Consider the following 112246-nt stretch of genomic DNA (forward strand, 5'->3'; position numbering starts at 1 on the left):
CGGCAGCTGCGTTGCGGGGTGATCGAAGGAGATGCCGGCGGCGTGAAGCAGCATGCGCGGATGACGCTCCGCGCTCTCGGGCGGCGCGTAGAGCGTGTCGCCGAGGATCGGGTGGCCGATCGACATCAGGTGCACACGCAGCTGGTGCGAGCGTCCCGTGACTGGTTCGAGTTCGACGCGGGACACGGCATCACGGCCCACGCCGTCGCGGGCGAGCACGTGATAGCGCGTCAGCGCCCGACGGCCGCGCTGGTCGACGATCTGGCGCGGACGGTTCTCCCAGTCGCAGATCAGCGGCAGGTCGATCTCCCCGCCTTCATGGTCGACGTGGCCGTGCACCTGCGCAAGATAGCGCTTGCCGACCGTCTGCCTCTCGAACGCCATGCTCATCCGCCGGTGCATCTCCGCGCCGCGCGCGAGCACGATCAGGCCCGAGGTCGCCATGTCGAGGCGATGCACGATCCGCGCGTCAGCATAGAGCGCCTGCACGCGGGCGGCGAGGCAGTCCTGCCGTTCCTCCCCGCGTCCCGGCACGGAAAGCAGGCCGGCAGGTTTTTCGGCGACGATCAGCGCGTCGTCGGCGTAGAGAATGGTCGGAGCAAGATGCGGCACGGCGGGCAGGCGGATCAGCAAAATCCGCGTTTTACCAAGAATCGCGCGCGAGGACAATGGAAGTCCGCAACAGCCCGCCGGCGCCGTCGATCATTCCTCGATGCGGAACTTGTCGTGGCAGGCCTTGCACGCCTTGCCGGTCTCGCCGAACTGTGCCTTGATCGCGGCCGGATCGCCTGCCAGTGCGACCTGTTGCAGCTTGTTCGCCTGCTCGACGAGGTTCCGCGCCAGCTTGCCGACCTCATCCTGCTCCTTGAACAGATCCGGCTTCACGCGCGTCTCCTTCCAGCCCTTGCCCTTGTCGGTGCCCGGCGCGAACAGCGCCCCCATGCCCGAGTTCGCGACCGCGGCAACGGCGTTGGCCGCCGCGGCGACCTGATCCTTGTTGTACGGCGTCGCGCCATCGACGACCTGAGCCTTGATCTTGCCCATGTTCCACGCCATGAAGGTGTAGCCGGACTGGCGGAAGCGGATCGCATCCTCGGTCTTCATTTCGGCGGCTGCGGTGGCGGCTGCGACGCCTGCGAGCGACAGGGCGGCCAGGGCAAGGGTCGTGGAGCGGAAGGTCTTGTTCATCGTTCGATCTCTCTTCATGTCTGATGGATAGCGGCCGGACGCCGCCGCTGCGGGCCGGCGTCCGATGCATGAACAGCAGTGTAGGGAGATCTATTCCATCGCCAAGCGCACGGTGACCTGGGTCACACAGGCGATGACGGAAATCCGGCGGGACGGGACCGCATGCAGCCCCGTCGCGTCGCCTCGGTTGAGCCGCTCACTTGATCCGAATCGGCACGAAGATGCGCGCGTTGCCGCGTTGCGCGAGGAGCGCGAAGCGGTTGCCGGCCTTTTCGACCAGTTGGCGCAGAGCCTGGAGGCTTGTCACCGGCTGGTTGTTCAGCGCCAGGATCACGTCCCCGGCCTGCAGTCCGGCCTGTGCCGCCGGCCCGCTCGCGCGCTCGACGACCACGCCGCCGCGCACGCCCAGCTGCGAAGCCTCTTCCGCGGTCAGCGCCCGCCCGGTCAGCCCGAGCTTGCCGCCGGCATCCTCGCCGCGCGGCGCGCCGCCGGAAGGCTCGGCCACCGTCTCGCTGCGCATCTCCCCGAGCGTCGTCGTCACCGTGCGGCTCTTTCCGTCGCGCCAGATTTCGAGCTTCACGCTCGTGCCCGGACGCTTGTCGCCGATGATCCGCGGCAGGTCGCCCGAATCCTCGACCCGCACGCCATCCACGGCGAGCACCACGTCGCCCGCCTTCACGCCGGCCTTGTCGGCCGGCGAATCCGCCTCGACGTTCGACACCAGCGCGCCGCGCGGCTCGCTCAGACCGAAGGATTGCGCAAGATCCTTGTCCAGGCCCTGGATCGTTACCCCCAGCTTGCCGCGCTGCACGCGCCCGTACTTGACGATCTGCTCCTTCACCTTCAGCGCGACGTCGATCGGGATCGCGAACGAAATCCCCATGAAACCGCCCGAGCGCGAGTAGATCTGCGAATTGATGCCGATCACCTCGCCGTTCAGGTTGAACAGCGGACCGCCAGAATTGCCCGGGTTGATCGCGACGTCGGTCTGCAGGAAAGGCACGTAGTTCTCGTCCGGGAGCCGACGCGCCTTGGCCGAGATGATGCCCGCGGTCACCGTGTTGTCAAAGCCGAAAGGCGAGCCGACCGCGATCACCCATTCACCGACGCGCGCGCGCTCCGGGTCGCCGGTGCGCACCGTCGGCAGCCCCGTCGCGTCGATCTTCAGCAGCGCGATGTCCGTCCGCTTGTCGGTGCCGACGACCTTCGCCTTGAATTCGCGTTTGTCGATCAGCTTCACGGTCACTTCCGACTCGCCTTCGCCGACGACGTGCGCGTTCGTCAGTACGTAGCCGTCGCCGCTGACGACGAAGCCCGATCCGATGCCGCGGCTGATGCGCGGTCCGCGGTTGCCGTGCCCGGGCTGCCCCGGCGTCCCAGGCAGGGGCACGCCGAAGCGCCGCAGGAAGTCGTAGAACGGATCGTCGGGGGACAAGCCGGCGATGTCCTCATCATTTCCGCGCTGCTTCTGCACCACGCTGATATTCACGACCGCCGGTCCGACCTGTTCGACCAGATCGCTGAAATCCGGCAGGCCGTAGCGGTTCGGCGCGCCGCCCGGCGAGGGGGCGACGGCGGATGGGGTGGCTGCCACTGCCGGCACGGAGCCGAAGGTCGTCGCGAGACCGGTGGCGACGGTCATGATCGCGACAAGAATCGTCTTTCGCATGCTCTGTTGATCCCCGAATGGTGATGAATGCCATCGGTAGACGGGTGCAGCCCGCAGTCGTTCCCGGCGAACCGGCAATGACGGAAAGATTTCAGTTTATTGCGGGATCATCGAGCGCATCCTGCGCCAGCGCGACCTCCGAAATCGTGCGCAGGAATTCCACGCTGCAGGCCTGACGCACGCCGCACATCACGGCTTCGGCGAGCTGGATCATGAATTCCCGTTCTCCCGGATCGCTGTACATGGGGATCGAGATCCGGCGTCCCTGAAACTGCTCGGGATGCTCGAGGATTTGCCGTGCGACGCGCGGCAGCGGGCGGCCCTTGGAGGGGGCCGCCGACCTCTCCGCCTCGCCCGCGTCCGGGACCTCGCCCGGGACCTCGGCAACCGGGCCGTCGTCCTGCGACAGTTGGCAGGACAGGCTCGTCGTCGCGGTGTCGTGCCAGCACACCCAGGTGGTGTGGGCCGTGCTGCCTTCCGCATGAGCGGGTTTGCCGTAGAACAAGGACATGATCATCGCCACGCCGAAGCAGGCCCAGCGCACCATGCCATCGACAATATTCCGATCGGCACGTACGGCAACACGATTGATTTTCCGGTCCATATGCCCACCTCGTCAGCGATGGGTCAAGCATAGGGATCCCGGTCCCGCGGGAAAATTCGTTCAATTGCTCACGGCTATGCGTAGATCTACCTATACTGCAGTCGGCAGAACCGCTCTGCATAAATGCTGTAGCGGGGACACAGACCCGGGAGGAGTCCAGGATGGCCACCGAACAGTGGGTCGCGATCGTCGATGATGACGAGGCGTTCCGCAAGTCGCTCGAGCGCGTGTTCCGCTCGGCCGGTTTTCACGTCGAATCCTTCGGCGGCGCCGAATCCTTCCTCGCCGGCTACATCCCGAAGGACGAGGCCTGCATCATCCTCGACCTGCGCATGCCCTTCGTCGGCGGCCTCGAACTGCACGAGCGCATGAAGGCACGCGGCATCGACCTGCCTGTGATCATCTACACCGGCAACGCCGACGTGCCCGTCACCGTCCGCGCGATGCAGGCTGGCACCTTCGCCGTCCTCGAAAAGCCCCTCAGCAATGAGTTGCTGATCGAGCAGGTGCGCCTCGCGATCGCGAGCACTCGCGGCCGCCGCGCCCGTCGCGGCCAGATCGCCGTCGCGCGTGCCCGCCTGGCGCTGCTCACCGAGCGCGAACGCGAAACCGCGCTCCACCTCGTCGACGGCCTGTCCGCGCGCGAGGTCGCCGACCGCCTGGGCATCAGCCCGCGCACCGTCGAAGCCCACCGCATGAACCTCTTCCGCAAGCTGGAAATCAAGTCCGGCGCCGAACTCTCCCGGCTCTTCGTGCTCGCCGAGTTGGGCGACGTGTAGCCGTTCCCCCCGTCGTCGCTCAGAATTCCGTCGTCACGCTCAAGGCCACCTGCGGCTCGACGCGATTCACCGGCCGGTCGCCGGCCAGGCGCTGCAACGGGTAGTTCGCCAATTCCTGGTGTTTTCCGAGCAGGTTGATCCCCGTCAGGCGCACCTCCACGCGCTGACCGCCATCGAGCACGAAGTGGCGTGCGATGCTCGCATCCGCGGTCGTGTAGGCCGGCACGCTGTAGCGGTAGCTCGGCGTGAAGCCGTTGCCGGCATCGACCGGACCGCTGCGCAGCAGCGTCAGTGTGCTCTGCCACGGCCCGCTGCGCTGCAGCCAGGTCAGGCTCGCGGTGTAGGGGGCGACGCTGCGGCGGATCGCCTCTTCGTCCGATTGCGCCCGGATCACCGTGTGGCTGAAAAGCAGCTGCCCGCCTTCCCAAGGACGCACCTGCAACTGGTACTCGATGCCCTCGACACGGATCGCGTCGTCGCGATTGACCCACTGCGACGGCGGAAGGAAGTGCTGCACGATCGCCTGGAAGGGGTTCGTCGCCGGCACGTCGACCGCCTGGCGGCGGATCTGGTCGCGCGTTTCCTCGTGGAAGAGGCGCACGTCGATCTGCGCGCGGCCGTCGGGCAGCTGGCCGAGGAAGCCCAGCTCGAAGGCATCGATGCGCGGCGGCTCGATGTCGGGATTCGCGATCTGGCGCTGTTGCAGCAGCAGCGTCGTGCCGGGAACGTAAATGCGCACGTCGGCATTGCGATCGAAGATGCCGGGCTGGCGGTAGGCGCGCGTGTAGCCGATGCGCCAGGACTGGGCGGTGTCGGGCAGCCAGTTCAGGAATACCCGCGGCGACAGCCGCGTCTGGTCGTACTGGGCGTTTTCGGCCATCAGGCCGGCGTTCAGCAACCACTCGTTTGCGAAGTGCCATTCGCTGTTGCCGTACAGCCGGGACGTGTCCTGCGACTGTTTCGGGTCATTGTAGAGCAGGAAGGGCGAAACGAATTCGTCGCGGCGCCATTCCGCGCCCCATCCCAGCCGCAGCCGGTCGGAGGCGGTGAAATGATGTTCGAACTCGAGGTTGTGACGCGTCGTCGCGTTGTTCTCATTGACCGGCACTTCGACCAGCGGCACCCCGAGCCCCTGTAGACCGCGACTGCTGATCTTCCACTCGTCGCGCGCCTTCTCGCGCGCGTAGTTCGTCGACAGCACGAACTCTTCGTCGCTCGTCGGTGCGTGGCGCCAGCGCAGCTGCACGAACTCCGAGTGCATCGCTGCCTTGCGCTTCGGATTGCTGTTGAACTGGGTGTTGTCGTAGCCGCGTTCGCGATCGCTGTGCATCACGCCGGCGGCCATCGTGATCTCGTCGTAGGTGCTGATGCGCAGGTCGCCGCGCAGATTCGCGCGGTTGGTCGTGCGGTCATCGTGCAGTCCGCCCATGCCGTCGTCACGTTCGCGCTGCACCGTCAGGCGCAGGCCGAGCGGCCCCTGCTGGCCCACGGCGCGTGCGCTGCCCCCCGCGATGCCGTTGGTGCCGCCGCGCAGCATGACCGCGCTGCCGGTCTCCTCGGAAGTGTGGCGCGTGATGATGTTGACGATGCCGTCGAAGGCCTGCGAGCCGTAGGCGGCCGAATCGGTGCCGCGCACGACCTCGATGCGCTCGATGTCCTCGATCGCGATCGGGATTCCCCCGGCGAAGGCGCCTCCGAAGTACGGCGCATACAGCGGACGCCCGTCGAGCAGCAACTGCACCTGCCTCGGGTAATCGGTGCCCGGTCCGTGATAGCTCACCCACTGGTCGTTGCCGGTTTCCTGCGCGATCTGCATCCCTGGCACCAGCCGCAGCAGGCGCCCGATGTCGCGGTAGCCGGTCGCACGGATCAGGTCGCGATCCAGGATCGTGATCGCGGCGGGCGTCTCGCGTTGCGGCTTCGGCATCCGCGACACCGTCAGCACGACGGGCAGAGGTTCGAAGAATGCCTGTTCGGATTCGAGGGACTGGCCCGAAGCCGGGCAGGACAGGACGAGTAGGGCGGCTGGAAGCAGTCCTGTATAGCAGGAAGTGGGTTGCATGGCGGGGATTCTTCTTTTTTCGCTGGGGGCCACAAAGACCATGACACGTTTTGAAACATTATAAGGGACACGGCGGCGGGGGATTTTGACCATGTTCAAGATCCCAAGCGGAGTACCATCATCAACGTACGCTATCGAATTCGCTCTCCGGCACGCCTGCAGCCATGACTCTGACCGACCTCCGCTACCTCATCGCCCTGGCCCACGAGCGCCATTTTGGCCGCGCGGCCGAAAAATGCCACGTCAGCCAGCCGACCCTGTCGGTGGCGATCAAGAAAGTCGAGGACGAACTCGGCGTGCAGCTCTTCGAGCGCAGCGCGACCGAGGTGAAGATCACCGCCACCGGTCAGCGCATCGTTGCACAGTCGGAAAAGGTCCTGATGGAAGCCGCGCAAATCCACGAGATCGCGGCGGCCGGCAAGGATCCGCTGTCCGGTCCGCTGCGCCTCGGCGTGATCTTCACGATCGGCCCCTACCTGCTGCCGCGTATGATTCCGCGCGTGCATCGGCTCGCGCCGCGCATGCCGCTCATCATCACCGAAAACTACACCACGCGCCTGCTCGAAGCGCTCAAACGGGGCGAACTCGACGTCATCGTGCTGTCGCTGCCGTTCGAAGAGGCTGGCATCGTCGCACAGCCGGTCTACGACGAACCCTTCCGCGTGCTGATGCCCGCCGACCACCCGTGGACGGCCCACGAAAGCATCGAACCTGACCGCCTTTCCGACGAACATCTGCTGCTGCTCGGCGCCGGCAACTGCTTCCGCGAACAGGTACTCGAAGTCTGCCCGCACTGCCGCAGCGTCAGCGGCCTGCAACGCACGCTCGAAGGCAGCTCGCTCGAAACCATCCGCCACATGGTCGCGACCGGCCTCGGCGTCACGGTGCTGCCCAGTTCCGCTGCGGATGAGCTGCCCGGACAGAACAACCTCGTCGCCGTCCGCCCCTTCGCCGATCCCGAACCTTCGCGTCGCGTCGTGCTCGCTTGGCGCGTGACCTATCCGCGCAGCGGCGCCATCGATGTGTTGCGCACCGCCATCCTCGAAAGCCAGCTCCCCGGCGTGCGGCCGATCGGCCGCGCAGTGCCGCTCGAAAGCGGAACGGTCAGCGCCGTGGCGTGATCCATTCCCGCGCCGCGCCCGATCGCGCGGCGTAGCGTTGGCGATACGTGGGCTTCACGCGAGGCCGAACATGAGTGCTCCCCTTGTCATCGTCGGAACGGGCATGGCCGGATACGGCGTGTTGCGGGCATTGCGCCACGTGGATACGCGCCAGCCAGTGTGGATCGCCGCCGCCGACGACGGCGCCGCCTACGCGAAGTTCGAACTCGCCACCGCCCTTGCCCAACGCCGCGAAGCAGGCCAGCTGGTGGTCGCGACCGCCGAGCAGATGGCCTACCGCTTCGGCGCGACGGTCGAGCCGCATTGCCGCGTCGTCGCCATCGACCGCGAGCGCCGCGTCGTGCGTACCCAAACCAGCGGGCGGGCCAGCGGGGAGCAAGCCTATTCCCGCCTCGTCCTCGCGACCGGAGCCGAAGCCGTGCGCCCTTCCGCGATGCGCGGCAGCGCCGCCGACCGCATCCTGACCGTCAGCAGCCTGGCCGAATACACCTACCTGCGCAGCGAACTGGCGGGCCGCAAGCGCGTCGTGGTGCTCGGCGGGGACCTGCCGGGGTGCGAGCTCGCAGGAAACCTGCTGCGCGGCGGCTGCGAAGTGACGCTCCTCGAACCGCAAAATCGCCTGCTTTGCGACTCCTTCCCGACGCTTTGCGCCGGTCGCATCGAGCAGGACCTGCGATCAGCGGGCGTGAGTCTATGGATCGAAGACGGCATCCATCGCATCGAGCAGCGTGGCTATGACCTCGAGATCACGACCCTCTCCGGCCTCCGCCTCATCGCGGAGGTCGTCGTCGCGGCCCTCGGCAGCCGGCCGCGCAGTACGCTCGCGCGCGAGGCCGGCCTCGACGTCGCCTCCGCCATCGTCGTCAACGGCCAGATGCGAAGCTCGGACGAGCACATTTTCGCGGTCGGCGAATGCGCGCAGATGGCAAACCGCGTCTTTGCGCATGTCGACGACATCGAGGAGAGCGTGCGCGTGCTGGCCGGGGGCCTGACGGGAGGGAGAAACCGCATGCTCCGCTGGCATCCCCGCTCACGACGCATGCAGACCGGTTGCAGCGAGGCCGTGATCTGCGAGCCGCCGCGCGGACTCGACGGCGAATGGCACGAGTGCGCCACGGGCCGCGGCGTGCGCGCGCTGTTCCATGACCGCAGCGGGAAGTTGCGCGGCTTCGCGCTGGTCGGTGCGACCACCGACGAGACGCATCGCCTGCTGTCCGGCGTCGGGCACTGGTGGTCCGGCTGACTCTGGACACGGCGCGGGCCGATCGGCCCGCTCGCCGTGTCAGCTTTCTGCGCTGCGCCGGCGCGTGGCCGGCTTCTTCGCCGCGGTGGCCGGGGCCGCCTTTTCTCCGCCCTTGCCGGCTGCCTCGTCCGTGCCGCCTTCAGCCGGTTTGCCGTTGCCCGCCTTGCCTTTCGCGCCGGCCTTCGGCGCCTTCGGTTCGAATTCGAAGCCGACCTTGCCGTCCGCGCCCCGTACCAGGAAGGCCGAGAACTTGCGCTTCGTGCGCGTCGATACGAAGCCCTTCAGCAGGTCGGTGCGCCCGTCGGCAAGCAGCTTCGCCATCTGCTCGCGCTCGACCGGTTGCTGCAGAATGACCTTGCCGGAGCGGAAATCGCAGGATTTTTCGGGTCCCACTGACTTTTCGCAGACGTAGGCCATGCCGTGCTCGTACACCGGCGACGCACACTTCGGGCACGGGCCGAGCGCTTCCTGGCCCGAGAAGTCGACCGCTTCCGCGCCCTCGCCGTCGTCCTTCGGCTGGCCGAAATCGAACTCGGGCTGCTTGTCGTCGTTGAGCTTGATCTCGGCGTTGAACAGTCGCCCCATCTTGCTGCGGAAGCCCACCAGCGGGCCGACGCGGCCGGTGCGCAGCAGCGTTTCGATCTCGTCGATCTCGAACTGGCGCCCGGCCACGATCTTCCACGCGCTCCAGTCGCAGGCCTGGCAGGCGAACTTCTTGTAATTCTCCTTCACCACGCTGCCGCACTTCGGGCAGGGCGTCGACAGCGTGACGAAATCGCCCGGCACGGTGTCGGATTCATAGCGCTTCGCGCGCTCGACGACTTCGCGTGCCATCTCGGCGATCTCGCGCATGAACTCGGGCCGCGACAGCTGGCCGCGTTCCATCTGCGAGAGCTTGTGCTCCCACTCACCGGTCAGTTCCGGCGAAGTCAGCGCCGACACGTCGAGGCCCTTCAGCAGCGTGATCAGCGAGAACGCCTTCGCGCTCGGGATCAGCTCGCGGCCCTCGCGATGGATGTACTGCTCCGCGATCAGCCCTTCGATGATCTGCGCCCGCGTCGCCGGCGTGCCGAGGCCGCGCTCGGCCATCGCCGCGCGCAGTTCCTCGTCATCGACCATCTTGCCCGCGCCTTCCATCGCCGACAGCAGCGTCGCTTCGTTGTAGCGTGCGGGCGGCTTCGTGACGAGGCTCTTCACGACGAGGTCGTCCGTCGACACCGTCTCGTTGGGCTGCACCGCGACGAGCTGCGCGCCGCCGCCGGTACCATCCTCGTCGTCCTTGACGCCTTCCTTGCCGTACACCGCGAGCCAGCCCGGATTGACGAGCACCTTGCCCTCGGTCTTGAACGCTTCACCCGCGACGCGCGTGATCCGCGTCGTCACGCGGTATTCGGCGGCCGGATAGAACACCGACAGGAAGCGGCGCGTCACCAGATCGTAGATCTTGTGTTCGGCCTCCGACAGGCTCTTCGGCACGGTGCCGGTCGGGATGATGGCGAAGTGATCCGAAATCTTCGCGTTGTTGAAGATCCGCTTGTTCGGCTTCACCCAGCCCTGCTTCGCGATCTCGTTCGCGAAAGGCGCATACGCGTCCGGCAGCGCCCGCATCACGTCCTTGACCGTGCCGAGATAGTCCTCGGGCAGCGCGCGCGCGTCGGTACGCGGATAGGTCAGCACCTTGTGCTTCTCGTACAGCGCCTGCGCGATCTGCAAGGTCACCCGGGCCGAGAAGCCGAAGCGGCCGTTCGCCTCGCGCTGCAGGCTCGTCAGGTCGAAGAGCAGCGGCGAGAGCTGGGTCGAGGGTTTGGATTCCTCGCTGACCTGGCCCGGTTTGCCGTCGCACTTGGCCTTGATCGCCTCGGCGCGCGTCTTGTCCCACAGCCGGAAGGCCGTCGCGTGCTCGTCGCCCTCGGCCTTCTTGAAATTTTCGTCGAACCAGCGGCCCGCGTAGCTGCCGGCCTGGCAGCCGAAGGACGCTTCAAGTTCCCAGTAGTCGCGCGGCTTGAACTGGCGGATCTTTTGCTCGCGCTCGACGACGATCGCGAGCGTCGGTGTCTGTACGCGCCCGACCGTGGTCAGGTGGAAGCCACCGGTCTTGGAGTTGAACGCGGTCATCGCCCGCGTGCCGTTGATGCCGATCAGCCAGTCGCTCTCGGCGCGGCACACGGCAGCCGAGCGTAGGCCCTCGACCTCCTGCGCCGAGCGCAGGTGCGCGAAGCCCTCGCGGATCGCGTTGGCCGTCATCGACTGCAGCCACAGGCGCGACACCGGCTTGTCGGTCTTCGCGTGCTGCGCGATGAAATTGAAGATCAGTTCGCCCTCGCGTCCCGCGTCACAGGCGTTGATGAGGCCGGTGACGTCCTTGCGCTTGATGAGCCGCGTCAGCAGCTTCAGGCGGTCGTCGGTCTTTTCGATCGGTTTGAGCGCGAACTGCGGCGGGATCACCGGCAGGTGGGCGAAGGTCCATTTGCCGCGCTTGACCTCGTATTCCTCGGGGACGACCAGTTCCAGCAGGTGGCCGACCGCGGACGACAGGACGTACTCGTCCGACTCGAAGTAGTCCTTTTCCTTCGTGAAGCCGCCCAGTGCGCGAGCAATGTCCTGCGCGACCGAGGGCTTTTCCGCGATGATCAGTTGCTTGCTCATGCCGGTGTGGCTGCCTTGGAAAGCCACAAAGGGCTTTTGTCTATAGGGTTATGAAGCGGCGCATGATAAGCAGGCCGCCGTGACGTCCGCAAGCGGGGCCGGTTTTCCTTACTGCGGCAGCAGTCCTTCGTCCTCGAAGTCTTCGCCCAGCAGTTCGTCGACGATCAATCCGTCGATCGGCAGCTCGCGTTGCCACAGCACCATCAGCACGATCACCTTCAGGCGCCCCAGGCTGACGTTGAAGCCGTCAAGCGCCAGCGTGCGTTCGATGATGATTTCGCGCGTCGCCGCGTCGAGCGTACCCGCGTTCTCCAGGAAGGCGAGGAAGCCGCGGCAGTCCGCGTCCAGACGCGTCTGCTCCTCGGCGCTATACAGACGGATCGCGCCCGCCGCGGGCGTCATCAGCAGCGGCGAGGTCGTGCCGAGGTTGCGCAGGCCGGTGAGCCACTCCAGCGCTTCGCTGATTTCGTCCTGCTCGAATCCGGCGGCCGAGAGCTTGCGCGCAAGCTGGTCCGACTCCGGACAGGCGGTGGCGTGAACGTAATTCTCGAAGAGATAGACCAGGATATCGAACATGGCGGCGCACCCCACAAATCAGAGGCGCTGGAAGCGCCCGCCCGGCAGTCGGGTGATCTGTCCGTCGAGCTCCAGCGGAAGCAGAATGGCGTAGAGCGCATCGAGCGTCAAGCTGCAACGTGTCGCCAGCGTGTCAATGTCGAGCGGATCGTGGCCTAGCGCGTCAAGGACGATGGCATGTTCAGGCGGGCCTTGCGGGATTTCGAGCTGCAGTCCCGCCGGTGCCGTAGCCGGTTCGCGGGAATTGCGGCGGCTACGCGAGCCCGGGACCGCTGGCGACCGACCGGCGTCGCGTCGCACCGCTGCCGGCGCGCTCCAGGCGAGCTCCTCGAGGACATCTTCGGCAGTCTCGACCAGCTTCGCGCCGTCCCGTATCAGGCGGTGGCAGCCGCGCGCGAGCGGCGAGTGAATCGAACCGGGAATCGCGAAGACCTCGCGACCGCAATCGGTCGCGAGGCGCGCCGTGATCAGCGAACCGCTGCCCAGCGCCGCTTCGACGACCAGCACACCGCGGGCGAGCCCGGCAATGATGCGGTTGCGACGCGGAAAGTTATGCGGCAGCGGCGGCGTGCCGAGCGGGAATTCGCTGACGATCGCGCCCCGTGCCGCGATTTCGCGCGCGAGCGTCTGATGTTTTGCCGGATAGACGCGATCCGCACCGGTGCCGATCACCGCCACCGTGCGCCCCTCGGGCACGCTCAGGGTGCCCTGATGTGCCGCCGCGTCGATGCCCAATGCAAGGCCGCTGACGATCGTCAGGTCTGCCGCGGCCAGATTGGCGGCGAAGGCTTCGGCGTTGGCGAGGCCGGCAGGGGTCGCCGAACGCGCGCCGACCATCGCAAGGCCCGCGCTCTGCAGCAGCCCCGGATCACCCTTCACATAGAGCAGTACCGGAGGATCGGGAATCTCAAGCAGCGCTTGCGGGTAGCGCGGGTCGCCGAGAGTGACGACGTGGTTGCCGGGTTCGCGCGCCCACTTCAGCGCGGCGTCGATGCGGGTCCGATCCGGCGCCGCGAGCAGCAGGTCGGCCGCTTCGCCGCCGACGACGCTGGCGAGGCTGCTGCGGCTCGCACGGAAGATTTGTTCGGGCAGCCCGAACGCGGCGAGCAAGGTGCGCTGGCGTTCGGGGCCGAGGCCGGGAAGGAGGGTGAGCCGCAGCCAGGCGGCGAGATCGTCCTCCACGGAGGCGGGTGCAGCGCTCAGGGCTTGCGGACGCTGTCGCCGATCGTGGCCGGACCGTCGGTGTCCATCACCAGCGCGTAGGCAACGCGATCGAAGACGCGGAACACCATCGCGAGGCCGAAGCGCTTTTCGGGCAGCACGAAGGATTCCTTGTTGCCCTCGTCGTCCTTGTACACGACCGCCCCGCGATTGCGATGCAGCGCGAGCACGTGGCCGCGTTCCAGACCGTCGCGGCTACCGATGTTGAGGGTGACGACGCTGTTGCGGCCGGTCTCGGTGACACCGCGATAGATGCCGATCAGGCGGCCTTCGACCGCCTTGTCCGGCGCATGCGGCACATACGAGAAGACTTCAGGCGCGCCGGCTTCGATGAGGCGGTCGCCGGTCCCGACTTCCTCGACGGATTCGACGATTTCCAGCGTTGCCGGCGTGCCCGGCTCGGTCACCCGCGCCGTGCCGAGGAAGGCGGCTTCGTAGCCCAGCACTTCGTGGGTCTGCGGGTCGACCAGCGGCTTGGCGGGGCGGAAGACCTGCCACACCTTCTGCTCGCCCTTGATGTTCTTCGCGAAGATCGTGTCGCCCGGGCCCATGTACACGCGGCTGGTTTCCGTGGCGACGATGGTGCCGGCTTGCGCGAGGCGCGCCTCATCGATCACCAGCGGCTTCGTCAGGAAGGGTTCGATCGCCTGCATCGGGATCGTCGCGATCGCCGTTTCGAGCGGTTCGTTATAGACCTGCGGCTGGAGTTTCTGCTCGCCGACGCGCCGGCCGATCGTCAAATAGGGGCCGCTGCGGTCGAGAACGATGATCTGTCCCGGATAGATCAGATGCGGATTGCGGATCTGCTCGCGATTCAGGCGCCACACTTCCGGCCAGCGCCAGGGCTCCTTCAGGAAGCGACCGGAAATGCCCCACAGCGTGTCGCCGCGTACCACGGTGTAGCTGTCTGGCGCGTTGTCAGCCAAGGCAGCGGGGGCCGCGATTGCGCCGGAGCTGAGAAGGGTCGCAACGCTGAACAGGAGAGAGAATATAATGCGGGTCATCACTCGCTTCCGATAGAAGCACACAGGATTCTCGTACTGCCGGAACATCACCCGCCGGTCGAGGGTCCAATCCGCAGTCTCGATTCGAATGCCCCGGCATGCCACTTTGCATGCCAAAGCACTTGAAATTCTGCACGTAATGACTTAACCCGGCAAGCATTTATGGCGCTATTACCGATTCTTCGTTATCCCGACCCGCGTCTGCACATCCGTGCCAAACCGGTCGAGGCGGTCGACGACTCGATCCGGCAACTCGTCAAGGATATGGCTGAGACCATGTACGAGGCGCCGGGAATCGGGCTCGCCGCGACGCAGGTCGACGTACATAAACGCGTCGTCGTGATCGATATCAGCGAGGACCGGTCGCAGCTGCAGGTCTTCATCAACCCCGAAATCATCGAGAAATCGGGCGAGCATGTCGGCGAGGAAGGCTGCCTGTCGGTGCCCGGCATCTACGAAACGGTGTGTCGTGCCGAACACGTGCGCGTGCGTGCGCTCGACAGCGAGGGCAAGCCTTTCGAGCTCGAAGCCGACGGACTGCTCGCCGTGTGCATCCAGCACGAACTGGATCACCTCGAGGGCAAGGTCTTCGTCGAATACCTGTCGCCGCTGAAGCTGAACCGCATCAAGACGCGGCTCGCCAAGAAAGCGCGGATCACCGCGTGAGCGCCGCCGCGTTGCGCGTCGCCTTCGCGGGCACGCCGGAGTTCGCCGCCGCCGCGCTCGACGCGATCCTCGATGCGGGCTTTTCCGTACCGCTGGTACTGACGCAACCCGACCGGCCCGCCGGTCGCGGCATGAAGCTGACCGCGAGCCCGGTCAAACAAGTCGCGCTCACGCACGGCATTCCCGTCGATCAACCCGAAAAGCTGCGTACCGACGAACAGCGCGCAGCCCTCGTCACGTGCGCGCCGGATGTGCTGGTCGTCGCCGCCTACGGCCTGATCCTGCCGCGCGCGGTGCTAGAACTGCCGCGTTTCGGCTGCCTCAACATCCACGCCTCGCTGCTGCCGCGCTGGCGCGGTGCCGCGCCGATCCATCGTGCCATCGAGGCCGGAGATGCCGAAACCGGCATCACGATCATGCAGATGGACGAGGGGCTCGACACCGGACCGATGCTGATGAAGGGCGCGGTTCCGATCGCCGACGACGACACGACCGCGACCCTGCATGACCGTCTGGCCACGCTCGGAGCCGGCATGATCGTCGAGGCCCTGCGGCGCCTGCCGAAAGGCGAGCTCACGCCGATCCCGCAGCCGGACAACGGAGTCACCTACGCTGCAAAGATCGGCAAGGCCGAGGCGGCGCTCGCGTGGCAGCGTCCCGCGATCGAACTCGCGCGGGCGGTGCGGGCCTTCAATCCCTTCCCCGGTGCCGTGGGGATGCTGCGCGAGGTGCCCGTGAAGATGTGGTCGGCCGAACCGGTCAGCGGCCGCGGCGAGCCCGGAACCGTTCTCGCAGCCGATGACAGCGGCGTGGTCGTCGCATGCGGCGAGCAGGCGCTGCGCGTGACCGAGCTGCAAAAGCCGGGTAGCCGCCGCATGCCGGCGGGGGAATTTCTACGCGGCTTTCCGGTCACTCCAGGCGAACGCTTCGATTCGTCCTTCTGATCCGGGTTGCAATTCCCGATTCCCGCAGGCAGTTGAATCCGCGGCGAGCGACCCCATCTACTGAACTGACATTCCCTCACCAATAGGAAGGAAGACGCATCATGTTCGGCAACTGGCTCAAGACCTCGATCCTGATGGCAGGCATCGTCGCACTGTTCGGTGCGGTCGGTGCCATGCTCGGCGGCGAGAAGGGCATGCTGATGGCGCTGCTTTTCGGCGGCGCGATGAACGTATGGGCCTACTGGTTCTCCGACAAGATGGTGCTGCGCATGTACAACGCGCGCGAAGTCGACGAGGCCACCTCGCCCTATCTGTACAAGATGGTCGCCGGCCTTGCTCAGCGCGCCGGGCTGCCGATGCCGCGCGTGTACATCATCGACGAGGACCAGCCCAACGCCTTCGCGACCGGACGCAATCCCGAGCACGCAGCAGTCGCCGCGACGACCGGCATCATCCGCATGCTCTCCGAGCGAGAACTGCGGGGCGTGATGGCGCACGAGATGGCCCACGTCCGCAACCGCGACATCCTGATCTCGACGATCTCGGCCACCGTCGCCGGCGCGATTTCGATGTTGGCCCAGTTCGGAATGTTCTTCGGCGGCAGCCGCGACGACGACCGGCCGAGTCCGGTGCTGCAGATTCTCGTGATGATCCTCGCGCCGATCGCGGCGATGGTGATCCAGATGGCGATCTCCCGCACGCGCGAATTCGGTGCGGATCGCGGCGGCGCCGAGATTTCGGGCGACCCCGAGGCGCTCGCGAGCGCGCTCGCGAAGATTGATGCCTACGCCCGAGGCATCCCGATGCACACCGCCGACGAACATCCGGAAACGGCGCAGATGATGATCATGAACCCGCTGTCGGGCGACGGCCTGCGCAGCCTGTTCTCGACCCACCCCTCGACCGAGGAGCGCATCGCGCGCCTGCGCGAACTGGCCGCCCGCTGACGCCGCATATTGGAAGCGACCGGGCCCGCGGCGCGTGGGCCGCTTGCGTTAGCATCTCGAGTATTCGGTGCGGGCGAAGCTGTCGATGTCCGCATTGCTCGCCGAGCTGGCGCCCGCACGTGGGCTCGACTTCCTCTAGATGCCCGACCGCGAGGGCCGTCTGACGGCCGCGTCGCGGACACTTCAGGCCTCTCCGGGCAGCACCGGGCTGGGTCTGTCGATCAGCTATACGGTTGTCGGGCGCTACGGCGGACGCATCACCGTCAACAGCCGCCCCAGCGAAGGCAGCGATTTCGTGCTGTGGCTGCGCCGTGACGCTCGCTACGACGCGGCGCCCAGTGCCCCGGGCTTGCTGCGCCGCTGGTGAGCCGCAGTTCCGCGTCAGGACCAATCGGGTCGGTTATCCTAAGGCCTCACGTCACCGATCTGCCCGGTGACCCCTTTTTCATTTCGAGGACTCATGATGCAGCACGTGCCCGAGGCGGCGACCGGCAAGTCGGTTGCGGTGCCCGAGTTCAGCTGGCAGGCTCATTCGGTACTCGTCGTCGATGACGAGGAAGGCATGCGCAGCTTCCTCGAACGCGCGCTGCGGCCGCGCTGCGGGCTCGTCGAGTCGGCCCCGGACGTCGAGCACGCCATGCGCCTGATGGCCCGCCTGCACTTCGATCTGCTGATTCTCCACATCGCCCTGCCCGGCAAGTCCGGCCTCGACTGGCTGCATGAGCTGCGCGAGGACGGATTCACCGGCGACGTGATCCTGATCACCGCCTTCGCCGACCTCGACACCGCGATCAACGCCCTGCGTGGTGGCGCATCGGATTTCATCCTGAAGCCTTTCCGCGTCGACCAGATCCTGAATTCGATCAAGAACTGCTTCCAGCGAGCCCATCTCGCGCGCGAGAACTTCGTCCTGCGGCGTCAGCTCGCGGGACTGAGTGTCGACATCGACGGGCTGGTCGGCGCGTCGTCCTGCATGGACCAACTGCGCGGCGTGCTGCGACGCGTGGCCCAGACGCCCAGCACGGTCCTGCTACTCGGCGAATCCGGCACCGGCAAGGAAGTCGCGGCCCGCGCGCTGCACCGCATGAGTCCGCGCGCTCAGCGACCCTTTGTGCCGCTCAACTGTGCGGCAATCGCGGCCGACCTGATCGAGAGCGAACTCTTCGGTCACGTGAAGGGCGCCTTCACGGGCGCCACGGACAGCCGCAACGGCCTCTTCTATTATGCCCACGGCGGCACGCTCTTTCTCGACGAAGTCAGCGAACTGCCCCTGCCACAGCAGTCACGCCTGCTGCGGGTGCTCGAAGAGCGCCGCTTGCGTCCGGTCGGCTCCGAGCGCGAGATTCCCGTCGACGTGCGCATCGTCGCCGCCTCCAACCGCGACCTCGCGGCTGAAGTCGCGGCCGGACGTTTCCGCCAGGACCTCTACTTTCGCCTCGCCGTGATGGAAATCGTCATTCCGCCGCTTCGCGAACGCGCCGAAGACATCCCCGAACTCGTGCGCCACTTCATGAACCTGCTGACCGTCCAACTCGGGATGGCGCCGCTTGCGCTCTCTCACGGGCTGCTCGCCCAGCTCGCGTCCTATACCTGGCCCGGAAACGTCCGCGAACTACGCAACTTCATCGAGCGTTCGCTGATTCTCGGCGGTTTTCCTGTAGACGCGCTGAGCGCGCGTGGCGACATGCTCAACGCCGCGCTCGCAATGCCGCTCGAGGAAGTCGAAAAGCGCCACATCCTGCGCATGCTTGAAGCATGCGGCGGCAACAAGTCCGAGGCCGCACGCCGGCTCGGCGTGTCGCGCAAGACCCTGGAGCGCAAATGCGCCGAATGGAGCGAGACGGGGGCGTGAAAGGACATGCAATGAAAGTGATCGGATTCGCCGGCTGGTCCGGCAGCGGCAAGACCTCTCTCATCGAGCGCGTCATCACCCTCCTTGACGGCCGCGGCCTAACGGTCTCCCTCGTCAAGCACGCCCATCACGCGTTCGATATCGACCATGAAGGCAAGGACTCCTGGCGGCATCGCCACGCCGGCTGCCGAGAGGTCATGATCAGCTCCGGCCGGCGCTGGTCCTTGACGCATGAATTGCGCGGCGACGTCGAAATGCCGCTCGATGCCCTGCTCGCCAAGCTCTCCGACTGCGACCTCGTCCTCATCGAAGGCTTCAAGCGCGCCCCGGTCCCCAAGATCGAGGTCTACCGCACTGAAGTCGGAGCGCCGCTTCTGTTCCCCGACGATCCACACATCGTCGCGATCGCGAGCGACACCGACGTCGCCACCACTCTCCCGCGGCTCGACATCAACGACCCGGTGGCGGTCGCCAACTTCATCGTCGAGTACCTGTTTACGCAGGCGATGCCGACCCCCTCTCCCTGACCCCCGCTTTCCGAAAGCGCTCCGACGCGTCCTTGCGGGATTTTGACCCTGCGCCAAGATTGTTGGTCGAAGTAGTTGACGAACATTCCGAACTCTATAAAATGCGCCCCTCTTCGCGACGCAGCGGTGAAAGGCGGCGGCGGCGGAGAGGGAAAGAGCGTTGGATGCAGTCGATGTTGAAGAAATAAAATATCGGCAGTGCTTGACGGCGACAGTGAAGTTTGTCAGAATCTATTTCTCGTTGCTTCGGCAGCGGTTCTTTAAAAAATTGGACAACCGATAAGTGTGAGTGCTCGGTGACGGCAGGCGCAAGTGGGTTCTTCGGAGCCCGCGCTTTGCAAGCATTGAGTGCTCAGATGTAAGTCAGTAATGATTTCTTTGAGTGCATTGTTGGATTGAACTTAAGAGTTTGATCCTGGCTCAGATTGAACGCTGGCGGCATGCTTTACACATGCAAGTCGAACGGCAGCGGGGGCTTCGGCCTGCCGGCGAGTGGCGAACGGGTGAGTAATGCATCGGAACGTACCCAGTCATGGGGGATAACTACGCGAAAGCGTAGCTAATACCGCATACGCCCTGAGGGGGAAAGCGGGGGATCGCAAGACCTCGCGTGATTGGAGCGGCCGATGTCGGATTAGCTAGTTGGTGGGGTAAAGGCCTACCAAGGCGACGATCCGTAGCGGGTCTGAGAGGATGATCCGCCACACTGGGACTGAGACACGGCCCAGACTCCTACGGGAGGCAGCAGTGGGGAATTTTGGACAATGGGGGCAACCCTGATCCAGCCATGCCGCGTGAGTGAAGAAGGCCTTCGGGTTGTAAAGCTCTTTCAGACGGAAAGAAAACGCTTCTCCTAATACGGGAGGCGGATGACGGTACTGTCAGAAGAAGCACCGGCTAACTACGTGCCAGCAGCCGCGGTAATACGTAGGGTGCGAGCGTTAATCGGAATTACTGGGCGTAAAGCGTGCGCAGGCGGTTGTGTAAGACAGGTGTGAAATCCCCGGGCTTAACCTGGGAACTGCGCTTGTGACTGCACGGCTAGAGTACGGCAGAGGGGGGTGGAATTCCACGTGTAGCAGTGAAATGCGTAGATATGTGGAGGAACACCGATGGCGAAGGCAGCCCCCTGGGCCGATACTGACGCTCATGCACGAAAGCGTGGGGAGCAAACAGGATTAGATACCCTGGTAGTCCACGCCCTAAACGATGTCGACTAGTTGTTCGGAAGGGTAACTTTCTGAGTAACGCAGCTAACGCGTGAAGTCGACCGCCTGGGGAGTACGGCCGCAAGGTTAAAACTCAAAGGAATTGACGGGGACCCGCACAAGCGGTGGATGATGTGGATTAATTCGATGCAACGCGAAAAACCTTACCTACCCTTGACATGCCTGGAATCCTTGAGAGATCAGGGAGTGCCTTCGGGAGCCAGGACACAGGTGCTGCATGGCTGTCGTCAGCTCGTGTCGTGAGATGTTGGGTTAAGTCCCGCAACGAGCGCAACCCTTGTCGCTAATTGCCAGCATTGAGTTGGGCACTTTAGCGAGACTGCCGGTGACAAACCGGAGGAAGGTGGGGATGACGTCAAGTCCTCATGGCCCTTATGGGTAGGGCTTCACACGTCATACAATGGTCGGTACAGAGGGTTGCCAAACCGCGAGGTGGAGCTAATCCCTTAAAGCCGATCGTAGTCCGGATCGCAGTCTGCAACTCGACTGCGTGAAGTCGGAATCGCTAGTAATCGCAGATCAGCATGCTGCGGTGAATACGTTCCCGGGTCTTGTACACACCGCCCGTCACACCATGGGAGTGGGTTTCACCAGAAGTAGGTAGCTTAACCTTCGGGGGGGCGCTTACCACGGTGAGATTCATGACTGGGGTGAAGTCGTAACAAGGTAGCCGTATCGGAAGGTGCGGCTGGATCACCTCCTTTCAAGAGAAGGCGCCGCTCGGCGCCGAGTGCTCACAACTTATCGGTTGTTCAGGCAACGAGAGCCTCGCGGTATCGGAGGGTCTGTAGCTCAGCTGGTTAGAGCACCGTCTTGATAAGGCGGGGGTCGTTGGTTCGAACCCAACCAGACCCACCACACGCAGTATCGGGGGGGATTAGCTCAGCTGGGAGAGCACCTGCTTTGCAAGCAGGGGGTCGTCGGTTCGATCCCGTCATCCTCCACCATGATAGGTGGGGCTCGAGTCAGGGTTAAGCGGTGGGTAGCCGGTGGGCTGCGTAGCGCTTAGGCCTGAGTGCCAATGTTCTTTAACAAAGTGGAAGAAGTAAAGTGTGCGACAGTCGGTCGGAAGATCGATTGTGGCATGGGTTGGTGTGATTGCATTTTTGCATCTATCTGCGCTTTGAACCGGCGGCAGATGGGTGCGCACAAGCGCGAGTTGCCTGTAGCGGTGGGATCCTGTAAGAGGGGTCCAGAGTTATAGGATCAAGCGACTAAGTGCATGTGGTGGATGCCTTGGCGATCACAGGCGATGAAGGACGTGCAAGCCTGCGAAAAGCGGGGGGGAGCTGGCAATGGAGCATTGATCCCCCGATGTCCGAATGGGGAAACCCACTCCTTCGGGAGTATCCCAGACTGAATCCATAGGTCTGAGGAGGCGAACGCGGTGAACTGAAACATCTAAGTAGCCGCAGGAACAGAAATCAACCGAGATTCCCCAAGTAGTGGCGAGCGAACGGGGAAGAGCCTGCACGACTAAACCATCGATTTAGCAGAACGGTCTAGAAAGTCCGGCGATACAGGGTGATAGCCCCGTATGCGAAAAATCGGTGGCGGGTCTGAGCGTGCGACAAGTAGGGCGGGACACGTGAAATCCTGTCTGAAGATGGGGGGACCATCCTCCAAGGCTAAATACTCGTGATCGACCGATAGTGAACCAGTACCGTGAGGGAAAGGCGAAAAGAACCCCGGGAGGGGAGTGAAATAGATCCTGAAACCGCATGCATACAAACAGTGGGAGCCTCCTTGTGGGGTGACTGCGTACCTTTTGTATAATGGGTCAGCGACTTACGTTCAGTAGCGAGCTTAACCGAATAGGGGAGGCGTAGGGAAACCGAGTCTGATAAGGGCGACTGAGTTGCTGGGCGTAGACCCGAAACCGGATGATCTATCCATGGCCAGGATGAAGGTGCCGTAACAGGTACTGGAGGTCCGAACCCACTAATGTTGAAAAATTAGGGGATGAGCTGTGGATAGGGGTGAAAGGCTAAACAAATCCGGAAATAGCTGGTTCTCCCCGAAAACTATTTAGGTAGTGCGTCGTACGGACACTTGCGGGGGTAGAGCACTGTAATCGTTGGGGGGGTCACTGCGATCTACCCCGCGATAGCAAACTCCGAATACCGCAAAGTGATATACGGCAGACAGTCCTGGGGTGCTAACGTCCTGGGACGAGAGGGAAACAACCCAGACCGCCAGCTAAGGTCCCAAATACATGGCTAAGTGGGAAACGAAGTGGGAAGGCATAGACAGCTAGGAGGTTGGCTTAGAAGCAGCCACCCTTTAAAGAAAGCGTAATAGCTCACTAGTCGAGTCGTCCTGCGCGGAAGATGTAACGGGGCTCAAGCCATGAACCGAAGCTGCGGATCTCGTAAGAGATGGTAGGGGAGCGTTCCGTAAGCCTGCGAAGGTGTCTCGAGAGGGATGCTGGAGGTATCGGAAGTGCGAATGCTGACATGAGTAGCGATAAAGGGTGTGAAAAGCACCCTCGCCGAAAGCCCAAGGTTTCCTGCGCAACGTTCATCGACGCAGGGTGAGTCGGCCCCTAAGGCGAGGCAGAAATGCGTAGTCGATGGGAAACGGGTCAATATTCCCGTACCGATTTTAGATGCGATGGGGGGACGGAGAAGGTTAGGCCGGCCGGGTGTTGGACGTCCCGGTTTAAGCGTGTAGGCGTGCCCGATAGGCAAATCCGTCGGGCTGAGCTGAGGCGTGATGACGAGGTCTCTTTGAGACCGAAGTGGTTGATACCCTGCTTCCAGGAAAAGCCTCTAAGCTTCAGTCTAGAATCGACCGTACCGCAAACCGACACAGGTGGGCAGGAAGAAAATTCTAAGGCGCTTGAGAGAACTCAGGAGAAGGAACTCGGCAAATTGATACCGTAACTTCGGGAGAAGGTATGCCCCGGTAGCTTGTAGGAGTACATCCGAAGGGCGACGGGGCCGCAGAGAATCGGTGGCTGCGACTGTTTATTAAAAACACAGCACTCTGCAAACACGAAAGTGGACGTATAGGGTGTGACGCCTGCCCGGTGCCGGAAGGTTAAGTGATGGGGTGCAAGCTCTTGATCGAAGCCCCGGTAAACGGCGGCCGTAACTATAACGGTCCTAAGGTAGCGAAATTCCTTGTCGGGTAAGTTCCGACCTGCACGAATGGCGTAACGATGGCCACACTGTCTCCTCCTGAGACTCAGCGAAGTTGAAGTGTTTGTGAAGATGCAATCTACCCGCGGCTAGACGGAAAGACCCCATGAACCTTTACTGTAGCTTTGCATTGGACTTTGACGGGACTTGTGTAGGATAGGTGGGAGGCTTTGAAGCGGCAACGCCAGTTGTCGTGGAGCCGTCCTTGAAATACCACCCTGGTGTCGTTGAGGTTCTAACCTGGGCCCGTGAATCCGGGTCGGGGACCGTGCATGGCAGGCAGTTTGACTGGGGCGGTCTCCTCCTAAAAGGTAACGGAGGAGTACGAAGGTCGCCTAGGTACGGTCGGACATCGTACTGATAGTGCAATGGCAAAAGGCGGCTTGACTGCGAGACCGACAAGTCGAGCAGGTGCGAAAGCAGGTCATAGTGATCCGGTGGTTCTGTATGGAAGGGCCATCGCTCAACGGATAAAAGGTACTCTGGGGATAACAGGCTGATTCCGCCCAAGAGTTCACATCGACGGCGGAGTTTGGCACCTCGATGTCGGCTCATCACATCCTGGGGCTGTAGCCGGTCCCAAGGGTATGGCTGTTCGCCATTTAAAGTGGTACGTGAGCTGGGTTTAAAACGTCGTGAGACAGTTTGGTCCCTATCTGCCGTGGGCGCTGGAAGTTTGAGAGGACCTGCTCCTAGTACGAGAGGACCGGAGTGGACGTACCTCTGGTGTACCGGTTGTGACGCCAGTCGCATCGCCGGGTAGCTAAGTACGGAAGAGATAACCGCTGAAAGCATCTAAGCGGGAAACTCGCCTCAAGATGAGACTTCCCCGGGGCCTCGAGCCCCCTGAAGGGTCGTTGAAGACCACAACGTTGATAGGTCGGGTGTGGAAGCGCAGTAATGCGTTAAGCTAACCGATACTAATTGCCCGTGCGGCTTGATCCTATAACCCTGGATCCACGCCTCACCCGCACGCAACACCGCGCAAGCAATCACAACCCCCCATACCGCACACACTTCTCCCCCTTTGTTCCCCTTTACAGTCTGACGACCAGAGCGTCCCGGAACCACCCCTTCCCATCCCGAACAGGACCGTGAAACAGGACCGCGCCGATGATAGTGCCTCTCGTGGGTGCGAAAGTAGGTCATCGTCAGACTACCTCTCCCAAAAAAGCCGCCGATCTCAAGCAGATCCGCGGCTTTTTTACGTCGACAGGCCTCCTGAAGGGCGCTGCCGATTGCGCCGAACAGGAGTCGTCCGAAATCCGCTCAGTCCAGGCTCCAGAGCTGCCCCAGCGGCGTGAGGTCATAGCCGCCGAGGAGCCGCGCGTGTTCGCGCATTTCGATGCTGCCGACACCCCTGATCAGATTTTGCAGCAGGTGGCGGAAGAAGATCTCGCGCGGGAGTGCCAGATCGAGAGCGACCCAGCCGAGCGAAAGGAAGTCGAGACCGAATTGGGTGGCTGTCGCCCGGCTGCCGGGGGCACAGTCGGCCATCCCGCGGACGATCAGGGCCGCCGCTTCGGATTCGCTCGAGGCAGCGGCAACCGTACTGCAATCCTGCAGCCGGAAGCCGTGGTCGGCGAGGGCCGACGCGAGGAGGTGGGTGGCGCCGGAGCCTTCCGGGCGCATGGCCCAGCGCAGATCATAGCCGGCGAGGGTTTCGAGCTGGTCGATTCCGAGGCCGGGCCGCAGGAGCACGCCTTGTTCGCGTAGCGCGAGGCGCACCAAGGTCCAGCGTGTATGGCCGGGAAACGCGGTGAGCAGTGTGGCATGCTGGGCGTTGCTGTGTGCGGCGTCGCCCCAATGCAACAGGCTGGCATCGACGCGGCGCAGCGCGAGTTGCTGGAGGCCGGCACGGCTGGTGGTGGGACTGTAGGCGATGAAGGCGTCTTCGCGAAGGTCTTCGGCAAGGTGGCGCACGGTCGCCGCGAGCAGGGGGTCGTCGCCGCCGGTGATCAGGAGGCGGTCGGTGAACACGCCGCCGTGCGCCTGTTCGAGCAGCCAGTCGTCAAGAAGTTTGCGCGGGAAGAGCCATTTGCCGCCGACGCGCGCGGCGGGCACTTCGCCGCTGTTGGCGAGTTCGTAGAGCTTCTTTTCGTTCAGATGCAGGTAGACCGCTGCCTGCCGCGCGGTCAGGCACGGGCTTTCGGGGACGGCGAGCGGCTCCTGCGCGGTCATTGCTCGGGGCGGTCGACGTCGTTCAGTTCGTCGCGCGTGTTGATGTTGCGGAAGGCCGCTTCCTCGTCGTCGAACTGGACTTCGACGATTTTCAGCGTCGCATACCAGAAGTCGATCTTGCGGCCGCCTGAGCCGAGGAAGGCGTCGAGGTGCGGTAGCACTTCGCGGCGGCACAGGCAGAATACCGGGTGCGGCTGGTCGAAGGTGCGGGCGACGGCGAGTTCGGCGCCGGCCGCGGCGAGGGCCTGGTAGAGGCGTTCGACGAGGTCTTGGGGGAGGAAGGGCGAGTCGCAGGGGGCGGTCGTGACGAGCGGATGGTGCGCTCGCGACAGGGCGGCGTGGAGTCCGGCGAGCGGGCCGGCGAAGCCGCCGATGTCGTCGGGGAAGACGGGGTAGCCGAAGGCGGCGTAACGTTCGGCGTTCTGGTTGGCGTTGATGATGAGCTCGTCTACCTGGGGGCCGAGGCGTTCGATGACCCATTCGGCCATCGGCCGGCCGCCCAACTCGACGAGACCCTTATCGACGCTGCCCATGCGCCGGCCTTGCCCGCCCGCAAGGATCACGCCGGTGATTTTTTCGCGTGTGCTCATCGCGTGAATCGCTCCTCGCCGCTGAAAAGAAGGTAGTGCTTGCCTTGCGCGCGGCCGATCATCGTGAGGCCGATCTTGCGCGCGATTTCCCAGCCCATCTGCGTCAGGCCCGAGCGTGAGACGAGGAAGGGAATGCCCATCTGCGCGGTCTTGATGACCATCTCGGAGGTGAGCCGTCCAGTCGTGTAGAAGATCTTGTCGCTGCCGTCGAGACTGTCGAGCCACATCTGGCCGGCGATCGCGTCGACGGCGTTGTGTCGGCCGACGTCCTCGACGAACATCAGGATCTCGCAGCCGTCGTCGCGCGGCGCAGCCAGCGCGCAGCCATGCACGGCGCCGGCCTGCTTGTAGATCGATTCATAGTGGCGCACGGCGTCCATCAGTGCGTAGAGGGTCTCCTGCGACAGCCTCCGATCGGCGGGAAGATGAATCGCGTCGATCTCGTCCATGAGTCCTCCGAACACGGTGCCCTGGCCGCAGCCGGTGGTGACGGTGCGGCTGCCGAGGCGCGCTTCGGCGTCGACAAGGCCGTGCCGGGTGGTAACGGCGACGGCGCCGACGTCCCAGTCGACCTGCACCGATTCGATGTCGTCGAGGCTTGCAACGAGGCGCTGGTTGCGCAGCCAGCCGATGGTCAGCGCCTCGGGCGCAGCGCCGAGTGTCATCAGTGTGACGATCTCGCGGCGGTCGACGTACAGCGTCAGCGGGAACTCGCCCGCGATCTCGGTCGGCACGGGTTCGCCGAGCTCGTTCGTCGCCGGAATCGTGACTGTCAGCGGGCGGCTCGCGTGGCTCAGCAGCGGACGGCGCGGTGCGCCTGAGGGGGGGCTCATGGACGGGTTGGGTCGGAGTCGACGGGTGGTTGGGGCAGTATTCCAGCCCCTTGCGCGAGACGCAATGTTCGCTCGTCGCGGCGGCTTCGCCTATCCTATACGGGATCGACATTGCCGGAGATCGCCGCATGGACCGTTTTCCCGTCGCCGTGATCATGGAGCGCCGCCGACTGCAGAGCCGCTGGGCGGACGAGGCATGGGAGGCAGTGGGCGTCGTGCCGGCCTTCGACGACAGTGCGGCCGCGACGCGCCAGCTCGTCGCCGAGGCGGACCGCGACCAGTTCCTCGTCGGCGGCTTCGGGCTGGAGCTTTTCCGCGACGAGGCGGACAACTACTTCCTCAACCTCAGTTCGCCGGTACCCAAGGTGTTCGTGATGTGGCGCCTCGAAGATGGCGCGGCGCGGCCGGTAGTCGTGACCGTGAGCTACGGCGAGGCGGCGCGGCTGCTCGATTCGGGCGAACAGGTCGATGGCGTCGCGATGCCGCGAGAGATCGCGGACTGGGTCGGCGAATTCGTCAATCTGCACTACAAGCCGGCGCCGCGGAAGAAGATCCGCCGCAACGACCCGCTCGCGCTGGATCGGGAGCGTACATGAGCGTCGCGGGACGTTTTCTCGAACGCTGGTCACGGCTGAAGCGCCAGGGCGAGGCCGAGCCGGCGCCTGTCGCACCCTCGCCTGCGCCGGCCGTAAGTGCTGCGGACGCGGTGGCATCTCCGGAGGGCTCGGATGCGGTGCTGCCGCCGGTCGAAAGCCTCGATCTCGCGTCCGATTTCAGCGCCTTCCTGAAGAAGGAGGTCAGCGAATCGCTGCGCCGGGCGGCGCTTCGGAAGCTTTTCAATGACCCGCATTTCAATCGCATGGACGGGCTGGACATCTACATCGACGACTATTCGGTCAGCGATCCGATCCCGCCCGAGATGATGCAGCGGCTGCGGCAGTTCGACAGCTTTCTGCGGGATGAACGGGACAGCGAGGCCGGCGCGGATGCGGTCGCCGGGACGGTGGGGGTGTCGGAGGACGCTGCCCCCGCCAAATCGGAAGATTCCGCTCCGCTCCCGGAGACGCCGACCCAGGTCGAAGCACCGCCCGATTCCGCCCCATAAGTGGGACATTTTGGGCAGCCTGAGACAAATAGTCACAGGTCGTTCGATTCGACGGGATCCGTGGCGGAAAATTCGGGATTCTCACAGCCTCGAATAGCTCCATCACTGGTATGTCCTCTGCTAGTCGTCGGATACTCCACCCCGATCCGCGACCATGCAGACAGGCGAAAAGCAGATCCGGCTGTGCGACTGCAACCGCAGTTTCACGATTGACGAGAAAGCCCTCGCGGCGAGCGGCATTGCACGCCCGCTGACCTTGCATCACGAGCTGTGCCGGGGCGAGCTGGGCGCGTTCGAGTCGGCACTTGGCTGTGGCCACGTGTTGGTCGGCTGCACACAGGAAGCGGCGCTGTTCTCCGAGGTCGCGGCCGAGGTGCCGGTGCCGGTGCCGGCGGCGCGCATCGATTTTTTCAACCTGCGCGAAAGTGCCGGCTGGTCGGCCGAAGGGCGCGGCGCGACGCCGAAGATGGCGGCGCTGATTGCGGCGGCGATGTTGCCCGAGCCGGAGCCGGTGGCGGGCGTCGCGCTGAGCGCAGGCAGGAATCTGCTGATCGTCGGCGAGGCTGGTGCCACGCTGGGATGGGCCGAGCGGCTCGCGGAGCGCTTCGACGTGTCGGTGCTGATTACCGGCGCGACGCGGGATGACGAGCTGCCCGTGGAGCGCCGCTACCCAGTGTGGTCGGGCAGTGCGGTGCGCGTCGGCGGCCATCTCGGTGCCTTCGACGTCGAGTGGGCGCAGACGAATCCGATCGACCTGGAATTGTGCGTGCGCTGCAATGCGTGCATCCGTGCCTGTCCGGAAGGGGCGATCGGCTGGGATTACCAGGTGGATGCCGCGCGCTGCGCGTCGCATCGCGCCTGCGTGACGGCCTGTGGTGCGGTGGGGGCGATCGATTTCGCGCGTCGCGAAGTGGCGCGCGAAGGGCGCTTCGATCTAGTGCTCGATCTGTCGGCTGAGCCCTTGTTGAAGCGCGTGGAGTTGCCGCAGGGGTATGCGGCGCCGGGGCGCGATCCGCTCGACCAGGCGCTTGCGGTGCAGGCGCTCGGGGATTTCGTCGGGGAATTCGAGAAGCCGCGTTATGTGGCGTTCGAGGCGAAGCTGTGCGCGCACAGCCGCGCGCGCAAGACGGGCTGTACGAACTGTATCGAAGCCTGTTCGGCCGAGGCGATCTCGTCGGCGGGCGACGTCGTGCGCGTCGATCCCTACCTGTGCCAGGGCTGCGGCACCTGTTCGACGGTGTGTCCGACCGGCGCGCTCGCATCGCAGTACCCGCGCGTCGAGGACCTGGGCGTGCGCATCAAGACCGTGCTGACGCGATACGCCGAGGCCGGGGGCGAAGCACCCTGCCTGCTCTTCCATTCCGTCGAGGCCGGCCGCGCGTTGATCGAGCGGCTTGCGCGTCGGGGCAAGGGGCTGCCCGCGCGGGTGATCCCGCTCGACGTGTGGAGCGCCGACGCAATCGGCCTCGACCTGATGCTCGGGGGCATCGCGCTCGGCGCCTGTCAGGTCGCGGTCCTCGCCACTGGTACGCATGACGTCACCCCGCTCCGCGCGCAGGCCGCGCACGCGCAGGCGATCCTGTCCGGACTCGGCTACGCGGGCGAGCACCTGCGCGTGCTCGACGCCCCCGACTGGACGGGGCTCGAAACCGCGCTGTGGGAGTGGGCGCCGGCCGTGGCCGTGAGCCGTCCGGCGACTTTCCGCCTCGCGCCGCGCAAGCGTGACACGCTGGACCTCGCGCTGCGCCACCTGCACGCGCTCGCACCCTCGCCCGTTTCCGAGATCCCGATGAAGACGGGCGCGCCCTTTGGCACCCTCACGGTCAGCAGCGCCTGCACGCTGTGCATGTCTTGTGTCGGCGTCTGTCCGACCGGAGCTTTGAGCGCGGCGACCGACGCGATGCGGCTCGGCTTCATCGAGAAGAGCTGCGTGCAGTGTGGCCTGTGTGCGAATTCCTGTCCCGAAGGCGCCATCGCGCTGACCCCGCGCGTGCTGTTCGATGAGACGCTACGGCGCACGGTGCCGCTGAAGGAGGCGGAGCTCTTCCATTGCGTGCGCTGCGGCACCGCGATGGGCGCGAAGCCGCTGATCGATGCGATGGTCGTGCGGCTGTCGGGTCACTCGATGTTCGTGACTGAGGCGCAGCGCCGCCGGCTGCACATGTGCGCCGACTGCCGCATCGTCGACCTGATGGAAAACGAGAACGGCCTCAAGGCCTGGGACATGACCGCATGAACGCGCCCGCCCCCCATCTCACGCCGGCCCCGACGTCCGCCTCCGACCCCACGTGGAGCGACGAGGACCGCGCACGTGCTCACCATTACGCGCTGCTCGCGCGGCTCTTCTTTGCCGCACCCGATGCGCCGCTGCTCGCCGGCCTGGCGCAGACGGCGACGTTGCTCGGCGACGGGGACTCGCCCTTCGCGCGGGCTTGGGCGGCGCTCGGGGAGGCGGCCGCCCGGTACGACGCGGCGCAGGTCGCGGCTGAATACGAGACGCTTTTCTATGGCATCGGCCGTCCGGAAGTGATGCTCTACGGGTCCTTCTACCTCGCCGGTTTTCTGATGGAGGAGCCGCTTGCCCATCTGCGCGAGGACCTCGCGAAGCTGGGGCTCGGGCGGCGCAGCGGCGTTACCGAGACCGAGGACCACATCGCGGCGCTCGCCGAGGTGATGCGTCACCTCGTGCTGACCGGGCCCGACGAGGCGGGGCTCGGACGCCAGCGCCACTTCTTCGGGCGTCATCTGCAGCCGTGGTACGCGCGACTCGCCGATGCGCTGCTGGCGTCACCCAATGCAGTGTTCTATGCGTGTGTCGCGGTGTTGATGAAGGCGTTTTTCGACATCGAAAGCGAAGCTTTCGCGATGGACGAGTAAGGAACAGATTTTTCGGGGAGAAGGATCATGGAAGACAAGAAATCGGCCCTGCAGCGCCGTCACTTCCTGCTGACGCTGGGCGCGGGCGGCGCCGCTGCGGCGGCGGCCGTCGCGAGGGTGGCGGGCAAATCGGCCGGCACCATGGCGCCGCTCTCCGACGCTGCAACCGGCGCCGATGCCGCGAGGCGCGAGGACGGCCTCAGCGAGCACGCGCGCAATTACTACCGCACGGCGCGCATCTAGGCGGGGAGGGATCACGATGCTGACCAGGAAGAATTCCGCCGCGGCCGGTGAAGGCCGCAAGCTGCGCAGTTCCGCGGCGCGCCATCTGGCGCAGACGATGGACCGCCGCACCTTCCTCAAGCGCTCGGGTCTCGGCGTCGGCGCCGGGGCGCTCGTGGCGCAGCTGCCCTACAACCTGATCGGGAGCGCGGACGCGGCGTCCGGTGAGTCGTCGGGTGCCGCGGGCGGCGAGACGACGGTGCGCCGCACGGTATGCAGCCACTGCTCGGTCGGCTGCGCGATCGACGCCGTCGTGCAGAACGGCGTGTGGGTGCGCCAGGAGCCGGTGTTCGATTCTCCGTTGAACCTCGGCGCGCATTGCGCGAAGGGGGCGTCGATCCGCGAGCACGGCCACGGCGAGCATCGGCTGAAGTATCCGATGAAGCTCGTCGACGGCAAGTACCAGAAGATCGGCTGGGACCAGGCGCTCAACGAGGTGTCGCAGCGGCTGCTGAAGATCCGTGAGGAGTCGGGGCCGGATGCCGTGTACTGGATCGGCTCGTCGAAGCACAGCAACGAGCAGTCCTACCTGCTGCGCAAGTTCGTGTCCTTCTGGGGCTCGAACAACATGGACCACCAGGCGCGCATCTGCCATTCGACCACCGTCGCTGGCGTCGCGAACACCTGGGGTTACGGCGCGATGACGAACTCCTACAACGACATGCAGAACACGAAGGCGATGCTGTTCATCGGCTCGAACGCTGCCGAGGCGCATCCGGTGTCCTTGCTGCACGTGCTGCACGCGAAGGAGAACGGCGCGAAGATGATCGTTGTCGACCCGCGCTTCACGCGCACGGCGGCGAAAGCCGACTACTACGTGCGCATCCGCTCGGGCACCGACATTCCCTTCATCTGGGGCATGCTGCACCACATCTTCCAGAATGGCTGGGAGGACAAGGAGTACATCCGCCAGCGCGTCTATGGCCTCGACAAGGTGCGCGAAGAGGTCGCGAAGTGGACGCCGGACAAGGTGCAGGAAGTCACGGGGATCCCCGAGGAGCAGGTGCTGAAGGTCGCCGAGACGCTCGCGAAGAACAAGCCTTCGACGGTCGTATGGTGCATGGGCCAGACGCAGCACACGGTGGGCAACGCCAACGTGCGTGCGATGTGCATCCTGCAGCTCGTGCTCGGCAACGTCGGGGTGTCGGGCGGCGGCACGAACATCTTCCGCGGGCACGACAACGTGCAGGGCGCGACCGACGTCGGCCCGAACCCGGATTCGCTGCCCGGCTACTACGGGCTCGCAGCCGGCGCGTGGAAGCACTGGTGCAAGGTGTGGGGCGTCGACTACGAGTGGGTCAAGGGGCGGTACAAGTCCGAGGACCTGATGACGAAGTCCGGCATCACGGTGTCGCGCTGGATCGACGGCGTGCTCGAGAACCCCGACGCGATCGACCAGCCGGGCAACTTGCGCGCGGTCATCTACTGGGGCCATGCGCCGAACTCGCAGACGCGCGGCGCGGAGATGGTCGAGGCGATGAAGAAGCTCGACACGCTGGTCGTGATCGACCCCTACCCGTCGGCGACCGCGTCGATGGCGGCGATGGTCCGGAAGGACGGCGTGTATCTGCTGCCCGCCTGCACGCAGTTCGAGACTTCGGGCTCGGTGACGGCGTCGAACCGTTCGCTGCAGTGGCGCGAGAAGGTCATCGAGCCGCTCTTCGAGTCGAAGCCCGACCATACGATCATGTATGCCTTCGCCAAGAAATTCGGCTATGCCGACGAGTTGGTGAAGAACATCCCGGTCGTGAAGGACAAGCAGGGCTGGGAAGAGCCGGTCACCGAGGACATCCTGCGCGAGATCAATCGCGGGACTTGGACGATCGGCTACACCGGCCAGTCGCCCGAGCGGCTGAAGCTGCACATGAAGAACATGGCCACCTTCGACGTGAAGACCTTGCGCGCGAATGGCGGCCCCTGTGACGGCGAGTACTTCGGCCTGCCGTGGCCATGTTACGGCACGCCGGAGCTGAAGCACCCGGGCACGCCCAACCTCTATGACACGTCGAAGCACGTGATGGAAGGGGGCGGCAACTTCCGTGCGAACTTCGGCGTCGAGCGCGATGGCGTGTCGCTGCTCGCCGAGGACGGTTCGGCCTCGAAGGGCGCCGAGCTGCAGATGGGCTACCCTGAGTTCGACGACGTGCTCTTGAAGAAGCTCGGCTGGTGGGACGAACTCACCGACGTCGAAAAGGCCGCGGCCGAGGGCAAGAACTGGAAGACCGATCTCTCGGGCGGGATCATCCGCGTCGCAATGAAGAACCACGGCATGCACCCCTTCGGTAACGCCAAGGCGCGCGCGCTGGTGTGGAACTTCCCCGATCCGGTGCCGCTGCACCGCGAGCCGATCTACTCGCCGCGCCCGGATCTGGTCGAGAAGTACCCGACGCACGACGACAAGATGAAGTTCTGGCGCCTGCCGACGCTATACAAGTCGCTGCAGGAGAAGGTCAAGGACATCTCCAAGGAATACCCGCTAATCATGACCTCGGGGCGTCTCGTGGAGTACGAGGGGGGCGGCGAGGAAACGCGCTCGAACCCGTGGCTCGCCGAGCTGCAGCAGGAGATGTTCGCCGAGGTGAACCCGAAGGACGCCAACGACGCCGGCTTCCGCGACGGCGACTACATCTGGGTCGAGTCGCCGACCAAGGCGAAGCTCAAGGTGCGCGCGCAGGTCACGCAGCGCGTCGCCCCCGGCACTGTCTTCCTGCCTTTCCACTTCTCGGGCTGGTGGCAGGGCAAGGACATGCTCGAGTTCTATCCGGAAGGCGCGGCGCCGATCGTGCGCGGCGAAGCGGTCAACACCGCGACGACCTACGGCTATGACTCGGTGACGATGATGCAGGAAACCAAGACTACGCTGTGCCGGGTTTCAAAAGCCTGAGGGGGAGGACAAGAATATGGCACGCATGAAATTCCTGTGTGACGCCGAGCGCTGCATCGAGTGCAACAGCTGCGTCACCGCCTGCAAGAACGAGCACGAGGTGCCGTGGGGCGTGAATCGCCGGCGCGTCGTCACGATCAACGACGGGGTGCCGGGCGAGCGTTCGATCTCGGTCGCCTGCATGCACTGCTCGGATGCGCCATGCATCGCGGTGTGCCCGACCAACGTGATCTACCAGACCGAGGAAGGCGTCGTCCTGCACGACAAGGACGGCTGCATCGGCTGCGGTTACTGCTTCTACGCCTGTCCCTTCGGCGCGCCACAGTTCCCGAACGGCCCGGCGGCCTTTGGTGCGCGTGGCAAGATGGATAAATGCACCTTCTGCGCCGGCGGTCCGGAGGAGAACGGTTCGCAGGCCGAGTTCGAGAAGTACGGCCGCAACCGCATCGCCGAAGGCAAGCTGCCGCTGTGTGCCGAGATGTGCTCGACGAAGGCGCTGCTTGCCGGCGACGCGACCGAGATCTCCGACATCTACCGCGAACGCGTGCTGCGCCGCGGCAAGGGCGTCGAGGCCTGGGGCTGGATGACGGCCTACGGCAAGGAAAAGGAGGGCGCGAAATGAAACCGCACATCCCCTGCATGGCGCTTGCGGTGTCGCTCGTCGCCGCATTGCTGGCCGGCTGCGGCGAGCGGTCGCAGGTCGTGAAATACGAACAGGGCAAGTATGCCGGCAAGGCCGACGCGCGGCCGTGGGAAGGCGGCGTCTTCAAGGGCGACAAGGGCGCGTGGGAGCAGGCTGAGCGGAACCGCGTCCGCAGCCAGAACGAATACAAGCGGACCGAGTGAGGAGCACGCCATGAGCACATTCCTCAGGCAGCGCAGCGGCGTCGGCCTGCTGCTGGCGCTGTGGCTGCTTGCGCTGGGTAGCACACCGGTGCAGGCCGAGGGTGCGGCCACACCGGCCGCCGACCCCGCCGCCGTCCAGGTCGAACGCCAGAAGGTGCAGCCGCTCAACAACGCCCCGGTGTGGCGCGAAGTGCGCTCCGGCGAGGTCCATTTCACCACCGTGCGCGGACCCGAGACCGGCGTGCTGATCCAGAGCGAAGGCCAAGTGTGGCGCCAGTGGCGCAACGGCCCGGTGACCCTTTATGGCGGCCTGCTGCTGCTGGTCGTGCCGGCCGCGATCGGGCTGTTCTACCTCGTGAAGGGGGGGCTCAAGCTGCATGCCGCGCCGACCGGGCGCAAGATACAGCGCTTCAGCACCGTCGAGCGCATCGTGCACTGGGGCACTGCGGGCTGCTTCGTCGTGCTCGCGCTTACCGGCGTGTGCATCCTGTTCGGCAAGCACTTCATCGAACCGGTGTTCGGCCAGGCCGTGCTCGGCGGGCTGCTGCGGGTCGGCAAGACCGTGCACAACTACCTCGGACCGGTGTTCCTGGTGTTCACGGTGCTGATGATCGTGATGTTCGCGCGCGACAATGTGTGGCAGGCGATCGACAGCATGTGGATCCGAAAGGCCGGGGGGCTTGCGAGCGGCGAGCATGTGCCGTCGGGGCGTTTCAACTTCGGCGAGAAGACCTGGTTCTGGATCGGCGTGACCTTCCTCGGCCTGATCGTCGCCGGCTCCGGGCTGGTGATGGACTTCCCCAACTTCGGGCAGATCCGCGCGACGATGCAGCTCGCGAACCTCATCCACGGCGTGTGCGCGATGCTGCTGATCGCTCTGTCGCTGGGTCACATCTACATGGGCACGATCGGCGTCCAAGGGGCCTACCAGTCGATGCGGACCGGCTATGTCGACGAGACCTGGGCGAAGGAACACCACGAGAGCTGGTACGACGAGGTCAAGGCCGGGCGCTCCAGTCATCCCTGACCGGCGCGTCGCGGGGAGGCCTGTCGCCCGTCTCCCCGCTGATTTCCCCTTACAGCGGCGCGGTTCCCCTGTGTGACATTCCCGACTAGACTAATCGGGTAAGAACAAAGCCGCCGCCGGTTCTCGGCGTCGGATGACCCACAGAGGAGATTTGCAACATGAGTACTGTGACCCTGGGCGGCAACCCGATCGAAGTGGCCGGCAAGTTCCCGCAAAAGGGCGATACCGCCCCGCCGCTGTCGCTGGTCGCGGGTGACCTGAAGGACGTGACGCTCGCCGACTACGCCGGCAAGCGCAAGGTCCTGAACATCGTCCCGAGCCTCGACACTCCGACCTGCGCGACCTCGACGCGCAAATTCAACGCCGAGGCAAGCAAGCTCGACGATACCGTCGTGCTAGTGATCTCGGCCGACCTGCCCTTCGCGGCGAAGCGCTTCTGCGTGGCCGAGGGGCTCGAGAACGTCGTGCCGCTGTCGACGATGCGTGGCCGCAATTTCATGCGCGACTATGGCGTTGAGATCGCTTCCGGACCGCTTGCGGGCGTGACCGCGCGCGCGGTCGTCGTGCTCGACGCGGACAACCGTGTGATCCACTCCCAGCTCGTCGGCGAGATCAAGGAAGAGCCGGATTACGGCGCCGCGCTGGCCGCGCTGAAGTAAGTCCGCGGACGCTGTCGCCGGCCGGCGGCACGGACGCGCCCGTTCGCGAGCGGGTTTCCGTTATGATACGCACGTAGACTTGGATGTCTCTCCGGGTCTGCGTGCGCTGCCCGTGGACATGCCGCGGGCCTTTCCAACGTCCATCGTCTGTCGCGGCCCGATGTCGGATTCCCTACCTGTCGTCAATGTCGATCAGTTGCAGGTGGGAATGTTCGTGTCGTTGGACATGCCGTGGATGGACCATCCCTTCCTGGTCAATTCCTTCCGCATCACGAGCGAGAAGCAGCTGCGGACCCTGCGCGAGCTCGGGCTGGGCCAGATCGCCTATGATCCGGCGCGCTCGGACGCCGAGCCGCTGCCGGCGGACCCGGAACACCCTGCGCCGCCCCCGCCACCGCTCGAACCGGAAGATCGTGAGCAGATCGAGGCCAAGCGGCAGCGTGCCGAGCGCATGCGCATGCATCGCGAAACCATCGATAGCTGCGAGAAGGCTTACGGAGAGTGCGTCGGCTCGACGAAGAATCTGATCGGCGACATTCTGCGCGATCCGGGAGGTGCGACGGCGCAGGCCGGCGCGATGGTCGCGACGCTGGCATCAACCTTCCTCTGCGACGAGGGGGCGACGGTGATGCTGGTGGCGTCGAGGAAGCGCGACGACGCGAACCACCAGCACATGCTCAACGTCATGATCCTGACGATGATTCTGGCGAAGGGCATGGGGCTGAATCGCGAGGTGTTCGAGGCGGCCGGCATGGGGGCGCTGCTGCACGACATCGGCACGACCCGGATCAGCCCCGTCGTGTTGCGGAGCAAGCGGCGCAACAAGCCCGAGGAGACGCTGTACCGGCTGCACGGCGAGTATGGGCTGCAGCTCGTCGGCGAGCATGTCACGCCACCGGTGCGTGCGATCATCCGCGAGCATCACGAATGCATCGACGGCAGCGGTTTTCCGGCCGGGCGCCAGGGCAAGCAGATCAATCCGCTGGCACGCATGGTCGCGATCGCCAACCGCTACGACAACCTGTGCAATCCGCACCACCTGCACGACGCGCTGACGCCCGCCGAGGCGCTGTCGCAGATGTATGCGCGGGAGTCGGCGCGTTTCGACGGTTACATGCTGGCGGCGTTCATCAAGGAGTTGGGCGTTTATCCGCCGGGGTCCTTCGTGCGCCTGTCGACGGGCTCGCTTGCGATCGTGATCGCGGTGACGCCGGGTAATACGCTGAAGCCCACGGTGCTGGTCTACGAGCCGGGTGTGCCGCGCCGCGATGCGCTGGTGCTGAGCCTGGCGGAGGCCGAGGGGGTCACGATCGACGAGGTGCTGAAGCCTTCCGCGCTGCCGCGGCCGGTCGTCGAGTATCTCAATCCGCGTATGAATCTCGCGTATTTCGCGCGTCAGGCGGCCGGCTAGGCGCCGTGCCGTTCGCGGCTTCGTCCGGGACGTCGGCGTCCGACCACGCGACCAGCATTTCGGTCTCGACCTCATCGCCGCGGTCCGTGTAGCGCGGCGAGAAGTGGAAGGGGACGACCGAGCCGGCGCCGACGCGGCGCGCGATGAGACCGGCCTGACGGGCGGTCAGGTGGTTCTTCTTCAGGCCGTGTTCCCGATCTTCGTCGAGGAAGACGCTTTCGATGAAGAGCCGATCGACTCCGGCGAGTAATTGTTCGAGCGTCGCGACGTTGGCTTCGGTGTAGCGCAGGTCGGTGACGTAGCCGACGCGCTGGCCGGGCGTGACGTCGAGGATGAGGTCGCGCAGTTCGCCGATCGTTCGCGTGATCGTGTGTTCGCCGTGGCGGTCGCGCCATTCGACGGCGAGCGGGGTCTCGTCGTCGGCGCCGGTGAGCACCGCATGCTTGAGCGTGCGTAGCCACTGACCGGTGCCGAGGCCTTCGGCGACGAGCCGATCCTTGTCGATATTGACCCGCGCCTTTTCCTCGATCGCGTAGGCGAGGCAGGGAATGCCGTGGTCGACGAGGCGTGCGCGGACGCGGAAGGTCGCTTCCTCGTGGATCACGTCGCCGCTGTGCGGCAGCACCGCGCAGGGTTCGCGTTCGAAGCCGTGGCGGCTGGAGAAACGCGCGCAGGGGATGTCGGCGTCGGCGGCGAATTCGCGTGCCTCGATGATGAGTTCGTCGTAGCGGTGGGCGACGTTCCAGGTGTAGGCGCGCAGCTTGTGTTCGACCTGGTCGAGGAAGCCGGGGCCGCCGAAGACGACGATGTTCGCCTTTCTTCCGAGGATGATGCGCAGCAGCTGGTCGAAGCCGCCGAAGTGGTCCATGTGCGCGTGCGTGACGAAAACGTGCGACAGGCGCAGCAGCTCGCGCGGCATCAGGCGGCCGAGGTCGCCGAGATCGAAGAGCAGCGCGCGGCGCTCGTCGCAGAAGTCGACGAAGAGCCCGGGGTCGCCGAAGGCGTCGTTGACGAGCCGGGGGATGAAAAGGCTGGGCATGGCCGTAAATCGAGAGGGAAACGGGGAAACGACCTTCGGTTGGACCGGTCGGCGCCGGGGGTGTTCAGCCGGCGGCGGACAGCGTGGCGCGTCAGCGCTGGCCCGGGAGTGCGACGCGGCGCGAGACCGAGCTCAAATCGCCTTCGCGCGAGGGGGTGCCGGTCGCGCCCCGCGCCTCCTGCAGGAAGCGGCCTTCGGCCGGGAAGTCGTAGCTGCGGTCGATGACGTCCAGGGTGAGCGGGGCCGTGCCGCTGATGAGGTCGAGCGCGATGCCCGCGGGGGGAAGGCCCTTGAACGTGACGCTGTGCGTGCCGTCGGGCTCGCGGTGCAGGGGAAGGGGTTGAACGCCGTCTTCGGCCTGCAGCGAGCGGATCGTCGCGTCGGCCGGAAAGCGTAGCTGGATTTCCGCCGCGCCCCGGACGGAGCGGAGGTGGAGACGGTAGCGGATGCCTTCCGGTGTCGGGTCGGTGGCGAGGATCTGGAGTTCCGGGCCGGCGAGTGCCGAGTAAGGGGCTACTGCGGCGTAGACCTGTCGCCTGCTTCCCGCGGCTTCTTCGCGCGCAGCGAGTGGTGCCGCCATCGCGAGTGCCGGAGGCAGACGTCCGCTGTCCGGCTTGGCGATCCACTCGGCCTGCGCCGCATCGCCGTCGCGGTGGTATTCGAGGTTGATCCGCTGCGGCAGCTCCGCGGAGTACGGGAGCAGCAGCGCCGTTGCGGCGAGGCCGCCGAGGACGATGCACAGGCCGGCGACGAACAGCTTTCGGCGGACCGCGCGATTGGTGGTGACGAGCAGCGGGGCGAGGGCCTGGGTCGCGAGCAGCAGCGCCGCGGTCGTGATCGGCCAGGCGGGGGCACCGAGTGCGTCGTACAGGACATACACGAGCGGCAGGACGACCGCGCAGGCTGCGATCGCCGGGAGCGCGACGGCGGCGCTCCATATGATTCCGGGCCCGACTGCCGACATGGCGACGATGGCGAGCACCGCGGCGACGCCTGGAACGAGGAAGAGAAAGCTCGCGCCCGGCAGGACGATCGCGACGGCCACGCCGAGTGCGGCGACGACGAGCGCGTGACCGAGCATCGCGCCGCGGATGCCGGGGCGTTCGCCGAGAAGGGCTGCGATGCCGGCCGCGGCGGTGAAGGCGAGAGCGGCGAAGGCGGCGGTCGCGGGCTTCGGGTGCGCGATCCACGGCGCGCCGGGCGGGGCGGGCACGATGCCGGCGGCACGCAGCGCGAGGAAGAGGCCTGCGGCCGCGAGCGTGCCGCCGACGAGCGCGGCAGCCGATCCCGCGATGCCCCACGCGAGTTCGCGCCCTCCGGTGCGCCGGGTGCGCAGCAGGGCGACGCCGGCCGCGGCCAGCGACGCGAGCGGCAGGGCCGCGCTCGCGGGCCACTGCGCGAGGCCGAAGCGGAAGACGTCGAAATACACGGCATCTTCCGCTGCGGCTTCGGCAAAGGGCGCGTCGGCGAGCGAACGCAGCGTGCGCAGCGCGTTGTCGCCCTGGTGCTGCAGGCTGCGCGGATCGAGGTGCGCGAGGCCGTCGCCGGGCGTGTGGTAACGGCCGACGTCGCCGAGGAAGGCGAAGTTGTAGCCCTGATAGCCCGCCGCCTTGAACACGGTGAAGTCGGTGTCGTTCGGGAGCTGTTTGTAGACCGCGTAGTAGAGCGAGTTCGTCAGTGGGGCGGGGATCGCGTCGCCGTAGCGCTGCATCAGCCAGCGGTTGGCGGCTCCGGTCTCGAACATGAAGCTCGGGCCGGACGTGCCGCGCGCCTCCAGGTTCACCGCGGCCTTCACCTGGGCGGCCCAGGGGTGGCGGTCGACGAAGAGGCGCGCGCCGAGCAGTCCCGCCTCTTCGCCGTCGTCGATGAGCAGGATCACGTCATGGTGTGGTGGCGGCCCGTGTTTGAGCGCGCGGGCGATTTCGAGGATGGCCGCGACCCCGGCTGCGTCATCGGAGGCCCCGGGGCCGGCGGGCACGGAGTCATAGTGGGCGGCGATCAGGACGGCGCCGTCGCGCCCGCCGTTGCTGCCTGGCAGGCGGGCGAGGAGGTTGACGGGCATCCCGCACCAGGCGGTCGGGGCGTAGCAGGTGAGCCCGGCGTGGGTGCGGACTTCGTAGCCGAGCGCCGACAGCCGCTCGATGATGCGGGCGCGCATCGCGCCGTTGGCGGGACTGCCCAGGGGGTGAGGTGGGGGATGCGGGACGCCGTCGCCGAGGATCGCGGCCAGTTCGGCCTGCGCGCGTGTCGCCGAGAAGACCTCGGGCGGGGCGTCGGCGGCAAGTGGGGTCGGCGGCGTGTAGCGCAGCGCGGTGAGTGCGAGAAGCGCCGCGAGGAAGGTGAGGGTCGCGATCAGGGCGCGGGTGCCGGGCGTCGCCGTGCCGGCGCTCCGTTCAGGCATGGATGAAGGTCGCAAGGTAGTCGAAGAACACGCAATAGGCGGCGATCGGCAGCGGCAGGCCGAGCAGCGTGCCCGCCATGTAGGTGCCGAAGCCGACGCCGGACAGCGCGAGCGCGTAGTTCAGCGCCGGCAGGGTCTGGAACAGCGTGCGCAGCAGCACGATGCTGCGGATCGGGTGGGCGTGCAGTTCGCCAAGCAGGCGGGTCGCGATGCGGCCTTTCAGCCGGCGCAGCGCATCGCCACCCATCCAGCGGATCGTGAAGAAGGTGAAGGCGCAGGAGACGTTCGCGGCGAGGTAGGTCGCGATGCCGCCCCAGCCGCGGCCGAGGGCGAGCACGGCCGCGGCGAGGAAGATCCAGCCGGGGATCTGGATCAGGTTGCCGAGGACGAAGAGCAGCGTGAAGATCGCGAGGCCCCCGGCGAGGTGCTCGTCGAGGCGTTGCCGCAGGAAGGCGAGGCTGAAGTGGCTGCGCAGGCCGGAGAGTTCGGCCGCGGCGAAGAGTGCGACGAGGAAGAGGATGACTGCGATCAGGCGGCCGTGGCGCCCGATCCTTGCCGTCTCCCTCGTCTCCCTCGTCTGCCCGTCCATGACGGCGCGCCTGCGCTATCCGATTGCCTCGAGCGCCTTTTCGAGCGAGGCGACGCTGCGCGCGACCTCGTGCAGCTTGTCGAGGCCGAAGAGGCCGATGCGGAAGCTGCGGAAGTCCGGCCCTTCGTCGCACTGCAGCGGCACGCCGGCGGCGGTCTGCAGGCCCTGGGCGATGAACTTCTTCGCGGACTGGATCTCGGGGTCGTCGGTGTAGCAGACGACGACGCCCGGCGCCTCGAAACCGGGTGCCGCGACGCTGCGAAAGCCCCGTGCGGCGAGCAGGGCGCGGACGCGGGCGCCGAGCTCCTGCTGTTCGGCGCGGACTTTCTCGAAGCCGTAGGCCTCGGTCTCGAGCATCACGTCGCGCGTGTGCGCGAGCGCATCGGTGGGCATCGTGGCGTGGTAGGCGTGGCCGCCCTTCTCGTAGGCTTCCATGATCTGCAGCCACTTCTTCAGATCGCAGGCGAAGCTCGTGCTGGTCGTCGCGTCGATGCGGGCACGGGCGCGTTCGCCGAGCATCACCATCGCGCAGCAGGGCGAGCCGCTCCAGCCTTTTTGCGGGGCGCTGATCAGGATGTCGACGTTGTTCGCGCGCATGTCGACCCAGATCGTGCCGGAGGCGATGCAGTCGAGCACGAAGAGGCCGCCGGCTTCGCGCACGGCCTCGCCGACGGCGCACAAGTAGCCGTCGGGCAGGATCATGCCGGAGGCGGTCTCGACGTGCGGCGCGAAGACGAGGTCGGGCTTCTGTTCGCGGATCGTTGCAACGACCTCTTCGATCGGTGCCGGTGCGAAAGGCTGCTGCGGGCCGGGGGCGACCGGGCGGGCCTTGAGCACGCTCGCTTCGGACGGGATGTTCCCCATCTCGAAGATCTGCGTCCAGCGGTAGCTGAACCAGCCGTTGCGGATCACGAGGCATTTGCGGCCGGTCGCGAACTGGCGCGCGACGGCTTCCATGCCGAAGGTGCCGCTGCCGGGCACGATCGCGACGGCATCGGCGTGGTAGACCTTGCGCAGGATTCGGGAGATGTCGCGCATCACGCCCTGGAAGCGCTGCGACATGTGGTTGAGGGCGCGGTCGGTGTAGACGACGGAATATTCGAGCAGGCCGTCGGGATCGGGTGTCGGCAACAGACTAGGCACGGTGGGGGCTCCGGCAAAATGAAACCAACAGGGGGTAAGCAGCTGGGGCAGCTTAGCATGCCCGCATGTCATGGCGGGCAGGGACGTTGTTGCAGAAAGCGTTCGCATTCGGCGTCGCTGAAGCTGCGCGTCATGCGGGCGCGCAGTTGCGCCTCGAGCGCGGCGGCATCGAGCGGGTAGCGGTGGATGCGCTTGTCGCCGCCGGCGGTCGCGAGGACGCGGCCGTCGGGGCTGAAGGCGATGTCGTTCACCTGCGCACTCTGCATCGGCAGCGCGAAGAGTTCGGTGCCGCTTGCGACATCCCATAAACGCGCGGTCTTGTCCCAACTCGCGCTCGCGAGCTGGCGGCCGTCGGGGCTGAAGGCGACGGCGCTGACGGCTCCGCCGTGTCCCGCCAGGCTGCGCAGCGGCTTGCCGTTGCCGACCTCCCACAGGCGGATCGTGCGATCGGCGCCTGCGCCGGCGAGGAGGCGGCCGTCGGGGCTGAAGGCGATGTCGTGGATCTCGGCGCCCTGCTCCTGCAGCCGCCGCGCGAGCTTGCCGCGTTTCGCGTCCCACAGGCTGACGCTGCCGTCGCTGCTCGCGGTGACGATGTTGCTGCCGTCGCGGCTGAAGAGCGCGCGGTTGATCGGCGCGCCCTTTTCCCGCAGTCGGGCGATTTCGTGGCCGTTGCGCAGGTCCCACAGGCGCGCGGTGCCGTCGCGGCCGGCGGTCAGGAGCTGGGTGCCGTCGGGGCTGAAGACGGCACTTTGCACGCGCCCGCTGTGGCCGCGCAAGGTCTGCAGCACGGCGCCGTTCGTCGCGTCCCAGACCATCGCGGTGCCGTCGAAGCCGGCGGTGGCGAGGCGGCTGCCGTCGGCATTCCAGGCGACGCGGAAGACGGTGTTGCCGTGGCCGGCGAGGCGCAGCTGCGTCTTGCCGCTGGCGGTGTCCCAGACCTTCGTGAGGGTATCGAGCGAGGCGCTCGCGAGGCGTTTGCCGTCGGGGCTGAAGGCGAGGCCGTAGATCGCGCCGGCGTGACCGAAAGCGACGTCCCATAGGCGCACGGTGCCGTCCCAGCTCGCGGTCGCGAGCCTTGCGCCGTCGGGAGCGAAGGCGAGGCCGTGGACGTAGTCGCCGTGGCCGGTGAGCGTCATCAGCGGCTCGCATTCGACGCCTGGGCGCGTGCAGCCGGCGAGGTCCCATAGGCGCGCGCTGCCGTCGAAGCCGCCGGTCGCGAGATGGCTGCCGTCGGGGCTGAAGGCCAGCGCGTACACGGTGTCGGCCTGCGCGGGCAGTTCGGCGATGAGTTTGCCGCCCGCGACGTCCCACAGCATCGCGCTGCGGTCCTGGCTGGCGGTCGCGAGCTGGCGGCCGTCCGGGCTGAAGGCGAGGCCGTAGACCTTGTCGGTGTGGCCGGTCAGCACGTGCAGCGTGTCGCCGCTCAGGCGGTGCCAGATGCGCACCGAGGGCTCCCAGCCGGCGGTCGCGATGTAGCGGCCGTCGGGGCTGAAGGCGACGGCGCGCACTTCCGCGCGGTGGCCGGAGAGGTTCATCAGCAGCGAGCCGGTCGCGACGTCCCACAGGCGCACGACGGGGTTCTGGCCGACGGTCGCGAGCACTTCGCCGTCGGGGCTGAAGGCGAGGCCGCGCAGCTTCCACGCCTGGCGCGGCAGCTCGCGCACGCGCGCGCCGTCGGCGGCGTTCCACAGGATCGTGCGGCCGTCGTAGCCGACCGACGCGAGGAGCTTGCCGTCCGGGCTGAAGGCGAGGTCGCGGGCTTCGTCCTCGTGGCCGCGCAGCACGGCGATCTCGCGGCCGCTCGCGGCATCCCACAGCCGGATCGCGCCATCCTGGCTGGCGGCGGCGAGGTGTTTGCCGTCGGCGCTGTAGGCGACCGCCTGCATGCGCTGCCCGTCGCCGCGCAGGGTCATCACGCTGCGCGAGGCGTCGATCGCGCGCCGCGCGGCGTCCTCGGCCTGGGCGCGGACAAAAGGCTCGGCCTCGCGCGTGCGGCGCAGCGCCTCGAGGGCGGCGTGGGTGCTGATCTCGGGGTCGATGTCGAGCTGGCGCAAGGCGGTGGCGACGAGCTGCACCGACAGCGCGAGCTCGGCCTTGAGGCGCCGCTGGGTGTCGGCGACTTGCTGCGCGACCGCCGCCATGACCGCGGCGATCGCGGCGACCACGGTCGCAACGCCGAGCCCGATCGCGAGCCGTCGCATCCGCTTCGCGATCGCCGCCTGCTCCTCGGCGCGGGCGCGGGCGGCGGCGAGTTCGCGTTCGCGTTCGGCCTCGCGCTGTGCTTCGAGATGGCGCCGTCGCCAGTCGAGGATCGCCGGCGCGAGCACGTCGTGGAAGATCTCGTACTGGTCGCCACCCGCATCGCCCGGTGCCGCGCCAATATGCGTCAGCACGCGCGCGTCGCACAGCCGGCGCGCCACGGGCTCGACGCGCCCGGCCTGCTCGCCGGCCCAGTCCTGCAGATCCACGAGGCGGCACGCGATCTTCGCCCCCGAGGGTGTCACCAGGCGGTCGAAGAATTGCGCGCAGAGCTGCCGGTCCTCGGGCGTGAGGCTGTCCATGACTTCGGCGAGATGCTTCTGCGCGACCTGGCGCGCGCCACCCAGCGCGATGAAGGTGTCGAGGTGCAGCACCTGCGAGCCGACGCGCATCTCCTCCTGCCAGATCCGCGTCATCACGAGCTGCAGGATCGCCGCGCGGATACCCTGGCCGCCCGCTCCCTCGTCCTCGCCGCCGACCTCGTCGATCACGCGTGCGACGAGCGCGTCCTCGATGCCGACCGGTGGCGCCCCGCTGTCTTCGTTGAAGACTTCGAGCGGGCGCCGGATCGCGTCCTCAGCGGCCTGCGCGTCGAGATGATCGAGGCGGATCGTATTCGCGAGCAGGTTCGGGATGCGCAGCCGAAAACGGTCGAGCCGCGACAGGCTGTCCTCGCGTAGCGACAGGAGCACGCCGACGTCCAGGCCCGGATGGTTGATCGCGACCGCGAACTCGGCTTCGAAGGCGTCACCGGCGGCCGTGTCGGGGTGGTAGAGGAAGTATTCCTCGAACTGGTCGAGGATCAGCAGCACGCTGCCGCGGATCGCCTGCGACAGCGCCGTGACGAGGTCGTCGAGCGAGTCCTCGTCCGATGATGCCGCGCGCCGGGCGGGGAGGGCCTCGCGCAGCCGGGCCTTCAGCGCATCCAGAAAATCCGCGCGATGCCATTCGCGGAACACGACGACCGCGGTGCGGGGCCGTGCCTTGAGCGCCGGCACGACGCCCGCGAGCAGCAGCGAGCTCTTGCCGACGCCGCTCGCGCCGTAGAACACCGTCAGCGGCGCGGCGAAGACGTTCGACGCGACCACCCGCTCGTCGCGCTCGCGGCCGAAGAAGTACGCGCGGTCGGCCTCGGTGTACGGCCGCAGGCCGACGTAGGGGCAGGCGTCGCCGACCGCCGCCTCGGTCACGCGCGCCCTCCTTCAGCCGCGGCGTGCAGCTTGTCGATGAACTCGTCGATGTCGACGTCGAAGATACTCACCCCCCGCGCTTCCCACAGCCGGCGCTCGAATTCCGACGGGTTGCGCTGGATCGCCCACGAACGCGGCAGCTCGTCGTCGTCCGGCCCGTCGCCTTGCGCCTCGGTGCGCATCGCCTGCTCGCGGCCGAGATTCTTCAGCACGACGCGCAAGTTCCAGTCCCGCAGGCTATAGCCGAGGAAGAGGAAGCTCTTGTCGCGGAAGTCTGCGCTGAAGAGCGAGGGGACGGCCGTGTGCGTCGTCATGCGCGACAGGAAGTCGATGTAGTCGTCCTCGGTGATGACGAAGTTGTCCCAGCGCGCACTGTCGCGGCAGACCGAGCCGTGCATCTTGTAGATGACCGTCGTGCGCGCGAGGTCGATGTCCTGTTCGAGCCGGTTCGGCTCGCGGAACTGCGGCTCGGCCGCGCCGTGCGGCCACCACAGCACGGCGTTGGCGTAGTCGCGCCGGTCGGCCGGATGGATCACGAGGTCGTAGGGCCGGCCGGCGGCGAGGAAGGCCTGTTCGAGCAGCGTGTCGTAGTTCGTCACGACGAACACCAGCGGCATGTCGATCGACGCGAGGAAGTGGTGCAGCGCGCTGCAGGGGTAGTCGCCGACGAGAAGCTCCCGCAGCCGCTCGCGCAGCACGCGCCGCCCGTTCATGTCGCAGTAGTAGGACGAGACGGTCGCCAGATCGTCGACATCGTTCGGCCGCGTGAAGGGGAAGGAGGTCTCTTCGGCCAGCAGCCGCGACAGCTCCGCGCCGCTGGGCAGGCTCGCGGGCTTGTCGGGGTCCCAGCACGCACCCGCCGGGCGGGCTGCCAAGGATGCGCCGGCCCCCAGGAAGGGCACGACGCGGCCGCGCTTGAGCCGGTTCCAGATGACGCCGTAAGGGGGTTCCGCCACTGTCGCCTCCTCCCTGCTGCTGAACTATAGTTTAAGCAGGTTCGTGGTCGAAGGAGCGCATTGATGCGAGCAACGACATTCGCGATGCTGCTGTCCCTGTCGTGTGCGATATCCGCGTGGGCCCAGCCCATCCCGCCGGGTTCGAGCACGTCGCCCGCGGACGCGTCGGCACCGACGCCGCAGAAGAAGAAGGATCAGCCGCCGCCGAAGGACGATTCCGGCGGCCTCTGGAGTTGGACGCGTGGCGGGCGCGACAGCAACGCCGGCAAGGTCGAGATGCCCGACCGTGTCGATCGCCCGCTGCGCCCCGAGCGCCCTGAGCGACCCGATCGCGCAGGCGGGGGATGCTGCCAGTAGATGGCCATGGATGCCGTCTCGCCCCGGCCGCTGCGGCCGATCTCTCAAGATTGCTTACAAATCGCAGGTTCCGAGCCGACTCCGTCACGGTGCCGGAGCGGCTTTCGTCCTAAGTTAGAACATGTTTGTGTATCGCGTCCGCGCAATGCCGGCGCCGATTGCGGGTCAACCCGCATGGACCCTCGCTGCCTCATTGCCGCAGGATGGCAATCCCGACGGACACGGACTGCGCCCGAGTTTCCGGGTGGCGAAGCCTTGCCTGTCATCCCCAACCAACGTGATTGGAGACCGTCCATGCGCAAGTCCCTCACTCGCCTCGCCCTGTGTGTGTCCGTCCTCGGCCTCGCGCTTCCCGCGCAGGCGCAATTGACCGGCACCTTGCAGAAGATCAAGGAGTCGGGCTCCATCACCATCGGCCATCGTGAGTCCTCGGTGCCCTTCTCCTACCTCGACGCCGAGCAGAAGCCCGTCGGCTATGCGGTGGACCTGTGCGCGAAGGTCGTCGACGCGGTCAAGAACGAACTGAAGATGCCGAACCTGAAGGTCAACTACCAGGCCGTGACCTCGCAGAACCGCATCCCGCTGATGCAGAACGGCACGATCGACATGGAATGCGGCTCGACGACCAACAGCGTCGCGCGCCAGCAGCAGGTCGGCTTCTCCGTCGCCTACTTCATCACCAGCGTGCGCATGGCGGTGCGCAAGGATTCGGGCATCAAGGACATCGGCGACCTCAACGGCAAGGCGGTGGTCACGACCACCGGGACGACCTCCGACCAGCTCATCAAGCAGAACGAGAAGGGCAAGTCGATCGACGCGAAGAACATCTACGGCAAGGACCACGCCGACTCCTTCCTGATGGTCGAGAGCGGGCGTGCGGCAGCTTTCGTGATGGACGACATCCTGCTCGCCGGCCTGATCGCGAGCTCGAAGAACCCCGCCAACTTCGCGATCGTCGGTCCGTCGCTGCGCGACGAGCCTTACGCGGTGATGATGCGCAAGGACGACGCGCCCTTCAAGGCGCTCGTCGACAAGACGCTCGTCGGCCTGATGAAGTCGGGCGAAGCCGAGAAGCTCTACAACAAGTGGTTCATGAGCCCGGTCCCGCCGCGCAACGTAAACCTCAACTTCCCGATGAGCCCGGCCGTCAAGGCGGCGTTCCAGAACCCGACCGACAAGGGCGTCGAGTAAGCTTTGCGGAAGCCGCGCCGCTCCGGTGTCGGGGCGGCGCGCACGGGCAGTCGTAGTCGTCGCTCTGTCGGGGGTGCCATGAACTACCATTGGGACTGGCTGTTCTTCTTCAACGAGACCGACGACGGTCTCAAGTACTACGACTGGATCCTGTCCGGCCTCGGCTGGACGACCTTCGTGTCGCTGTCGGCCCTCGCGCTGGCGCTCGTTCTCGGCTCGGTGATCGGCGTCATGCGCACGACGCCCAACCGCTGGCTCGTCCGCATCGGCGACATCTACGTCGATTTCTACCGCAACATCCCGCTGATCGTTCAGCTCTTCATATGGTTTTTCGTGGTGCCGGAACTGGTGCCCGAGAAGCTCGGCCTGTGGATGAAGCAGGACCTGCCGGAATACGTCACGGCGATCGCCGGGCTGGGCGTCTACACCGCGGCGCGCATCGCCGAGCAGGTCAAGGCCGGCATCAACGCGCTGTCGCGCGGCCAGCGCTTCGCCGGCCTCGCGCTCGGCTTCACCGAGTGGCAGACCTACCGCTACGTACGCCTGCCGATGGCCTACCGCATCGTGCTGCCGGCGATGACGTCGGAGGCGATGAACATCTTCAAGAACTCCGCCGTGACCTACTCGGTCGGCATCCTCGAACTCTACTTCCAGTACAAGCAGATCATCGAGAAGACCTCGCAGGTGCTCGAGATCACGATCGTCGTGACGCTCGCCTATTTCACGCTGGCCTTCGTGATGAACCGGCTCCTCGCTTTCGTCGAGGCCCGCACCCGCGTGCCCGGCCTGATCGTCGGCAAGGGAGGGAAGTGATCATGAGCGAATTCGATCTCTCCGTCATTGCCGCGAACTGGCGCTTCCTCGCCGAAGGCCTGCGCTACACGGTGCAGGTGACGCTGACCGCGATGGCGGGGGGCATCCTGATCGGGACGCTGCTCGCGCTGATGCGCCTCGGTTCGATCACGCCACTGCGCTGGTTCGCGACCGGCTACGTCAATGTCTTCCGCAGCGTGCCGCTGGTGCAGGTGATCCTCGCCTTTTACCTGATCCTCCCGCTCGTGCTGCAGATGTTCACCGGCCGCCTGGAGCCGATCGGCGCCGCGAACTCGGCCTACTTCACCTTCACGATCTTCGAGGCCGCGTACTACTCCGAGATCATGCGCTCGGGCATCCAGTCGGTGCCCCGCGGGCAGGTCGGCGCAGGCTACGCGCTGGGCCTCACCTACGGCCAGACGATGCGCTACGTCGTACTTCCGCAAGCCTTCCGCAACATGGTGCCGGTGCTGCTGACGCAGACCATCATCCTGTTCCAGGACATCTCGCTGGTGTATGCGATCGGCGCGACCGACTTCTTCGGCGCCGCCGACAAGATCACGCAGCGCGACCTGCGCCCGGTCGAGATGTACACGACGGTTGCGGTCGTCTATTTCGTCATCTGCTTCACCCTGTCGCGCCTCGTGAAGAAGCTGCAATCCCGCATCGCCATCATCCGTTAAGCATCGGAGCCCGCAACGATGATCGAGATCAAGAACGTTTCCAAGTGGTACGGCAGCTTCCAGGTGCTGACCGACTGCACGACCCAGGTCAGCAAGAGCGAGGTCGTCGTCGTGTGCGGGCCGTCGGGCTCGGGCAAATCGACGCTGATCAAGTGCGTCAATGCGCTCGAACCCTTCCAGAAGGGCAGCATCGTCGTCAACGGCATTGCCGTCGAAAATCCGAAGACGGATCTGCCCAAGCTGCGCGCCAAGGTGGGCATGGTGTTCCAGAATTTCGAGCTCTTTCCCCACATGACGATCACCGACAACCTCGCGATCGCGCAGATCAAGGTGCTCGGCCGCGGGCGCGAGGAGGCGGTCGACAAGGGCCTGAAGTTGCTCGACCGCGTCGGCCTCAAGAGCCAGGCGGCGAAGTTTCCCGGCCAACTCTCGGGGGGGCAGCAGCAGCGCGTCGCGATCGCGCGGGCGCTCGCGATGGACCCGATCTGCATGCTGTTCGACGAGCCGACGTCCGCCTTGGACCCCGAGATGATCAACGAGGTGCTCGACGTGATGGTGGGCCTCGCGCAGGAAGGCATGACGATGATGTGCGTCACGCACGAGATGGGTTTTGCGCGCAAAGTCGCCAACCGCGTGATCTTCATGGACCGCGGCGCGATCGTCGAAGATGCCGCAAAGGATGACTTTTTCGGCCAGCCGCGCTCCGAGCGCGCCCAGGCCTTCCTCGCGAAGATTCTTGCCCACTGATCTGCGGCTGTCTGACTGATTTAACGATTTTTAGCCGCAGTCCACTCCGACGGCGTCTATCTTGGGCAGCACATCCTCGAGCCTCTCCGTGAGCGCCTGAATACCGGTTTCCGGGGGATGCGGAGAGCATCGAACCGACTTACACTCGCAGCATGAAGGCGGCCAGCCGGGTCGCCCGCGATGACGCGCTGAGGTCGGCGATGCTCAAGGCGCTGGTGTTGTTGCTCGTGCTTGCGGGGCTTGTCCGCGCGCTCGCCGCCTGGGGTGGGGCGAGGTGGTGGACGGCGACGCGCGGCCTCGAAGCCCGCCTCGACGCGGTCGGCGCGGCGCCTGCCACCCCCGCGCGAGCGGACCTCGGCGAACTTGCAACGCTTCCCGCTCCGGTGCAACGCTACCTTCGGGCAGCGATGCGCGACGGCGAACCGATCGTCGCCGCCGCCTGGCTGGAGCAGGCCGGCACCTTCAATCTCGCCGACGACGGCAACCGCTGGAAGACCTTCACCGCCGTCGAACGTATCGTCACGCGACGGCCGGGTTTCATCTGGAATGCATGCATCGCGATGCTGCCCGGGCTGGGCGTGCGCGTGCACGACGCCTACATCGGCGGCGCGGGCCTGCTGCGGGCGGATCTGCTCGGACTCGTCCCGCTCGCCGGCCAGTCCGGCACGCCCGGACTGGCGCAGGGCGAGCTGATGCGCTTTCTCGCTGAGGCCGCGTGGTACCCGACGGCCCTGCTGCCGGGGCAAGGGGTGCGCTGGGAGGCGGTCGACGACAACTCGGCGCGCGCCACGCTGCAGGATGGCAATACCGAGGTGTCGCTGCTCTTCCGCTTCGACGGCGAGGATCTGATCGAAAGCGTCAGCGCCGAGGCGCGCGACCGTCTGGTCGACGGTGCCGTCGTGCCGATGGCCTGGGAAGGGCGCTGGCGCGACTACCAGTGGCGCGACGGCCTGCGCATCCCGCTCGAAGGCGAAGTCGCGTGGGTGTTGCCCGACGGCCCGCGGCCCTACTGGCGCGGGCGCGTCATGGCGGTACGTTACGACCGGGCGGCGTGCCCGTCCGGCCTCATGCCTTCTTCAGATAGCACGCTTTCAGCATGAAGTTGCCGGCGTCCATCTTGCAGTCGACCTCGTGGTCGCCGCCGACGAGGCGGATGCTCTTGACCTTGGTGCCGACCTTCAGCGTGATCGACGAGCCCTTCACCTTCAGGTCCTTGATCAGCACGACGGAGTCGCCGTTCTGCAGCACGTTGCCGTTGGCGTCCTTGACGACCGCTTCGCCGTCGTCGTCGGCGGCAGGCGCCGCGTCCATCGGCCACTCGAAGCCGCAGTCGGCGCAGACGTAGTTGGCGCCGTCAGGGTAGGTGTTTTCGAGGGTGCATTGGGGGCAGGCAGGATTCGACATGAGGGTCACCACGAGGCGCGAGCGCGAAAAAACCGCGAGTATTGGCCACACCGGCGACAATGGCAATCCGCAAGCGCCCGGACCGGGCTTTACCTGATGCCGCCGTTGCAGTCGAATGGCGGCATCGCGAACGCGTCAGGAGGAGCAAAGATGGCGATCGAGCGCAAACCGATCCGGCGCGGCGGCATCCGTTCGGCCGGCTACGACCGGGGCAGCCGCATCCTCGAAGTCGAATTCGACAACGGCAGCATCGTGCAGCATAGCGGCGTCGGCGACGAGATCGCGCGCCGCTTCCTCGCGAGCGGCTCGCCGGCGAGCTATTACCGCGACAACATCGAGGACGAATTCACCGCCAGGCGGATCAAGTGAGCGCCGCCCGGCGCCGTCGTTCATGCGGTCGTGTCGGGCAGGTGCAGGTGGAAGGGGCCGTGCTCGCTGCGGCGTGCGTTGATCAGCACCTCGCTGATCTGGATCACCGGCTTGATGTCCGTGTAGTTGGGGATGTCTTCCATGATCTCTTTCTCGTGCGGCGCGAAAGCGGCGCCGAAGTCTTCGACCGAATTGAAGAAGAGATGGCAGACGGCCGCATAAAGCGGCTCCGAGCCGGGCGCCTCGGCGGAGATGCCGCGGTCGACGGCGATGCCCTGGCAGGCGTCGCCGAGCCTGTCCTTCACCATCGGCATGTGCTCGTTGCAGTAATAGGTGAAGTCGAAGCGGTTGTCCGGGGTGTAGGGATAGTAAACGCTCACCTTGATCACGACGCGGTCCTCCATAATGGTGTCGGCGGATGGCGGGGGCACGACCCCCGTCCTTGCGCAGGGCGCACGTATGCAGCCTCTGCAATGTAGCGCAGCCGATTGCCGACGGCATGAATATTTGCGCGCCCGGCACCGCCGATCCGGTGGGGGCGCTTCGGGAGTGTCATGGAGCTGAAGTGGCTTGAGGATTTTCTGAGTCTCGCCGAAACCGGCAGTTTCTCGCGCTCGGCCGAGCAGCGTCACGTCACCCAGCCCGCGTTCTCGCGCCGCATCCGCGCGTTGGAGAGCTGGCTCGGCGTCGCGCTGATCGACCGCAGCACCTATCCGACGACGCTCACGCCCGCGGGCGAAGCCTTCAAGAGCAGCGCCACCGACCTCGTCGCGCGCGTGCATTCGGCGCGCGCCCAGGCGCGCAGCCAGTTGCCCGACTCGCCGGGCGACCTCGTGTTCGCCGTGCCGCATACGCTCGCCTTCGCCTTCTTTCCGCGCTGGCTGGCGGGCCTGATGGGCGAGTTCGGCGACATCGGCTCGCGTCTGGTGGCCGGCAATGTGCACGACGCGGTGATGACGCTCGTCGAAGGCGGCTGCGATCTGCTGCTGTGCTACCACCATCCGGCCTACCCGGTGTGGCTCGACCCGGCGCGTTTCGAGGGACTCACCCTCGGCGTCGAGTCGGTGCGCCCCTATGCCCCGCGCACGAATCGCGGCACGCCGCGCTGGTCGCTGCCGGGCCGCGCCGACGCGCCGATCCCCTACCTTGGCTACGGCCCCGGCGCCTACCTGCGCCGCATGGTCGATTGCATCCTCGACGCGCAGGACGAGCCGGTGCACCTCGCGCGCCATTACGAGACCGATATGGCCGAAAGCCTCAAGGCAATGATGCTTGCCGGCCATGGCCTTGCCTTCCTGCCGTCGAGCGCGGTCGCGCGCGAACTCGAACGCGGCGAAGTCGTCGTCGCCGGCGACGCACGCTGGTCGCTCGAGATGGAAGTCCGCCTCTACCGCAGCCGCCACGGCGCGAATCGCGAGGCCGAGCGGCTGTGGCAGTACCTCGTCGAGCGCCAGGGTTGAACACCTGCAGGATACGATCTGCGGTTCGGTTTTCAAGGTTATGCGCGCAACGCATAACCTTGTGATGCAACGGCATACGCTCGCTTGGCGACTCGCGCCAGAATGCGCACAGTCCGCTATCGAGCACCCAGATGCTATTCAAACACCATGACGTGCGCATCGCGCACGGGCCGCCCCGCCGCTAAGTCGCATCCTGCGACCCACAACTGATCCCAGAGTTTTTGCAGCAGCTTTCCGGACGGTCCACGAGACCGGCCGCGGGCCCTCACATGCCCGAAATTTCATGACGAAGGCAAGTACCACAAATTCGAACCGGAGGACACACATGACTGGCATGCACACCCCCCTCAACGACACCACCCGCGTCGGCGGCCTGTCCTATCTCAACCCGCTCGCGCCCGAACCCTGGGCGAGCTTCGTCGAGCAGATCGAGCGCGTGCGGCCGCACCTCGGCTCGCTCGAACGCTGGATCGAGACGCTGATCCGCCCGAAGCGCACGCTGATCGTCGATGTCCCGATCGAGCGTGATGACGGCACGGTCGCGCACTTCGAGGGCTATCGGGTGCAGCACAACCTGTCGCGTGGTCCCGGCAAGGGCGGCATTCGTTTCCACCCGGATGTGACGTTGAACGAAGTGATGGCGCTTGCGGGCTGGATGACGATCAAGAACGCCGCGGTGGGCCTGCCCTTCGGCGGTGCCAAGGGAGGGGTGCGCGTCGATCCGACGAGCGTCAGCAAGGGCGAACTGCAGCGCATCACGCGCCGCTTCACGTCCGAGATCGGTGTGATCATCGGGCCGGACCGCGACATCCCGGCGCCCGACGTCGGCACCAACGCGATGACGATGGCCGTGATGATGGACACCTTCTCGATGAACCGCGGCGGCACCGCGACCGGCGTCGTCACCGGCAAGCCGATCGCGCTCGGCGGCTCGCTCGGCCGCCAGGAAGCGACCGGCCGCGGCGTGTTCATCACCGCCCGCGAAGCGGCGCGCCACCAGAAGATCGCGCTCGAAGGCGCACGCGTGGTCGTGCAGGGCTTCGGCAACGTCGGCGGCATCGGTGCGCGCATGTTCCATGACGCCGGCGCGCGCGTGATCGCTGTCTCCGACCACACCGCGATCCTCGTGAACCTCGGCGGGATCGACGTCCCGGCTGCGCTCGCGCACGTCGCTGCGAATGGTGGCCTCGCAGGCTTCCCCGGTGCCGACCGGATCGATGCCGAGGAATTCTGGGCGCTCGAATGCGAGTTTCTGGTGCCCGCAGCACTGGAAGGCCAGATCACCGCCCAGCGTGCCGAACGCATCCGCGCGCGCATCGTCGTCGAAGGCGCGAACGGCCCGACGACCCCGGCCGCCGACGACATCCTGCGCGACCGCGGCGTGCTGGTCGTGCCGGACGTTCTCGCCAACGCCGGCGGCGTGACCGTGTCCTACTTCGAATGGGTGCAGGACTTCTCGAGCTTCTTCTGGACCGAGGACGAGATCAACGCCCGCCTCGAACGCATCATGGTCAGCGCCTTCGACGCGATCTGGCACATCGCGCAGGAAAAGGGCATCTCGCTGCGCACCGCGGCCTTCGTCGTCGCCTGCCACCGCGTGCTCGAAGCGCGTGCCGAGCGCGGGCTGTATCCGTAATCGGAGAGGCCTTGCCGCAGCTTTCGCGCGGATGACAGAAATGTAATCTGCGCGACAGCCCAAAGTCCTCCGGTGCCGCCTATGATGAAATCATCGAAGGCATCGGAGGACGATCATGGACTCGCCGCATCCGCTCATCCACTCGACGCGCGAGGGGACGAAATCTGACCGGATGCCGCCGCGCGCCCGCTGGGTGTTCGGCGCCTTCGTCGCAATCGCCGCCGTGCTGCTCGCCTTCGAGCATCGCGCCCATGTCCTAGGCATCCTGCCCTGGCTCTTCCTGCTGGCCTGTCCGCTGATGCATCTGTTCATGCATCACGGTCACGGCGACCGCCACCGTCACGACGCCCCCCCCGGAGGAGGCCGGAAATGAACTCCGGCGAACCCGCCTACGGCCTGTGGTCGCTGGTCGTGATCAACTCGGCGGTCTTCATCTTTTTCGCCGCGAGCTTCTTCAAGCCGCGCTCGCCGCGCGACTGGCGCACGCTCGGCATGTTCTCGGCCTTCCTCGTCGCGCTGTTCGCCGAGATGTACGGCTTCCCGCTGACGATCTACCTGCTGTCGGGGTGGCTCGGGCAGCATTTCCCCGGCGTCGACTTCCTGTCGCACGACGCGGGCCACCTGCTCGAGACGATGTTCGGCTGGCGTACGAATCCGCATTTCGGCCCCTTCCACGTCCTCTCGACACTGTTCATCGGCGGCGGCTTCTGGCTGCTCGCGTCGGCGTGGCGCGTGCTCTATGCCGCGCAGATCGCCGGACGGCTCGCCACCTCCGGCCCCTACGCACGGTTGCGTCATCCGCAATATGCGGCCTTCGTGCTGATCATGTTCGGCTTTTTGCTGCAGTGGCCGACGCTGGTGACACTGGCGATGTTCCCAGTGCTCGTCGTCGCCTACGTGCGACTGGCCCGGCGCGAAGAGCGCGAAGCGGCTGCCGCCTTCGGCGAAGACTGGTCGAATTACGCGCGAAACACGCCTGCCTTTTTCCCAAGATGGCGTGGATTGCGCGAACCCGTTTCTTTTTCTGGAGACAAATCATGAAAAGCCTTCTGACCGTACTGGCACTCTCCCTCGCTGCAGCGTGGCCCGCGTGGGCCGAGGACGCCCACCATCCCGAAAAGGCCCAAGCCGCGGCGACGGCGTCGGCACCCGAAAAGACGGTGCAGCAGATGCGCGACAACGCCGCGACGATGCAGCAGCAACTCGACGCGCTGGCGGCCGCGAAGACGCCCGAGGAGCGGCAGAAGCTGCTGATGCAACACATGCAGACGATGCGCGAGAACATGATGCTCGGGCAGCGGATGGCTGCCAGCGAGGGCGGGGGCATGGGCTGCGCGATGATGGGCGGCATGGGGATGATGCAGGGCGGGATGATGATGGGGCCGGACGGCGCCGGCGCGTCGGCCGAGGCGATGGCCAATCGCATGCACCAGATGGAAAGGCGCATGGACATGATGCAGATGATGATCGAGCGGATGGGCCGTCCGACCGGGAAGGCGACCGCAAAGTAAGGGCGCCGGCGACATGCCGTCGTCGATGGTATCGGGGCAAACGCGGAGGGACGGATCATGAGTGAGACCGGCCACGCGTCCGCGCATGGACGCCCGGGCCATGATCATGGCCACGAAGAGCACGATCGTCGACCGCCAGCCGGGCCCGCGGCGGAAGCCGCGCCGACCGACCCCGTCTGCGGCATGACGGTGAAGCCCGATTCGCCGCATCACCTGCAGTTCGAAGGGGCCGACTACCGCTTCTGCAGCGCGCATTGCCTCGACAAGTTCCGCGCCGATCCGGCCCGCTACGTCCAGCCCGTCGAGGACGGGGCGCATGCCCAGCCTCAGTCGCAGGCCGCCGCCGGCGACGTCGAATACACTTGCCCGATGCACCCCGAGGTGCGCCAGATCGGCCCCGGCAGCTGCCCGAAGTGCGGCATGGCGCTCGAGCCGGTGATGCCGGAACTCGAGGAGGGCGCCAACCCCGAGCTCGCCGACTTCCGGCGCCGCTTCTGGTGGCCGCTACCGGCGACGATCCTCGTCACCGTGATCGCGATGCTGGGCGGCCTCTTCGACCCGCTGTTGGGGGCCGCGCGACCCTGGATCGAGCTGTTGCTGGCGACGCCCGTCGTGCTGTGGGGCGGCTGGCCCTTCTTCGTGCGCTGGGCGCAGTCGATCGCGAACCGCAGCCCGAACATGTGGACGCTGATCGGCACCGGCGTGATCGCGGCCTACGGCTACAGCCTTGTGGCGACGCTCGCGCCCGGCCTCTTCCCCGAGTCCTTCCGCATGGGCGGTCACGTGGCGGTGTATTTCGAAGCCGCGGCGGTGATCGTATCGCTGACGCTGCTCGGACAGGTGCTGGAGCTGAAGGCACGCGCCGAGACCGGGGCGGCGATCAAGGCGCTGCTGGGGCTTGCGCCGAAGACCGCACGCCGGATCAACGCCGACGGCGGCGAGGAGGACATCCCGTTGACCCACGTGCACATGGGCGACCGCCTGCGCGTGCGCCCCGGCGAGAAGGTGCCGGTCGACGGCATCGTGCTCGAAGGCGCGAGCGCTGTCGACGAGTCGATGCTGACCGGCGAGCCGATGCCGGTATCGAAGACGCCCGGCGACCGGGTGATCGGCGCGACGCTCAACACCAGCGGCGCGCTCGTGATGCAGGCCGAGAAGATCGGTTCGCAGACGGTGCTCGCGCAGATCGTGCAGATGGTCGCGCTGGCGCAGCGCTCGCGCGCGCCGATGCAGCGCATGGCCGACCGCGTCGCCGGTTGGTTCGTCGTCACGGTGGTCGCGATCGCGGCGCTGACCTTCTTCGGCTGGGGCCTCTTCGGGCCCGAGCCCTCATGGGCCTACGGGTTCATCAACGCCGTCGCGGTGCTGATCATCGCCTGCCCGTGTGCGTTGGGCCTTGCAACGCCGATGTCGGTGATGGTCGCGACCGGCCGGGCGGCGAGCGAGGGCGTGCTCTTCCGCGACGCCGCGGCGATCGAGAACCTGCGGCGCGTCGACACGCTGATCGTCGACAAGACCGGCACGCTGACCGAGGGGCGCCCGGTCTTCCATTCGGCGCTCGGCGCGCCGGGCTGGGAAGAGGATCAGGTCCTGCGTGTCGCCGCGAGCCTGGACCAGGGGAGCGAGCATCCGCTCGCGCACGCAATCGTCGCCGAGGCGCGGCGCCGCAATCTCGCGCTGGCGAAGCCGGAACGTTTCGAGTCCTCCTCCGGCATCGGTGTGCGCGGGGTCGTTGAAGGCCGCCCGGTCGTGCTCGGCAACACCGCGCTGATGGACGACGAGGGCGTTGCATGGAAACCGCTCGCCGGCCAGGCCGAAGCGCTGCGGCATGAAGGCGCGAGCGTGATGGTCCTTGCGGTGGATCGCATTCCCGTCGGCCTCGTCGCAGTGGCCGATCCGATCAAGGCGACGACCGCAGACGCCTTGCGGGCGCTGCGCGAGCACGGCATCGCCCGTATCGTGATGGCGACCGGCGACGGCCTGACCACCGCTCGCGCCGTCGGCCGACAGCTCGGCATCGACGAGGTGATGGGCGAGGTCAAGCCGCAGGACAAGGACGCGCTGGTCGCGAAGCTGCAGGGCGAAGGCCATGTCGTCGCGATGGCCGGGGACGGCATCAACGACGCGCCGGCGCTCGCGCGCGCCGATGTCGGCATCGCGATGGGCACTGGCACCGACGTCGCGATGTCGAGCGCCCAGCTCACGCTCGTCAAGGGCGATCTGCGCGGCATCGCCGCCGCGCTGCGCATCTCGGACGACACGGTGCGCAACATGCACCAGAACCTCGCCTTCGCCTTCGCCTACAACGCGCTGGGCGTGCCGCTCGCCGCCGGCCTGCTGTATCCCTTTACCGGCCTGCTGTTGTCGCCGATGGTCGCTGCGCTCGCGATGAGCGCGAGCTCGGTTTCGGTGGTTACCAACGCGTTGCGCCTGAGGCGCGCACGGCTTACGCATTTGTAATGTCTCTGTCATCGTTGGGACAGCGGTCGCGACGCATACTGGGTACAAGTGGAAGACCCGGAAGGGGGCCGAATACAAGGCCCCCGAACCGAATCACCCCGTCGTTACCGGAGGCCATCATGAAGACCCGCACCGCTCTCGTCGTCGGCGCCTTTGCCGCTTCCCTCATGCTTCCGTTTGCGGTCGGCGCTGCCTCCGATGCCCCGGCCGACGCGCCCGCGGCGGCGCCGCAAGCGATGCCGCGCCACAGCCACATGGCCGAAAAGATTGCCCCGTCGGCCCAGCAGGCCCCGGCGCCCAAAGCTGCCGAGCAAGGCAGGGCCAAGCCCAGGGTCAAGCCGCACAACCATCAGCGCGACATGAAGTAGGCATTTTTCGCCGGGCCGCACATTCCGCCTTGCGGCATGGGAGATGGAAGCTATAGTTAAGGAGAATATTCCGTTCGCCTTTGGATTCCATCGCTGTGCCGTTCAAGGAGGGAGTCGATGGTCCTCACGTCCCCGGTTGCCGCCCACGAGGCGATCGAGTCCGGCGTTGCCGGTTCGAAGACGCTCGCGGCGCTGGACGAATGACGGCGATGGGTCTCGTTGCGCGCTTCTTGCCGCTGGCGGCATGCCTGCTGACGGTCGCTGCATCGGTCGTTGCGGCCGACGCCGTGACGCGCCGCGAGACCTCGCTCTCGCTGCGGGCCTGTCAGCCCCCGGCGCGCGCCGTCGTGCGCGACTACCAGCGGCGTGGGCTCGGTGTCGTGCGCTGCCCGGCGCCGCGCGGCTTCAATCTGTTCTTCGTGTCGTCGGATGGCAACTCCTGGCTTGACGTCGGCCGCGGCGCGAACATCTGGAGTGGCCAACAGGCGGTCGTCCATCGCCGGGGCGCGGGCAATCTCCCGAACGTCACCGGCTCGGTCCTTTGGCTGCGCGATGTGCGTGGCTGGCGTGGCCTGGTGTTCGCCGTCGCGTCGCGCGACGTGAGCGACGAACGCCGTCTCGCCTATTTCGCCGTGCGCACCGACCCATCGCGCGTCTGTCTCCTTGGCAGTTTCGATGGCCGCAGCGAGGCCGAAGCGGCCGTCAGCTCGCAGCAGCGCTGCGTCGAGGAGCACGGCGGCGCGCCGTGAAGACTGCGATACCTGTCGTCGATAAGCGACGTGCGAAGAAGCCATTAGGTCCCAATTCATTCCAGGTAGATCCCCCCGTAACAGTCGCTAGCAACATTACCGGGATTGCGGTATCGGCAATTCGCGCGCTTCCATCCAGAATCCATCGATCACATTGGCATCACGATGGCAAAACCATCGGCATCAAGGGTAGTACCAAAATCACTACACGAGGAGACCGCAAAAATGGAAAACGCAGCAAACGACACGATCTGTATCGACAGGCCCCAGTGCGCACCGATCGACCTGCCGGAAGTCCACGGACTGCCGTGGGACCAGCAGGTCGAGGCGGCGCATGCGTGGCAGGCGGCAGGCGGCAACGTCGACGACGCGGACGAGGCGGAGCCCGCTCCGCAAGGCTATCTGCCGACGATGCGCACCATCACGCGGATGAACACGGTGCTGGTGTCGCTGCGTGAGCGGCTGCAGCAGATCCAGATCGAGGCCGCGAACGTCGCGATCGTCGAGCTGTCGTTGCGCGAGGCATCGACCCCCGAGACGCCGAACGTCGAGGATGCGTTTTCCCCGCTGCACCCGGACCAGCTGCAGCAGTTCGACGCGCTCGCGGCCTCGTGCCTCCAGCTGCTGACGTCCGCGCAGACGACGCTGGCAGCCGTGCCCGGCTTCCTACCCAACAGCATCCGCACCGTGCGCCGCACCCTGGCCGCCCAGGCCTGAGGCTTTCTTAGCGTTCGGGCCCGCCCGTCGGGCCCATTTCCGACATCAGCTCCGCGATCAGTCCGCGCCGGCGCCTTGCGGTGTCGGTCCGGCCTGATCGGCCGCCTTCAGCAGATCCGCTCCCACAAGGACTTCTCTTCCTCGAAGCGGTCGAGCTCCAGCCCTTCGAAGTCCGAACGCGCGACGAGCCCGACCACCTTCCCGTCCGCGACGACCGGAAGATGCCGGAAACCGCCGTCGCTCATCAGGCGCAGCGCGTCGATCGCATGGGCGTCCGGCGCGATCGTCACCGGCGCGGGCGTCATGACCGAGTCGAGCCGCGCGCTGTCCGGATTGTGCTGGTCTCCGAGCAGGCGCACCGCGTCGCGGCCCGTGAAGATCCCGAGCAGCCGGTGCGCGCGGTCGGCGACGAGCACCGCGCCGAAGTGCCGCTCGCACATGCGCCGGCAGGCCCGTCGCACGGAGGCATCGGGCGGCAACATCAACAGCTCCTGATTCCGGATGATGTCTGATATGTAGCGGTTCGTCATGGCAATGCCCTCCTTGCGCGTGGCTGCATGTACCCCTTGCTTTCAATCTAGCAGCTCGCGGCGGGCTCGCTGCCCCGCTTGCGATTCGTATTTCATTCATTTGTCGTTCACCTTCGGGGGCGTAGCGTGAGGCCCTGATATCCCAGCCAGGAGAATGTCAGATGCGCCCGAATCTCGTCGCGATGTCCGCCGTCGCGGCATTCGCCTTCACGACGATGGCCGCCTCGGCAATGCCGGCTGGCTCGTCCGAGCTTCCCGCCAACAACGGCTCGGCCGCGACCGAAGCGGCCAGGGGCTGGAAGACCGACCAGCGGGTCCGAAGCGGCATCGACGCCATCCGCGGCGCGATCGACGCAGTGCGGTCGACACCCCCGGACGCGGCCCAACTCGAAAGCCTTGGTCACCGGATCGAATCGCGGGTCTCGCTGCTGCTCGCCCTCTGCACCGACCGCACCGCAGCGGAACGCCATCTGCGCATGCTGCTTGCCGAGATGGCCGACGGCACGGACCTGATGCGCCATGCGGCCAAAGTTGAGGCGCGCCGCATGGGGCTGCTGAAGGTCGTGCAGGCGCTCAACCTGTACGGCGTCCTGTTCCAGCACCCCGGCTGGCGGGCGCTCGACGAGACGATCGACCTTCCAGCGCCATGACCCGGGCCGCCGTCCGGCCCCTTGGGCAATCCCGCCCGCAAGACCAACGAGGAGTCCTTCAATGAATAAGCCAGCTTCAAGACGACTGCTGATCGCCTGTGCCGTCGCAGCCACCGCCGCTCTTTTCGCCGCGCCCGGCGCCTCCGCCGCGACGGGACACGAACATGGCGCGCCCGCGCTGAGGCTCAACGCCGGCGCTAAATGGGCCACGGACGCCGCGTTGCGCCAAGGCATGACCAAGATCCGCACGGACGTCGAGGCCACGCTCCCCGCCATCCACGCCGGCCGCTTCACCGCCGGGCAGTACGAGGCGCTCGGCAAGGCGGTCGAATCGCAGCTCGCCTACATCGTCGGCAACTGCAAGCTCGCCCCCGACGCCGATGCCGTGCTGCATGGCGTCATCGCCGGACTGTCGGATGGTGCGGGCATCCTGACCGGCAAGCGCGCCGCGCCTGACCGCAAGGCCGGTGCCCTGCAGATCGTCGCCGCGCTCGACAACTATGGGCGCTATTTCGACCATCCGGGATGGACACCTATCTCGTAAGGTAAGTACCTCGCACCCGCCCCAGCCCGGCGCTCATCGCCCGGGTCTTGGCGGGGAGCGTCAGGCCCCGGGATCGGCTTCGATCTCACCGAAATACCTGAAGCCCGCCCGCCCGCCGGCCTTGGCGCGGTACATCGCCTGGTCGGCGTTCTTCAGCAGCACATCGAGCTTGAAATGGTCGTCGGGATACAGGCTGATCCCGATGCTGGTCGAGACGTGGAATTCGCGTCCCGCGAGCTGGAAGGGCGCGGCGATCGCATTCAGCAGCTTTGCCGCGACGACATTGACGCCGTCGATCTGCTGCACGTCGACCAGCAGCACGACGAATTCGTCGCCCCCCAGCCGCGCGACCGTGTCAAAACCGCGCACGCAATCGCGCAGCCGTCGCGCGACCTCCTGCAGCAGCAGATCGCCGACGTCGTGCCCGACCGTGTCGTTCACCGCCTTGAAGTGGTCGAGGTCGAGGTATAGCAAGGCTACCTTCGTCCCGCTGCGCGCCGCGACGGTCACCGCCTGGTCGAGCCGCTCGTGCAACAGCGTACGGTTCGGCAGGTCCGTCAGCGCGTCGTAGTGCGCCATGTGATCGAGCTTGTCCTCGATCGTCTTGCGCTCGCTGATGTCATAGAAGATGCCGCAATAGTTCGTGATCTTGCCGTCTTCGTCCCTGATCGTGCTGATCGACAGAAACTTGGGATAGACCGTCCCGTCCTTGCGCCGGTCCCAGATCTCGCCATGCCAATGGCCCGTCGTACGGATCGCATCCCACATCCGCCGATAGAAGGGCCGGTCGTGGCGATCCGACTGCAGGATGCTCGGGTTCTGTCCGATCGCCTCATCCGTCCCGTAGCCAGTGAGGCGGCTGAACGAACTGTTCGCCGCGATGATCCTGACCCGCGCGTCGGTGATGATCATCGCCATTTCGGTCGTTTCGAAGACCTTGTGCGTGAGCAGAAAACGCTCTTCGGCCTGACGCTTCGCCGTAATGTCGTCGCCGACCAGCACAAGGCTCCGCGGATGTCCGGAACTCGTCGGCAGCACGATCGCATGCCACAGCAGCAGGCGCCGCGCGCCGCCGCGATCCAGGATCGCCATCTCGAATTCGGGATCGAATCCCCAATCATGGAGATGCTCGCTCTCGGCGGGGGGCGGCCAGCGCGGACTACTCTGGCCGGACGGTGTGAAGGCGTCGAAGAAATTTCGCTCGATGACTTCCTCCCCCCTGCGGCCGAGAAGCTCCAGCAAAGGCCGGTTCGCGAACCGAACCCGGCCGTCGATGTCGAGTGCGACCGCCGCGAGCCGCGTATGCTCCAGCAGATCGGTCAGATGGTGGTCCGCGAGGCTCGTTTCGAACTCGCTTTGTTCGCAAGGCGACAGCGGGAGAAACAAGCCGATGAATCCCGTCGGCATCGACTGCGCTTCGATCAGCATCGACGCATCCGTCCCGTCACGCCGCCGCACACGGCAATGGCAACGCAGGGCGCGGCCCGCGGCGCTCGCGATCGAGAATTCGGGTTTGATGGCCGCGGCATCGTCGGGATGAAGACTGCCGAGCCAGCCGAGCCCCAAGCCGTCGACCATATCCTGGCCGGTCAGCACGCTCCATGCTTGGGTCAGAAATAGAAAGTTGCCTTCCGGCGACGCGATCCATTGGATGATGTGTCCCGGATCGGTCAACTTCAGGTGGAAGTGTGTTTCGGACTGCGGTATCGGCATGGCGTATTCGGGGGCTTCCTTGCGGTCCATTTCTGACGCAGTCTGATTCGAAAAGGTGGCGATCATCGCGTAAAAGCAGGAGTCGTGCCATCTTTGCCGACCCAAAATGAGTAATGGTGCGATGGCGGCATACCTTGCCTGCAAGCCTCCGATGCCTGCCCTCGCCGGCACACTTCCCCACGGTTCCGTTTGCGCAATCGCGGGCCCGCGTCGGCAATGCACTGCAAATGCAAGCGCAAGTCACTGTTTGTTAGCCATTTTTCTGTGAAACACGGGTGGGAAACACTAGGCATGTGCACTGCAACAGCGTAAAATTCCGCCCCTTCCCGCTTCATCCGCGCCGGGGTGCGCCATGCTCTATCCCTCCCGTTTCGACGTCATCGTGGTTGGCGGCGGTCACGCCGGTACCGAAGCCGCACTTGCGTCCGCCCGCATGGGCGCGAAAACCCTGCTGCTCACGCACAACATCGAAACCCTCGGCCAGATGAGCTGCAACCCGTCGATCGGCGGCATTGGCAAGGGTCACCTGGTCAAGGAAGTCGATGCGCTGGGTGGCGCGATGGCCGCCGCTACCGACGAAGGCGGCATCCAGTTCCGCATCCTCAACGCGTCGAAGGGCCCCGCGGTACGGGCGACCCGCGCCCAGGCCGACCGCGTGCTGTACAAGGCCGCGATTCGTCACCGCCTCGAAAACCAGCCCAACCTGTGGCTCTTCCAGCAGGCCGTCGACGACATCACCGTCGTCGGCGACCGTGTCACGGGGGTGGTCACGCAGATCGGCCTCGCCTTCGAAGCGCCCGCCGTCGTGCTGACCGCCGGCACCTTCCTCAACGGCCTCGTGCACGTCGGCCTCGAACACTACTCCGCGGGCCGTGCCGGCGACCCGCCGTCGATCTCGCTCGGCCAGCGCCTCAAGGAACTCAAGCTCCCGCAAGGGCGGCTCAAGACTGGCACCCCGCCGCGCCTCGACGCGCGCACGATCGACTTCTCGGTGATGCAGGAGCAGCCCGGCGACGACCCGGTGCCGGTGTTCAGTTTCCTCGGCTCCGCCGCCCAGCACCCGGCGCAACTGCCGTGCTGGATCACGCACACCAACGAGCGCACGCACGACATCATCCGCGCCAACCTCGACCGCTCGCCGATGTACTCCGGCGTCATCGAAGGCGTCGGCCCGCGCTACTGCCCATCGATCGAAGACAAGATCCACCGCTTCGCCGACAAGGACAGCCACAACATCTTCCTCGAGCCCGAAGGCCTCACGACGCACGAGATCTACCCCAACGGGATCTCGACCTCGCTGCCCTTCGACGTCCAGCTCGCGATCGTGCGCTCGATCCGCGGCCTCGAAAACGCCCACATCCTGCGCCCCGGCTATGCGATCGAGTACGACTACTTCGACCCGCGCAACCTCAAGAGCAGCCTCGAAACCAAGACCTTCCACGGCCTCTTCTTCGCCGGCCAGATCAACGGCACGACCGGCTACGAGGAAGCCGCCGCGCAGGGCCTCCTGGCTGGCGCCAATGCCGCGCTGCAGGTGCAGGGCCGCGAAGCCTGGTGCCCGCGCCGCGACGAAGCCTACCTCGGCGTGCTCGTCGACGACCTCATCACGCGCGGCGTGGCCGAGCCCTACCGCATGTTCACGTCGCGCGCCGAATACCGCCTCTCGCTGCGCGAAGACAACGCCGACCTGCGCCTGACCGAAAAGGGTCGCGAACTGGGCCTCGTCGATGACGTCCGCTGGGAAGCCTTCTGCCGCAAACGTGAAGCGATCGAGCGTGAAACCGCGCGTCTCAAGGCCACCTGGGCGCAACCCGACCGGGTCCCCCCGGCCGATGCCGAGCGTGTCGTCGGCAAGGCCTTGGAGCGCGAATACCGCTTCTTCGAACTGCTGCGCCGCCCGAACACGCGCTACGTCGACCTGATGACGCTCCCCGGTGCCCCGGAGACACCCGAGACCGATCCGCAAGTCATCGAGCAGATCGAAATCGCTGCAAAATACCAGGGTTACATCGACCGTCAGCAGGACGAAGTTGCTAAGCAACTGCAGGCCGAATCCACGCGCCTGCCCGCCGATCTCGACTACGCCGACGTGCGCGGCCTGTCGAAGGAAGTGCAGCAGAAGCTCAACCAGCACAAGCCCGAGACCATCGGCCAGGCCGGCCGCATCCAGGGCGTCACGCCGGCCGCGATCTCGCTGCTGCTGGTCTGGCTCAAGCGCCGCGAGCTCGCCTCCCGCGTCCGCAGTGGCGACGACACGAAGGCCCGTTCCGCATGAGCACAATGACCCTCGAACGCGGCCTCGCCGAGATGGGCCTCGACCTGCCCTCCGAGGTGCAGTCGCGGCTGCTCGCCTTCGCCGCGCTGCTCGCGAAGTGGAACAAGGTTTACAACCTGACCTCGATCCGCGACGCCGGCCAGATGCTGACCCACCACCTGCTCGACTCGCTCGTGGTGCTGCCGCATCTCGCGGGCATCGAGCGCCTCGCCGACGTCGGCTCCGGCGGGGGGCTTCCCGGCATCCCGCTCGCGATCGCCACGCAAGGGCGCGAACCGGCGCTTGCGATCTCGTCGATCGAGACGGTCAACAAGAAGGCCACTTTCCAGCAGCAGGCGAAGATCGAGCTCGGCCTCGACGACTTCACCGTGCTCAACGAGCGCGTCGAAAACGTCCGTCCCGCCGCGCCTTTCGACGCCGTCATCTCGCGCGCCTTCTCGGAACTCACCGACTTCGTGACCCTCACGGCGCACCTGCTGCGACCCGGCGGACGTTTTCTTGCCATGAAGGGCGTGTATCCTGATGACGAAATCGCACGCCTGCCGTCCGCCTTCCGGGTGGTCGAGGTGCTGCCGTTGACGGTGCCGGGACTCGGCGCCGAACGTCACCTGATCGTCCTGGAACAGAACTGAATGGCTCGAATTTTCTGCGTTGCCAACCAGAAGGGCGGGGTCGGCAAGACCACGACCTGCGTGAACCTCGCCGCCGCGCTCAAGCTCGCCGGCCAGCGCACCCTGCTCGTCGACCTCGACCCGCAAGGCAACGCCACGATGGGGAGCGGCATCGACAAGCGCGCGCTCCAGAAATCCGTTTACCACGTGCTCGTCGGTCTCGCGACGATTGACGAAGCCCGCGTCGCCTCGCCCACCGGTGGCTACGACGTCCTGCCGGCGAACCGCGACCTTGCCGGCGCGGAAGTCGAGCTCGTCGACCTCGAACGCCGCGAGAACCGCCTGCGCGACGCCTTCAAGCAGTTCGACGCCGACTACGACTTCGTCCTCGTCGACTGCCCGCCCTCGCTCTCGATGCTCACCCTCAACGGCCTGTGCGCCGCCGACGGCGTCGTCATCCCGATGCAGTGTGAGTACTACGCCCTCGAGGGCCTGTCGGACCTCGTCAATACGATCAAGAAGGTCCACGCCAACCTCAACCGCGACCTCAAGGTCATCGGCCTGCTGCGCGTCATGTTCGACCCGCGCATGACGCTGCAGCAGCAGGTCTCCGCCCAGCTCGAAAGCCACTTCGGCGACAAGGTGTTCCGCGCGATCGTCCCGCGCAACGTGCGTCTCGCGGAAGCGCCCAGCCACGGCATGCCCGGCGTCGTCTTCGACAAAGCCGCCAAGGGCGCGCTCGCCTACCTCGCTTTCGCCAAAGAAATGATCGAACGCGTGAAAACGCTGTGACGCCAACCCGGATGCACAGGCAACGCCCATGACACGACCCAAACTCAAAGGCCTCGGCCGCGGTCTCGACGCACTACTCGCCGGCAACAGCGACGACGAAGCCGCAGGCGAGCTGCAGACCCTCGCCATCGCCGACCTGCAACCGGGCAAGTACCAGCCGCGCACGCGCATGGATCCGGGCTCGCTCGAAGAACTCGCCGCGTCGATCAAGGCCCAGGGCGTGATGCAGCCGATCCTGGTGCGTCCGGTCAACGGCTCGCGCTACGAGATCATCGCCGGCGAGCGCCGCTGGCGTGCCGCCCAGATCGCCGAACTCCCCGACGTCCCCTGTCTCGTGCGCGAGATCCCCGACGAAGCGGCGCTCGCGATGTCGCTGATCGAAAACATCCAGCGCGAAGACCTCAATCCGCTCGAGGAAGCGAACGGCATCCAGCGCCTGATCGACGAATTCAGCATGACCCACCAGCAGGCCGCCGACGCCGTCGGCCGCTCGCGCCCGGCCGCATCCAACTTGCTGCGCCTGCTGAACCTCGCCCGCCCGGTGCAGGAGCTCCTGATGGCCGGCGACATCGACATGGGGCACGCACGCGCGATATTGCCGCTCGACGGAGCCAACCAGATCCAACTCGCCAACCAGGTCGCCGCCCGCGGCCTGTCCGTCCGCGACACCGAACGCCTCGTGCAGCACATCATCCAGCCGCGCCCGAAGAAGACGCCGCCCCCCGCCGACCGCGACCTGCAACGGCTCGAAGAGGAGCTGGCCGACACGATCGGCGCGACGGTCCGCATCAAGACCGGCCGCAAGGGCGCCGGGGAGCTCAAGATCAGCTTCGGCAGTCTCGACCAGCTCGACGGCGTTCTTGCGCGCTTGCGCGGCACCGCCGAATAAGCTGATTTGCTGGCCCCATTCGAAGCTCGAATGGTTTTCCGGTACGAAATAGTGCCTATCTTGTATAAGATGCAGGACTTGACGATTGCGGTATGTTGCAGCGCCATAGTCATTTGACTTTGTTACGGTTAACCCCTAGTATTCACGCAATTTTTGAGGCGGTCAGCGCCCACTAAGGGCGGCGCGACGCGGATCCATGCTGAAAGTGGTTCTCCTGCAGTTTTGCGCAACGATCGCGGCAACGGCCATCGCGGCCTTTTTTTTCGGCCATGCCGGAGCAGTCTCCGCCGCACTCGGGGGGATGTCCTGCGTGCTGCCGAGCGGATTATTCGCGTTGCGGCTGTATCTGACAGCGCAGCGCGGCGGGTCACAACATGTGGCCGTTTTTTTTGTCGGCGAGCTCTTCAAGATCGCGTCGATAGTGGGATTGTTGGTGCTGGTCGGGCTGCTGTACGAACACGTCCATTGGGGAGCGCTGTTCCTCGGCCTGATCGTGGCACTGAAGGCGAATTTATTTGCATTTTTGGTGAAGACCTAATATGGCTACCGAAGCTCTGACCTCAGGCGAGTACATCGTCCACCACCTTACCCACTTCAACAGCACCGGCCACGCGCAGAAATCGGTCATCGACTGGAGTGTCATCAACGTCGATACCCTGTTCTTCTCGATCGCGTTGGGCGTCATTGCGCTGTTCTTCCTGATCCGCGCCGCCAACAAGGCGACCTCCGGCGTGCCAGGCCGCTTCCAGGCTGCCGTCGAAATCCTCGTCGAGATGGTTGCCGATCAGGCCAAGGGCATCGTGCACAGCGCCGAATCGCGCAAGTTCGTCGCTCCGGTCGCGCTGACCGTGTTCCTGTGGATCTTCCTGATGAACTCGATGGATTTCCTGCCCGTCGATCTGCTGCCGCGTATCTGGGCCACCGCTTCGGGCAACGAGCACGCCTTCCTCCGCGTCGTGCCGACCGCCGACCTGAACGGCACCCTCGGCATGTCGATCGGCGTGCTGCTGCTGTGCCTTTACTACAACATCAAGATCAAGGGGCTGTCGGGCTGGGTGCATGAGCTCTTTACCGCGCCCTTCGGCGGCCATCCGCTGCTGTACCCGATCAACTTCCTGATGCAGATGATCGAGTTCCTGGCCAAGACCGTTTCGCACGGCATGCGACTCTTCGGCAACATGTACGCCGGTGAACTGATTTTCATGCTGATCGCGCTGCTCGGCGGCACCGCCTCCGTCTTCGGCATCGTCGGCCACATTGTCGCGGGTTCGATCTGGGCAGTGTTCCACATCCTGATCGTCGCGCTGCAGGCCTTCATCTTCATGATGCTGACCCTGGTGTACATCGGTCAGGCGCACGAAAGCCACTAACAGTTTTTCTTGTCGTAACTGGTTTCTTTTTAGCTTCAATTTTTTTACTTAAGGAGTTGTCATGGAAAACATTCTCGGTCTCGTCGCGCTGGCTGCTGGTCTGATCATCGGTCTGGGTGCTATCGGTGCTTGTATCGGTATCGGCATCATGGGTTCCAAGTACCTCGAAGCCTCGGCCCGTCAGCCTGAGCTGATGAACGCGCTGCAAACCAAGATGTTCCTGCTGGCCGGTCTGATCGACGCCGCGTTCCTGATCGGTGTCGGTATCGCGATGATGTTCGCCTTCGCCAACCCGTTCGTGCTGCACTGATCCATTCACGTTCGCCTCTTTGAACAAAACTGAGGGACAAGAACCGTGAATTTGAACGCAACCCTGATAGCCCAGCTCGTTGTGTTCTTCATTCTGGCGTGGGTCACGATGAAGTTCGTGTGGCCCCCCATCGTGAAGGCGCTCGACGAGCGCGCGAAGAAAATCGCTGACGGGCTGGCGGCTGCGGACAAGGCCAAGGCCGATCTCTCGCATGCCGAGAAGAAGGTCGTCGAAGAGCTGCGCAAGGCCCGCGAATCCGCGGGTGACGTGCGGACGTCTGCTGAAAAGCAGGCCTCCAAGCTCATCGACGATGCGCGTGCCGAAGCTGCCCGCATCATCGCCCAGGCTCGTGAAGCTGCGGAAGGCGAAGCCGCCACCGCTGCCCAGCGCGCCAAGGAAGCCCTGCGTGACCAGGTCGCGAATCTGGCCGTCGCCGGCGCCGAGCGCATTCTGCGCCGCGAAATCAACGCCCAGGTGCACGCTGACCTGCTTGCCAACCTGAAAACGGAACTGCAATAAGTCATGGCCGAGAACGTCACCATCGCGCGCCCCTATGCGGATGCCGCCTTCGAGCTGGCCCGCGGGGCAGGTGCGCTGGGGCCTTGGTCGGAAGCACTCGATCGTCTGTCCGCGATTGCCGCGGACGGTACGATGGCAGCCTGCATCAATGACCCGAAACTGCCGGCCGGACAGCTGTACCAGCTGTTCGTCGACGTGGCGGGGCAGGCTCTCACTCCCGAAATGCAGAATTTCGTCCGCGTCCTCGTCGACAACGAACGTCTGCAGGTGCTTCCCGAGATCCGTGACCTGTTCGTTGATCTCAAGAACGAACACGAGGGTGTCAAGGAGGCCGAAATCGCCTCCGCCTTCCCCCTTGACGATGCCACCCTGGCTACGCTGAAGGCCGACCTTGAAGCCCGCTTCAAGTCCCGCCTCGACATTAGCGTGAGCCTCGACCCCGAACTCATCGGCGGGGTCCGCATCGCCATCGGCGACGAAGTGATCGACGCCTCGGTCCGCGGCAAACTCGCGAACATGGCCGCTGCGCTTAAGAACTAGGAGCATACCCACATGCAACTCAACCCCTCTGAAATCAGTGATCTGATTAAGAGCCGGATCCAGAACCTGCAGCTCGCGGCCACCGCACGCAACGAGGGCACGGTGGTGTCGGTTACCGACGGCATCACCCGCGTCCACGGCCTGGCTGGCGTCATGCAGGGCGAAATGCTGGAATTCCCCGGCAACACCTTCGGCCTCGCGCTGAACCTCGAGCGCGACTCCGTCGGTGCCGTGGTTCTGGGCGAATACGAACACATCACCGAAGGCGACTCCGTCAAGGCTACCGGCCGCATTCTCGAAGTGCCCGTCGGCCCCGAGCTGATCGGTCGCGTCGTCAACGCGCTGGGTCAGCCGATCGACGGCAAGGGCCCGATCAACGCCAAGCTCACCGACAAGATCGAAAAGGTCGCGCCGGGCGTGATCTGGCGGAAGTCCGTGTCCCAGCCGGTGCAGACCGGTCTGAAGTCGGTCGACTCCATGGTGCCGATCGGCCGTGGCCAGCGCGAGCTGATCATCGGCGACCGCCAGACCGGTAAGACTGCCGTTGCGGTTGATGCGATCATCAACCAGAAGGGCCAGGACATGTTCTGCATCTACGTAGCGGTCGGCCAGAAGGCTTCGACGATCGCCAACGTGGTGCGCAAGCTCGAAGAGCACGGCGCGATGGAATACACCATCGTCGTTGCCGCTACCGCTTCGGAATCGGCCGCGATGCAGTTCATCGCCCCGTACTCGGGCTGCACGATGGGCGAATACTTCCGCGACCGCGGCCAGGACGCCCTGATCATTTACGACGATTTGACCAAGCAGGCCTGGGCCTACCGTCAAATCTCGCTGCTGCTGCGCCGTCCGCCGGGCCGCGAAGCCTACCCGGGCGACGTGTTCTACCTGCACTCGCGCCTGTTGGAGCGTGCCTCGCGCGTTTCCGAAGAGTACGTCGAGAAGTTCACCAACGGCGAAGTCAAGGGCAAGACCGGTTCGCTGACCGCGCTCCCCGTGATCGAAACCCAGGCCGGCGACGTGTCCGCGTTCGTTCCGACCAACGTGATCTCGATTACCGACGGCCAGATCTTCCTTGACACCGACCTCTTCAACGCCGGTATCCGTCCCGCGATCAACGCCGGTATCTCGGTGTCCCGCGTCGGTGGTGCCGCCCAGACCAAGGTCATCAAGAAGCTCTCCGGCGGTATCCGTACCGACCTCGCGCAGTACCGTGAGCTGGCTGCATTCGCGCAGTTCGCTTCCGACCTCGACGACGCAACCCGCAAGCAGCTCGAGCGTGGCCGTCGCGTGACCGAGCTGATGAAGCAGGTCCAGTACGCGCCGCTGTCGATCTCCGAAATGGCCATCACGCTGTTCGCGGTGAACAACGGTTACTTCGACGATGTCGAAGTCGGCCGCGTGCTCGCCTTCGAGAACGGCCTGCAGCAGTTCGTCAAGACGAAGAACGCCGCGCTGGTCTCCAAGATCCTGTCCGCTAAGGAACTCGACGCCGACGGCGAGAAGCAACTCGTCGCCGCGATCGAAGAGTTCAAGAAGAGCTGGGCCTAAGCCCGCGGACGGAGACGGAAAATGGCTAGCGGTAAGGAAATCCGTACCAAGATCAAGAGCGTGCAAAACACGCGCAAGATCACCAAGGCCATGGAAATGGTGGCCGCATCCAAAATGCGCAAGGCGCAGGACCGGATGCGTGCTGCCCGTCCCTATGCCGAGAAGATCCGCCGACTCGCCGCGAACCTGTCCCAGGCCACTGTGACCGACTACAAGCACCCGTTCCTGGTCCAGAAGGATCAGGTCAAGCGGGTGGGCCTGATCCTCGTCACCACTGACAAGGGTCTGTGCGGCGGTCTCAACACCAACGTCCAGCGTGTCGCGCTGAACGCCATGAAGGAATGGAACGCCAATGGCGTTACCGATATCCGTGCTTGCTGCATCGGCAACAAGGGTCTCGGCTTCATGCAGCGTATGGGTGCGAACGTGGTGTCGCAGGTCGTCCAGTTGGGCGACACGCCGCACCTGGAAAAGATGATCGGCCCGGTCAAGGTCATGCTCGACGCGTTCCAGAACGGCGAGCTCGACGCGGTCTACATTGCCTACACGCGCTTCATCAACACGATGAAGCAGGAGCCTATGCTCGAGCAGTTGCTGCCGCTGTCCGGCGAGCAGCTCGGCACCCCGGAAACCTCGTGGGATTACCTCTACGAGCCGGATCCGCAGGTCGTCATCGACGAACTGCTGGTGCGCTACGTCGAGGCCCTGGTGTACCAGGGTGTCGCGGAGAACATGGCTTCCGAACAGAGTGCGCGAATGGTGGCAATGAAGTCCGCCTCCGACAATGCCAAGAACGTGATTGGCGAACTGCAGCTGGTCTACAACAAGACCCGCCAGGCCGCGATCACGAAGGAGCTGTCGGAGATCGTCGGCGGCGCCGCCGCGGTGTAACGGAATATTGATTTAAGGAAACGACGATGAGTCAAGGAACTATCGTTCAGTGTATCGGCGCCGTGGTGGACATCCAGTTCCCCCGCGAAGCCATTCCGAAGGTGTATGACGCGCTGAAGCTCGAAAGCGCCGCCGACTCCTTCGCGGAAGAAGGTCTGACCTTCGAAGTCCAGCAGCAGCTGGGCGACGGCGTGGTGCGTACCATCGCGCTGGGTTCGTCCGACGGCCTGCGCCGTGGCATGAAGGTCGCGAACACCGGCAAGGCGATCTCGGTGCCGGTGGGTCACGGCACGCTCGGCCGTATCATGGACGTGCTGGGTCGCCCGATCGACGAAGCCGGCCCGGTGGAAGCCGACGAGCTGCGTCCGATTCACGCGAAGGCCCCGAAGTTCGACGAGCTGTCCCCGTCGGTCGATCTGCTCGAAACCGGTATCAAGGTTATCGACTTGGTCTGCCCGTTCGCAAAGGGCGGTAAGGTCGGCCTGTTCGGCGGCGCCGGCGTGGGCAAGACCGTGAACATGATGGAGCTGATCAACAACATCGCGAAGCAGCACTCCGGTCTGTCGGTGTTCGCAGGCGTGGGTGAGCGTACCCGTGAAGGGAACGACTTCTACCACGAAATGAAGGACTCCAACGTTCTGGACAAGGTTGCGATGGTGTTCGGTCAGATGAACGAACCCCCGGGCAACCGTCTGCGCGTCGCGCTGACCGGCCTGACGATGGCCGAGCGCTTCCGCGACGAAGGCCGTGACATCCTGTTCTTCGTGGACAACATCTACCGCTACACGCTGGCCGGTACCGAAGTGTCCGCGCTGCTGGGCCGGATGCCGTCCGCGGTGGGCTACCAGCCGACGCTGGCGGAAGAAATGGGCCGCCTGCAGGAACGGATCACTTCGACCAAGGTCGGCTCGATCACCTCGATCCAGGCCGTGTACGTCCCTGCGGACGACTTGACCGACCCGTCGCCGGCAACCACCTTCCTCCACCTCGACTCGACCGTCGTGCTGTCGCGTGATATCGCCGCGCTGGGTATCTACCCCGCCGTCGATCCGCTCGACTCCACCAGCCGCCAGCTCGATCCGCTGGTCGTTGGCGAAGAGCACTACGGCGTGGCCCGTCAGGTGCAGATGACGCTGCAGCGCTACAAGGAACTGCGCGACATCATCGCGATTCTGGGCATGGACGAACTGTCGCCGGAAGACAAGCTGGCCGTGTCGCGCGCTCGTAAGATCCAGCGCTTCCTGTCCCAGCCCTTCCACGTTGCAGAAGTGTTCACCGGCTCGCCCGGCAAGTACGTCCCGCTGAAGGAAACGATCAAGGGCTTCAAGATGATCGTCAACGGCGAGTGCGACCACCTGCCCGAGCAGGCGTTCTACATGGTCGGTGGCATCGAAGAGGCCATCGAGAAGGCGAAGAAGCTCCAGTAATTGGGGTAGCCGCGCGCCAGTTCGCTGTCGCGCGGCCTTCAAAAGGACACCACTATGGCAATGACGGTCCACGTGGACATCGTCAGCGCGGAAGAGCAGATCTTTTCCGGGCTGGCGGAGTTCGTCGCGCTGCCGGGTGAAGCGGGTGAGCTCGGGATTCTTCCCGGCCACATGCCGCTGATGACCCGGATCAAGCCGGGTGCGGTGCGCGTCAAGGTGCCGGATCAGGCGGAAGAGGAGCTGGTGTTCGTCGCCGGCGGCATCCTCGAGGTTCAGCCCGGGCTCGTTACCGTGCTGGCCGACACCGCGATCCGCGGCAAGGATCTCGACGAGGCGAAGGCGCTGGAAGCTAAGCGTCTCGCGGAAGAGACCCTGTCGAACCGCTCGTCGGAACTCGACTACGCGAAGGCTCAGGCCGAACTGGCCGAGGCGATCGCACAGATCGCCGCGATCCAGCGGATGCGCAAGCGCGGTCACTGATCGGAGGGCGCCGAAGGCGCCAGCAAAAGCAGACGGCAAAAGGCCGATCCCTCGGGATCGGCCTTTTTTTGTCGTCGGATTCCCCGCGGCTAGCGGCGGGGCGGACGCGCCAGGCGTTCGATGCGCTTTTCGAGGCGCGCGACATCGTCGCGCAGCGCCTGCAAAGCCTCGGCATGAGGTTCGAGCGTGTTTCGGGTCGCGAGAAACTGCTGTTCCTGCGAGAGGTACTCGGCGACGTTCTCGGTCAGGCCGTTCAACGCGCGTTGCTGCACCTGCCGGACGCTTTGGGCGCCGGCAACGAGGCGATGGGCGACGATGTCGCCGAAGATACGCGACAGGTCTTCTTCGGCGTCCCAACGCAGGTGGCGGAAGACGAAGCCGAGGGCGTCGGCGAAATCGGCGCTGCCTTCGATGCGCAGCGCATTCATCGCCTTGTCGTGGTCGCCGCCGACGAGGCCGGGCACGGCCGACAACGGGATCGACAGCGTGACGGCCGGGACGTCGTCGGGGGCCGTTTCGCCGAGATAACCTTCGGAGGTCACCGAAAAGCGGATATCGACCGGCTCGGCACGCAATTGGGCGCAACGCCCGGCGTGGGGCATCAGCCGTTCGCGCGCCCAGGTGGCTGGAACCAGCAGGTGGTTGATCGTGGCGACGAAGCCGCGTGCGCTGAGGGTCATGAGGAAAGGCGCGGGTGAAGAACCGTCAGATCTTGTAGCCGCGGTGCAGTGCGACGACGCCACCGGTCATGTTGAAGTAATCGACGCGCTTGAAGCCGACGCCTTCCATCATGGTCTTCAGTTCTTCCTGGCCCGGATGCATGCGGATCGATTCCGCGAGATAGCGATAGCTGTCGGCGTCGTTCGCGACCTTGTCGCCCATCCATGGGAGGATCTTGAAGGAGTAGAAGTCGTAGGCCGGCGACAGCGGGCCCCAGACTTTGGAGAATTCGAGCACCAGCAGGCGGCCGCCCGGACGCAGCACGCGGCGCATCTCGGCGAGCGCGACGTCCTTGTGGGTCATGTTGCGCAGGCCGAAGGCAACCGTGACGCAATCGAACCAGTTGTCGGGGAAGGGCAGCTTCTCGGCGTCGCACTGGGCGACCGGCAGCGCGTAGCCCTTGTCGAAGACGCGGTCGCGTCCGCGCGATAGCATCGCGTGATTGATGTCGGTGAGCCAGACCTGGCCTTCGCGGCCGACGCGCTTGGCGAAGGCGAGTGAGAGGTCGGCTGTGCCGCCGGCGACGTCGAGTACGCGGTCGCCGCGGCCGACGCCCGAGATCTGGATTGCGAAGGCTTTCCAGAGGCGATGCAGGCCCATCGACATCAGGTCGTTCATGATGTCGTACTTGCTCGCGACCGAGGAGAAGACCTCGGCGACCTTCTTGTGCTTTTCGCTTTCGGCGACGGTTTCGAAGCCGAAGTGGGTGGTCTTGTCGTTCATGGTCAGTGCTTGTGGCCGCAGCCGTGCTTCGGCGCGGGCGGGGGAGTGAGGGCGGGATCGCGGCTGGCGCCGGCTTCGGCGAGGCGATCGAGGTATTGCTGCCACAGCGCGTCCTGCTGCTTTCCTAGCGTGTATAGGTAGTCCCAGGAATACAGGCCGCTGTCGTGGCCGTCCGAGAAGACCGGCCGGACCGCGTAGTTGCCGACCGGTTGCAGATCGTCGATGTCGACGTCGCGCTTGCCGGCCTGCAGTACTTCCTGGCCCGGTCCGTGGCCGCGGACTTCGGCCGACGGCGAATAGACGCGGAGGAATTCGAAGGGCAGCGAGAATTCGGCACCGTCGTCGAATGCGATCTCGAGGATGCGGGACTTGCGGTGCAGCGTGAGCGCGGTGGGGATGGGCGTCGTGTCGTCGAGTCCGGCCATGATGCGCGACCTCGGGCTGGGCAATATCGGACTGCTCATAATACCCGAATCGCGGCTTCCCCGTCCCGCCGGCCCGCGCCGTCACTGCGGTGCTGTCACAAAAGCGTCAAAATCCTGCAATACACTGCCGGTGACGACATGGAGCGTGACGATGGCTGCAAACATACTGGTTGTGGAAGACGAGCCCGCGATTCAGGAGCTGATCGCTGCGAACCTCGGCCGCGCCGGACATAACGTGGTGCGTGCGCTGGACGCCGAGACTGCACAGCGCATCGTGCGCGAAGCGCTGCCCGATCTGGTGCTGCTCGACTGGATGCTTCCCGGCATGCCGGGGATCGAGCTGGCCCGCCGCCTACGTGCGGACGAGCGTACCCGCGATATCCCGATCATCATGCTGACCGCGCGCGGCGAGGAGCAGGATCGCGTGGCCGGCCTGGAGATGGGGGCCGACGATTACATCACCAAACCCTTCAGCCCCCGCGAACTGGTCGCACGCATCAAGGCGGTGTTGCGTCGCCGGGCTCCGCAGACGACCGAGGATTTGGTCGAACTGGGCGGTCTGCGTTTGGATCCGGCGACGCACCGCGTCAGCTGCGGTGATCGGCCGGTTGCGTTGGGGCCGACCGAGTTCCGCCTGCTGCATTTCCTGATGACGCATCCCGAGCGCGTGCATTCGCGAGCGCAACTGCTCGATCAGGTGTGGGGCGACCACGTGTTCGTGGAGGAGCGTACGGTCGACGTGCACGTGCGCCGCCTGCGGGCGGCGCTCGAGGAGACCGGTCACCACCTGCTGATCCAGACGGTGCGCGGCAGCGGCTACCGTTTTTCCGTGCAGCCCGACTCGGCCAGCGTGTAGGATCTTCAGGTTTCGTTCTGCCGGGAGCCGGTCATCTTTTCTTCGTCACGTTTTGTATGGACCGGCGCGGCCGGTTTGATCGGACTGCTCGCGCTCGTCGCGATCGCGATGGCCTTGGCGGACGACGAGGTCACCGGGCTCGTGGTTTTCAGCGGCGGGCTGCTGATCCTGTTCGGCTACCATTTGCGCAAGCTCGAGCGCCTCGCGCAATGGACGCTCGAACCGGTGGGTGCTCCTTTGCCGTCCGCAATGGGAATCTGGCGCCGGGCTTTCCGCGAGCTCGAGCGCCGCTCCCGCGAGGCACATGAGGCGCGCGAACGGCTGACAAGCGCGCTGGATCGCTTCCACGACGCGAGTCACGCGATGCCGGACGGTGTGCTCTACCTGTCTGGCAGCGATCGTATCGAATGGCTGAACCGCAAGGCTGAGCAGCATTTCGGTCTGCACGCTATGCGCGACCAGGGGCTGCAGGTGACGACGATCGTGCGCGAACCGGAGTTCGTTCGCTTCCTGCAGGCCGGCGATTACCGCGACGCGCTGGTGCTCAACTCGTCCCGCCATCCGGGACTGACCTTGCTGGTGCAGGTCGTGCCCTTCGGTGAGGGACAGAAGATGGTGGTGTCGCGCGACGTGAGTCAGCTCGAGAAGCTCGAGACGATGCGCCGCGACTTCATCGCGAACGTGTCGCACGAGCTGAGAACGCCGCTGACCGTCGTGAGCGGCTTTCTCGAGACGCTGATCGACGGTTTCGATGATTTCGAGCGGGAGGATGTCCAGCACTTCCTGCAACTGGCGCTCGACCAGTCGCTGCGCATGCAGGCGCTGATCGGCGATCTGCTGACGCTGTCGGCGCTCGAAACGGGGGCGCCGGCGCCGGCGGAGGAGCGGGTGCCTGTCGCGGTGCTGTTGCATAGCATCGCCCACGACGCGCGTGTGTTGTCGAACGGCCGTCACGAGATCGCGGTCGACCTCGGCGACGAAGACGAATGCGGCATCTTGCTGGGGAGCGAGAAGGAGTTGCGTTCGGCCTTCGCCAACCTTGCCAACAACGCGGTGCGCTATACGCCGGACGGCGGACGGATCTGCCTGTCGTGGCGGCGAGGACCGGGAGGCGGGGAGTTTTCAGTCCAGGATAACGGCATAGGCATCGACCCCGTGCACATCCCGCGCCTGACCGAGCGCTTCTACCGCGTGGATCGCGGGCGTTCGCGCGAGACGGGCGGCACCGGGCTGGGGCTGGCGATCGTCAAGCACATCCTGTCGCGTCATCACGCGGAGCTGCGCATCGAGAGCGAGCCTGGTAAGGGCAGCCGTTTCAGTGCCGTCTTCCCGGCGTCGCGCGTGCGCGCAGGCATCAGATCTGCTCGTAGCTGACCTGCTCGAAATCCGGACCGCGCAGCAGGAGTTCGCGGATCCGGAATTGGCGATGGGTCTCGTCGGCGAAGACGTCGAGGATGCGTTGCGGCTGGAACCAGCCGTGTGGGAGCACGAGCGATTCGGGAGCCTTCAGTGCGGGCGTCGCCGGTAGCCGGAAGACCGCCTCGAAGGCCTCGCTGTTGTTGCTGCGCAGGCCGCCGTGCATGCGCGCGGCGATGACCTCGGGGATGCCGGGCAGCACGTGCACGCCGACTTCCATCATGCCGTCGCCGCGGAACATCAGCCAGCTGAGTTGGGCGAGGAGGAAGCGTTCGCCGTCGGGGGGGCGGACGCCGAGCAACTGGCGGTGTTCGAGACGCTGGGTGTGCGGGCGTTGCTGCACGCGGAAGCCGTTGACCGAGTGGTCGGCGAGATTCCAGCGTTCGCTGAACATGCCGAGCTTGCCGGCAGCGCGCCGGCGTTGCTCTTCGGGCCAGCGCGGCGCGGCCTGCTCGACTTGTTCGCCGAAGGTCAGCAACGTGATGTCGCTGCGCAAGCTACGCTGCGTGGCATAAGTCGCGGGCTGGTCGAAGGGCTTGCCCTGAATGTGGAAGGCGATCGAGGCCCAGTCGCTGCAAAGCTCGGCAACGCCTTGTGCGCCACGGCGCGGAAAGCGCCGCCCGGCCGAGGCGAGTCCCCACGGGCGATACAGCGACAGCAGCAGTTTCGAGCACTCGCCCACCGGGCAATCGGCGCCGAGGCCGAGGGAGACCGGCGTGACGCCGTGTTTGAACTGCTTGAGCACCACCTGGATTTGGCCGGCGAGCTGGCTGCCGTCGAAGCGGCGCACGGAGCCCGATTGCGTCAGTACGCCGAGCGGGCGCAGTCCGTGGTCGGCCGCCAGATCGAGGCCGTAGGCGGCGGGTTTCGGAGCCTCCGCGCCGGCGTCTGCGATCAGCGTGCAATAGGGCGAGAAGCGTTGGGCCCAGCGGCATACCCATGCGAAATCGCGTTCGCTGCGGCCATAGGGATTCGCGAGATCGACCAGCAGGATCGCGACGTAAGCCTCGACCGGGCTTTGGGCCTTCCATATCTCGTTGAGCGAATCGGCGACGCGGATGCCGGCAACGCCTGCGCGATCGGCGGCGGAATAGCTGTCGTGCAGTTCGGCCCACATGCCGCCGGGCAGCGCGCGCCGGGCGCGAAAGTATTCGAGCAGCGCCTGGCCGGCGTAGAACACGCGGCGCTGGGCGAGCGTCGCGCGCTGGTCGTCGAGCACGCCGTCGCGATCGGCGGCGCGCTGGATTTGCATGTAGGAGCGGGCGAGCGTGCGCCACAGGGCGACGACGCTGCGCAAGGTCTCATTTTCGGCGCTGTCCGGCGGCAGGGGGCGCGACGCGTAGCGGCGGGAAAGTTCGGCCTGGGCGAGTGCGATCGGCGAGCGGGCGGCTTCGAGGACTTCGAAATGCGCTTCCGGTCCCGGCATCCCCTGCAGCAGGCCGGTGATCATCTCCGAGAGGATGCGGTGCGATTCCTCGATGTTGAGCGGATGCAGTTGCTTGAGCAGTTCCAGGCATTCGGCCGGGTCGTGGTAACGCATGAGGGCTCCGTGCCCGTTATCGCCGGGTCCGGGACGTTTCGGAAAGGCCTTGACGACGTGTTCCATGATTCATCCGGCGGTCTGCTCGGTCAGCGTCGCGACGATGGTGTGCGCGAGCAGTTCGATCGACGGGACAGCGCGGCGCGTGCCTTCGCGCTCGGGCGTCCCCCACACGGGCTGCGGGAAGTGGCGGTCGTCGGCGAAGCGCGGGATGACGTGCCAGTGCAAGTGCGGCACGACATTGCCGAAGCTCGCGAGGTTGATCTTGTCGGGGCGCATCAGTTGGCGCAGCGCGGCTTCGGTCGCGAGCACGACGTTGAGCAAGTGGCGCTGCTCGGAGGCGGTGAGGTCGGTCATCTCCGCCACATGCACATTCCAGACGACGCGGCAGAAGCCGGGGTAGTCGGGGTCGTCGATCAGGATGACCCGGCAGCTGCCGTCGCGCCAGAGGACGGTTTCCTGCGTGGCCGGGCACAGAGGGCAATCGATGGACACGGGCGTCACCATGTGGACAGGGGGGCAGATCGACACTTTAGCCTGTCGGCATGGTGCTGCGAAGGAAAATTTACACGGTCAGGCGATCGTTGGACCCGGCCGTGCGAACGTGGCCGTTTCGCCGAGGGACTCGCGTTCGCCGTGGCGGAACGAGAGGAGGGTGCCGGGCGCGATGGTCAGCCAGACCTCGTTGTCGGTCAGTGGCGTGGTGGCGATGATCGCGACACGGTCGGCGGGTGTCGTGAGCTGGCTGAAGTCGACGGTGAGGTCCTCGTCGGAGAGGTGCGCGACGGTGAAGGGCGCCTGGCGGATGATGTAGGCGAGCCGTGTCGCGCAGTGTGCGAACAGACGCTCGCCGTTCGACAGCAGGAAGTTGAAGGGGCCGTGGTGGCCGATGCGGATCGCGAGCCGGCGCAAGGCCTCGTGCAGCGCCGAGGCGGAGGGCGGGCCGTCGGGGAAGGCGTCGGCCAGGTGCTGCAGGATGTCGCAGAAGGCGCTTTCGGAGTCGGTGTTGCCGACCGGCAGGAAGCGTCCGTTGAAAGCCGGCGTGTAGTCGGCGAGGTTGCCGTTGTGCGCGAAGATCCAGTACTGGCCCCACAGTTCGCGCTGGAAAGGGTGGGTGTTGTCGAGCGTCACCGTGCCCTGGGTGGCCTTGCGGATGTGCGCGATGACGTTCAGCGAGCGGATCGGATAGCTGCGGACGAGCTCGGCAATCGGCGACTCGATGCTGGGCTGGGGATCGAGGAAGACGCGTACGCCGCGCCCCTCGAAGAATGCGATGCCCCAGCCGTCGCGGTGCTCGTCGGTCGCCCCGCCGCGGACGCGGAAACCGGCGAACGAGAAGCAGATGTCCGTCGGGACGTTGCTGTTCATTCCGAGGAGCTGGCACATCGCGCGTCCCCCGATCCTTGCGTTGGAAGGCGGGCTTTTCTTAGCCTTCTAGCTTGCGTTTCAAGAGTTCATTCACCTGCGCAGGGTTGGCCTTGCCCTTGCTCGCCTTCATGACTTGGCCGACCAGTGCGTTGAAGGCCTTTTCCTTGCCGGCGCGGAATTCGTCGACCGATTTTTGGTTCGCCGCGAGCACTTCGTCGATCATCGCCTCGATCGCTCCGGCGTCGTTGGTCTGGCGCAGGCCTTGGGCTTCGATGATCGCGTCGGCGCTCTCACCTTCGCCGTTCCACAAGGCTTCGAACACTTTCTTGCCGATATTGTTCGAAATCGTGCCGTCGGTGATGCGCGCGACCAGTCCCGCGAGCTGCGCCGGCGACACCGGGGACGCGGCGATATCGAGTTCGGCCTTGTTCAGGCGCGCGGCGAGATCGCCCATGACCCAGTTGGCGCAGGGCTTGGCGAGCGCGACGCCGGCGGCATCGACGGTGGCCTGGAAGAAGGTCGCAACCTCCTTGGAGGCGGTCAGCGTCGTCGCGTCGTAGGCCGAGAGGCTCCACTGATCGATGAAGCGGGCCTTCATCGCGGCGGGCAACTCGGGCATTTCACTCTGCACGCGCGTCTTCCAGTCTTGCGAGATCACGAGCGGCAGCAGGTCGGGGTCGGGGAAGTAGCGGTAGTCGTGCGCGTCTTCCTTCGAACGCATCATGCGCGTCTCGCCGGTGTCGGGGTCGAAGAGCACGGTCGCCTGCTGGATCTTGCCGCCGTCCTCGATGGTGTCGATCTGCCACTGGACCTCGTAGTCGATCGCCTGCTGCAGGAAGCGGAAGGAGTTCAGGTTCTTGATCTCGCGGCGCGTGCCGAGGGGGCCGCCGGGGCGGCGCACGGAAACGTTGGCGTCGCAGCGGAAGGAGCCTTCCTGCATGTTGCCGTCGCAGATGTCGATCCAGCGCACGAGCGCGTGCAGCGCGCGGGCGTAGGCGACGGCCTCGGCCGAGGAACGCATGTCGGGCTCGGAGACGATCTCGAGGAGCGGTGTGCCGGCACGGTTGAGGTCGATGCCGCTCATGCCGTGGAAGTCTTCGTGCAGCGATTTGCCGGCGTCTTCCTCGAGGTGGGCGCGGGTCAGCTGCACGGTCTTTTCATACGCCTTGTCGCCTTCGCCGACGCGGATCGTGATTGCGCCGCCCTGCACGACCGGCAGCTCGAACTGGCTGATCTGATAGCCCTTCGGGAGGTCCGGATAGAAGTAGTTCTTGCGCGCGAACACGCTCTTCGGCGCGACTTCGGCGCCGATTGCGAGTCCGAAGCGGATCGCGCGTTCGACGGCGCCGCGGTTGAGCACCGGCAGCACGCCGGGCAGTGCGATGTCGACGGCACAGGCCTGTACGTTCGGCTCGGCGCCAAAGGCGGTACTGGCGCCGGAGAAAATCTTCGAGGCGGTGTTGAGTTGGGCGTGGACTTCCAGGCCGATGACGACTTCCCAATCCGTTCTGCTCATTATCGTATCCGTTGTTTTTGGCGGTCAGTAGCAGCGACCGCTCGGCCGATCCACGATGATCGGCCAGACATAATCGAAAGTCCCTTTGGCGCACCGGTTGGCGCAGTCCGAGAAGGCGACGGTGACTTTTGGGCCCTGCTCCCACACCCTGACCGTGCAGCCGTCCTTCGCGTGCAGTTCGACGTGGGTGTCCTTGTGGATCTGCTCGAAATCAGCCAAGTCGAAATGACAGCTGCCGTGCTTGGGGACGTCGACGGTGGCGGCGAAGGCGCGGACCTGCGAGTAGCTGATGTCGAGCACCGTGGCCGCGCTGTAGCCAACCTCGTCCTTGAAACGGCAGTCCGTCTTGATGCTCAGCGGACGGATCGGCATCGGCTTGAGGCGGCCGTGCGTTTCGGTCGGCCGTTCCTCCGGCTCGACCGGCGGTCCGCTATCCGGCTTGACGGACGGTGCAGGCGTCGGCGACGGGGGGCGGTGCGCAGGCGGCGTCGCGCAGGCGCCCAGCAGCAGGGCGGCGACGAGCGCCGTAGGCCTGGCTGCGAGGCGGCAGGTGCGGCGGAGCACGATCAGCCCGGGCGACGCAGGTGCCAGTCGGTCGCCTGCTGGAAGCGGTGCGCGGTCGCGAGCAGGCGCGATTCGCCGAAGTAGTCGCCGATCAACTGCAGGCCGACCGGCAGCTTCCCGGCGCCGAAGCCGCAGGGGTGCGACAGGCCGGGCAGGCCGGCGAGGTTCACGGCGATCGTATAGATATCCGACAGGTACATCTGCACCGGATCGTCGGCCTTTTCGCCGATCGCCCACGCGGTGGTCGGGCTGGTCGGGCCGGCGATCACGTCGCACTGCTGGAAGGCGGCCTGGAAATCCTGCGCGATCAGCCGGCGCAGCTTCTGCGCCTGCAGGTAGTAGGCGTCGTAGTAGCCGTGCGAGAGCACGTAGGTGCCGACGAGGATGCGGCGCTTGACCTCGGCGCCGAAGCCTTCGGCGCGGCTCTTCGCGTACATCTCGGCGAGGTCGCGGTATTCGGCGGCACGGTGGCCGTAGCGCACGCCGTCGAAGCGCGACAGGTTGCTCGAGGCTTCAGCCGGGGCGATCACGTAGTAGGCGGGGATCGCGAGCTTGGCGTTCGGTAGGCTCACCTCGACGGTGGTCGCGCCGAGCTTGCGATATTCGTCGAGCGCGGCATCGACCGCAGCGCGCACGTCGTCGGCCATGCCTTCGGCGAAGAATTCGCGCGGCAGGCCGATGCGCAGGCCGGCGAGTGGCTTGTCGCCCGAGGCGGAGGCGGAAAGTTCGCGCGTGTAGTCTTCGGCGGGGCGGTCGAGGCTCGTCGAGTCGCGTTCGTCGAAGCCCGCCATCGCAGTCAGGAGTTGGGCGCAGTCGGCGGCCGAGGCCCCGAAGGCGCCGCCCTGGTCGAGCGAGCTCGCGTAGGCGATCATGCCGTAGCGGCTGACGATGCCGTAGGTCGGCTTGATGCCGGTGACGCCGGTGTGGGCGGCGGGCTGGCGCACCGAGCCGCCGGTGTCCGTGCCGGTTGCAATCGGGGCCAAGCGCGCGGCGACGGCGACGGCCGAGCCGCCGGACGAGCCGCCCGGAATGCGCGTCGTGTCCCACGGGTTCTTGACCGGGCCGTAGTGCGAGTTCTCGTTCGACGAGCCCATCGCGAACTCGTCCATGTTGGTCTTGCCAAGCGTGACCGCACCGGCGGTCTTGAGCAGGCTGACCACGTGGGCGTCGTAGGGGCTGACGAAATTCGACAGCATCTTCGAGCCGCAGGTCGTGAGCAGGCCTTCGGTGCAGAAGACATCCTTGTGCGCGAGCGGGATGCCGGTCAGCGGACCGGCGTTGCCGGCGGCGATGCGCTCGTCGGCGGCCTGGGCGGCCTTGATCGCGCCGTTACGGTCGACGGTGATGAAGGCGTTGAGGGTGGCGTTTCGGCTCTCGACGCGGTCGAGGAAGAGGGTCGCGAGTTCGACGCTGGAGATCTTCTTTGCGTCGAGCGCGGCGCGCAATTCAGTGAGGCTGGCGTTGATCATGGCTTACTCGATGACCTTGGGGACCAGGTAGAGGCCGCCTTCGGTCTGCGGCGCGACAGCCTGGAAGGCCTCGCGGCGGTCGGTTTCGGTGGCGACGTCGTCGCGCAGGCGCTGGGCGAGATCCTGCGGGTGGCTCATCGGCTCGACGCCGCTGGTGTCGACCGCCTGCATCTGTTCGATCAGGCCGAAAATGCCATTCAGCTTGGCGCGCGTGGCTTCGACGTCGTCGTCGGCCAGTTCGATCCGCGCGAGTCCGGCGATGCGCCGGACCTGTTCAGGAGAAAGCGACATGAGGTAACAAAACCCGCTTAATTCACAAAGGTTTGTAGGTTATCATACTCGTTTGCCGCTAGTCCGGCCGGGCACCCCGCCCCTTCCAGCGTTACCCCCATCTTCACCGGTTTCGGGATTTTCCCCATGTTTGGTTTCCTGCGTTCCTATTTTTCCAACGATCTGGCCATCGACCTTGGTACCGCGAACACATTGATCTACGTGCGCGGCAAGGGCATCGTGCTGGACGAGCCCTCGGTGGTGGCGATCCGCACCGAAGGCGGTCCGAACGCCAAGCGCACGATCCAGGCGGTCGGGCATGCGGCGAAACAGATGCTGGGCAAGACCCCGGGCAACATCACGGCGATCCGGCCGATGAAGGATGGCGTGATCGCCGACTTCGTTGTGACCGAGCAGATGATCAAGCAGTTCATCAAACGGGTGCACGATTCGCGCATGTTCTCGCCGAGCCCGAGGATCATCATCTGCGTGCCCTGCGGTTCGACCCAGGTCGAGCGCCGTGCGATCCGCGACGCGGCCCTCGCGGCGGGCGCCTCCCAGGTCTACCTGATCGAGGAGCCGATGGCGGCGGCGATCGGCGCGGGCCTGCCGGTATCGGACGCGACCGGCTCGATGGTGGTCGATATCGGCGGCGGCACGACCGAAGTCGGCGTGATCTCGCTCGGCGGCATGGTCTACGCCGGTTCCGTGCGCGTCGGCGGCGACAAGTTCGACGATTCGATCGTCAACTACATCCGCCGCAACTACGGCATGCTGATCGGCGACACGACCGCCGAGAACATCAAGAAGGAAATCGGCTCGGCCTTCCCCGGTTCGGAAGTGCGCGAGATGGAAGTCAAGGGGCGTAACCTCGCCGAAGGCATTCCGCGCAGCTTCACGATCTCGTCGAACGAAATCCTCGAGGCGCTGACCGAACCGCTGAACCAGATCGTCTCGGCGGTGAAGATCGCCCTCGAACAAACCCCGCCCGAACTGGGTGCCGACATTGCCGATCGCGGCATGGTACTGACCGGCGGTGGCGCGCTGCTGCGCGACCTCGACCGCCTGCTGATGGAAGAAACGGGGTTGCCGGTGATTGTCGCCGAGGAGCCGCTCACCTGCGTCGCGCGGGGTTGCGGCATGGCGCTGGAGAAGATGGACAAGCTGGGCTCCATCTTCGCCTCCGAGTAAGTTGCGCAGCAGCGGCGGGCCGGGTGCCTGCCGCCACGCGCCGTAGACGTTCACGATGTCGCTGGTCGGCCACCAGGCCCCTCCTATATTCCGGCAAGGACCCACGCCGCTCGTGCGGTTGTTCCTGTTCGTGTCCGTGTGTCTGGTGCTGCTCGTCGCCGACCTGCGCTTCCGTTATCTCGAAGTCGTGCGCCAGGCTTTGTCGGTGGCGACCTATCCGCTGCAGGTCGCGGCCGCCGCGCCGGCGGATTTCCTTCGCAATGCAGCGGTTTATTTCGCGACGCTGGTCGACGTGCAGAAGGAGAATGCGATGCTGCGCCAGAGCCAGGTCGAGGCGGCGCAGCGCCTGCTGCGTTTCGACCAAATCGAGGAAGAGAACCGTCATCTGCGTGCGATGCTCGACATGTCTCAGGCGCTCGGTTCGCGCAGCGTGGCCGCGGAAATCCTCTATGACGCGCCCGACCCCTTCTCGCGCAAGGTGATCCTCAACCGCGGCAGTCAGCAAGGCATCGAGGCCGGCATGGCGGTCGTGAACGAACAGGGCATGATCGGGCAGGTGAGCCGCGTCTATCCGGTGCAGGCCGAAGTGACGCTCCTGACCGACAAGGACCAGGCGGTGCCGGTGGTCGTGTCGCGCAACGGCTTGCGCGGCGTGCTGACCGGGGCCGGGCAGGGACGGCTGGAGCTGCGCTTCACGCTGTCCGGCGCGGACATCAAGCCCGGCGACCGCCTCGTGACCTCGGGGCTCGACGGGCTCTTCATGCCCGGCTTGCCGGTTGCGGACGTCGTGAGTGTCGACCGCGATTCGCCGACTTTCGCCGCGGTCGTCTGCGAGCCGGTGGCGGGCGTCGAGCGCACGACCCAGGTGCTGGTGCTGACGCGCGCCGAGCTGCCGCCGCCGCGTCCCGCCCCCGAACCCGAAGCCGCCCCGACGCGTCCGCGCAAGAAGGTTCGCTGATGCAGCCGACCCACCGTTCCCGCCGCATCCTGCTGCCCGCGCGCACCTGGTTCGTCTATCTGAGCCTGATTGTCGCGCTTGGCCTGAGTTATATCCCGACCGGACTGCTGCCCGGCGTGCCCGACTGGGTCGCGTTGGTGCTGACCTTCTGGGCAATCCGCGAACCGCTGCGTGCGGGAATGGGCGCGGGCTTCGTGTTCGGGCTGCTGGTCGATATCGGCCACGGCGCGGCGATGGGGCAGCACGCGCTCGCCTATGTCGTGCTGTGCTACCTCGCGACCTCGGTGTCGCGCCGCGTGCTGTGGTTCCCGCCGCCGCAACAGGCGCTGCACGTGCTGCCGATGCTGCTGGCGGCGCAGGTGATCATGGTGCTGGTGCGCCTGCTCGCTGGAGCCGAATTCCCGGGCTGGTGGTACTTCCTGTCGAGCTTCACGAGCATCGTGCTGTGGGTGCCGCTCAACTTCCTGCTGCTGCTGCCGCAGTACCAGCCGGTCGAGCGCGACGAGAACCGGCCGATCTGATGGAATTCCGTACTCCCGACGAGGAACTGGCGAGTTTCCGCCGCCGCGTCCTGGTGGCGGGCCTGTTCGTGATGGTCTGCTTCGGCGTCCTCGCGGCGCGCTTCTATTTCCTGCAGGTCGTCCGCTACGACTACTACCACACGCGGGCCGAGGACAACCGCATCGCGCTGCTGCCGATCGTGCCCAGCCGCGGGGCTATCGTCGACCGCAACGGCGTGCCGCTCGCGCGCAACTACGCGGCGTACACGCTCGAGATCACGCCTTCGCGCGTCGCGGATCTCGACGCGACGATCGATGCGCTGTCGGAGATCATCCAGATCGAACCGCGCGACCGGCGGCGCTTCCGCAAGCTGCTCGAGGACAGCAAGAACTTCGAGAGCCTGCCGATCCGCACGCGCCTGACCGAGGAGGAGGTTGCCCGCTTCATCGCGCGACGCTATCGCTTCCCCGGGGTCGAGGTGCAGGCGCGCCTCTTCCGCGACTACCCGCAGGGTGAGCTCGCGTCGCACGTGATTGGCTACATCGGGCGCATCAACCAGCGCGACCAGGACCGCATCGAGGACCAGGGCCTGACGGCGAACTACCGCGGCTCCGACTACATCGGCAAGGGCGGGCTCGAGATGAGCTACGAGGCCGAACTGCATGGCGCGACCGGCGCCGAGCAGGTCGAGGTCAATGCCGGCGGGCGCGCGGTGCGCCAGCTCGCGCGCGTTCCCGGCGTGCCGGGCAACGACCTGGAGCTCACGCTCGATATCGAGATGCAGAAGGTCGCGGAAGCGGCGTTCGGCAACCGGCGCGGCGCGCTCGTCGCGATCGACCCGGCTACCGGCGGCATCCTGTCACTGGTGTCGAAGCCCACTTTCGACCCGAACCTCTTCGTCGACGGCATCTCGAACGACGACTGGAAGGCGCTCAACGAGTCGCCGGACCATCCGCTCGTGAACCGCGCGATCCTCAGCGCCTATCCGCCGGGCTCGACCTTCAAGCCCTTCATGGCGCTCGCGGGTCTGACGGCGGGCAAGCGCACGATCACGCAGACGATCTCAGACCCGGGCTACTTCATGTTCGCCGGCCATCGCTACATGGACGATCAGCCCGGCGGACACGGCACGGTCGATCTGCGCAAGTCGATCGTCGTGTCGTGCAACACCTATTACTACCAGCTCGCCAACGACCTCGGCATCGACGGCATCGCGAACTTCATGCGTCCGCTGGGCTTCGGCTCGCGCACCGGCATCGACCTCAATGGCGAAGCGGAAGGCGTGCTGCCGACGCCGGAGTGGAAGAAGAAGCGCTTCCGCAACAAGGAACACCAGAAGTGGTTCGGCGGCGAGACGATCTCGGTCGGCATCGGCCAGGGCTACAACGCCTACACGCCGTTGCAGCTCGCCAACGCACTGGCGGCGGTCATCAACGACGGCAAGGTGTTCCGCCCGCACCTCGTACGCAACGTCGTCAATCCCGTCACCGGCGAGCGACGGCCGGTCGCGCCGGAGCCGCTGCGCCAGGTGCAGATCAAGCCGGAGTACCTCGCCGCGGTGCGCCAGGCGATGGTTGATGTGAACAAGGCCGGTACCGGCGCGCGCGCCTTCGCCGGGGCACCCTATTCGGTGGGCGGCAAGACCGGTACCGCGCAGGTGTTCTCGCTGCACGGTCAGAAGTACGTCGCCGGGCGCGTGACCGAGAAGCTGCGCGACCACTCGTGGTTCATCGCCTACGCGCCGGCCGACAAGCCGACGATCGCGATGGCGGTGCTGGTCGAAAACGGCGGTTTCGGTGCACAGTCGGCGGCGCCGATCGCGCGCCAGGTGATCGACTTCCACCTGCTCGGCAAGCGTCCGAACCAGCCGGCGGGCGAGGATGCCGGGGCGGTCGACGAAGGCGATGACCGCCACGATCCGGCCGAGCACGACGCCCCCGCCGTTCCGGGGTTCTTCGGCAACGATTCGGAGGGACGCTGATGAACCGCGGCAACTTCCATGTGCGCGACATCGTGCAGGCGGTGCTGCGGCCGATCGACCGGCCGCTGTTCTTCATGCTCGCGGCGCTGATGGCCTACGCCTACATCGTGCTGATGAGCGCGTCGCCGGACCGCCTCGTCGCGCTCGAGATCAACATCCTCGTCGCGCTGACCGCGATGTGGCTGACCGCGCGCCTGACGCCGCAGAAGCTGCTCGGACTCGCGCTGCCGCTGTACGCGGTCGGCGTGCTGCTGCTCGTTGCGGTGATGCTCTTCGGCGAGACCTCGAAGGGGGCGACGCGCTGGCTGAACATCGGCATCACGCGTATCCAGCCGTCCGAGCTGATGAAGATCGCGATGCCGCTAATGCTGGCCTGGTTCTTCCAGCAGCGCGAAGGCCACATCGGCGTGCGCGAGTTCATCGCGGCGGGCGTCCTGCTTCTCGTGCCGGTGGGCCTGATCGCGGTCCAGCCCGACCTCGGCACCGCCGTGCTGGTGGCGGCGGCGGGCCTGTATGTGATCTTCTTCGCTGGCCTGTCGTGGAAGCTGATCATTCCGGTCGTCGTGGTCGGTGTTGTCGCGATCGGCGCGATCGTCGGCTTCGGCGACCAGCTGTGCCAACCTGACGTTGTCTGGCCGGGTCTGCGCGAATACCAGAAGCACCGCATCTGCACGCTGCTCGATCCGATGCAGGATCCGCTCGGCAAGGGGTTCCACATCATCCAGTCGACGATCGCGATCGGCTCGGGCGGCATCCTCGGCAAGGGCTGGACGCAGGGCACGCAGACGCATCTGTCCTTCCTGCCCGAGCGGCACACCGACTTCATCTTCTCGGTGCTGTCCGAAGAGTTCGGGCTGGTGGGCATCTGCGTGCTGCTCGTGATCTACCTGATGCTGCTGATGCGCGGCTTCGCAATCGCCGCCACGGCGCCGACGCTTGCGACGCGGCTCCTCGCGGGAGCGGTCACGATGATCTTTTTCACCTATGCTTTCGTGAATATGGGCATGGTCAGCGGCATCCTGCCGGTCGTGGGCGTGCCCTTGCCCTTCATCAGCTACGGGGGAACCGCGCTCGTGACCTTGTGCGTCGGCATCGGCATCCTGATGAGCATACACCGCAGTCGACAGGCGGCCCAGTGATGATCGGAGCCGCAGGAAGACTATCGCCGCTGCTCGCGCTGCTGGCCCTGATGCTGACGTTCGCCGGCTGCAGCTCGACGCCCTCCCGCGTGCCGCCGGCCGAAGGCACGGTCGCGACGCCCCCTTCGGGCAGTGCAACGCGCGACACGGCGCGGACCGCCAAGCGCGGCGGCGCTTTCTATAAGGACGACGGCCCCGGCGACAACCCGCCGCCGAACCTCGACGAGATTCCCGACGCGAAGCCCCGTCTCGAACCGCTGCACCGCTTCGCCAACCGGCCCTACACGGTACTCGGCGAGGATTACGTGCCCGCGACTTCGCTCGTGCCCTACCGCCAGCGCGGTGTCGGCAGCTGGTACGGCCGCCGTTTTCATGGCCAGCCGACCTCCAGCGGCGAGCCCTACGACATGTACGCGATGACGGCGGCGCATCCGACCTTGCCGATCCCGAGCTACGCGCGCGTGACCAACGTCTCCAACGGCCGTTCGGTCATCGTGCGCGTGAACGACCGCGGGCCTTTCCTGAGGGGGCGGGTGATGGATCTCTCCTTCGCCGCCGCGTACCGGCTCGGCTATGCGAACACCGGCAGCACCGAGATCGAGGTCGAAACGATCATCCCCGACGGCGGCGAAACGCTTCTCGCCGAACCGGTGACGACCCCGGTCCCCGGCCGCGATCCGATCCTCGTCGCGGCCGACGGCGCCGTGCCCCTCGAACTCACCAATCGCCCGGCGCCGCCCGCGAGTGCCGCGCGTGGCATCTTCCTGCAGCTCGGTGCGTTCTCGTCGTCGGAAAACGCCGAGGAACTGCGCAGCCGCGTGCGCGGCGCGTTCTCGGACTTCGCCGACCGGCTCGACGTGCTCAACGAGGGCGCCCGCTATCGCCTGCGCCTCGGGCCGTTCGCGTCGGCCGATCAGGCGCGCGACGCCGCCGAACGCATCGCCCGTGCGCTGAAATTCCGGCCTTTTGTCGTCACGCGTTGATGTTGCAGTGAACCATTTTGTATCCACGTTGGTCTGCATGACCGAGGCCGAACTATAATTTTCGGCTTCCCCGCCCATCCCGTTCCTTCGTTTCCTGTCGACCGATCCCCATGCGTTTCTTCCTCGCCCTGCTGTTTTCGCTGATTTCCCTTGCCGCATCTGCACAAAACGTCCCGCCCCCCGCACTCGCCGCTCGTGCGTGGCTGCTGATGGATCACGCCACGGGTCAGGTGCTGGCCGCGCAGGAGCCCGATTCCCGCATCGAGCCGGCGTCGCTGACCAAGCTGATGACGGCCTACCTGACCTTTGCGGCCCTGAAGAGCGGCAGCATCAAGCTCGAGCAGACCGTGCCGGTGTCGGAAAAGGCCTGGCGCATGGAAGGCTCGCGGATGTTCATCCAGCCCGACAAGCCGGTGACAGTCGGTGAGCTCGTGCAGGGCATGATCATCCAGTCCGGCAACGACGCCTGCGTCGCGCTCTCCGAGCTGATCGCCGGCGGCGAAGACTCCTTTGCCGCGCTGATGAACCGCGAGGCGCAGCGCCTGGGCATGAAGAACACCCACTACATGAACTCCACCGGCCTGCCGGATCCCGACCACTACACGACGGCGCGCGACCTGTCGGTGCTCGCCGGTGCGATCTCGCGCGACTTCCCCGAGTACTACCACTACTACTCGCAGAAGGGATACAGCTATAACGGCATCACCCAGCCGAACCGCAACCGCCTGCTGTGGCTCGATCCCTCGGTCGATGGCCTCAAGACCGGGCACACCGCGGCCGCCGGCTACTGCCTGATCGCCTCCGCGCTGCGCGGCCCGCGTCGCCTCGTGTCGGTCGTGCTCGGCACCGAGTCCGACACCGTGCGCGCGCAGGAATCGCTGAAGCTGCTGAACTACGGCTTCCAGTTCTTCGACACCGCCAAGCTCTACTCGGCCAACCAGGAGCTGTCGCGCTTCCGCGTCTGGAAGGGCCAGATCAACGAACTGCCGGTCGGCTTCACGCAGGACTTCGTGATGTCGCTGCCGAAGGGCCAGGCCGAGAAGCTGCAGACCGAACTGACCAGCATGCAGCCCGTCGTCGCGCCGCTGCAGAAGGGCCAGCCGGTCGGCACGCTGAAGGTCTCGCTCGACGGCAAGGCGATCGGCGAATATCCGGTCGTCGCGCTGCAGGATGTGCCGGTCGCGGGCTTCTTCGGGCGCCTGTGGGACGCGCTGCTGATGTGGATCAAGAGCCTGTAAGAGGCATGCGGAGACCCTCATGAGCACCTGCTACCTCAACGGGACCTACCAGCCGCTCGCCGAGGCGCGCGTCTCGCCGATGGACCGCGGCTTCCTGTTCGGGGACGGCGCCTACGAGGTGATCCCGGTCTATTCGCGGCGGCCCTTCCGCCTGGCCGAGCACCTCGCACGGCTTGAGCGCACGCTCGAAGCGCTGCGCCTGCCGAATCCCTACCGCCTCGACGAATGGGCGGGGATCGTGCACGAGATCGTCGCGCGCAACACGTGGAGCGACCAGTCGATCTACCTCCAGGTGACGCGCGGGGCGGACACGCGGCGCAATCATGCTTTCCCGATCGGGGTGCAGCCGACGGTGTTCCTGATGAGCGAGGCGCTCGTCACGCCGCCGGCCGACCAACTGGCCAACGGGGTCGCGGCCGTCAGCGCGGCGGATTTCCGCTGGCTGCGCTGCGACCTCAAGACCACGGCGCTGCTCGCGAACTGCCTGCTGCGCCAGATGGCGATCGACCACGGCTGTGCCGAAACAGTGCTCTTCCGCGACGGCTTCCTCACCGAGGGTTCCGCGTCGAACATCTTCATCGTGCGCGATGGCGTCCTGCTCGCACCGCCGAAGAGCCACCTGATGCTGCCCGGCATCACTTACGATGTGGTGCTGGAACTCGCGGCGAAGCACGGCGTCGCACACGAGGTGCGCGACATCCTCAAAGACGAGGTTCGGACGGCCGACGAAGTGTGGATGACCTCGTCCACGAAGGAAGTGCTGGCGATCACGAGCCTCGACGACCGTCTGATCGGCGACGGCCGGCCGGGCCCGGTGGGGCGCCAGATGCTCGCCTGGTATCAGGATTTCAAGAAAACGGTGATGCGCGGTGGCTGACGAAACCCAACAAACCCTGCTGGAATTTCCCTGCGAGTTTCCCATCAAGATCATGGGCGCCCGCGTCGACGAGTTCGCCCAGGCGATCGTTGCGGTGGTACAGGCCCATGCGCCCGATTTCGACCCGGCCACGGTGCAGATGCGCCCGTCGAGCAAGGGCAACTACCTGTCGCTGACCTGCACGATCAACGCGCAGTCGAAGGACCAGCTCGACAACCTTTACCGCGCGCTGTCGGCGCACCCGCTGGTGAAGGTGGTGCTGTAAGTGGAGGCCATACAGGCTCTGCCGCTGGTCGTGCGCCACCTGGGGCGCGTGGACTACGAACCCACCTGGCAGGCGATGCGCGCCTTCACGGACGCGCGCACGGCGGAGACGCCCGACGAGCTGTGGGTGCTCGAACATCCGCCGGTCTTCACGCTCGGCCAGGCCGGCAAGCCGGAACACCTGCTGCGCGAGACCGGCATCCCGCTCGTGAAGATCGACCGCGGCGGCCAGATCACCTATCACGGCCCCGGCCAGATCGTCGTCTACCTGCTGCTCGACCTGCATCGTCGCCACCTCAAGGTGCGCGAGCTCGTGAACCTGATGGAGCAGGCGTTGATCGATTGTCTCGCCGACTACGGCCTTACGGCCGAACGCAAAGACGGCGCCCCGGGCGTCTATATCGGCGGCGCGAAGATCGCCGCGCTCGGGCTGCGTGTGCGAAACGGGTGCAGCTACCACGGCCTCGCACTCAACGTGGACGCCGATCTCGCACCCTTCACGGCGATCAACCCCTGCGGCTACGAAGGCCTGCAGACGATCCGGATGAAGGATTTCGGCATCACCGATGGCATCGCCGAGGTCGGCGAGCGGCTCGTCGGCCACCTGCAGCGCCTGTTACCGTTACCCACCGTGAGCCCCACACCGGCCCTTGACAGGCCATAATGCACCCGGGCGCCACAATTGCCCGCTGGCACACAGAGAGAGACGAGAGATTCCCCGATGGACACACCCAACCGCAAGCAGCGCGGCGCCGAGAAGACCGCCCGCATCCCGATCAAGATCGTACCGGCCGAGCGCCTGAAGAAACCCGACTGGATCCGCATCAAGCTCGGCGCCGGCCAGGAGGCCGAACGCTTCAACGAGATCAAGGCGAGTCTGCGCGAGCACAAGCTGCACACGGTGTGCGAGGAAGCCTCCTGTCCGAACATCCATGAATGCTTCGGTAAGGGCACCGCGACCTTCATGATCATGGGCGACATCTGCACGCGGCGCTGCCCCTTCTGCGACGTCGGCCACGGTCGCCCCGAGCCGCTCAACGCCGACGAACCGAAGGAACTCGCCGCGACGATCGCCGCGATGCGCCTCAACTACGTCGTGATCACCAGCGTCGACCGCGACGACCTGCGCGACGGCGGGGCCCAGCACTTCGTCGACTGCATCCGCGAGACGCGCGCCGTGTCCCCGAAGACCAGCATCGAAGTGCTGGTGCCGGATTTCCGCGGGCGCCTGGAAGTCGCGCTGGAGATCTTCGACCAAGCCTCGCCCGACGTGATGAACCACAACATGGAAACCGTGCCGCGCCTGTACAAGCAGGCCCGTCCCGGTGCCGACTACGAATACTCGCTGCGCCTGCTGAAGGAATTCAAGGCGCGCAACCCGAAGGTGTCGACGAAGTCGGGCCTGATGGTCGGCCTGGGCGAGACCGACGAGGAAATCCTCGAAGTGATGCGCGACCTGCGCGCGCACGATGTCGAGATGCTGACGATCGGACAGTACCTGCAGCCCTCGGGCGGCCACCTGCCGGTGCTGCGCTATGTGCACCCGGACACTTTCAAGATGTTCGAGACCGAGGCGCTGAAGATGGGCTTCAAGAACGCGGCCTGCGGCCCGATGGTGCGTTCGAGCTACTGGGCGGACCAGCAGGCCCACGGCGCGGGCGTCGTGTAGGAAAGGGGAAGGGCCGCGTTCAGCGGTCCTTAGGCAGGGCGCGGCGGCGGGAGGAGGTCCCGTCGCCGCGCCCTTTGTCTTTCTAGCGGAACATGCGCTCCGCGCGTTCGTGGCGTTCCTGTTCCTCGAGGCTCAGCGTCGCCGTCGGACGCGCGAGCAACCGCCCGACACCGATCGGCTCGCCACTGACTTCGCAATAGCCATAGCTGCCGTCGTCGATGCGGCGCAAGGCCGACTCCACCTTGTGCAGCAGCTTCAGTTCGCGGTCGCGGATGCGCTGCTCGAGCACCTGCTCCTCTTCCTGCGTCGCGCGGTCCGCCTCGTCGGCGGTAGCGACCGTCTCGCGCAGGTGTTCGCGCATGTCCGCGCTGTTCTCAAGCAGTTCGTTCTTCAGTTCGAGCAGCTTTTGGCGGAAGAATTCGAGCTGCGCCGAATTCATGTAATCGTCGGCCGACATCGCCAGCAGCTCCGATTCGGAGATGGGGCCATTGCGTGCTGCAATCGCGTTCATCTTGGGCTCTCCGTTTTGCCGCTGCCCCGGTGTGTCCGCTGGGGCATGGCACTGTCAAAAAATCAAAAAGGCTGCTGGATGGCGAATGCACAGCCTACCCGCGCGGGAGTAAGCTGGCCCCCGTCAACCTCAGCCTGCCTGGAGACCGTCATGCGTTCCATTCTGCGAGCTTTCGCCCTGCTTGTCATCAGTGTGCCGTTCGCCGCCGTGGTTTGGGCCGCCGGCATTGCCAGCCTGAGTGAGAGCGAAGCCTCGGGCGGCTTGCGCGAAGCGCTGGTCCAGGGCGCCGGGCACGCGGTGCAGCTGCTTGGCGCGAAGGACGGATTCTTGAAAAACAAGAAGGTCAAGATCCCGCTCCCGGACGGCCTCTCGCAGGTCGAGTCGGTCATGCGCCTGGCCGGGCGCGGCAAGGATCTCGACGATCTCGTGAAGACGATGAATCGCGCGGCCGAGGCGGCGGTGCCGGAAGCGCAGACGCTGCTCGTCGATGCGGTGAGGGAGATGTCGGTCGACGACGCGCGCAAGATCCTCACCGGCGGCGACGACTCGGCAACACGCTATTTCAAATCGAAGACGCAGGCGCAGCTGACCGAACGCTTCCTGCCGGTCGTCAAGCAGAGCACCGACCGGCTGGCGCTTTCCGAGCAGTACAACAGGATCGCCGGTCAGGCCGCGAGCTTCGGCCTCGTGAAGAGTGAGGACGCGCAGATCGAAGGCTACGTCACGCGCAAGGCGCTCGACGGCCTCTACCTGATGATCGCCGAGGAAGAAAAGACGATCCGCAAGAACCCGCTGCAGGCCGCGGGATCGCTCGCGCAGCGGGTGTTCGGCATGTTGGGCCGCTGACAACGCCCCGATGCGGGTTGTAACGAGGCCCGGCCGGTACTGGGCATTGCGGTAAAATGGACAATTGTCTGCCGCAACGCCCATGTCCGCTCTTCTCAATGCCCCGCAGCGCGAAGCGATCCATTACCTCGACGGCCCGAGCCTCGTGCTCGCCGGTGCCGGCAGCGGCAAGACGCGGGTCATCACGCACAAGATCGCGCACCTGATCAACGGCTGCGAACTCAATCCGGCCAACGTCGCGGCGATCACCTTCACGAACAAGGCCGCGAAGGAGATGCAGGAACGCGTCGCCCACCTGATGGGCGGGCGGGCGCCGACCGGACTCACGGTGTGCACCTTCCACGCGCTGGGCGTCAAGATCATCCGCCAGGAAGCGAAGCACTGCGGGCTGAAGCCGCAGTTCTCGATCCTCGACGCGTCGGACACCGTGCAGATCGTCTCGGACGTCTCGGGCGACACCGACAAGCTGCGCGCGCGCTCGATGCAGTGGCAGATCTCGAGCTGGAAGAACGCGATGATCACGCCCGAGGAGGCCGTCCAGCTCGCCGACAACGAACTCTCGGTCGCGGCCGCGCTGCTGTACGGGGAATACCAGCGCACGCTGCGCGCCTACCAGGCGGTCGACTTCGACGACCTGATCGGGCTGCCGGTACTGCTCTTCGAGAACAACCCGGAAGTGCGCGAACGCTGGCAGAACAAGCTGCGCTACCTCCTCGTCGACGAATACCAGGACACCAACCGCGCCCAGTACCGCCTGCTGCGCCAGCTCTCCGGTGTGCGCGGCGCCTTCACCGCGGTCGGCGACGACGACCAGGCGATCTACGCGTGGCGTGGCGCGGACGTCGAGAACCTGAAGCTGCTGCAGCAGGACTACCCCAAGCTCAAGGTCATCAAGCTCGAGCAGAACTACCGCTCGTCGCGGCGCATCCTGACCGCCGCGAACACGGTCATCGCGAACAACGAGAAGCTCTTCGAGAAGAAGCTCTGGTCCGAACACGGCGACGGGGAGCAGATCGTCGTGACTGCCTGCCGCGACGCCGATCACGAAGCGGAGTGGATCGCCTCGAAGATCAGCGCGCACAAGTTCGAGCATCGCACCAAGTTCTCCGACTATGCGATCCTCTATCGCGGCAACCACCAGGCGCGCGTGATCGAGCAGCAACTGCGCAACCAGAAGATCCCCTACGTGATGTCGGGCGGGCAGTCCTTCTTCGATAAGCCCGAGATCCGCGACCTGATCTCCTACCTGCGCCTGCTGATGAACGAGGACGACGATCTGTCCTTCATCCGCGCGATCACGACTCCGCGCCGCGGCATCGGCCCGGCGACGATCGAGGCGCTCGGCAACTACGCCGGCCGCCGCCACGTGAGCCTTTTCGCGGCTGTCTTCGAGGAAGGCGCCGCGCATTCGCTCACTGCGCGCCAGCTCGAACAGGTGCAGGAGTTCGGCAACTTCATCAACCGCATCCAGTACCGCGCCCAGCGCGAACCGGCGGCGCGCGTGCTGGAAGACCTGCTCACGGCGATCCGTTACGAAGCCTGGCTCTTCGAGCACCTCGACACGCGCGAGGCCGAGTCGAAGTGGAGCAACGTGCGCGACTTCGTCGGCTGGCTCGGCAGGAAGGGCGAGGAAGACGGCAAGAACCTGATCGAGCTCACGCAGACCATCGCGCTGATCTCGATGCTCGACAAGGAAGACGCCGAGTTCGACGGCGTGCAGATGGCCACGCTGCACGCGTCGAAGGGGCTGGAGTTCAAGCACGTGTTCCTGGTCGGCGTCGAGGAAGGCGTGCTGCCGCACCAGTCCTCGATCGACGAGGACAAGGTCGACGAGGAGCGCCGCCTGATGTACGTCGGCATCACGCGCGCGCAGCGGAGCCTCAACATCACCTGGTGCGAGCGGCGCAAGGCTGGCAAGGAAACGCGCACCTGCGACCCGTCGCGCTTCATCGCCGAGATGGGCGGTGACATCAAGATCAGCGACCGCAAGACCAACGCGCCGGTGTCGAAGGAAGAGGGGCGCGCGCGCATCGCGAACCTGATGGCGATGTTCGAAGGGCGTTGACACCGTCGCCCGGGAGGCCGTGACAGGCGTCTCGGGAGCGTCGTTTGCATTGGAAAATACTCTCGGCGTATGCCGATGGCGCGATCTACAATCCCGAATGCACTCGGCTCCCTCCGCGTCGTCATCGCAGTGCGATGGCAGCGGGATGGCGCCGTGGAAGAGAATGCCCCTTTCCCCTCGGAGACTCGGTGATGCGTAATACAAGATCAGCCCTGTTGAATTGCTCGCTTCATTTCTCGTTGTTGGCCGCTCTGGTACTGCCGCCCCTCGTGGCGCAGGCCGACCCGCTGCCGTGCCAGGCGCCCGGTCGGCTGGTCTCGATCTCGGGGAAGATCATGACGAATTCGATGGCGGGAGGCGAATCGCTCGGCGTCCTCCAGGGCACCGTCGATGGCTCGAACAAGCTCAAGTGCGGCATTCACGGCACGCCCCGTTTCAATCCGGACGGCACTTTCGCCGGCTTCACGCATTCGCTGGTGTGTGACGACACCGTGACGGCCGAGAACATGGTCGATACGGTCCACTCGCAGGTCATCTCGCTCAGCCGCTTCGACGGCGTACCGAGTTTCCGCTCCTGCGGCATCCCGGGCATGGACCTGACCTACGGGGCATTCCGCGAAATTTCCGAACCGCAGTCCGGACGCGGCATCTTCTCGCCCACCGGGGGCGGGCAGTTGTCGATCGACGGCGTCGTCAATTGCGCCGGCGCCGTCGACATGAAGTTCACGGGCCAGGTCTGCGTCGTCCGCTGACCCCGCCGCGGGCCGCCACGGCGGCCCCGAAGCTTACTTTTCGACCGCCGGCTCGGTAAATTTGGCGCCACCGGCGTTCGCCATGTAGGCCACCGCGCGCTTGACCTCGGTGTCGGTCAGATCGACGCCGCCGCCGCGCGGGGGCATTTGGCGGATGCCTTCAATCGCGTGCTTCGCCAGCGTGTCGAAGCCCTGCGCGATGCGCGGCCCCCAGGCACCGGCGTCGCTGAATTTCGGCGAGCCGAGCGCACCGGCGCCATGGCAGCCCGCGCAGGTGCCCTGGTAGACCTGTTCGCCGGTCCGGCTGCCCGGTGCAGCCTTCTGGACCTTCACCGTCACGTGTGCGACCGGCTCGATACGGCGTGCGCGCGCTTCCACATCGTCGTCCTGGGTTTTGCTGCAGGCGGCGAGTTGCACGGCAGCCAGGGTTGCGAGGGCCGGAACCAGCACGCGGCGGCGTGCCGGGAAAAAACTTCTGGACATTGAGACTCCTTGTGTTTGTTTTGTCCGGTTGTGCGGGGTTGAGCCGAGAGTATAGCTGCGGCGAAGAAGTAACACTTCTGGTGATCCGGCTTTCGTCGCACCTCCCCCGCCATGCTGAATACGTCCGACATATCCCGACCGGAGGCAGACATGGGACTTCTTTCGTTCATCAAGGAAGCTGGGGAAAAACTCTTCGGCCACGACGACGCGCAAGCCGCCAGCCCAGACCAGGCCGCGGCCGCAAACACCAAGGCGGCCGATGCCATCCGCGCCCACATCACGAAGCTCAACCTCGCCCCTGCAGACTTGGCGGTCACTTTCGACAGCAAGACTTCGGCGGCGACAGTTAGCGGTACCGCGCCCGATCAGGCGACCAAGGAAAAGATCCTGCTCGCGGCCGGCAACGTCCAGGGCGTCGGCCAGGTCGACGACCGGCTCACCGTCGCCGCCCCGGCCCAACCCGAGGCCCGCTTCCACACCGTGAAAAGCGGCGACACGCTATCCGCGATCGCCAAGACCTACTACGGCGACGCCAACAAGTACAACGCCATCTTCGAGGCCAACAAACCGATGCTTTCGCATCCGGACAAGATCTACCCCGGCCAGGTCCTCCGCATCCCGCCGACCCCCTGATCGGCCTATCCAGCAAAGGGGTCGTCAGGCGTCCGAAATCGGGTATAATCGCGCGTTCTACGCCACGCAGTGGCACAAGGCGCCCGTAGCTCAGCTGGATAGAGTACTGCCCTCCGAAGGCAGGGGTCGGACGTTCGAATCGTCTCGGGCGCGCCAGAATTCAAAAATCCGCTGATTTCCGTATGGAAATCAGCGGATTTTTCATTTCATCTGGCTGCCAGGCTGCCGATCCGGCATCGCGTTCGCGCGAGGTGCTCTTAGTTTGAAGCGGGGGGCGACTGGCACCAGTTGCGTCGCGCCGTTATCCCGCCGTCAGGCGAGGCGATGCCGGCGCAACCGAGGAGTGAGTCGAATATCTCGGCATGGCGCCTCGTTTCGCCAGAAGTCTTCTTGAGCTGCTCGAACCGTCCCTTGTTGTCGCCGTCCGCGAGCCATCGATCCGAAAACCATAGCAGGAAGGGAACCGCAAACTGCTCCTTCGGTGCGACGGCCTTCGGTGTGCCATGCAGGTGAAGGTTGTCGTCGATCGATTCGCCATGGTCGGAGACATAGAAAAGAAACGCCTTCTTGTCCCGCAGCGAGTCGATCAGCGAATGCAGCACGTAGTCCGTGTAGAGAAGACTGTTGTCGTAGGAGTTGATCAGCTGTTCGCGGCTGCACTCGGCCACGGAGCCGAGACATTCGGGTTGTTGGGCGGCGAAATTGCGGGGGTACCGGTTGCTGTAGAGGTAATGGGAGCCCTTGGTGTGGAGAATGACGAGGTGCCGCCCCTTCTGGCCGGATTCTTCCCAGCGCTTGATGGAATCCTGCATCTCCCTGACCAGCAGGATGTCGTCCACGGGCTTGCCCTGGTTGTAGGCCTCGGCGGCAACGACCTCGCGGATCTTGTAATGGTCGGCGTGGGTCTTGTTATAGAACCCGACTTCGGCCTGCATCGCGAAGAGCTCGATCGAAAAACCCAGATGCTTGAAGACGGAGAACACGTTGTCTTCCTTCTGGATCTCGACCTCGTTTGCCCCGGTCGCGATGCTCTCCGGACGCACAAACATGCAGCGCAGCGAGAGCGCCGTGGCCGTGTTGCACGATTGGCCTCGCATCGCCACCAAGCCGGGTTCCTTCGCGAGGAGCGGCGTCGTCGGGCGGCGATACCCGAGAACGCTCATGTGATCCCACCGGGCAGACTCGCCGATCACCAGCACGACGACCGAATCGTCGAGGGAGGCGGGGGCGGACCAGGCGTGCTGTTCCGCCGGGTCGACGAGATTTCTTGCCTGGACTCGCTGCTGCCACTCTTCGCTGATGGACATGCCCAGTCCCGACATCCAGTTGGTCGGCAGGTAGCGGTGGGCGGCGAGGGCGGCAGACCCCGGAATATCCCGGCCTCGTCTCGCTTCGGCCCGCTTGTCGACAGCCTTGAGCTCCTTGGTGCAGGCGACTGCTACCAGCACAGCGGCCATGAGCGTCAAGGCCGCAAGCACGCCGTCTTTCCAGGAATGCCGGAAGCGCAGCAGTGAACGATGCTGTTCCGAGAGGCGCCAGAAGAGCAACGCGGGGGCAACGCCGAGCATGAGCACCCAGAGGCCCAGTCTGACATCAAGGATCTCGCCGATCAGGTCCATCTCGGTCGTGAAGACCGACTCCACGATGCCATGACCGATCACCACGCTGTAGAACGCGATGTAGTACGCCCCCGTTGCCGACAGAAGGATCAGCAGGGACGCAATGAGCCTGAAGATGGCGCGCCGATTGAATGACGCCAGCACGACGAACGAGAACGTCGCAGAAAGAATCAGCAGCAGTTCGACCACCAGCAGACGCCAATCGGCGTTGTCGCCGGTGAGCCGCCGATGCACGATCGGGGCATTCAAAACGCCGCCCACGTAAAGCGCAGTGCCTGCAGCAATCGCGAGTGGGTTCAGGGGCTTGCGGAGCGAGTTTTGCGCGGCTGTGCTCAATGTCGATCACGACGCCTGGGGCATCGTTTTTCTGAGAGTTGGCGAGACACGTCCAAGACCGGTCTCGCTTTACGCGCGGGCCGCTTTGTCGTTCAGGGCAAGCATTGTAGCCGATGCTGAGTAACCCTGGCTCGCCGGGGTCTAAAAGGCGCTGATTGCAAGCAGACATCAGCGCCTTTTTCATGGAGCCGGATCAGGCTGCGGCCCGGTAGGTGGGTTCGAATTTCTCGGCCTGCACGCTCAGCATGTCCGAAGCGGGCAGGCTGCCCAGCAAGGAGAAGGCCCGCTTGATCAGTTCGCGTGGCACGCGTCCGGCCAGATGCCGGAGACGTCCGGCCTCGTCCGGGAAGACGTCGAAGATGCCGTAGCGGCCGTCGTCGAGGCGGACGGCGAACCAGGCGGTGGTGGCCGGTTCGGCTTCGACGAGCGGTTGCGCGTCGCGCAGGAAGCGCTCAACTTCTTCATCATGCCCGGTCTTGGCCCTGAAAGTGAGCAGGACGCCCTTGGTGTCCGCTCCTGCCGGAGTCGTCGCCGGAAGCTTGTCGGCCAGGACGTCCAGTTTCTGGATCTGGGGCGGCTCGGCGAACAGTTCGTCGGCGCGCTCCATCAGCGCTTGGGCGACGGGGCCCGTGAGATGCGCCTCGCGTTCCGCTTCGCCGGGAAAGACGTCGAAGATGCCGAACTCGGAGTGTCCGTGCCGGACCGCGAACCAGGCCGTCGTGCCGGCTTCCTGCCGGACGAGAGGCAGTGCCGACTGCAGGAACCGCTCGACTTCCGCCACCTTTTCCGACTTGGCTTTCACTCGGACAAGTAATCCTCGATTCACCATGATTCCTCCTGAGCTGTGGATGAAGGCGATGGCGTGTTCTCGATCGGGGGAGCTCAGCGGGCCCACGCCGGAAAAGCTGGCGACACGGGCTGACGCACCGTGTCGCACAGTCGTGTTACTTAGAACGGAGGGGGGAAACGGCAGTTCCGCGGATGGGGCTGTGTCGGCGAATCGGAAAATCGGCTATTTTCGGATCTGCACCGCCCGCCTTGAACCGCCTTTCTACGGAAAGCTGCCGCCATGACCCAAGCTCCAGTTCCTGTCCTGCCCACCGTCGAAGTCGAGACCGGCCCGGAGCCGACCCATGCGGTGATCTGGCTGCACGGGCTGGGGGCCGACGGCCACGACTTCGAGCCCTTGGTCGAGCAGTTCGACCCCGACCGTCTGCCGCCGACGCGCTTCGTGTTTCCGCATGCGCCGATGCGGGCGGTGACGATCAACGGCGGCTACGTGATGCGGGCCTGGTACGACATCGTGTCGCAGGACTTCTCGGGGCGGCGCGAGGATGCGCAGGGGGTGCGGGAATCGGCGGCGCAACTCGAGTCGCTGATCGCCCGGGAAAACGCTCGCGGCATCCCCGACGCACACATCGTGATCGCCGGCTTCTCGCAGGGCGGGGCGATCGCGCTGCACACCGCCTTGCGCCATCCGCAGCGGCTCGCCGGGGTGCTCGCGCTGTCGACCTATCTGCCGCTTGCCGACACGTTCGTCGCCGAGGCGCACGCCGTGAACCGCGATACGCCAATCTTCATGGCCCACGGCTACGGCGACACGGTGATTCCGTATGACTTTGCCGAGCGCTCGGGCGCGTTCCTGCGCGGGCAGGGCTATGCGGTCGATTGGCGGCCTTACGAGGTCGAGCACGGGATCTGTCTCGAGGAGCTGCGTGACATCGAGGTCTGGTTCGCGCAAGTGTTGCAGGACACGGCCGGCGCATAGGCGGCAGGACGCCCGCGACGCATCGTCCCGGATTTCCGCAGGCCGACCGGATCATGCTGACCCAGACTGCCTTTCTCCTGCTTGCTGCCGTGATCCTCATCCCGCTCGCGAAGCGCGTCGGGCTGGGGGCGGTGCTCGGCTACCTCGTCGCCGGCGTGCTGCTGGGCCCGTGGGGCCTGGGCGTGATCCGGGATGTGGAGGCGATCCTGCATTTCGGCGAATTCGGGGTCGTGCTGCTGCTCTTCGTGATCGGGCTGGAACTCCGGCCGTCCCGCCTGTGGGTGCTGCGGCGCCCGGTGTTCGGCCTCGGCAGTCTGCAGGTCGGGCTCACGGCGCTTGCGCTGGCGGCCCTCGCCATGGCCTTCGGCCTAGATGCGAAGGCTGCGGTGGTGATCGGCCTGGGAGGCGCGATGTCGTCGACGGCGATGGTGCTGCAGTCGCTGGCCGAGCGGAACCAGCTGTCCGACCGCCATGGCCGCGATGCCTTTGCGATCCTGCTGTTCCAGGACATGGCGGTGATCCCCGTGCTCGCCGTGCTGCCGCTGCTGGGCGGCGGCGGTGCCGATTTCGCCCCGCTGCGCATGCTCGGCGCCGCGGCGGCGATCGCGGGCGTAGTGCTCGCGGGGCGGGTGCTGTTGCGGCCCGTATTCACGTGGATCGCGACCCTCGGCAGCCGCGAGACCTTCACCGCGGCGGCGCTGCTGGTGGTGATCGCGACCACGCTGCTGATGGAAGGGGTCGGGCTCTCCGCGTCGCTCGGAGCCTTCCTCGCCGGTGTGGTGCTGGCGGATTCGGAATACCGCCATGAACTCGAAGCCGACCTCGATCCCTTCAAGGGCCTGCTGCTCGGCGTGTTCTTCATGGCGGTCGGCATGGGGGCCAACCTGGGGCTGCTCGTCGAGGCGCCTGGCGTCGTCGTCGGGCTGGCGGCCTGCCTGATTGCGCTCAAGCTGCTCGTGGTGTTCGTCGTCGGACGGGGGGTGGGCCGCAGCGCGGGCAGTGCCCGCAAGCTCGCGATCGCGCTCGCCCAGGGCGGCGAATTCGCCTTCGTGGTCTTCCAGCTCGCGGGGCAGCAGCGTCTGCTCGACGCGGAGGTGATCGACGCCGTGACGGTCGCGGTGACGATCTCGATGCTGCTCTGGCCGCTGCTCTTCCTGTTCGAGGAACGCGTGCTCGCGCGCATCTTCCGCACCGCCCAGCCGCGCCCCTTCGATCGCATCCGGGCGCAGGGCAATCCGGTGATCATCGCGGGCTTCGGCCGCGTCGGGCAGATCGTCGCCCGCGTCCTCGCACTGAAGCGCATCGCCTTCACCGTGCTGGAGGCCGACCCGCAGCAGGTGGATTATGTGCGCCGCTTCGGCAACGAAGTCTATTTCGGCGACGCCTCGCGCCCGGACCTGCTGCGCGCAGCGGGTGCGGCGGACGCGCACCTCTTCGTGCTGGCGATCGACGACGTCGAGGCCTCGTTGCGCACCGCCGACGTGGTACGCCGGCACTTCCCCGACCTTGCCGTCATCGCGCGGGCACGCAACCGCTACCACGCCTACAAGCTGATGGATCTCGGCGTCGAGGCGCCGATCCGCGAGACCTGGCATGGGAGCCTCGCACTGGCGGAGGACCTGCTCGGCCGGCTAGGGGTGCCGCAAGCGGAAGCCCGCCGCACGGTCGAGCGATTCGCCAGCCACGACGAGGCAAGCCTCAAACGGCAGCACGCGATCTACCAGGACGAAGCCAAGCTCGTCGCGAGCGTCCAGCAGGCGCGGGAGGAGTTGCGCAGTTTGTTCGAGCGCGACGAGGCGGAACTCGACGGGGGCGAGACGCGGACCGAGTCGGTGGGGTGAAGGCCGACCGGTACGGATTTCGGGACGATCGCGGACTCTAGGTCGATCGTTCTCACACGGAGAATGATGGTTTCACATTTATTCATTAGCGGGGAAGTATCGGATCGGGTGTAATGACCGCTCCTCACTGAAGGTCCAATGCCATGGATAAACCCGATACGCCGCGCCCGACTCCCCAGGGATTCGGCCCATCGACGTCGGAGCGCCTGCCGATTCCGGAACGCAGCGCGATGAGCGACGCCCAGCGCGCCGCGGCCGACGCGATCGTCAATGGGCCGCGCAAGGCGATCTTCGGCCCCTTCGTGCCGCTGCTGCAGACGCCGGCGCTGATGGAACGCATCGGCAAGACCGGCGAGGCGCTGCGCTTCGACGGTACGCTGGCGGAGCGCATTCGCGAGCTCGCGATCTGTGTTGTCGCGCGCGAAACCGGGAACCAGTTCGAGTGGCAGACCCACGCGCCGCTGGCGGTCAAGGCCGGCGTCGGGGCGGAAGCGATCGACGCGCTCGCTGCGGGCCGTCGGCCGCCCGGGCTGGCCGACGACGAGGCCTTCGTGGTCGATTTCGTCACCGAGCTGATGCGTCGCAACGGCGTCTGCGATGCGACCTATGCGGACGCGGCGGCCCGTTTCGGCGAGCCGGGCACAGTCGAGCTGACGGCGCTGGTCGGTTACTTCGTGATGGTGTGCTGGATCATGAACGTCGCGCGCACGCCGGGGCCGGCGGGCACGACGGCTGCGCCGCTTCGCGCCTTCCCCGGCTAGCTCACTTCACCGAGACGATGCGCACCGTGCCCTGCTTTTGCGTCACGTGCACGGTGACGTCCTGGCCGTGCCGCGACAGGACGAGGTCGGCCAAGCCGTCGCCGACGCGCAGGCGGTGCAGCGTGACGTGATGCAGGAAGTCGGGCAGGACGGCGTTGTCGAAGACGATCTCGCCGCGTGCCGGGCGGAAGGATAGGCCGAGGCAGGACTGCAGCAGGTGGCGGCAGGGTTACGAAATTATTACCACCTGGCGTGGTTTGCACCTGGAAACTTCCTATTGCGGTGGGAATTCCATCCTCATTGTGTGGTCTTCTGGTCAGGGAAGCATGATTCGGCCTTGACCGCCCTCCGACAAGGAGACCGCCATGAAATGGATCAAATGCGTGATTGCCCTGCTTCTGCTGATGGGGCTCGTGGTACCCGAGGTCGCCTCGGCCGACCGCGGCCGGGGTCACGGCGGCTGGGGACACCGCGGCGGAGCCCACGTCGGGCTCTTCGTCGGCGTGCCGCTGTATTGGGGCTGGCCGGGCCCGTACTATGCATACCCGCCTTATTACGGCTACCCGTCGTACTACTACCCGTATCCGCCGGTCGTGATCGAGCGGCAACCGCCGGTGTACGTCGAGCGCAGCGACAGCGAGCCGTCTTCACGTTCATCCTCGCGGCCCGAGGGCTACTGGTACTACTGCGATCGCCCGGAAGGCTATTATCCGGACGTCAAGGACTGTCCGGACGGATGGCAGCGTGTTGCGCCCAGGCCGTCGCGCTGACAAGGACCCAGGGAGAAACGTCATGTCCCTCAGGATGAAGATTGTGCCGCTTGCCGCCGTGCTCGCGCTCGGCGGCTGCGCTTCCATTCCGACCGGCCCGAGCGTGCTCGTCCTGCCCGGCACCGGCAAGAGCTTCAACGAATTCCGCGCCGACGAACGCGACTGCCGCGAATACGCCTTCGAGTCGATCGGCGGGCGCAGCGCCGAACAGCGCGCGAACGAGGCCGGCGTACGCAGCGCTGTCGTCGGCACCGCGATCGGCGCGGCGGCGGGTGCTGCGATCGACGGTAGCCGCGGCGCCGCGGTCGGCGCCGGCTCCGGTCTGCTGATCGGCAGCGCCGCCGGCACCGACACCGCCCGGGCCTCGGGCTACGGCGCGCAGCGGCGCTACGACAACGCCTACATCCAGTGCATGTACGCGAGCGGGAACCGCGTGCCGGTCTCGGGCAGCTACGCCACCGGCCGCTTGGAGCGCTCCCGCAACAGCCCGCCGCCCCCGCCCGCGGGCTCGCCACCCCCGCCCCCGCCGGGCGCGCGCTGACCACATCTGCTTGCATGTGCCGCCGCACTCGGCGGCCGATCCGCTGTCGCATTGAGAACACCATCGGCGGAGGGACAGCTATGCCGCAAGCGAGCAGCAAGGGCGAAGACGGCAGCTGGAACTGCTTCATGACCGCCCACTATCGCCGCAAGGCCTAGCCGCGGCGCATTTCCCCACCCCCAAACCGAGGAGACTCTCATGGCACACGTCCTACCCATCCCAGAAGGCATGCACACCATCACCCCGCATCTCATCTGCGCCGGCGCGGCCGACGCCATCGACTTCTACAAGAAGGCCTTCGGCGCCGTCGAAGTCGGCCGCCTGCCGGGCCCGCAGGGCAAGATCCTCCACGCCATGGTGCGCATCGGCGACTCCATGCTGATGCTCGTCGACGAATTCCCC

At 65.9% G+C, this 112246-nt stretch carries 111 protein-coding genes, 3 tRNA genes and 3 rRNA genes (2 of these 117 only partly in view); 81 read left to right on the top strand and 36 right to left on the bottom strand.

Features of this window, described 5'->3' with window-relative positions; genetic code table 11:
• From AZKH_RS00210 to AZKH_RS00225, 4 genes are all read right to left on the bottom strand, one after another.
• Positions 1–633, bottom strand: the 5' portion of a protein-coding gene (locus AZKH_RS00210; protein ID WP_015433704.1) for an RluA family pseudouridine synthase. Its footprint begins 30 nt before the window's first position; only the first 633 of its 663 coding nucleotides appear in the window; the start codon lies at positions 631–633; its stop codon lies off the left edge, out of view.
• Positions 634–702: 69 nt separating this feature from the next.
• Positions 703–1188 carry a cytochrome c gene (locus tag AZKH_RS00215; protein ID WP_015433705.1) on the bottom strand — a complete coding sequence of 162 codons (486 nt, stop codon included), beginning with the start codon at positions 1186–1188 and terminating at the stop codon, positions 703–705.
• Between the two features lie 196 nt (positions 1189–1384).
• Entirely contained in the window at positions 1385–2857 is a 1473-nt protein-coding gene (locus AZKH_RS00220) for a DegQ family serine endoprotease (RefSeq protein WP_015433706.1), read from the bottom strand.
• 91 nt (positions 2858–2948) lie between these two features.
• Positions 2949–3461 (bottom strand): hypothetical protein, encoded by a 513-nt coding sequence (locus AZKH_RS00225; protein WP_041655759.1) that lies wholly within the window; start codon positions 3459–3461, stop codon positions 2949–2951.
• A 161-nt stretch (positions 3462–3622) separates the two neighbouring features.
• Here AZKH_RS00225 and AZKH_RS00230 point away from each other — a divergent pair, with 161 nt between their 5' ends.
• Positions 3623–4240: a response regulator transcription factor gene (locus AZKH_RS00230; protein WP_015433708.1), complete on the top strand. Its 618-nt coding sequence runs from the start codon at positions 3623–3625 to the stop codon at positions 4238–4240.
• Positions 4241–4259: 19 nt separating this feature from the next.
• Here the strand turns inward: AZKH_RS00230 and AZKH_RS00235 are convergent, their stop codons facing one another.
• Positions 4260–6302: a TonB-dependent siderophore receptor gene (locus AZKH_RS00235; RefSeq protein ID WP_015433709.1), complete on the bottom strand. Its 2043-nt coding sequence runs from the start codon at positions 6300–6302 to the stop codon at positions 4260–4262.
• A 164-nt stretch (positions 6303–6466) separates the two neighbouring features.
• Between AZKH_RS00235 and AZKH_RS00240 the strand changes: the two genes are divergently transcribed.
• Both AZKH_RS00240 and AZKH_RS00245 read left to right on the top strand, forming a co-directional pair.
• Positions 6467–7423, top strand: a complete 957-nt coding sequence (locus tag AZKH_RS00240; RefSeq protein WP_015433710.1) for a hydrogen peroxide-inducible genes activator — start codon at positions 6467–6469, stop codon at positions 7421–7423.
• Positions 7424–7493: 70 nt separating this feature from the next.
• Positions 7494–8666 (top strand): NAD(P)/FAD-dependent oxidoreductase, encoded by a 1173-nt coding sequence (locus AZKH_RS00245; RefSeq protein ID WP_015433711.1) that lies wholly within the window; start codon positions 7494–7496, stop codon positions 8664–8666.
• Between the two features lie 39 nt (positions 8667–8705).
• Here AZKH_RS00245 and AZKH_RS00250 read toward each other — a convergent pair whose 3' ends face one another.
• From AZKH_RS00250 to AZKH_RS00265, 4 genes are all read right to left on the bottom strand, one after another.
• Positions 8706–11312, bottom strand: coding sequence for a DNA topoisomerase III (locus tag AZKH_RS00250; RefSeq protein WP_041655760.1), 2607 nt, complete (start codon positions 11310–11312; stop codon positions 8706–8708).
• Positions 11313–11420: 108 nt separating this feature from the next.
• Positions 11421–11888 carry a DUF494 domain-containing protein gene (locus tag AZKH_RS00255; RefSeq protein ID WP_015433713.1) on the bottom strand — a complete coding sequence of 156 codons (468 nt, stop codon included), beginning with the start codon at positions 11886–11888 and terminating at the stop codon, positions 11421–11423.
• 18 nt (positions 11889–11906) lie between these two features.
• Positions 11907–13070, bottom strand: a complete 1164-nt coding sequence (gene dprA / locus AZKH_RS00260; protein ID WP_015433714.1) for a DNA-processing protein DprA — start codon at positions 13068–13070, stop codon at positions 11907–11909.
• A gap of 17 nt (positions 13071–13087) precedes the next feature.
• Entirely contained in the window at positions 13088–14113 is a 1026-nt protein-coding gene (locus AZKH_RS00265) for a LysM peptidoglycan-binding domain-containing protein (RefSeq protein ID WP_041656520.1), read from the bottom strand.
• Between the two features lie 162 nt (positions 14114–14275).
• Between AZKH_RS00265 and def the strand changes: the two genes are divergently transcribed.
• The 11 genes from def (at position 14276) to rrf (ending at position 24578) form a co-directional block, all read left to right on the top strand.
• Positions 14276–14779, top strand: coding sequence for a peptide deformylase (def, locus tag AZKH_RS00270; protein WP_015433716.1), 504 nt, complete (start codon positions 14276–14278; stop codon positions 14777–14779).
• Positions 14776–15723: a methionyl-tRNA formyltransferase gene (gene fmt, locus AZKH_RS00275; protein ID WP_015433717.1), complete on the top strand. Its 948-nt coding sequence runs from the start codon at positions 14776–14778 to the stop codon at positions 15721–15723. The genes def and fmt overlap by 4 nt, the downstream gene beginning before the upstream one ends.
• A gap of 101 nt (positions 15724–15824) precedes the next feature.
• Positions 15825–16670, top strand: coding sequence for a zinc metalloprotease HtpX (htpX, locus tag AZKH_RS00280; protein ID WP_015433718.1), 846 nt, complete (start codon positions 15825–15827; stop codon positions 16668–16670).
• A gap of 139 nt (positions 16671–16809) precedes the next feature.
• Positions 16810–17037, top strand: a complete 228-nt coding sequence (locus tag AZKH_RS00285; RefSeq protein ID WP_015433719.1) for an ATP-binding protein — start codon at positions 16810–16812, stop codon at positions 17035–17037.
• Between the two features lie 93 nt (positions 17038–17130).
• Positions 17131–18522 (top strand): sigma-54 dependent transcriptional regulator, encoded by a 1392-nt coding sequence (locus tag AZKH_RS00290; RefSeq protein ID WP_015433720.1) that lies wholly within the window; start codon positions 17131–17133, stop codon positions 18520–18522.
• An 11-nt stretch (positions 18523–18533) separates the two neighbouring features.
• Complete coding sequence (gene mobB, locus AZKH_RS00295) at positions 18534–19049, top strand: molybdopterin-guanine dinucleotide biosynthesis protein B (protein ID WP_015433721.1); 516 nt, start codon at positions 18534–18536, stop codon at positions 19047–19049.
• A gap of 397 nt (positions 19050–19446) precedes the next feature.
• A 16S ribosomal RNA gene (locus AZKH_RS00300) occupies positions 19447–20982 on the top strand.
• 77 nt (positions 20983–21059) lie between these two features.
• Positions 21060–21136, top strand: a tRNA-Ile gene (locus AZKH_RS00305).
• Between the two features lie 13 nt (positions 21137–21149).
• A tRNA-Ala gene (locus AZKH_RS00310) sits at positions 21150–21225 on the top strand.
• A 257-nt stretch (positions 21226–21482) separates the two neighbouring features.
• A 23S ribosomal RNA gene (locus AZKH_RS00315) occupies positions 21483–24366 on the top strand.
• A 98-nt stretch (positions 24367–24464) separates the two neighbouring features.
• Positions 24465–24578: ribosomal RNA gene (gene rrf / locus AZKH_RS00320) — 5S ribosomal RNA — on the top strand.
• Together the 16S, 23S and 5S rRNA genes with 2 tRNA genes alongside form the textbook arrangement of a ribosomal RNA operon.
• 112 nt (positions 24579–24690) lie before the next feature.
• On the opposite strand, the gene AZKH_RS00325 is transcribed toward rrf, so the two are convergent.
• Genes AZKH_RS00325 through AZKH_RS00335 form a run of 3 tightly spaced genes read right to left on the bottom strand, consistent with a single transcriptional unit; the run spans position 24691 to position 27025 of the window.
• A complete protein-coding gene (locus tag AZKH_RS00325) occupies positions 24691–25602 on the bottom strand; it encodes a helix-turn-helix transcriptional regulator (RefSeq protein WP_015433722.1) in 912 nt (303 codons plus the stop codon).
• The gene (mobA, locus tag AZKH_RS00330) at positions 25599–26192 is read right to left on the bottom strand and encodes a molybdenum cofactor guanylyltransferase MobA (protein WP_015433723.1); all 594 of its coding nucleotides are present in this window, start codon (positions 26190–26192) and stop codon (positions 25599–25601) included. The genes AZKH_RS00325 and mobA overlap by 4 nt, the downstream gene beginning before the upstream one ends.
• Positions 26189–27025: a formate dehydrogenase accessory sulfurtransferase FdhD gene (locus tag AZKH_RS00335; protein ID WP_015433724.1), complete on the bottom strand. Its 837-nt coding sequence runs from the start codon at positions 27023–27025 to the stop codon at positions 26189–26191. The genes mobA and AZKH_RS00335 overlap by 4 nt, the downstream gene beginning before the upstream one ends.
• A 128-nt stretch (positions 27026–27153) precedes the next feature.
• Between AZKH_RS00335 and AZKH_RS00340 the strand changes: the two genes are divergently transcribed.
• The 11 genes from AZKH_RS00340 to AZKH_RS00390 all read left to right on the top strand — a co-directional run bounded on the left by AZKH_RS00340 (position 27154) and on the right by AZKH_RS00390 (position 38116).
• Positions 27154–27621, top strand: coding sequence for a DUF3305 domain-containing protein (locus AZKH_RS00340; RefSeq protein ID WP_015433725.1), 468 nt, complete (start codon positions 27154–27156; stop codon positions 27619–27621).
• Positions 27618–28130 (top strand): DUF3306 domain-containing protein, encoded by a 513-nt coding sequence (locus AZKH_RS00345; RefSeq protein WP_015433726.1) that lies wholly within the window; start codon positions 27618–27620, stop codon positions 28128–28130. The genes AZKH_RS00340 and AZKH_RS00345 overlap by 4 nt, the downstream gene beginning before the upstream one ends.
• 154 nt (positions 28131–28284) lie before the next feature.
• Positions 28285–30366, top strand: a complete 2082-nt coding sequence (locus tag AZKH_RS00350) for a 4Fe-4S binding protein (protein WP_015433727.1) — start codon at positions 28285–28287, stop codon at positions 30364–30366.
• Positions 30363–31007, top strand: a complete 645-nt coding sequence (locus AZKH_RS00355) for a molecular chaperone (RefSeq protein ID WP_015433728.1) — start codon at positions 30363–30365, stop codon at positions 31005–31007. Before AZKH_RS00350 ends, AZKH_RS00355 begins: the two co-directional genes overlap by 4 nt.
• Before the next feature lie 27 nt (positions 31008–31034).
• Positions 31035–31250 carry a hypothetical protein gene (locus tag AZKH_RS00360; protein WP_015433729.1) on the top strand — a complete coding sequence of 72 codons (216 nt, stop codon included), beginning with the start codon at positions 31035–31037 and terminating at the stop codon, positions 31248–31250.
• A 16-nt stretch (positions 31251–31266) separates the two neighbouring features.
• The gene (locus tag AZKH_RS00365) at positions 31267–34173 is read left to right on the top strand and encodes a molybdopterin-dependent oxidoreductase (protein ID WP_015433730.1); all 2907 of its coding nucleotides are present in this window, start codon (positions 31267–31269) and stop codon (positions 34171–34173) included.
• 16 nt (positions 34174–34189) lie between these two features.
• Positions 34190–34795, top strand: a complete 606-nt coding sequence (gene fdh3B, locus AZKH_RS00370; RefSeq protein ID WP_015433731.1) for a formate dehydrogenase FDH3 subunit beta — start codon at positions 34190–34192, stop codon at positions 34793–34795.
• Complete coding sequence (locus AZKH_RS00375; RefSeq protein ID WP_015433732.1) at positions 34792–35019, top strand: hypothetical protein; 228 nt, start codon at positions 34792–34794, stop codon at positions 35017–35019. The genes fdh3B and AZKH_RS00375 overlap by 4 nt, the downstream gene beginning before the upstream one ends.
• A 10-nt stretch (positions 35020–35029) precedes the next feature.
• Positions 35030–36046 (top strand): formate dehydrogenase subunit gamma, encoded by a 1017-nt coding sequence (locus AZKH_RS00380; RefSeq protein WP_015433733.1) that lies wholly within the window; start codon positions 35030–35032, stop codon positions 36044–36046.
• 158 nt (positions 36047–36204) lie between these two features.
• On the top strand, positions 36205–36705 hold the full coding sequence (gene tpx, locus AZKH_RS00385) for a thiol peroxidase (RefSeq protein WP_015433734.1): 501 nt from the start codon (positions 36205–36207) through the stop codon (positions 36703–36705).
• Positions 36706–36865: 160 nt separating this feature from the next.
• Positions 36866–38116 (top strand): HD-GYP domain-containing protein, encoded by a 1251-nt coding sequence (locus AZKH_RS00390; RefSeq protein WP_015433735.1) that lies wholly within the window; start codon positions 36866–36868, stop codon positions 38114–38116.
• Here the strand turns inward: AZKH_RS00390 and AZKH_RS00395 are convergent.
• From AZKH_RS00395 to AZKH_RS00420, 6 genes are all read right to left on the bottom strand, one after another.
• Positions 38067–39155, bottom strand: coding sequence for an MBL fold metallo-hydrolase (locus AZKH_RS00395; RefSeq protein WP_015433736.1), 1089 nt, complete (start codon positions 39153–39155; stop codon positions 38067–38069). The two genes, AZKH_RS00390 and AZKH_RS00395, sit on opposite strands and share 50 nt — an antisense overlap.
• A 91-nt stretch (positions 39156–39246) precedes the next feature.
• A complete protein-coding gene (locus tag AZKH_RS00400) occupies positions 39247–41556 on the bottom strand; it encodes a M20/M25/M40 family metallo-hydrolase (RefSeq protein WP_015433737.1) in 2310 nt (769 codons plus the stop codon).
• Positions 41549–42145, bottom strand: coding sequence for a TVP38/TMEM64 family protein (locus AZKH_RS00405; RefSeq protein ID WP_015433738.1), 597 nt, complete (start codon positions 42143–42145; stop codon positions 41549–41551). Before AZKH_RS00405 ends, AZKH_RS00400 begins: the two co-directional genes overlap by 8 nt.
• Positions 42146–42160: 15 nt before the next feature.
• The gene (locus tag AZKH_RS00410) at positions 42161–43288 is read right to left on the bottom strand and encodes an alanine--glyoxylate aminotransferase family protein (protein ID WP_041655764.1); all 1128 of its coding nucleotides are present in this window, start codon (positions 43286–43288) and stop codon (positions 42161–42163) included.
• 68 nt (positions 43289–43356) lie between these two features.
• The gene (locus tag AZKH_RS00415; RefSeq protein ID WP_015433740.1) at positions 43357–46737 is read right to left on the bottom strand and encodes a WD40 repeat domain-containing protein; all 3381 of its coding nucleotides are present in this window, start codon (positions 46735–46737) and stop codon (positions 43357–43359) included.
• A complete protein-coding gene (locus tag AZKH_RS00420) occupies positions 46734–47693 on the bottom strand; it encodes an SIR2 family protein (protein ID WP_015433741.1) in 960 nt (319 codons plus the stop codon). The genes AZKH_RS00415 and AZKH_RS00420 overlap by 4 nt, the downstream gene beginning before the upstream one ends.
• Before the next feature lie 63 nt (positions 47694–47756).
• On the opposite strand from AZKH_RS00420, the gene AZKH_RS00425 reads away from it, so the two are divergent.
• The 6 genes from AZKH_RS00425 (at position 47757) to AZKH_RS00450 (ending at position 52584) form a co-directional block, all read left to right on the top strand.
• A complete protein-coding gene (locus AZKH_RS00425; RefSeq protein WP_041655765.1) occupies positions 47757–48050 on the top strand; it encodes a hypothetical protein in 294 nt (97 codons plus the stop codon).
• A gap of 294 nt (positions 48051–48344) precedes the next feature.
• Positions 48345–49241 carry a transporter substrate-binding domain-containing protein gene (locus AZKH_RS00430; protein ID WP_015433742.1) on the top strand — a complete coding sequence of 299 codons (897 nt, stop codon included), beginning with the start codon at positions 48345–48347 and terminating at the stop codon, positions 49239–49241.
• 78 nt (positions 49242–49319) lie between these two features.
• A complete protein-coding gene (locus tag AZKH_RS00435) occupies positions 49320–50054 on the top strand; it encodes an amino acid ABC transporter permease (RefSeq protein ID WP_015433743.1) in 735 nt (244 codons plus the stop codon).
• Between the two features lie 2 nt (positions 50055–50056).
• The gene (locus AZKH_RS00440) at positions 50057–50737 is read left to right on the top strand and encodes an amino acid ABC transporter permease (protein WP_015433744.1); all 681 of its coding nucleotides are present in this window, start codon (positions 50057–50059) and stop codon (positions 50735–50737) included.
• Between the two features lie 18 nt (positions 50738–50755).
• A complete protein-coding gene (locus AZKH_RS00445; RefSeq protein WP_015433745.1) occupies positions 50756–51484 on the top strand; it encodes an amino acid ABC transporter ATP-binding protein in 729 nt (242 codons plus the stop codon).
• 152 nt (positions 51485–51636) lie between these two features.
• Positions 51637–52584 carry a DUF6544 family protein gene (locus AZKH_RS00450; RefSeq protein ID WP_015433746.1) on the top strand — a complete coding sequence of 316 codons (948 nt, stop codon included), beginning with the start codon at positions 51637–51639 and terminating at the stop codon, positions 52582–52584.
• Here the strand turns inward: AZKH_RS00450 and AZKH_RS00455 are convergent.
• Positions 52550–52888: a zinc ribbon domain-containing protein YjdM gene (locus AZKH_RS00455; RefSeq protein WP_015433747.1), complete on the bottom strand. Its 339-nt coding sequence runs from the start codon at positions 52886–52888 to the stop codon at positions 52550–52552. The genes AZKH_RS00450 and AZKH_RS00455 overlap by 35 nt on opposite strands.
• Before the next feature lie 150 nt (positions 52889–53038).
• Between AZKH_RS00455 and AZKH_RS00460 the strand changes: the two genes are divergently transcribed.
• The gene (locus tag AZKH_RS00460; RefSeq protein WP_156822011.1) at positions 53039–53257 is read left to right on the top strand and encodes a KTSC domain-containing protein; all 219 of its coding nucleotides are present in this window, start codon (positions 53039–53041) and stop codon (positions 53255–53257) included.
• A gap of 20 nt (positions 53258–53277) precedes the next feature.
• Here AZKH_RS00460 and AZKH_RS00465 read toward each other — a convergent pair whose 3' ends face one another.
• Entirely contained in the window at positions 53278–53688 is a 411-nt protein-coding gene (locus AZKH_RS00465; RefSeq protein WP_197538743.1) for an EthD family reductase, read from the bottom strand.
• A gap of 123 nt (positions 53689–53811) precedes the next feature.
• Here AZKH_RS00465 and AZKH_RS00470 point away from each other — a divergent pair, with 123 nt between their 5' ends.
• From AZKH_RS00470 to AZKH_RS00510, 9 genes are all read left to right on the top strand, one after another.
• On the top strand, positions 53812–54717 hold the full coding sequence (locus AZKH_RS00470; protein WP_015433750.1) for a LysR family transcriptional regulator: 906 nt from the start codon (positions 53812–53814) through the stop codon (positions 54715–54717).
• Positions 54718–55042: 325 nt separating this feature from the next.
• Complete coding sequence (locus AZKH_RS00475; RefSeq protein ID WP_015433751.1) at positions 55043–56353, top strand: Glu/Leu/Phe/Val dehydrogenase; 1311 nt, start codon at positions 55043–55045, stop codon at positions 56351–56353.
• Positions 56354–56525: 172 nt separating this feature from the next.
• Entirely contained in the window at positions 56526–56726 is a 201-nt protein-coding gene (locus AZKH_RS00480) for a DUF2933 domain-containing protein (RefSeq protein ID WP_041656538.1), read from the top strand.
• The gene (locus tag AZKH_RS00485) at positions 56723–57394 is read left to right on the top strand and encodes an isoprenylcysteine carboxylmethyltransferase family protein (RefSeq protein WP_015433753.1); all 672 of its coding nucleotides are present in this window, start codon (positions 56723–56725) and stop codon (positions 57392–57394) included. The genes AZKH_RS00480 and AZKH_RS00485 overlap by 4 nt, the downstream gene beginning before the upstream one ends.
• Complete coding sequence (locus AZKH_RS00490; RefSeq protein WP_015433754.1) at positions 57391–57864, top strand: hypothetical protein; 474 nt, start codon at positions 57391–57393, stop codon at positions 57862–57864. Before AZKH_RS00485 ends, AZKH_RS00490 begins: the two co-directional genes overlap by 4 nt.
• Before the next feature lie 57 nt (positions 57865–57921).
• Positions 57922–60324, top strand: a complete 2403-nt coding sequence (locus AZKH_RS00495) for a heavy metal translocating P-type ATPase (RefSeq protein WP_015433755.1) — start codon at positions 57922–57924, stop codon at positions 60322–60324.
• Between the two features lie 119 nt (positions 60325–60443).
• Positions 60444–60692 carry a hypothetical protein gene (locus AZKH_RS00500; RefSeq protein ID WP_041655766.1) on the top strand — a complete coding sequence of 83 codons (249 nt, stop codon included), beginning with the start codon at positions 60444–60446 and terminating at the stop codon, positions 60690–60692.
• 200 nt (positions 60693–60892) lie between these two features.
• Positions 60893–61441, top strand: a complete 549-nt coding sequence (locus AZKH_RS00505) for a hypothetical protein (protein ID WP_015433756.1) — start codon at positions 60893–60895, stop codon at positions 61439–61441.
• Between the two features lie 225 nt (positions 61442–61666).
• Complete coding sequence (locus AZKH_RS00510) at positions 61667–62158, top strand: hypothetical protein (protein ID WP_015433757.1); 492 nt, start codon at positions 61667–61669, stop codon at positions 62156–62158.
• Between the two features lie 107 nt (positions 62159–62265).
• On the opposite strand, the gene AZKH_RS00515 is transcribed toward AZKH_RS00510, so the two are convergent.
• Positions 62266–62688: a cyclic nucleotide-binding/CBS domain-containing protein gene (locus AZKH_RS00515; protein ID WP_015433758.1), complete on the bottom strand. Its 423-nt coding sequence runs from the start codon at positions 62686–62688 to the stop codon at positions 62266–62268.
• A gap of 161 nt (positions 62689–62849) precedes the next feature.
• Here AZKH_RS00515 and AZKH_RS00520 point away from each other — a divergent pair, with 161 nt between their 5' ends.
• Entirely contained in the window at positions 62850–63338 is a 489-nt protein-coding gene (locus tag AZKH_RS00520; RefSeq protein ID WP_015433759.1) for a hypothetical protein, read from the top strand.
• A 61-nt stretch (positions 63339–63399) separates the two neighbouring features.
• Entirely contained in the window at positions 63400–63882 is a 483-nt protein-coding gene (locus AZKH_RS00525; RefSeq protein WP_015433760.1) for a hypothetical protein, read from the top strand.
• Positions 63883–63942: 60 nt separating this feature from the next.
• On the opposite strand, the gene AZKH_RS26080 is transcribed toward AZKH_RS00525, so the two are convergent.
• The gene (locus AZKH_RS26080) at positions 63943–65625 is read right to left on the bottom strand and encodes a bifunctional diguanylate cyclase/phosphodiesterase (protein WP_015433761.1); all 1683 of its coding nucleotides are present in this window, start codon (positions 65623–65625) and stop codon (positions 63943–63945) included.
• 322 nt (positions 65626–65947) lie between these two features.
• Between AZKH_RS26080 and mnmG the strand changes: the two genes are divergently transcribed.
• From mnmG to AZKH_RS00595, 13 genes are all read left to right on the top strand, one after another.
• Complete coding sequence (mnmG, locus tag AZKH_RS00535) at positions 65948–67870, top strand: tRNA uridine-5-carboxymethylaminomethyl(34) synthesis enzyme MnmG (protein WP_015433762.1); 1923 nt, start codon at positions 65948–65950, stop codon at positions 67868–67870.
• Entirely contained in the window at positions 67867–68502 is a 636-nt protein-coding gene (gene rsmG, locus AZKH_RS00540) for a 16S rRNA (guanine(527)-N(7))-methyltransferase RsmG (RefSeq protein ID WP_015433763.1), read from the top strand. The genes mnmG and rsmG overlap by 4 nt, the downstream gene beginning before the upstream one ends.
• Positions 68503–69273, top strand: coding sequence for a ParA family protein (locus tag AZKH_RS00545; RefSeq protein WP_015433764.1), 771 nt, complete (start codon positions 68503–68505; stop codon positions 69271–69273).
• Between the two features lie 28 nt (positions 69274–69301).
• Positions 69302–70162 (top strand): ParB/RepB/Spo0J family partition protein, encoded by an 861-nt coding sequence (locus AZKH_RS00550; protein ID WP_015433765.1) that lies wholly within the window; start codon positions 69302–69304, stop codon positions 70160–70162.
• Positions 70163–70358: 196 nt separating this feature from the next.
• Complete coding sequence (locus AZKH_RS00555; protein ID WP_015433766.1) at positions 70359–70700, top strand: ATP synthase subunit I; 342 nt, start codon at positions 70359–70361, stop codon at positions 70698–70700.
• 1 nt (position 70701) lies between these two features.
• Positions 70702–71532, top strand: a complete 831-nt coding sequence (gene atpB / locus AZKH_RS00560; protein ID WP_015433767.1) for a F0F1 ATP synthase subunit A — start codon at positions 70702–70704, stop codon at positions 71530–71532.
• Positions 71533–71593: 61 nt separating this feature from the next.
• Positions 71594–71842, top strand: coding sequence for a F0F1 ATP synthase subunit C (gene atpE, locus AZKH_RS00565; RefSeq protein ID WP_015433768.1), 249 nt, complete (start codon positions 71594–71596; stop codon positions 71840–71842).
• A gap of 45 nt (positions 71843–71887) precedes the next feature.
• Complete coding sequence (locus AZKH_RS00570) at positions 71888–72361, top strand: F0F1 ATP synthase subunit B (protein WP_015433769.1); 474 nt, start codon at positions 71888–71890, stop codon at positions 72359–72361.
• A gap of 3 nt (positions 72362–72364) precedes the next feature.
• Positions 72365–72901: a F0F1 ATP synthase subunit delta gene (locus tag AZKH_RS00575; RefSeq protein WP_015433770.1), complete on the top strand. Its 537-nt coding sequence runs from the start codon at positions 72365–72367 to the stop codon at positions 72899–72901.
• A gap of 12 nt (positions 72902–72913) precedes the next feature.
• The gene (gene atpA, locus AZKH_RS00580) at positions 72914–74452 is read left to right on the top strand and encodes a F0F1 ATP synthase subunit alpha (protein WP_015433771.1); all 1539 of its coding nucleotides are present in this window, start codon (positions 72914–72916) and stop codon (positions 74450–74452) included.
• Between the two features lie 21 nt (positions 74453–74473).
• Positions 74474–75343: a F0F1 ATP synthase subunit gamma gene (gene atpG / locus AZKH_RS00585; RefSeq protein ID WP_015433772.1), complete on the top strand. Its 870-nt coding sequence runs from the start codon at positions 74474–74476 to the stop codon at positions 75341–75343.
• Positions 75344–75369: 26 nt separating this feature from the next.
• Complete coding sequence (gene atpD, locus AZKH_RS00590; RefSeq protein ID WP_015433773.1) at positions 75370–76770, top strand: F0F1 ATP synthase subunit beta; 1401 nt, start codon at positions 75370–75372, stop codon at positions 76768–76770.
• 54 nt (positions 76771–76824) lie between these two features.
• On the top strand, positions 76825–77250 hold the full coding sequence (locus AZKH_RS00595; protein ID WP_015433774.1) for a F0F1 ATP synthase subunit epsilon: 426 nt from the start codon (positions 76825–76827) through the stop codon (positions 77248–77250).
• An 89-nt stretch (positions 77251–77339) separates the two neighbouring features.
• Here AZKH_RS00595 and AZKH_RS00600 read toward each other — a convergent pair whose 3' ends face one another.
• The 3 genes from AZKH_RS00600 to AZKH_RS00610 are packed head-to-tail and all read right to left on the bottom strand — an operon-like array spanning position 77340 to position 79118.
• Positions 77340–77930 (bottom strand): SCP2 domain-containing protein, encoded by a 591-nt coding sequence (locus tag AZKH_RS00600; protein ID WP_015433775.1) that lies wholly within the window; start codon positions 77928–77930, stop codon positions 77340–77342.
• Between the two features lie 25 nt (positions 77931–77955).
• On the bottom strand, positions 77956–78693 hold the full coding sequence (gene ubiE, locus AZKH_RS00605; RefSeq protein ID WP_015433776.1) for a bifunctional demethylmenaquinone methyltransferase/2-methoxy-6-polyprenyl-1,4-benzoquinol methylase UbiE: 738 nt from the start codon (positions 78691–78693) through the stop codon (positions 77956–77958).
• A 2-nt stretch (positions 78694–78695) separates the two neighbouring features.
• Positions 78696–79118, bottom strand: a complete 423-nt coding sequence (locus AZKH_RS00610; protein ID WP_015433777.1) for a gamma-butyrobetaine hydroxylase-like domain-containing protein — start codon at positions 79116–79118, stop codon at positions 78696–78698.
• 151 nt (positions 79119–79269) lie between these two features.
• Here AZKH_RS00610 and phoB point away from each other — a divergent pair, with 151 nt between their 5' ends.
• Entirely contained in the window at positions 79270–79974 is a 705-nt protein-coding gene (gene phoB / locus AZKH_RS00615) for a phosphate regulon transcriptional regulator PhoB (RefSeq protein ID WP_041655769.1), read from the top strand.
• A 75-nt stretch (positions 79975–80049) separates the two neighbouring features.
• Positions 80050–81348: a phosphate regulon sensor histidine kinase PhoR gene (gene phoR / locus AZKH_RS00620; protein ID WP_015433779.1), complete on the top strand. Its 1299-nt coding sequence runs from the start codon at positions 80050–80052 to the stop codon at positions 81346–81348.
• On the opposite strand, the gene AZKH_RS00625 is transcribed toward phoR, so the two are convergent.
• The 7 genes from AZKH_RS00625 to gatC all read right to left on the bottom strand — a co-directional run bounded on the left by AZKH_RS00625 (position 81329) and on the right by gatC (position 88138).
• Positions 81329–82930, bottom strand: coding sequence for a hypothetical protein (locus AZKH_RS00625; protein ID WP_041656544.1), 1602 nt, complete (start codon positions 82928–82930; stop codon positions 81329–81331). The genes phoR and AZKH_RS00625 overlap by 20 nt on opposite strands.
• Before the next feature lie 69 nt (positions 82931–82999).
• Positions 83000–83419 (bottom strand): HIT family protein, encoded by a 420-nt coding sequence (locus AZKH_RS00630; protein WP_041656546.1) that lies wholly within the window; start codon positions 83417–83419, stop codon positions 83000–83002.
• A gap of 84 nt (positions 83420–83503) precedes the next feature.
• Positions 83504–84316 (bottom strand): class II glutamine amidotransferase, encoded by an 813-nt coding sequence (locus tag AZKH_RS00635; RefSeq protein WP_015433782.1) that lies wholly within the window; start codon positions 84314–84316, stop codon positions 83504–83506.
• A gap of 40 nt (positions 84317–84356) precedes the next feature.
• Positions 84357–85814 (bottom strand): Asp-tRNA(Asn)/Glu-tRNA(Gln) amidotransferase subunit GatB, encoded by a 1458-nt coding sequence (gene gatB, locus AZKH_RS00640; protein WP_015433783.1) that lies wholly within the window; start codon positions 85812–85814, stop codon positions 84357–84359.
• Between the two features lie 24 nt (positions 85815–85838).
• Positions 85839–86378, bottom strand: coding sequence for a hypothetical protein (locus AZKH_RS00645; RefSeq protein ID WP_015433784.1), 540 nt, complete (start codon positions 86376–86378; stop codon positions 85839–85841).
• 2 nt (positions 86379–86380) lie between these two features.
• Positions 86381–87847, bottom strand: a complete 1467-nt coding sequence (gene gatA / locus AZKH_RS00650) for an Asp-tRNA(Asn)/Glu-tRNA(Gln) amidotransferase subunit GatA (protein WP_015433785.1) — start codon at positions 87845–87847, stop codon at positions 86381–86383.
• A 3-nt stretch (positions 87848–87850) separates the two neighbouring features.
• Positions 87851–88138 carry an Asp-tRNA(Asn)/Glu-tRNA(Gln) amidotransferase subunit GatC gene (gatC, locus tag AZKH_RS00655; RefSeq protein ID WP_015433786.1) on the bottom strand — a complete coding sequence of 96 codons (288 nt, stop codon included), beginning with the start codon at positions 88136–88138 and terminating at the stop codon, positions 87851–87853.
• A 126-nt stretch (positions 88139–88264) separates the two neighbouring features.
• On the opposite strand from gatC, the gene AZKH_RS00660 reads away from it, so the two are divergent.
• The 11 genes from AZKH_RS00660 (at position 88265) to lipA (ending at position 98918) form a co-directional block, all read left to right on the top strand.
• Positions 88265–89308, top strand: a complete 1044-nt coding sequence (locus AZKH_RS00660) for a rod shape-determining protein (protein WP_015433787.1) — start codon at positions 88265–88267, stop codon at positions 89306–89308.
• A 55-nt stretch (positions 89309–89363) separates the two neighbouring features.
• Positions 89364–90266 carry a rod shape-determining protein MreC gene (mreC, locus tag AZKH_RS00665; RefSeq protein ID WP_015433788.1) on the top strand — a complete coding sequence of 301 codons (903 nt, stop codon included), beginning with the start codon at positions 89364–89366 and terminating at the stop codon, positions 90264–90266.
• Positions 90266–90787 carry a rod shape-determining protein MreD gene (mreD, locus tag AZKH_RS00670; RefSeq protein ID WP_015433789.1) on the top strand — a complete coding sequence of 174 codons (522 nt, stop codon included), beginning with the start codon at positions 90266–90268 and terminating at the stop codon, positions 90785–90787. Before mreC ends, mreD begins: the two co-directional genes overlap by 1 nt.
• A complete protein-coding gene (gene mrdA / locus AZKH_RS00675) occupies positions 90787–92748 on the top strand; it encodes a penicillin-binding protein 2 (protein ID WP_015433790.1) in 1962 nt (653 codons plus the stop codon). The genes mreD and mrdA overlap by 1 nt, the downstream gene beginning before the upstream one ends.
• Positions 92748–93887: a rod shape-determining protein RodA gene (rodA, locus tag AZKH_RS00680; protein ID WP_015433791.1), complete on the top strand. Its 1140-nt coding sequence runs from the start codon at positions 92748–92750 to the stop codon at positions 93885–93887. The genes mrdA and rodA overlap by 1 nt, the downstream gene beginning before the upstream one ends.
• Entirely contained in the window at positions 93887–94870 is a 984-nt protein-coding gene (locus tag AZKH_RS00685; RefSeq protein ID WP_015433792.1) for a septal ring lytic transglycosylase RlpA family protein, read from the top strand. Before rodA ends, AZKH_RS00685 begins: the two co-directional genes overlap by 1 nt.
• Positions 94871–94980: 110 nt before the next feature.
• Positions 94981–96108, top strand: a complete 1128-nt coding sequence (locus AZKH_RS00690) for a D-alanyl-D-alanine carboxypeptidase family protein (RefSeq protein ID WP_015433793.1) — start codon at positions 94981–94983, stop codon at positions 96106–96108.
• A gap of 19 nt (positions 96109–96127) precedes the next feature.
• The gene (locus tag AZKH_RS00695) at positions 96128–96985 is read left to right on the top strand and encodes a D-amino acid aminotransferase (RefSeq protein ID WP_015433794.1); all 858 of its coding nucleotides are present in this window, start codon (positions 96128–96130) and stop codon (positions 96983–96985) included.
• Positions 96978–97250 (top strand): YbeD family protein, encoded by a 273-nt coding sequence (locus AZKH_RS00700; protein ID WP_015433795.1) that lies wholly within the window; start codon positions 96978–96980, stop codon positions 97248–97250. Before AZKH_RS00695 ends, AZKH_RS00700 begins: the two co-directional genes overlap by 8 nt.
• 24 nt (positions 97251–97274) lie before the next feature.
• A complete protein-coding gene (lipB, locus tag AZKH_RS00705; protein ID WP_041656549.1) occupies positions 97275–97913 on the top strand; it encodes a lipoyl(octanoyl) transferase LipB in 639 nt (212 codons plus the stop codon).
• 57 nt (positions 97914–97970) lie between these two features.
• Entirely contained in the window at positions 97971–98918 is a 948-nt protein-coding gene (lipA, locus tag AZKH_RS00710; protein WP_015433797.1) for a lipoyl synthase, read from the top strand.
• 82 nt (positions 98919–99000) lie between these two features.
• On the opposite strand, the gene dksA is transcribed toward lipA, so the two are convergent.
• Positions 99001–99429: an RNA polymerase-binding protein DksA gene (gene dksA, locus AZKH_RS00715; RefSeq protein WP_015433798.1), complete on the bottom strand. Its 429-nt coding sequence runs from the start codon at positions 99427–99429 to the stop codon at positions 99001–99003.
• Between the two features lie 150 nt (positions 99430–99579).
• On the opposite strand from dksA, the gene AZKH_RS00720 reads away from it, so the two are divergent.
• The 3 genes from AZKH_RS00720 to AZKH_RS00730 all read left to right on the top strand — a co-directional run bounded on the left by AZKH_RS00720 (position 99580) and on the right by AZKH_RS00730 (position 103092).
• Positions 99580–100275, top strand: a complete 696-nt coding sequence (locus tag AZKH_RS00720) for a DUF4197 domain-containing protein (protein WP_015433799.1) — start codon at positions 99580–99582, stop codon at positions 100273–100275.
• 82 nt (positions 100276–100357) lie between these two features.
• On the top strand, positions 100358–102340 hold the full coding sequence (locus AZKH_RS00725; RefSeq protein WP_015433800.1) for a UvrD-helicase domain-containing protein: 1983 nt from the start codon (positions 100358–100360) through the stop codon (positions 102338–102340).
• Positions 102341–102531: 191 nt separating this feature from the next.
• Entirely contained in the window at positions 102532–103092 is a 561-nt protein-coding gene (locus AZKH_RS00730) for a hypothetical protein (RefSeq protein ID WP_070099044.1), read from the top strand.
• Positions 103093–103125: 33 nt separating this feature from the next.
• On the opposite strand, the gene AZKH_RS00735 is transcribed toward AZKH_RS00730, so the two are convergent.
• Positions 103126–103575 carry a cytochrome c5 family protein gene (locus AZKH_RS00735; protein WP_015433802.1) on the bottom strand — a complete coding sequence of 150 codons (450 nt, stop codon included), beginning with the start codon at positions 103573–103575 and terminating at the stop codon, positions 103126–103128.
• Between the two features lie 150 nt (positions 103576–103725).
• Between AZKH_RS00735 and lysM the strand changes: the two genes are divergently transcribed.
• Together lysM and AZKH_RS00745 are read left to right on the top strand one after the other, a co-directional pair.
• Positions 103726–104208 (top strand): peptidoglycan-binding protein LysM, encoded by a 483-nt coding sequence (gene lysM, locus AZKH_RS00740; RefSeq protein WP_015433803.1) that lies wholly within the window; start codon positions 103726–103728, stop codon positions 104206–104208.
• Positions 104209–104287: 79 nt separating this feature from the next.
• Positions 104288–104364 (top strand) — tRNA-Arg (locus AZKH_RS00745).
• A 101-nt stretch (positions 104365–104465) separates the two neighbouring features.
• Here the strand turns inward: AZKH_RS00745 and eptB are convergent.
• Complete coding sequence (eptB, locus tag AZKH_RS00750; RefSeq protein WP_015433804.1) at positions 104466–106163, bottom strand: kdo(2)-lipid A phosphoethanolamine 7''-transferase; 1698 nt, start codon at positions 106161–106163, stop codon at positions 104466–104468.
• A 193-nt stretch (positions 106164–106356) separates the two neighbouring features.
• Positions 106357–106965 (bottom strand): putative quinol monooxygenase, encoded by a 609-nt coding sequence (locus tag AZKH_RS27560; RefSeq protein WP_015433805.1) that lies wholly within the window; start codon positions 106963–106965, stop codon positions 106357–106359.
• A gap of 267 nt (positions 106966–107232) precedes the next feature.
• Here AZKH_RS27560 and AZKH_RS00760 point away from each other — a divergent pair, with 267 nt between their 5' ends.
• The 7 genes from AZKH_RS00760 to AZKH_RS00785 form a co-directional block, all read left to right on the top strand.
• Positions 107233–107931: an alpha/beta hydrolase gene (locus tag AZKH_RS00760; RefSeq protein WP_015433806.1), complete on the top strand. Its 699-nt coding sequence runs from the start codon at positions 107233–107235 to the stop codon at positions 107929–107931.
• Positions 107932–107984: 53 nt separating this feature from the next.
• Positions 107985–109772, top strand: coding sequence for a monovalent cation:proton antiporter-2 (CPA2) family protein (locus tag AZKH_RS00765; protein ID WP_015433807.1), 1788 nt, complete (start codon positions 107985–107987; stop codon positions 109770–109772).
• Between the two features lie 143 nt (positions 109773–109915).
• A complete protein-coding gene (locus AZKH_RS00770; protein WP_015433808.1) occupies positions 109916–110533 on the top strand; it encodes a carboxymuconolactone decarboxylase family protein in 618 nt (205 codons plus the stop codon).
• Between the two features lie 67 nt (positions 110534–110600).
• Positions 110601–110729 (top strand): hypothetical protein, encoded by a 129-nt coding sequence (locus AZKH_RS27835; protein WP_255345573.1) that lies wholly within the window; start codon positions 110601–110603, stop codon positions 110727–110729.
• A gap of 169 nt (positions 110730–110898) precedes the next feature.
• Entirely contained in the window at positions 110899–111303 is a 405-nt protein-coding gene (locus AZKH_RS00775) for a hypothetical protein (protein WP_041655773.1), read from the top strand.
• 22 nt (positions 111304–111325) lie between these two features.
• Positions 111326–111844: a glycine zipper family protein gene (locus AZKH_RS00780; RefSeq protein WP_015433809.1), complete on the top strand. Its 519-nt coding sequence runs from the start codon at positions 111326–111328 to the stop codon at positions 111842–111844.
• A 198-nt stretch (positions 111845–112042) separates the two neighbouring features.
• Positions 112043–112246 carry the start of a VOC family protein gene (locus tag AZKH_RS00785; protein WP_015433810.1) on the top strand. It continues 258 nt past the right edge of the window, so the window shows 204 of its 462 coding nt (coding positions 1–204); its start codon is at positions 112043–112045; its stop codon lies off the right edge, out of view.

The sequence above is a fragment of the Azoarcus sp. KH32C genome (assembly GCF_000349945.1).
In the GTDB taxonomy this organism is placed as follows: domain Bacteria; phylum Pseudomonadota; class Gammaproteobacteria; order Burkholderiales; family Rhodocyclaceae; genus Aromatoleum.

Coding starts and splice junctions, on each gene's coding strand:
- AZKH_RS00215 (WP_015433705.1), bottom strand. CDS start 1,188: ATGAACAAGACCTTCCGCTCCACGACCCTTGCCCTGGCCGCCCTGTCG.
- AZKH_RS00220 (WP_015433706.1), bottom strand. CDS start 2,857: ATGCGAAAGACGATTCTTGTCGCGATCATGACCGTCGCCACCGGTCTC.
- AZKH_RS00225 (WP_041655759.1), bottom strand. CDS start 3,461: ATGGACCGGAAAATCAATCGTGTTGCCGTACGTGCCGATCGGAATATT.
- AZKH_RS00230 (WP_015433708.1), top strand. CDS start 3,623: ATGGCCACCGAACAGTGGGTCGCGATCGTCGATGATGACGAGGCGTTC.
- AZKH_RS00235 (WP_015433709.1), bottom strand. CDS start 6,302: ATGCAACCCACTTCCTGCTATACAGGACTGCTTCCAGCCGCCCTACTC.
- AZKH_RS00240 (WP_015433710.1), top strand. CDS start 6,467: ATGACTCTGACCGACCTCCGCTACCTCATCGCCCTGGCCCACGAGCGC.
- AZKH_RS00245 (WP_015433711.1), top strand. CDS start 7,494: ATGAGTGCTCCCCTTGTCATCGTCGGAACGGGCATGGCCGGATACGGC.
- AZKH_RS00250 (WP_041655760.1), bottom strand. CDS start 11,312: ATGAGCAAGCAACTGATCATCGCGGAAAAGCCCTCGGTCGCGCAGGAC.
- AZKH_RS00255 (WP_015433713.1), bottom strand. CDS start 11,888: ATGTTCGATATCCTGGTCTATCTCTTCGAGAATTACGTTCACGCCACC.
- AZKH_RS00265 (WP_041656520.1), bottom strand. CDS start 14,113: ATGACCCGCATTATATTCTCTCTCCTGTTCAGCGTTGCGACCCTTCTC.
- def (WP_015433716.1), top strand. CDS start 14,276: ATGGCGCTATTACCGATTCTTCGTTATCCCGACCCGCGTCTGCACATC.
- htpX (WP_015433718.1), top strand. CDS start 15,825: ATGTTCGGCAACTGGCTCAAGACCTCGATCCTGATGGCAGGCATCGTC.
- AZKH_RS00285 (WP_015433719.1), top strand. CDS start 16,810: ATGCCCGACCGCGAGGGCCGTCTGACGGCCGCGTCGCGGACACTTCAG.
- AZKH_RS00290 (WP_015433720.1), top strand. CDS start 17,131: ATGATGCAGCACGTGCCCGAGGCGGCGACCGGCAAGTCGGTTGCGGTG.
- mobB (WP_015433721.1), top strand. CDS start 18,534: ATGAAAGTGATCGGATTCGCCGGCTGGTCCGGCAGCGGCAAGACCTCT.
- AZKH_RS00325 (WP_015433722.1), bottom strand. CDS start 25,602: ATGACCGCGCAGGAGCCGCTCGCCGTCCCCGAAAGCCCGTGCCTGACC.
- mobA (WP_015433723.1), bottom strand. CDS start 26,192: ATGAGCACACGCGAAAAAATCACCGGCGTGATCCTTGCGGGCGGGCAA.
- AZKH_RS00335 (WP_015433724.1), bottom strand. CDS start 27,025: ATGAGCCCCCCCTCAGGCGCACCGCGCCGTCCGCTGCTGAGCCACGCG.
- AZKH_RS00340 (WP_015433725.1), top strand. CDS start 27,154: ATGGACCGTTTTCCCGTCGCCGTGATCATGGAGCGCCGCCGACTGCAG.
- AZKH_RS00345 (WP_015433726.1), top strand. CDS start 27,618: ATGAGCGTCGCGGGACGTTTTCTCGAACGCTGGTCACGGCTGAAGCGC.
- AZKH_RS00350 (WP_015433727.1), top strand. CDS start 28,285: ATGCAGACAGGCGAAAAGCAGATCCGGCTGTGCGACTGCAACCGCAGT.
- AZKH_RS00355 (WP_015433728.1), top strand. CDS start 30,363: ATGAACGCGCCCGCCCCCCATCTCACGCCGGCCCCGACGTCCGCCTCC.
- AZKH_RS00360 (WP_015433729.1), top strand. CDS start 31,035: ATGGAAGACAAGAAATCGGCCCTGCAGCGCCGTCACTTCCTGCTGACG.
- AZKH_RS00365 (WP_015433730.1), top strand. CDS start 31,267: ATGCTGACCAGGAAGAATTCCGCCGCGGCCGGTGAAGGCCGCAAGCTG.
- fdh3B (WP_015433731.1), top strand. CDS start 34,190: ATGGCACGCATGAAATTCCTGTGTGACGCCGAGCGCTGCATCGAGTGC.
- AZKH_RS00375 (WP_015433732.1), top strand. CDS start 34,792: ATGAAACCGCACATCCCCTGCATGGCGCTTGCGGTGTCGCTCGTCGCC.
- AZKH_RS00380 (WP_015433733.1), top strand. CDS start 35,030: ATGAGCACATTCCTCAGGCAGCGCAGCGGCGTCGGCCTGCTGCTGGCG.
- tpx (WP_015433734.1), top strand. CDS start 36,205: ATGAGTACTGTGACCCTGGGCGGCAACCCGATCGAAGTGGCCGGCAAG.
- AZKH_RS00390 (WP_015433735.1), top strand. CDS start 36,866: ATGTCGGATTCCCTACCTGTCGTCAATGTCGATCAGTTGCAGGTGGGA.
- AZKH_RS00395 (WP_015433736.1), bottom strand. CDS start 39,155: ATGCCCAGCCTTTTCATCCCCCGGCTCGTCAACGACGCCTTCGGCGAC.
- AZKH_RS00400 (WP_015433737.1), bottom strand. CDS start 41,556: ATGCCTGAACGGAGCGCCGGCACGGCGACGCCCGGCACCCGCGCCCTG.
- AZKH_RS00405 (WP_015433738.1), bottom strand. CDS start 42,145: ATGGACGGGCAGACGAGGGAGACGAGGGAGACGGCAAGGATCGGGCGC.
- AZKH_RS00425 (WP_041655765.1), top strand. CDS start 47,757: ATGCGAGCAACGACATTCGCGATGCTGCTGTCCCTGTCGTGTGCGATA.
- AZKH_RS00430 (WP_015433742.1), top strand. CDS start 48,345: ATGCGCAAGTCCCTCACTCGCCTCGCCCTGTGTGTGTCCGTCCTCGGC.
- AZKH_RS00435 (WP_015433743.1), top strand. CDS start 49,320: ATGAACTACCATTGGGACTGGCTGTTCTTCTTCAACGAGACCGACGAC.
- AZKH_RS00440 (WP_015433744.1), top strand. CDS start 50,057: ATGAGCGAATTCGATCTCTCCGTCATTGCCGCGAACTGGCGCTTCCTC.
- AZKH_RS00445 (WP_015433745.1), top strand. CDS start 50,756: ATGATCGAGATCAAGAACGTTTCCAAGTGGTACGGCAGCTTCCAGGTG.
- AZKH_RS00450 (WP_015433746.1), top strand. CDS start 51,637: ATGAAGGCGGCCAGCCGGGTCGCCCGCGATGACGCGCTGAGGTCGGCG.
- AZKH_RS00455 (WP_015433747.1), bottom strand. CDS start 52,888: ATGTCGAATCCTGCCTGCCCCCAATGCACCCTCGAAAACACCTACCCT.
- AZKH_RS00460 (WP_156822011.1), top strand. CDS start 53,039: ATGGCGATCGAGCGCAAACCGATCCGGCGCGGCGGCATCCGTTCGGCC.
- AZKH_RS00470 (WP_015433750.1), top strand. CDS start 53,812: ATGGAGCTGAAGTGGCTTGAGGATTTTCTGAGTCTCGCCGAAACCGGC.
- AZKH_RS00475 (WP_015433751.1), top strand. CDS start 55,043: ATGACTGGCATGCACACCCCCCTCAACGACACCACCCGCGTCGGCGGC.
- AZKH_RS00480 (WP_041656538.1), top strand. CDS start 56,526: ATGCCGCCGCGCGCCCGCTGGGTGTTCGGCGCCTTCGTCGCAATCGCC.
- AZKH_RS00485 (WP_015433753.1), top strand. CDS start 56,723: ATGAACTCCGGCGAACCCGCCTACGGCCTGTGGTCGCTGGTCGTGATC.
- AZKH_RS00490 (WP_015433754.1), top strand. CDS start 57,391: ATGAAAAGCCTTCTGACCGTACTGGCACTCTCCCTCGCTGCAGCGTGG.
- AZKH_RS00495 (WP_015433755.1), top strand. CDS start 57,922: ATGAGTGAGACCGGCCACGCGTCCGCGCATGGACGCCCGGGCCATGAT.
- AZKH_RS00500 (WP_041655766.1), top strand. CDS start 60,444: ATGAAGACCCGCACCGCTCTCGTCGTCGGCGCCTTTGCCGCTTCCCTC.
- AZKH_RS00505 (WP_015433756.1), top strand. CDS start 60,893: ATGACGGCGATGGGTCTCGTTGCGCGCTTCTTGCCGCTGGCGGCATGC.
- AZKH_RS00510 (WP_015433757.1), top strand. CDS start 61,667: ATGGAAAACGCAGCAAACGACACGATCTGTATCGACAGGCCCCAGTGC.
- AZKH_RS00515 (WP_015433758.1), bottom strand. CDS start 62,688: ATGACGAACCGCTACATATCAGACATCATCCGGAATCAGGAGCTGTTG.
- AZKH_RS00520 (WP_015433759.1), top strand. CDS start 62,850: ATGCGCCCGAATCTCGTCGCGATGTCCGCCGTCGCGGCATTCGCCTTC.
- AZKH_RS00525 (WP_015433760.1), top strand. CDS start 63,400: ATGAATAAGCCAGCTTCAAGACGACTGCTGATCGCCTGTGCCGTCGCA.
- AZKH_RS26080 (WP_015433761.1), bottom strand. CDS start 65,625: ATGGACCGCAAGGAAGCCCCCGAATACGCCATGCCGATACCGCAGTCC.
- mnmG (WP_015433762.1), top strand. CDS start 65,948: ATGCTCTATCCCTCCCGTTTCGACGTCATCGTGGTTGGCGGCGGTCAC.
- rsmG (WP_015433763.1), top strand. CDS start 67,867: ATGAGCACAATGACCCTCGAACGCGGCCTCGCCGAGATGGGCCTCGAC.
- AZKH_RS00545 (WP_015433764.1), top strand. CDS start 68,503: ATGGCTCGAATTTTCTGCGTTGCCAACCAGAAGGGCGGGGTCGGCAAG.
- AZKH_RS00550 (WP_015433765.1), top strand. CDS start 69,302: ATGACACGACCCAAACTCAAAGGCCTCGGCCGCGGTCTCGACGCACTA.
- AZKH_RS00555 (WP_015433766.1), top strand. CDS start 70,359: ATGCTGAAAGTGGTTCTCCTGCAGTTTTGCGCAACGATCGCGGCAACG.
- atpB (WP_015433767.1), top strand. CDS start 70,702: ATGGCTACCGAAGCTCTGACCTCAGGCGAGTACATCGTCCACCACCTT.
- atpE (WP_015433768.1), top strand. CDS start 71,594: ATGGAAAACATTCTCGGTCTCGTCGCGCTGGCTGCTGGTCTGATCATC.
- AZKH_RS00575 (WP_015433770.1), top strand. CDS start 72,365: ATGGCCGAGAACGTCACCATCGCGCGCCCCTATGCGGATGCCGCCTTC.
- atpA (WP_015433771.1), top strand. CDS start 72,914: ATGCAACTCAACCCCTCTGAAATCAGTGATCTGATTAAGAGCCGGATC.
- atpG (WP_015433772.1), top strand. CDS start 74,474: ATGGCTAGCGGTAAGGAAATCCGTACCAAGATCAAGAGCGTGCAAAAC.
- atpD (WP_015433773.1), top strand. CDS start 75,370: ATGAGTCAAGGAACTATCGTTCAGTGTATCGGCGCCGTGGTGGACATC.
- AZKH_RS00595 (WP_015433774.1), top strand. CDS start 76,825: ATGGCAATGACGGTCCACGTGGACATCGTCAGCGCGGAAGAGCAGATC.
- AZKH_RS00600 (WP_015433775.1), bottom strand. CDS start 77,930: ATGACCCTCAGCGCACGCGGCTTCGTCGCCACGATCAACCACCTGCTG.
- ubiE (WP_015433776.1), bottom strand. CDS start 78,693: ATGAACGACAAGACCACCCACTTCGGCTTCGAAACCGTCGCCGAAAGC.
- AZKH_RS00610 (WP_015433777.1), bottom strand. CDS start 79,118: ATGGCCGGACTCGACGACACGACGCCCATCCCCACCGCGCTCACGCTG.
- phoB (WP_041655769.1), top strand. CDS start 79,270: ATGGCTGCAAACATACTGGTTGTGGAAGACGAGCCCGCGATTCAGGAG.
- AZKH_RS00625 (WP_041656544.1), bottom strand. CDS start 82,930: ATGCGTTACCACGACCCGGCCGAATGCCTGGAACTGCTCAAGCAACTG.
- AZKH_RS00635 (WP_015433782.1), bottom strand. CDS start 84,316: ATGTGCCAGCTCCTCGGAATGAACAGCAACGTCCCGACGGACATCTGC.
- gatB (WP_015433783.1), bottom strand. CDS start 85,814: ATGAGCAGAACGGATTGGGAAGTCGTCATCGGCCTGGAAGTCCACGCC.
- gatA (WP_015433785.1), bottom strand. CDS start 87,847: ATGATCAACGCCAGCCTCACTGAATTGCGCGCCGCGCTCGACGCAAAG.
- gatC (WP_015433786.1), bottom strand. CDS start 88,138: ATGTCGCTTTCTCCTGAACAGGTCCGGCGCATCGCCGGACTCGCGCGG.
- AZKH_RS00660 (WP_015433787.1), top strand. CDS start 88,265: ATGTTTGGTTTCCTGCGTTCCTATTTTTCCAACGATCTGGCCATCGAC.
- mreC (WP_015433788.1), top strand. CDS start 89,364: ATGTCGCTGGTCGGCCACCAGGCCCCTCCTATATTCCGGCAAGGACCC.
- mreD (WP_015433789.1), top strand. CDS start 90,266: ATGCAGCCGACCCACCGTTCCCGCCGCATCCTGCTGCCCGCGCGCACC.
- mrdA (WP_015433790.1), top strand. CDS start 90,787: ATGGAATTCCGTACTCCCGACGAGGAACTGGCGAGTTTCCGCCGCCGC.
- rodA (WP_015433791.1), top strand. CDS start 92,748: ATGAACCGCGGCAACTTCCATGTGCGCGACATCGTGCAGGCGGTGCTG.
- AZKH_RS00685 (WP_015433792.1), top strand. CDS start 93,887: ATGATCGGAGCCGCAGGAAGACTATCGCCGCTGCTCGCGCTGCTGGCC.
- AZKH_RS00690 (WP_015433793.1), top strand. CDS start 94,981: ATGCGTTTCTTCCTCGCCCTGCTGTTTTCGCTGATTTCCCTTGCCGCA.
- AZKH_RS00695 (WP_015433794.1), top strand. CDS start 96,128: ATGAGCACCTGCTACCTCAACGGGACCTACCAGCCGCTCGCCGAGGCG.
- lipA (WP_015433797.1), top strand. CDS start 97,971: ATGGACACACCCAACCGCAAGCAGCGCGGCGCCGAGAAGACCGCCCGC.
- dksA (WP_015433798.1), bottom strand. CDS start 99,429: ATGAACGCGATTGCAGCACGCAATGGCCCCATCTCCGAATCGGAGCTG.
- AZKH_RS00720 (WP_015433799.1), top strand. CDS start 99,580: ATGCGTTCCATTCTGCGAGCTTTCGCCCTGCTTGTCATCAGTGTGCCG.
- AZKH_RS00725 (WP_015433800.1), top strand. CDS start 100,358: ATGTCCGCTCTTCTCAATGCCCCGCAGCGCGAAGCGATCCATTACCTC.
- AZKH_RS00730 (WP_070099044.1), top strand. CDS start 102,532: ATGCGTAATACAAGATCAGCCCTGTTGAATTGCTCGCTTCATTTCTCG.
- AZKH_RS00735 (WP_015433802.1), bottom strand. CDS start 103,575: ATGTCCAGAAGTTTTTTCCCGGCACGCCGCCGCGTGCTGGTTCCGGCC.
- lysM (WP_015433803.1), top strand. CDS start 103,726: ATGGGACTTCTTTCGTTCATCAAGGAAGCTGGGGAAAAACTCTTCGGC.
- AZKH_RS00760 (WP_015433806.1), top strand. CDS start 107,233: ATGACCCAAGCTCCAGTTCCTGTCCTGCCCACCGTCGAAGTCGAGACC.
- AZKH_RS00765 (WP_015433807.1), top strand. CDS start 107,985: ATGCTGACCCAGACTGCCTTTCTCCTGCTTGCTGCCGTGATCCTCATC.
- AZKH_RS00770 (WP_015433808.1), top strand. CDS start 109,916: ATGGATAAACCCGATACGCCGCGCCCGACTCCCCAGGGATTCGGCCCA.
- AZKH_RS00775 (WP_041655773.1), top strand. CDS start 110,899: ATGAAATGGATCAAATGCGTGATTGCCCTGCTTCTGCTGATGGGGCTC.
- AZKH_RS00780 (WP_015433809.1), top strand. CDS start 111,326: ATGTCCCTCAGGATGAAGATTGTGCCGCTTGCCGCCGTGCTCGCGCTC.